97 protein-coding genes, 1 tRNA gene, 1 other RNA gene and 1 riboswitch are annotated in these 107023 nt (G+C 67.9%); of the genes, 48 read left to right on the top strand and 51 right to left on the bottom strand.

Annotation, left to right across the window (positions count from 1 at the left end; translation table 11 throughout):
* The first annotated feature begins 198 nt into the window (after nucleotides 1-198).
* The 5 genes from RHOOR87_RS0107150 (at nucleotide 199) to RHOOR87_RS0107130 (ending at nucleotide 2841) form a co-directional block, all read left to right on the top strand.
* A complete protein-coding gene (locus RHOOR87_RS0107150) occupies nucleotides 199-639 on the top strand; it encodes a DUF2383 domain-containing protein (protein ID WP_007509731.1) in 441 nt (146 codons plus the stop codon).
* A 12-nt stretch (nucleotides 640-651) separates the two neighbouring features.
* On the top strand, nucleotides 652-1227 hold the full coding sequence (locus tag RHOOR87_RS0107145; protein WP_027484629.1) for a DUF924 family protein: 576 nt from the start codon (nucleotides 652-654) through the stop codon (nucleotides 1225-1227).
* Nucleotides 1228-1253: 26 nt separating this feature from the next.
* Entirely contained in the window at nucleotides 1254-1526 is a 273-nt protein-coding gene (locus RHOOR87_RS0107140) for a DUF2845 domain-containing protein (RefSeq protein ID WP_007509726.1), read from the top strand.
* A 62-nt stretch (nucleotides 1527-1588) separates the two neighbouring features.
* A complete protein-coding gene (locus tag RHOOR87_RS0107135) occupies nucleotides 1589-1897 on the top strand; it encodes a DUF2845 domain-containing protein (RefSeq protein ID WP_027484628.1) in 309 nt (102 codons plus the stop codon).
* A gap of 89 nt (nucleotides 1898-1986) precedes the next feature.
* On the top strand, nucleotides 1987-2841 hold the full coding sequence (locus RHOOR87_RS0107130; protein ID WP_027484627.1) for a mechanosensitive ion channel domain-containing protein: 855 nt from the start codon (nucleotides 1987-1989) through the stop codon (nucleotides 2839-2841).
* Here the strand turns inward: RHOOR87_RS0107130 and RHOOR87_RS0107125 are convergent.
* Together RHOOR87_RS0107125 and RHOOR87_RS0107120 are read right to left on the bottom strand one after the other, a co-directional pair.
* Entirely contained in the window at nucleotides 2838-6440 is a 3603-nt protein-coding gene (locus tag RHOOR87_RS0107125) for a M1 family aminopeptidase (protein ID WP_027484626.1), read from the bottom strand. The genes RHOOR87_RS0107130 and RHOOR87_RS0107125 overlap by 4 nt on opposite strands.
* Nucleotides 6441-6472: 32 nt before the next feature.
* A complete protein-coding gene (locus tag RHOOR87_RS0107120; protein ID WP_027484625.1) occupies nucleotides 6473-7357 on the bottom strand; it encodes an ABC transporter ATP-binding protein in 885 nt (294 codons plus the stop codon).
* 179 nt (nucleotides 7358-7536) lie between these two features.
* On the opposite strand from RHOOR87_RS0107120, the gene aceF reads away from it, so the two are divergent.
* The 3 genes from aceF to dapB are packed head-to-tail and all read left to right on the top strand — an operon-like array spanning nucleotide 7537 to nucleotide 11682.
* Nucleotides 7537-8967, top strand: coding sequence for a dihydrolipoyllysine-residue acetyltransferase (gene aceF, locus RHOOR87_RS19030; protein ID WP_081491633.1), 1431 nt, complete (start codon nucleotides 7537-7539; stop codon nucleotides 8965-8967).
* A gap of 14 nt (nucleotides 8968-8981) precedes the next feature.
* The gene (lpdA, locus tag RHOOR87_RS0107110; RefSeq protein WP_027484624.1) at nucleotides 8982-10832 is read left to right on the top strand and encodes a dihydrolipoyl dehydrogenase; all 1851 of its coding nucleotides are present in this window, start codon (nucleotides 8982-8984) and stop codon (nucleotides 10830-10832) included.
* Nucleotides 10833-10881: 49 nt separating this feature from the next.
* Nucleotides 10882-11682 carry a 4-hydroxy-tetrahydrodipicolinate reductase gene (gene dapB, locus RHOOR87_RS0107105; protein WP_027484623.1) on the top strand — a complete coding sequence of 267 codons (801 nt, stop codon included), beginning with the start codon at nucleotides 10882-10884 and terminating at the stop codon, nucleotides 11680-11682.
* A 15-nt stretch (nucleotides 11683-11697) separates the two neighbouring features.
* Here the strand turns inward: dapB and RHOOR87_RS19025 are convergent, their stop codons facing one another.
* From RHOOR87_RS19025 to RHOOR87_RS0107090, 3 genes are all read right to left on the bottom strand, one after another.
* Nucleotides 11698-12390, bottom strand: coding sequence for a hypothetical protein (locus RHOOR87_RS19025; protein WP_051357936.1), 693 nt, complete (start codon nucleotides 12388-12390; stop codon nucleotides 11698-11700).
* A gap of 87 nt (nucleotides 12391-12477) precedes the next feature.
* Nucleotides 12478-12954, bottom strand: a complete 477-nt coding sequence (locus tag RHOOR87_RS0107095; RefSeq protein WP_027484622.1) for a hypothetical protein — start codon at nucleotides 12952-12954, stop codon at nucleotides 12478-12480.
* Nucleotides 12951-13529: a sigma-70 family RNA polymerase sigma factor gene (locus tag RHOOR87_RS0107090; protein ID WP_015448828.1), complete on the bottom strand. Its 579-nt coding sequence runs from the start codon at nucleotides 13527-13529 to the stop codon at nucleotides 12951-12953. Before RHOOR87_RS0107090 ends, RHOOR87_RS0107095 begins: the two co-directional genes overlap by 4 nt.
* Before the next feature lie 113 nt (nucleotides 13530-13642).
* On the opposite strand from RHOOR87_RS0107090, the gene RHOOR87_RS0107085 reads away from it, so the two are divergent.
* Both RHOOR87_RS0107085 and RHOOR87_RS0107080 read left to right on the top strand, forming a co-directional pair.
* Nucleotides 13643-13969, top strand: coding sequence for a DUF6249 domain-containing protein (locus RHOOR87_RS0107085; protein WP_007509698.1), 327 nt, complete (start codon nucleotides 13643-13645; stop codon nucleotides 13967-13969).
* A 57-nt stretch (nucleotides 13970-14026) separates the two neighbouring features.
* Complete coding sequence (locus RHOOR87_RS0107080; protein ID WP_015448826.1) at nucleotides 14027-14653, top strand: trimeric intracellular cation channel family protein; 627 nt, start codon at nucleotides 14027-14029, stop codon at nucleotides 14651-14653.
* A gap of 112 nt (nucleotides 14654-14765) precedes the next feature.
* On the opposite strand, the gene RHOOR87_RS0107075 is transcribed toward RHOOR87_RS0107080, so the two are convergent.
* The 4 genes from RHOOR87_RS0107075 to RHOOR87_RS0107060 form a co-directional block, all read right to left on the bottom strand.
* Complete coding sequence (locus RHOOR87_RS0107075; RefSeq protein WP_027484621.1) at nucleotides 14766-15047, bottom strand: hypothetical protein; 282 nt, start codon at nucleotides 15045-15047, stop codon at nucleotides 14766-14768.
* Nucleotides 15048-15192: 145 nt separating this feature from the next.
* Nucleotides 15193-16296 (bottom strand): DNA polymerase IV, encoded by a 1104-nt coding sequence (gene dinB / locus RHOOR87_RS0107070; protein WP_015448824.1) that lies wholly within the window; start codon nucleotides 16294-16296, stop codon nucleotides 15193-15195.
* Nucleotides 16297-16327: 31 nt separating this feature from the next.
* A complete protein-coding gene (locus tag RHOOR87_RS0107065) occupies nucleotides 16328-17275 on the bottom strand; it encodes a UPF0104 family protein (RefSeq protein ID WP_027484620.1) in 948 nt (315 codons plus the stop codon).
* Nucleotides 17276-17277: 2 nt separating this feature from the next.
* On the bottom strand, nucleotides 17278-18183 hold the full coding sequence (locus tag RHOOR87_RS0107060) for a hypothetical protein (protein WP_027484619.1): 906 nt from the start codon (nucleotides 18181-18183) through the stop codon (nucleotides 17278-17280).
* Nucleotides 18184-18199: 16 nt separating this feature from the next.
* Nucleotides 18200-18275: riboswitch (S-adenosyl-L-homocysteine riboswitch) on the bottom strand.
* A gap of 150 nt (nucleotides 18276-18425) precedes the next feature.
* Here RHOOR87_RS0107060 and RHOOR87_RS0107055 point away from each other — a divergent pair.
* The 3 genes from RHOOR87_RS0107055 (at nucleotide 18426) to RHOOR87_RS0107045 (ending at nucleotide 22506) form a co-directional block, all read left to right on the top strand.
* Entirely contained in the window at nucleotides 18426-19760 is a 1335-nt protein-coding gene (locus RHOOR87_RS0107055; RefSeq protein WP_027484618.1) for an amino acid permease, read from the top strand.
* Between the two features lie 65 nt (nucleotides 19761-19825).
* Nucleotides 19826-21958 carry a beta-agarase gene (locus RHOOR87_RS0107050; protein ID WP_027484617.1) on the top strand — a complete coding sequence of 711 codons (2133 nt, stop codon included), beginning with the start codon at nucleotides 19826-19828 and terminating at the stop codon, nucleotides 21956-21958.
* 119 nt (nucleotides 21959-22077) lie between these two features.
* Nucleotides 22078-22506: a hypothetical protein gene (locus tag RHOOR87_RS0107045; RefSeq protein ID WP_015448821.1), complete on the top strand. Its 429-nt coding sequence runs from the start codon at nucleotides 22078-22080 to the stop codon at nucleotides 22504-22506.
* Between the two features lie 48 nt (nucleotides 22507-22554).
* Here the strand turns inward: RHOOR87_RS0107045 and RHOOR87_RS0107040 are convergent, their stop codons facing one another.
* From RHOOR87_RS0107040 to RHOOR87_RS0107030, 3 genes are read right to left on the bottom strand one after another with little or no spacing between them, the layout of a single operon-like run.
* Entirely contained in the window at nucleotides 22555-22962 is a 408-nt protein-coding gene (locus tag RHOOR87_RS0107040; RefSeq protein ID WP_007509684.1) for a hypothetical protein, read from the bottom strand.
* Nucleotides 22959-23429 (bottom strand): Mpo1-like protein, encoded by a 471-nt coding sequence (locus tag RHOOR87_RS0107035; RefSeq protein WP_027484616.1) that lies wholly within the window; start codon nucleotides 23427-23429, stop codon nucleotides 22959-22961. The genes RHOOR87_RS0107040 and RHOOR87_RS0107035 overlap by 4 nt, the downstream gene beginning before the upstream one ends.
* Before the next feature lie 21 nt (nucleotides 23430-23450).
* Nucleotides 23451-24347: a phosphoribosylaminoimidazolesuccinocarboxamide synthase gene (locus RHOOR87_RS0107030; RefSeq protein WP_027484615.1), complete on the bottom strand. Its 897-nt coding sequence runs from the start codon at nucleotides 24345-24347 to the stop codon at nucleotides 23451-23453.
* A gap of 126 nt (nucleotides 24348-24473) precedes the next feature.
* Here RHOOR87_RS0107030 and RHOOR87_RS0107025 point away from each other — a divergent pair, with 126 nt between their 5' ends.
* The 7 genes from RHOOR87_RS0107025 (at nucleotide 24474) to trpE (ending at nucleotide 32152) form a co-directional block, all read left to right on the top strand.
* The gene (locus RHOOR87_RS0107025) at nucleotides 24474-24782 is read left to right on the top strand and encodes a c-type cytochrome (protein ID WP_015448819.1); all 309 of its coding nucleotides are present in this window, start codon (nucleotides 24474-24476) and stop codon (nucleotides 24780-24782) included.
* Nucleotides 24779-25585: a co-chaperone DjlA gene (gene djlA, locus RHOOR87_RS0107020; protein ID WP_007509680.1), complete on the top strand. Its 807-nt coding sequence runs from the start codon at nucleotides 24779-24781 to the stop codon at nucleotides 25583-25585. The genes RHOOR87_RS0107025 and djlA overlap by 4 nt, the downstream gene beginning before the upstream one ends.
* A gap of 115 nt (nucleotides 25586-25700) precedes the next feature.
* Nucleotides 25701-26369, top strand: coding sequence for a ribulose-phosphate 3-epimerase (gene rpe / locus RHOOR87_RS0107015; protein WP_007509679.1), 669 nt, complete (start codon nucleotides 25701-25703; stop codon nucleotides 26367-26369).
* 885 nt (nucleotides 26370-27254) lie between these two features.
* The gene (gene pdsR, locus RHOOR87_RS0107000) at nucleotides 27255-27944 is read left to right on the top strand and encodes a proteobacterial dedicated sortase system response regulator (protein ID WP_027484614.1); all 690 of its coding nucleotides are present in this window, start codon (nucleotides 27255-27257) and stop codon (nucleotides 27942-27944) included.
* Nucleotides 27941-28522 carry a hypothetical protein gene (locus tag RHOOR87_RS0106995; RefSeq protein WP_027484613.1) on the top strand — a complete coding sequence of 194 codons (582 nt, stop codon included), beginning with the start codon at nucleotides 27941-27943 and terminating at the stop codon, nucleotides 28520-28522. The genes pdsR and RHOOR87_RS0106995 overlap by 4 nt, the downstream gene beginning before the upstream one ends.
* A gap of 12 nt (nucleotides 28523-28534) precedes the next feature.
* Complete coding sequence (locus RHOOR87_RS0106990) at nucleotides 28535-30544, top strand: ATP-binding protein (RefSeq protein ID WP_027484612.1); 2010 nt, start codon at nucleotides 28535-28537, stop codon at nucleotides 30542-30544.
* A 132-nt stretch (nucleotides 30545-30676) separates the two neighbouring features.
* Entirely contained in the window at nucleotides 30677-32152 is a 1476-nt protein-coding gene (gene trpE, locus RHOOR87_RS0106985; protein WP_027484611.1) for an anthranilate synthase component I, read from the top strand.
* 21 nt (nucleotides 32153-32173) lie between these two features.
* On the opposite strand, the gene RHOOR87_RS0106980 is transcribed toward trpE, so the two are convergent.
* From RHOOR87_RS0106980 to RHOOR87_RS0106960, 5 genes are read right to left on the bottom strand one after another with little or no spacing between them, the layout of a single operon-like run.
* Nucleotides 32174-33145: a BadF/BadG/BcrA/BcrD ATPase family protein gene (locus RHOOR87_RS0106980; RefSeq protein WP_027484610.1), complete on the bottom strand. Its 972-nt coding sequence runs from the start codon at nucleotides 33143-33145 to the stop codon at nucleotides 32174-32176.
* Nucleotides 33142-34302, bottom strand: coding sequence for an SIS domain-containing protein (locus tag RHOOR87_RS0106975; protein WP_043795414.1), 1161 nt, complete (start codon nucleotides 34300-34302; stop codon nucleotides 33142-33144). The genes RHOOR87_RS0106980 and RHOOR87_RS0106975 overlap by 4 nt, the downstream gene beginning before the upstream one ends.
* Nucleotides 34289-35578: a D-tagatose-bisphosphate aldolase, class II, non-catalytic subunit gene (locus tag RHOOR87_RS0106970; protein ID WP_027484609.1), complete on the bottom strand. Its 1290-nt coding sequence runs from the start codon at nucleotides 35576-35578 to the stop codon at nucleotides 34289-34291. The genes RHOOR87_RS0106975 and RHOOR87_RS0106970 overlap by 14 nt, the downstream gene beginning before the upstream one ends.
* Before the next feature lie 14 nt (nucleotides 35579-35592).
* Nucleotides 35593-36525 (bottom strand): DMT family transporter, encoded by a 933-nt coding sequence (locus RHOOR87_RS0106965; protein ID WP_027484608.1) that lies wholly within the window; start codon nucleotides 36523-36525, stop codon nucleotides 35593-35595.
* Nucleotides 36522-38639, bottom strand: a complete 2118-nt coding sequence (locus RHOOR87_RS0106960) for a glycoside hydrolase family 36 protein (RefSeq protein WP_027484607.1) — start codon at nucleotides 38637-38639, stop codon at nucleotides 36522-36524. The genes RHOOR87_RS0106965 and RHOOR87_RS0106960 overlap by 4 nt, the downstream gene beginning before the upstream one ends.
* 111 nt (nucleotides 38640-38750) lie before the next feature.
* On the opposite strand from RHOOR87_RS0106960, the gene RHOOR87_RS0106955 reads away from it, so the two are divergent.
* Nucleotides 38751-39881, top strand: a complete 1131-nt coding sequence (locus tag RHOOR87_RS0106955) for an amidohydrolase family protein (protein ID WP_015448806.1) — start codon at nucleotides 38751-38753, stop codon at nucleotides 39879-39881.
* Between the two features lie 5 nt (nucleotides 39882-39886).
* Here RHOOR87_RS0106955 and agaR read toward each other — a convergent pair whose 3' ends face one another.
* Entirely contained in the window at nucleotides 39887-40666 is a 780-nt protein-coding gene (gene agaR, locus RHOOR87_RS0106950) for a transcriptional repressor AgaR (RefSeq protein ID WP_007509667.1), read from the bottom strand.
* A 333-nt stretch (nucleotides 40667-40999) separates the two neighbouring features.
* On the opposite strand from agaR, the gene RHOOR87_RS0106945 reads away from it, so the two are divergent.
* Nucleotides 41000-43693 (top strand): TonB-dependent receptor, encoded by a 2694-nt coding sequence (locus RHOOR87_RS0106945; protein WP_231381739.1) that lies wholly within the window; start codon nucleotides 41000-41002, stop codon nucleotides 43691-43693.
* A 65-nt stretch (nucleotides 43694-43758) separates the two neighbouring features.
* Here the strand turns inward: RHOOR87_RS0106945 and RHOOR87_RS0106940 are convergent, their stop codons facing one another.
* From RHOOR87_RS0106940 to RHOOR87_RS0106905, 8 genes are all read right to left on the bottom strand, one after another.
* Nucleotides 43759-44550, bottom strand: a complete 792-nt coding sequence (locus RHOOR87_RS0106940) for an N-acetylmuramoyl-L-alanine amidase (RefSeq protein ID WP_027484606.1) — start codon at nucleotides 44548-44550, stop codon at nucleotides 43759-43761.
* 21 nt (nucleotides 44551-44571) lie between these two features.
* The gene (locus RHOOR87_RS0106935; protein WP_027484605.1) at nucleotides 44572-45621 is read right to left on the bottom strand and encodes a serine hydrolase domain-containing protein; all 1050 of its coding nucleotides are present in this window, start codon (nucleotides 45619-45621) and stop codon (nucleotides 44572-44574) included.
* 28 nt (nucleotides 45622-45649) lie between these two features.
* The gene (locus RHOOR87_RS0106930; protein ID WP_007509658.1) at nucleotides 45650-46384 is read right to left on the bottom strand and encodes a M15 family metallopeptidase; all 735 of its coding nucleotides are present in this window, start codon (nucleotides 46382-46384) and stop codon (nucleotides 45650-45652) included.
* Nucleotides 46381-48060, bottom strand: coding sequence for a serine hydrolase (locus RHOOR87_RS0106925; RefSeq protein ID WP_027484604.1), 1680 nt, complete (start codon nucleotides 48058-48060; stop codon nucleotides 46381-46383). The genes RHOOR87_RS0106930 and RHOOR87_RS0106925 overlap by 4 nt, the downstream gene beginning before the upstream one ends.
* Nucleotides 48047-49258, bottom strand: a complete 1212-nt coding sequence (locus tag RHOOR87_RS0106920; protein ID WP_027484603.1) for a dipeptidase — start codon at nucleotides 49256-49258, stop codon at nucleotides 48047-48049. Before RHOOR87_RS0106920 ends, RHOOR87_RS0106925 begins: the two co-directional genes overlap by 14 nt.
* The gene (lysA, locus tag RHOOR87_RS0106915) at nucleotides 49255-50559 is read right to left on the bottom strand and encodes a diaminopimelate decarboxylase (protein ID WP_027484602.1); all 1305 of its coding nucleotides are present in this window, start codon (nucleotides 50557-50559) and stop codon (nucleotides 49255-49257) included. Before lysA ends, RHOOR87_RS0106920 begins: the two co-directional genes overlap by 4 nt.
* Before the next feature lie 83 nt (nucleotides 50560-50642).
* Entirely contained in the window at nucleotides 50643-53639 is a 2997-nt protein-coding gene (locus RHOOR87_RS0106910) for a TonB-dependent receptor (RefSeq protein WP_027484601.1), read from the bottom strand.
* A 54-nt stretch (nucleotides 53640-53693) separates the two neighbouring features.
* Nucleotides 53694-55220 (bottom strand): transglutaminase domain-containing protein, encoded by a 1527-nt coding sequence (locus RHOOR87_RS0106905; RefSeq protein ID WP_027484600.1) that lies wholly within the window; start codon nucleotides 55218-55220, stop codon nucleotides 53694-53696.
* A 160-nt stretch (nucleotides 55221-55380) separates the two neighbouring features.
* Between RHOOR87_RS0106905 and RHOOR87_RS0106900 the strand changes: the two genes are divergently transcribed.
* The 16 genes from RHOOR87_RS0106900 (at nucleotide 55381) to RHOOR87_RS0106825 (ending at nucleotide 73337) form a co-directional block, all read left to right on the top strand.
* A complete protein-coding gene (locus tag RHOOR87_RS0106900) occupies nucleotides 55381-56538 on the top strand; it encodes a DUF819 family protein (protein ID WP_027484599.1) in 1158 nt (385 codons plus the stop codon).
* 26 nt (nucleotides 56539-56564) lie between these two features.
* Nucleotides 56565-57968: an SH3 domain-containing protein gene (locus tag RHOOR87_RS0106895; protein WP_027484598.1), complete on the top strand. Its 1404-nt coding sequence runs from the start codon at nucleotides 56565-56567 to the stop codon at nucleotides 57966-57968.
* A 51-nt stretch (nucleotides 57969-58019) separates the two neighbouring features.
* On the top strand, nucleotides 58020-59117 hold the full coding sequence (locus tag RHOOR87_RS0106890) for a dipeptide epimerase (RefSeq protein WP_027484597.1): 1098 nt from the start codon (nucleotides 58020-58022) through the stop codon (nucleotides 59115-59117).
* Nucleotides 59117-59974 (top strand): MurR/RpiR family transcriptional regulator, encoded by an 858-nt coding sequence (locus RHOOR87_RS0106885; protein WP_007509640.1) that lies wholly within the window; start codon nucleotides 59117-59119, stop codon nucleotides 59972-59974. The genes RHOOR87_RS0106890 and RHOOR87_RS0106885 overlap by 1 nt, the downstream gene beginning before the upstream one ends.
* A gap of 144 nt (nucleotides 59975-60118) precedes the next feature.
* Entirely contained in the window at nucleotides 60119-60898 is a 780-nt protein-coding gene (locus RHOOR87_RS0106880; RefSeq protein ID WP_043795410.1) for a L,D-transpeptidase family protein, read from the top strand.
* Entirely contained in the window at nucleotides 60895-62130 is a 1236-nt protein-coding gene (locus RHOOR87_RS0106875) for a dicarboxylate/amino acid:cation symporter (protein WP_007509636.1), read from the top strand. Before RHOOR87_RS0106880 ends, RHOOR87_RS0106875 begins: the two co-directional genes overlap by 4 nt.
* Before the next feature lie 380 nt (nucleotides 62131-62510).
* Nucleotides 62511-62750: a hypothetical protein gene (locus tag RHOOR87_RS0106870; RefSeq protein ID WP_007509634.1), complete on the top strand. Its 240-nt coding sequence runs from the start codon at nucleotides 62511-62513 to the stop codon at nucleotides 62748-62750.
* Nucleotides 62747-63166, top strand: coding sequence for a type II toxin-antitoxin system VapC family toxin (locus RHOOR87_RS0106865; protein ID WP_027484595.1), 420 nt, complete (start codon nucleotides 62747-62749; stop codon nucleotides 63164-63166). The genes RHOOR87_RS0106870 and RHOOR87_RS0106865 overlap by 4 nt, the downstream gene beginning before the upstream one ends.
* Nucleotides 63167-63224: 58 nt before the next feature.
* Complete coding sequence (locus tag RHOOR87_RS0106860) at nucleotides 63225-64679, top strand: DUF3375 domain-containing protein (protein WP_027484594.1); 1455 nt, start codon at nucleotides 63225-63227, stop codon at nucleotides 64677-64679.
* 19 nt (nucleotides 64680-64698) lie between these two features.
* Nucleotides 64699-65355 carry a DUF4194 domain-containing protein gene (locus tag RHOOR87_RS0106855; RefSeq protein ID WP_007509628.1) on the top strand — a complete coding sequence of 219 codons (657 nt, stop codon included), beginning with the start codon at nucleotides 64699-64701 and terminating at the stop codon, nucleotides 65353-65355.
* Nucleotides 65352-68762, top strand: a complete 3411-nt coding sequence (locus RHOOR87_RS0106850; protein ID WP_027484593.1) for an ATP-binding protein — start codon at nucleotides 65352-65354, stop codon at nucleotides 68760-68762. The genes RHOOR87_RS0106855 and RHOOR87_RS0106850 overlap by 4 nt, the downstream gene beginning before the upstream one ends.
* Complete coding sequence (locus RHOOR87_RS0106845; RefSeq protein WP_027484592.1) at nucleotides 68759-69961, top strand: Wadjet anti-phage system protein JetD domain-containing protein; 1203 nt, start codon at nucleotides 68759-68761, stop codon at nucleotides 69959-69961. Before RHOOR87_RS0106850 ends, RHOOR87_RS0106845 begins: the two co-directional genes overlap by 4 nt.
* Before the next feature lie 144 nt (nucleotides 69962-70105).
* Nucleotides 70106-70705, top strand: coding sequence for an aminodeoxychorismate/anthranilate synthase component II (locus RHOOR87_RS0106840; protein WP_027484591.1), 600 nt, complete (start codon nucleotides 70106-70108; stop codon nucleotides 70703-70705).
* A complete protein-coding gene (trpD, locus tag RHOOR87_RS0106835) occupies nucleotides 70702-71754 on the top strand; it encodes an anthranilate phosphoribosyltransferase (protein WP_043795398.1) in 1053 nt (350 codons plus the stop codon). The genes RHOOR87_RS0106840 and trpD overlap by 4 nt, the downstream gene beginning before the upstream one ends.
* 90 nt (nucleotides 71755-71844) lie before the next feature.
* Entirely contained in the window at nucleotides 71845-72639 is a 795-nt protein-coding gene (gene trpC, locus RHOOR87_RS0106830) for an indole-3-glycerol phosphate synthase TrpC (RefSeq protein WP_027484589.1), read from the top strand.
* A gap of 5 nt (nucleotides 72640-72644) precedes the next feature.
* Nucleotides 72645-73337: a haloacid dehalogenase-like hydrolase gene (locus RHOOR87_RS0106825; protein ID WP_037115501.1), complete on the top strand. Its 693-nt coding sequence runs from the start codon at nucleotides 72645-72647 to the stop codon at nucleotides 73335-73337.
* Nucleotides 73338-73340: 3 nt separating this feature from the next.
* On the opposite strand, the gene RHOOR87_RS0106820 is transcribed toward RHOOR87_RS0106825, so the two are convergent.
* Both RHOOR87_RS0106820 and crp read right to left on the bottom strand, forming a co-directional pair.
* Nucleotides 73341-74084 carry a sulfite exporter TauE/SafE family protein gene (locus RHOOR87_RS0106820; protein WP_027484587.1) on the bottom strand — a complete coding sequence of 248 codons (744 nt, stop codon included), beginning with the start codon at nucleotides 74082-74084 and terminating at the stop codon, nucleotides 73341-73343.
* Nucleotides 74085-74177: 93 nt separating this feature from the next.
* Nucleotides 74178-74879, bottom strand: a complete 702-nt coding sequence (gene crp, locus RHOOR87_RS0106815) for a cAMP-activated global transcriptional regulator CRP (RefSeq protein ID WP_007509612.1) — start codon at nucleotides 74877-74879, stop codon at nucleotides 74178-74180.
* A gap of 288 nt (nucleotides 74880-75167) precedes the next feature.
* Here crp and speD point away from each other — a divergent pair, with 288 nt between their 5' ends.
* Nucleotides 75168-75953 (top strand): adenosylmethionine decarboxylase, encoded by a 786-nt coding sequence (gene speD, locus RHOOR87_RS0106810; RefSeq protein ID WP_007509610.1) that lies wholly within the window; start codon nucleotides 75168-75170, stop codon nucleotides 75951-75953.
* A gap of 82 nt (nucleotides 75954-76035) precedes the next feature.
* Here speD and RHOOR87_RS0106805 read toward each other — a convergent pair whose 3' ends face one another.
* From RHOOR87_RS0106805 to RHOOR87_RS0106780, 6 genes are all read right to left on the bottom strand, one after another.
* Entirely contained in the window at nucleotides 76036-76761 is a 726-nt protein-coding gene (locus RHOOR87_RS0106805) for a 2OG-Fe(II) oxygenase (protein WP_027484586.1), read from the bottom strand.
* Nucleotides 76762-76890: 129 nt separating this feature from the next.
* Nucleotides 76891-77541, bottom strand: a complete 651-nt coding sequence (locus RHOOR87_RS0106800; protein WP_007509606.1) for a response regulator transcription factor — start codon at nucleotides 77539-77541, stop codon at nucleotides 76891-76893.
* Between the two features lie 57 nt (nucleotides 77542-77598).
* Entirely contained in the window at nucleotides 77599-78330 is a 732-nt protein-coding gene (locus RHOOR87_RS0106795; protein WP_027484585.1) for a sensor histidine kinase, read from the bottom strand.
* Complete coding sequence (locus RHOOR87_RS0106790; protein ID WP_027484584.1) at nucleotides 78327-81626, bottom strand: serine/threonine-protein kinase; 3300 nt, start codon at nucleotides 81624-81626, stop codon at nucleotides 78327-78329. Before RHOOR87_RS0106790 ends, RHOOR87_RS0106795 begins: the two co-directional genes overlap by 4 nt.
* Complete coding sequence (locus RHOOR87_RS0106785) at nucleotides 81623-82465, bottom strand: FHA domain-containing protein (protein WP_027484583.1); 843 nt, start codon at nucleotides 82463-82465, stop codon at nucleotides 81623-81625. The genes RHOOR87_RS0106790 and RHOOR87_RS0106785 overlap by 4 nt, the downstream gene beginning before the upstream one ends.
* A gap of 187 nt (nucleotides 82466-82652) precedes the next feature.
* A complete protein-coding gene (locus RHOOR87_RS0106780) occupies nucleotides 82653-83495 on the bottom strand; it encodes a DUF6689 family protein (protein WP_015448783.1) in 843 nt (280 codons plus the stop codon).
* Between the two features lie 369 nt (nucleotides 83496-83864).
* Between RHOOR87_RS0106780 and RHOOR87_RS0106775 the strand changes: the two genes are divergently transcribed.
* Entirely contained in the window at nucleotides 83865-86354 is a 2490-nt protein-coding gene (locus tag RHOOR87_RS0106775) for a S8 family serine peptidase (protein ID WP_051357935.1), read from the top strand.
* Nucleotides 86355-86555: 201 nt separating this feature from the next.
* Here RHOOR87_RS0106775 and coq7 read toward each other — a convergent pair whose 3' ends face one another.
* Nucleotides 86556-87197: a 2-polyprenyl-3-methyl-6-methoxy-1,4-benzoquinone monooxygenase gene (coq7, locus tag RHOOR87_RS0106770; protein WP_027484581.1), complete on the bottom strand. Its 642-nt coding sequence runs from the start codon at nucleotides 87195-87197 to the stop codon at nucleotides 86556-86558.
* A 327-nt stretch (nucleotides 87198-87524) separates the two neighbouring features.
* On the opposite strand from coq7, the gene rplM reads away from it, so the two are divergent.
* From rplM to RHOOR87_RS0106750, 4 genes are all read left to right on the top strand, one after another.
* Nucleotides 87525-87953, top strand: coding sequence for a 50S ribosomal protein L13 (rplM, locus tag RHOOR87_RS0106765; RefSeq protein ID WP_007509589.1), 429 nt, complete (start codon nucleotides 87525-87527; stop codon nucleotides 87951-87953).
* A gap of 10 nt (nucleotides 87954-87963) precedes the next feature.
* The gene (gene rpsI / locus RHOOR87_RS0106760) at nucleotides 87964-88356 is read left to right on the top strand and encodes a 30S ribosomal protein S9 (protein WP_007509587.1); all 393 of its coding nucleotides are present in this window, start codon (nucleotides 87964-87966) and stop codon (nucleotides 88354-88356) included.
* Between the two features lie 12 nt (nucleotides 88357-88368).
* Nucleotides 88369-88443, top strand: a tRNA-Gln gene (locus RHOOR87_RS0106755).
* 231 nt (nucleotides 88444-88674) lie between these two features.
* Nucleotides 88675-90597: a chloride channel protein gene (locus RHOOR87_RS0106750; RefSeq protein WP_027484580.1), complete on the top strand. Its 1923-nt coding sequence runs from the start codon at nucleotides 88675-88677 to the stop codon at nucleotides 90595-90597.
* An 86-nt stretch (nucleotides 90598-90683) separates the two neighbouring features.
* On the opposite strand, the gene rpiA is transcribed toward RHOOR87_RS0106750, so the two are convergent.
* The 6 genes from rpiA to RHOOR87_RS0106725 form a co-directional block, all read right to left on the bottom strand.
* Nucleotides 90684-91328: a ribose-5-phosphate isomerase RpiA gene (rpiA, locus tag RHOOR87_RS0106745; RefSeq protein ID WP_027484579.1), complete on the bottom strand. Its 645-nt coding sequence runs from the start codon at nucleotides 91326-91328 to the stop codon at nucleotides 90684-90686.
* A gap of 34 nt (nucleotides 91329-91362) precedes the next feature.
* Complete coding sequence (locus RHOOR87_RS0106740) at nucleotides 91363-91815, bottom strand: EVE domain-containing protein (protein WP_027484578.1); 453 nt, start codon at nucleotides 91813-91815, stop codon at nucleotides 91363-91365.
* Complete coding sequence (locus tag RHOOR87_RS0106735; protein WP_027484577.1) at nucleotides 91812-92417, bottom strand: 5-formyltetrahydrofolate cyclo-ligase; 606 nt, start codon at nucleotides 92415-92417, stop codon at nucleotides 91812-91814. The genes RHOOR87_RS0106740 and RHOOR87_RS0106735 overlap by 4 nt, the downstream gene beginning before the upstream one ends.
* 64 nt (nucleotides 92418-92481) lie before the next feature.
* Nucleotides 92482-92668, bottom strand: a non-coding RNA gene (ssrS, locus tag RHOOR87_RS19765) — 6S RNA.
* Between the two features lie 77 nt (nucleotides 92669-92745).
* Nucleotides 92746-93054: a cell division protein ZapA gene (locus RHOOR87_RS0106730; protein ID WP_027484576.1), complete on the bottom strand. Its 309-nt coding sequence runs from the start codon at nucleotides 93052-93054 to the stop codon at nucleotides 92746-92748.
* Between the two features lie 8 nt (nucleotides 93055-93062).
* Complete coding sequence (locus tag RHOOR87_RS0106725; RefSeq protein WP_007509574.1) at nucleotides 93063-93302, bottom strand: TIGR02449 family protein; 240 nt, start codon at nucleotides 93300-93302, stop codon at nucleotides 93063-93065.
* A 110-nt stretch (nucleotides 93303-93412) separates the two neighbouring features.
* Between RHOOR87_RS0106725 and RHOOR87_RS0106720 the strand changes: the two genes are divergently transcribed.
* Entirely contained in the window at nucleotides 93413-93976 is a 564-nt protein-coding gene (locus tag RHOOR87_RS0106720) for a UPF0149 family protein (protein ID WP_027484574.1), read from the top strand.
* On the top strand, nucleotides 93973-95313 hold the full coding sequence (locus RHOOR87_RS0106715; RefSeq protein WP_007509569.1) for an aminopeptidase P N-terminal domain-containing protein: 1341 nt from the start codon (nucleotides 93973-93975) through the stop codon (nucleotides 95311-95313). The genes RHOOR87_RS0106720 and RHOOR87_RS0106715 overlap by 4 nt, the downstream gene beginning before the upstream one ends.
* Before the next feature lie 27 nt (nucleotides 95314-95340).
* Here the strand turns inward: RHOOR87_RS0106715 and cydX are convergent, their stop codons facing one another.
* The 10 genes from cydX to rph all read right to left on the bottom strand — a co-directional run bounded on the left by cydX (nucleotide 95341) and on the right by rph (nucleotide 105424).
* Nucleotides 95341-95481: a cytochrome bd-I oxidase subunit CydX gene (cydX, locus tag RHOOR87_RS0106710; RefSeq protein WP_007509567.1), complete on the bottom strand. Its 141-nt coding sequence runs from the start codon at nucleotides 95479-95481 to the stop codon at nucleotides 95341-95343.
* A 104-nt stretch (nucleotides 95482-95585) separates the two neighbouring features.
* The gene (cydB, locus tag RHOOR87_RS0106705; protein WP_007509565.1) at nucleotides 95586-96716 is read right to left on the bottom strand and encodes a cytochrome d ubiquinol oxidase subunit II; all 1131 of its coding nucleotides are present in this window, start codon (nucleotides 96714-96716) and stop codon (nucleotides 95586-95588) included.
* Nucleotides 96717-96726: 10 nt separating this feature from the next.
* Nucleotides 96727-98298 (bottom strand): cytochrome ubiquinol oxidase subunit I, encoded by a 1572-nt coding sequence (locus tag RHOOR87_RS0106700; RefSeq protein WP_007509563.1) that lies wholly within the window; start codon nucleotides 98296-98298, stop codon nucleotides 96727-96729.
* Nucleotides 98295-98525, bottom strand: coding sequence for a cytochrome oxidase putative small subunit CydP (gene cydP / locus RHOOR87_RS0106695; RefSeq protein WP_007509561.1), 231 nt, complete (start codon nucleotides 98523-98525; stop codon nucleotides 98295-98297). Before cydP ends, RHOOR87_RS0106700 begins: the two co-directional genes overlap by 4 nt.
* A 195-nt stretch (nucleotides 98526-98720) precedes the next feature.
* A complete protein-coding gene (gene pepQ, locus RHOOR87_RS0106690; protein WP_007509559.1) occupies nucleotides 98721-100037 on the bottom strand; it encodes a Xaa-Pro dipeptidase in 1317 nt (438 codons plus the stop codon).
* A 160-nt stretch (nucleotides 100038-100197) separates the two neighbouring features.
* Entirely contained in the window at nucleotides 100198-100545 is a 348-nt protein-coding gene (locus RHOOR87_RS0106685) for a PilZ domain-containing protein (RefSeq protein WP_007509557.1), read from the bottom strand.
* Complete coding sequence (locus RHOOR87_RS0106680) at nucleotides 100542-102836, bottom strand: DUF1631 family protein (protein WP_027484573.1); 2295 nt, start codon at nucleotides 102834-102836, stop codon at nucleotides 100542-100544. Before RHOOR87_RS0106680 ends, RHOOR87_RS0106685 begins: the two co-directional genes overlap by 4 nt.
* Before the next feature lie 88 nt (nucleotides 102837-102924).
* Entirely contained in the window at nucleotides 102925-104091 is a 1167-nt protein-coding gene (gene hemW, locus RHOOR87_RS0106675) for a radical SAM family heme chaperone HemW (RefSeq protein WP_027484572.1), read from the bottom strand.
* On the bottom strand, nucleotides 104088-104687 hold the full coding sequence (gene rdgB / locus RHOOR87_RS0106670; RefSeq protein ID WP_007509551.1) for an RdgB/HAM1 family non-canonical purine NTP pyrophosphatase: 600 nt from the start codon (nucleotides 104685-104687) through the stop codon (nucleotides 104088-104090). Before rdgB ends, hemW begins: the two co-directional genes overlap by 4 nt.
* Before the next feature lie 5 nt (nucleotides 104688-104692).
* On the bottom strand, nucleotides 104693-105424 hold the full coding sequence (rph, locus tag RHOOR87_RS0106665; protein WP_007509549.1) for a ribonuclease PH: 732 nt from the start codon (nucleotides 105422-105424) through the stop codon (nucleotides 104693-104695).
* Nucleotides 105425-105500: 76 nt separating this feature from the next.
* Here rph and RHOOR87_RS0106660 point away from each other — a divergent pair, with 76 nt between their 5' ends.
* A complete protein-coding gene (locus RHOOR87_RS0106660; RefSeq protein ID WP_027484571.1) occupies nucleotides 105501-106364 on the top strand; it encodes a YicC/YloC family endoribonuclease in 864 nt (287 codons plus the stop codon).
* Nucleotides 106361-106996 (top strand): guanylate kinase, encoded by a 636-nt coding sequence (gmk, locus tag RHOOR87_RS0106655; RefSeq protein ID WP_007509545.1) that lies wholly within the window; start codon nucleotides 106361-106363, stop codon nucleotides 106994-106996. Before RHOOR87_RS0106660 ends, gmk begins: the two co-directional genes overlap by 4 nt.
* The last annotated feature ends 27 nt before the right edge of the window (nucleotides 106997-107023 follow it).

The raw sequence follows: 107023 nt of genomic DNA, 5'->3' as shown, positions 1-107023 counted from the left end.
GTGCATGGCGACGCCCTCCCCGTGAGGTCGTCCAGGTTGAGGCCTGCATGGTTGAAATCGCTAACACCCCGGAGCTGTCATTTTTTAGCGCATGATCAATCGTTTACTGAGATCGCCGAGCAATTTCCCCGGACAGTACTGCTCCGGCTAAGTGGGCTGGCGCGAGGATGGCGCACCGCCCCCGATCGCCGATCCCGCATGCCGCAGTACCTGCCCGTCTCCGCCTGCAATGCCCTGATCCGGCGCAGCATCGACCTGCGCCAGCTGTATCGGCATGCCGCGACGGCGTGCGAGCCGGGCTTGCGCATGGTGCTGAACGACAACGTGCACACGCTGGACCTGCTGATCGCCGACCTGCAGGCGCAGTTACGCGACCGCGGCGGCAGGCCGTGTCGGCGCGGCAGCTGGCGCGGAACCGTGCGCCGCCATCTTGCCGGCTGGCTGGTGCGTACTGCCGCACGCCGCGACAGTGCCTGGATCCACGTGCTGGCGCACGACGAGAGCGGGCTGCTGAACCGCTTCGAGCAAGCCATTGCCGCGGCCCCCGCCGAGGCGGTGCTGGTCCTGCGCCGGCAATTGCCGCGCTTGCGCGGCATCCATCTGGACATGCACAGTCTGGGCGGTACAGCACGCTATTGAACGGGGGGGCCGATGCGCGCGACTGCACAGGATGTCCTCGACTTCTGGTTCGCCGGGGCGAGCGCCGCACACTGGTTTGCCGCCGACACCGGGTTCGATGCGCAGATCCGCGAGCGTTTCGGCGAAGCCGCGAGGGCTGCCGCCGGCGGTCGGCTGGACGACTGGGCGGCGACCCCGCCGGGCTGGCTGGCGTTGCTGATCCTGCTCGACCAGTTTCCGCGCAATCTGTATCGCGACGATCCGCGCGCCTGGGCGGCGGACGCCAGCGCACAGCGTGTGGCCTTGTCGGGCCTTGCCCGCAGTGATGACCGGCAACTGCCCGCCGTGCAGCGCGTGTTTGCCTACCTGCCGCTGGAACATGCCGAGAACATCGCGCTGCAGCAGCGTTCGGTGGCGTTGTTCGAGGCTTTGCTGGCGGATGCTGCACCGGAACAGCACCGGCAGTTCGAAAATTATCTGGACTATGCTCGGCGCCACCGTGAGGTGATCGCGCGCTTCGGCCGCTTCCCTCACCGCAACGCTGCACTCGGACGTTCCAGCACGCCGGAGGAAGTACTCTACCTGGCGCAGCCCGGTGCCGGTTTCTGAGGCGACTCGCCGCAAGGGAGCATGTCATGCGTCATCCATGGTTGATTTCGTTGCTGGCGTTCAGCCTGACCGCCCAGGCCGGGCAGACCCTGCGCATCGGCCAGCAGGTGCTGACGGTAGGCGATACCGCGGCGCATGCGGTCGCCCTGCTGGGCGTGCCGGCCCTCAAGGAGCCGGTGGAAAACACGTTCGGCGCGTATCTCGGCGAACGCTGGCAATACACCCGCGAGAATGGCCATGTCGTCGTCGTGACGATCATTGGCGGCAAGGTCGCCGACATCGACGACCGCCAGCGTTGAGGCGGCTTCCGCCGCGAAGCAGCCAGAGATTCCGGAATTCCAACCCGGCCAGGGAGCAGGTCATGCGCATTCGTCTCGTCGTTGCATTGTTCGCGTTCAGTGCCGCCGTGCAGGCGTCCAGCACCTTGCGCGTGGGCAGCCAGGTGCTCACCGCCGGCGACAGCCGCGAGCGGGTAGTCGAGCTGCTGGGCAAACCCACTTCGAAATCGCACACACGCAAGCCGCACAGTCACGGCAGTCGTCGCGGCGGCGTCCGTGCGGTGGACAAGGATCAGGGTGGCGAACAGTGGCGCTACCGCCGCGGCGATCACGTCACCGTGGTGACGATCGTCGACGGCCGGGTCAGCGAGATCGAGGACCGCCGGCTCTAGCCGTTCGCGATGGCGCCCGCGTCGCCGGCGGCGCGGTTGCCGCGACTCTCCTGCTAGGCTTGCCTGCGGTTTTTCGCGGAAGGCAGGCCATGTTCGATGTCTCGGTTGTGCCGGCGGCAGCCCGCGCGGTGTCCACTTACTCCGACCAGGCGGTGCAGCTCGGTTTGCGCCTGCTTGGCGCGCTGCTGGTGCTGCTGCTCGGCATGTGGGTGGCGCGCCGGCTGGCCGGTTTCGCCCAGGCGGCGCTGGGCCGGGCCAATCTGGATTCCACGCTCAGCGGCTTCCTGCGCAACCTGATCTACGGCGTGCTGGTGGTCCTGCTGGTGGTGACCGCACTGGGCGTGCTGGGGGTGCCGTCGGCGCCGCTGGTGGCCGCGCTCGGCACCGCCGGGCTGGCGATCGGGCTGGCCCTGCAGGGCTCGCTCAGCAACCTGGCGTGGGGCGTGCTGCTGGTACTGTTCCGGCCGTTCCGGGTCGGCGACTACGTCAGTGCCGGCGGTACCGAGGGCACCGTGCAGAGCATCAACCTGATGCATACCCAGCTGATCCTGCCGGACAACCGCGAGGCGATCCTGCCGAACGCGAAGATCGGCGGCGACGCCATCGTCAATTTCAATCGCCGTGGCACGCGGCGCTTTGAGCTGAAGCTCGGCATCGCCTACCGTGATGACGCCGAGCGGGTGATGGCCACCATCATGCAGCTGATGGCGGCGGATCCACGCATCCTGAAGGACCCGGCGCCCGGCGTGTGGATCGAGGGCCTGAGCGTACAGACGGTGAACCTGGTGCTGCGCGGCTGGACCCTCGTCAGCGACGGTTGGGACGCGCAGACCGATCTGCTGCACGCGATCAAGCGGCGGATCGACGCGCAGCAGATCAGCGTTCCGGCAGGGCCGCAGCAGGTCACCCTGGTGCGCGGCACCCCCGGGCCCGACGGAGTCTAAGGCAGCGTGACCGCGCGGCGATTGTCGCTGGAGACCTTGTCGATCAGCTCGTTGTAGGGATCGATGCCGGCCACGGCGGGCCTGCCATCGACGGTGACGGTGAGTGTGCTGTCGCCGTCGGGCAGCAGACGCTTTTCCAGGTAGAGCGGCTTGCCGTCCATGCCGTCGCCCTTTGATGCGGCAAACACGCCCACCTCGATCGGGATGTCCGGCTTCGCCGCGGTTTCCTTGCCGGTGCCGTCGACGTGGACCTTGCCGGCGTGCACCTGCAGGGTCACTTCGTACTTGCCGTTCGGCAGCTTCTTCGCGGTGGCGTCGGTGAGGCGGTTGTCGAACAGGGTGATCTTCCAGAAGAAATCGTCCAGCAGCGGCTGCCACTTCGGGTCGAGCGCCTTGCCCAGCGCGTCCATGAATTCCTGCGAGGTGGTGTACGGCGGCTGCTGGAAACCCTTGTCGAGCAGGAACTGCTTCAGCACCGCGTTCAGCGTGCCCTCGCCGACGTAGTCCTGCAATGCGTAGAACACCAGCGAGCCTTTCTTGTAGTGGATGTATTGCTGGTTCTCCACCTTCGCCAGCGGTTCCTCGGCCAGCTTCTCGGTGGCACGCCCCGCCAGATAGCCGTCCAGTTCGTACTTCAGGAACTTGTGCATCTGGTCGGCGCCGTACTTCTGCTTCATCACCATCAGCGCGGAGTACTGCGCCAGCGATTCGCTGAGCATGGTCGAGCCCTGCATGTTCGCGCCGATCACCCGGTGCGCCCACCACTGGTGCGCCACTTCGTGCGCGGTGACGTAGTAGACGTAGTCGATCTTTGTCTTGTCGCGCAGGTCGGCGATGAAACCGATCGACTCGGAGTACGGGATGGTGTTGGCGAACGACTGCGCGAAGCTGGCGTAGTTCGGGAATTCCAGGATGCGCAGCTGCTTGAACTGGTAGGGCGTGAAGTTCGCGTCGTAGTAGTCCAGCGCATCCTTCGCGCCCTGGATCATGCGGTCCACGTTCCACGCATGCACCGGGTTGTAGTACACCGCGATGTCCACGCCCTTCCAGGTCTCGTGCTTCACCGCGTAGCGCGCCGACAGGTACGAGAAGAACGGCAGCATCGGCTGCTCCATCCCGTCCTGCGTCATGGTGTAGTGGAAATAGCGCCTGCCATTGGCGGTCCATTCCTTCTGCAGCGTGCCCGGCGCGATGGCGATCTGGTCGGGCGCGGTGGACACGGTGGTGTCGAAGCTGATCCAGTCCGCGTCGTTGCTGATGTAGGTGTTCGCGCGCGCTTTCTCGTCGCCCAGCTTCGGCATCCGCGGCACCTCGGCGGAAAGCCCGTACTTGCGCCGGTCGTTGCGGTCGGTGAGCTGCGTCTGGGTCTGGTAGCCGAACTGCGGCATCACGCTGTTGTTGAAGAACGTGCCGTTGTGCACGAGGAACTCGCCTTCCGGTCTGTTGGCGAAACCCTTCGGCGCGTATACCAGGTCGAAATCGAATGCCATCGACGCGCCCGGCGCCAGCGGCGTCTTCAGCCGGTAGATGGTGTAGCCGAGCTCCTTGTCTGCGCTGACCGTATCGTGCGGCGCGAAGTCCAGCGACTTCACGGCGAACTTGTCGTCGAAGTTCACGTGCAGCTCGCTGATCGGCGCCGTGTGCTTGTTCACCAGGGTGTAGTGGCCGCGGATCTCCAGCCGGCGCCGGTACGGGAAGATGTCCACGTCAGCCTTCACCGCGGTGATGCGCGGCTGCGGCAGGTTCTTGTACTTCGCGTATTTCTTCTCGTAGTCGGCGCGCTGGATCGTCTTCGTGGTGCTGCTCTGGTAGTGGTTCAGCACGTTGGTGTTGTAGTAGATCCACGCGCCGCTGCCGACGAACGCGAACAGCGCCGCCGCCAACGCGAGCTTCGCCGGCGCGTGCAGCCGCGCGCGCGCCTCGCGCAGGCGCTCGCGCCATGACGGCTCGGTGCCGCGTACCCAGAACAGCGCCGCCAGCACCAGCAGCGCCACCGCGGCGCAGGCCCAGTAGAAGTCGAACCACAGCACGGCTCGGAGGAAATGCCCGAAGCCGTTCATGTCCGAATACGGCAGCTCCGGCGCGTTGCCATAGTTGTACAGGTTCTGTTCCCAGTGCAGCAGGTCGAAGCCGATCGTGCTCAGCACCAGCCACACGATGGTCAGCAGGTAACCGAGGAACTTGTTGTTCGACAGCACCTGCAGGAACAGCGCCAGCACTGCCAGCAGCACGAACGGGAGCGCATTCAATGCCAGCGTGGCTAGGTACAGCCCGGGCTCCAGGTGCGTATAGCCGTGGCCCAGCTGCCAGCCGAGGCCCACGATCGCGCCGATCAGCAGGAAGCTCGCGATCACCGCCAGCAAGGCACCCAGCTTGGCGGTCAGCGGCACCCAGTCCGGTACCGGGAACGCGTCGCTGACTTCGGCCGAGCGCTGGCTGCGTTCGCGCCACACCAGCTCGCCGGCGTAGAACGTGACGATGATGTAGAGCAGCCACTGGAAGCCGCCGCGCACGTTTTCCAGCACCTGGTGCGTCACCGGCCAGGTGGCGGTGCCGTAGATCTGGCTGGACAGAGCGAGCGCGAAGATCAGGTTGAACAGCCCGAGCGCCAGCATGATCAGGAACGGCACGCCGCGCAGCACGCCCAGGGCGTCGAACACGAACTGCGTGCGCAGTTGCAGCAGGTGCGCGCGCAGGTCGTCGGCCAGGCGCACCTTCGGCAGGGCCAGCGTGGCGGCGCCGGCCTGCGGGCGCAGCAGCGGCGGCTCCGCCCGCTTCCTGCGCCGCGGCAGCCGCAGGCCCTCGCGATTCGGGCGGAACAGCGCTACGGCGGCGCCCAGCATGACCGCGCCGACCGCGCTCCACAGCACCCGGTTGAACAGCAGCACGCCCGTCAGCGCGGGCAGCTCGTGGTTGGCCTGGTCCGCCGACCAGTAGCGGGTGACCAGGGCCAGGGTGCGACCGCCGAACGGATCGAGCATGGCGGCGATGAAATGATTGTTGACGTCGCGGGTCAGCAGGCCGACGACGGAGTTCAGCACGAAGTAGACGATCAGGCCGATGTAAGTGGCCAGCAGCGAACGCGTGGTGGTGGCGAGCAGGAACAGCAGCGCGGCGATGAACAGCAGGTCCGGCACCACCATCACGCCGAACGCCCATGCGTAGCCATGCCAGCTGGCCGGGCCCAGCCGCGTCGCATCGATCCACGGCATCAGGCCGCCGACGGCGACGCCCAGCGCGCAGGCCAGCATGACCGCCAGCGCGGCGAGATAGCCGGCGGCGAAGCGGCCGCCGAGATAGGCGCCGCGGCTCAGCGGCGTGGTGAAGAACAGCTCCGCGGTGCGATTGTCGAAATCACGCAGCGCCGCGCCGGCCACGAACACCGTCACCAGGAAGATGCTGAGCACGGTGAGCACGCCGAGCAGCCGCGCGATCACCAGCGGCGCGTTGCGCAACACGTTGCCGCTGGCGCCGCCGACGATCACCGCGTCGGTGCTGGCCAGCGCGAACGCCAGCGCGCCGAACACCGCCGCGACGATCCAGAACAGCGGCGCCTTCAGTTGCTGGCGCAGTTCGAAGCGAAGTATCTCGAAGAACATCGGTATTCCCGTCCGTGTTTCGGCAGCTGGTGTCAGGCGGCGCGGGCGGTGGCCTGCGCGCGCAGGCGGCCGAAGTAGACGTCTTCCAGGTCGGGCGCGACGGGTTCGAAGCCGTCTTCCGGCAGCGCATCGGCCAGCACGTGCAGCAGGGTGCGGCCGCCGGCGAGGCGGGTGGACAGGATGTTCATGCGGGCGCGGTAGCCGTCCAGTGCGGCCTTGTCGATCGTGCGCCGCCACACGCGGCCTTCCAGCGAGCGGATCGCCTCGGCCGGCTCGCCGCTGAGCAGCACCTGGCCCTGGCCGATGATCGCCATGTGCGAGCACAGGTCGGTGACGTCCGCCACGATGTGGGTGGACAGGATCACCACCACGCGTTCGCCGATTTCGGCCAGCAGGTTGAGGAAGCGGTTGCGCTCTTCCGGGTCGAGCCCGGCGGTGGGCTCGTCCACGATCACCAGCCGCGGGTCGCCGATCAGCGCCTGCGCGATGCCGAAGCGCTGGCGCATGCCGCCGGAGTAGGTGCCGAGCTTGCGCTTGCGCACGTCCCACAGGTTCACCTGGCGCAGCAGCGATTCCACCAGCTCGCGCCGCTCGGCCTTGACGGTGACGCCCTTGAGCACGGCGAAGTGCTCAAGCATCGCCTCGGCCGACACCTTCGGGTACACGCCGAACTCCTGCGGCAGGTAGCCGAGCAGGCGGCGGGTGGCCTGCTTGTCGGCGAGCAGATCCATCCCGTCCAGCCGGATCGCGCCTTCGTCCGGGTCCTGCAGCGTGGCGATCGTGCGCATCAGCGACGACTTGCCGGCGCCGTTCGGGCCGAGCAGGCCGAACATGCCGTTGGGGATGTCCAGCGACACGCTGCGCAGCGCCTTGACGCCGTTGGCATAGGTTTTCGACAGGTCGCGTATCGTCAGCATGGGTGTCTTCCGGCGCCGCGCGCGCGGCATGGTCATGCGGCTCAGACTACGGTAAGGGCCGGGGGCGCGCGTGCGCTCAAGGTCATGCATACGCTTGCGCATGGTGGCCGGAAAATCGGCGGAATCGCTTGATCCGGGCATACGGAATGGGCGTGCCTTCGTTATGATTGAGGTCTTGTATGCGACCGCCATCCCCGAGCGGCACGCCATCGCCAGCAGGAGTCACCATGGCCGACCTCAAAGAAGCCCGCGTTCCCGATATCGGCCACGCGGACGTTCCCGTCATCGAAGTGCTGGTCAAGGCCGGCGACCGGGTGGAGAAGGAGCAGAGCCTGATCACGCTGGAGTCGGACAAGGCGACCATGGAAGTACCCGTGCCGTTCGCCGGCACGGTGAAGGAAGTGAGGCTGAAGGTGGGTGACGAGGTTTCCGAGGGCGCGGTGATCGCCATCATCGAAACCGACGGCGCCGCCGCCGAGCCGGCCGCGGCCAAGCCCGCGGCGGCGCCGGCGCCGGCAGCTCCCGCCCCGGCGCCTGTACCCGCGCCTCCCGCAACGGCGCCCGCGTCGGCCGAGCCGAAGCCCGCGCCGATCGCCGGCCAGGGCGTGCACAACGCACCCGAGGGCGACGTGCCGCCGCAGGCGCGCCCGCCGTTCGACGCCAACATCGTGATGCCCGGCGACGCGCCGTACGCGAGTCCGGCGGTGCGCGCCTTCGCGCGCGAGCTGGGCGTAGACATCCAGCAGGTGAAGGGCAGCGGCCGCGGCGGTCGCATCCAGCGCGAGGACGTCAGTGCCTACGTCAAGCACGCGCTCGCTTCCGGCGCGCGCCCGGTGGTCGGCGCCGCCGCCTCGGTGGGCGGCCTGAACCTGCTGCCGTGGCCGAAGGTCGACTTCGCCAAGTTCGGCGAGATCGAGGAGAGGCCGCTGTCGCGCATCCAGAAGATCTCCGGCGCGAACCTGGCGCGCAACTGGGCGATGATCCCGCACGTCACCCAGCACGAGGACGCCGACATCACCGAGATGGAGGCGTTCCGCAAGCAGCTCGGCGCCGAGCAAAAGTCCGATAAGGGCGGGGACCTGAAGATCAGCCCGCTGGTGTTCCAGATCAAGGCGGTGGTGGCCGCGCTGAAGCAGTTCCCGCAATTCAATGCCTCGCTCGACGAGTCGGGCGAGAAGCTGATCCTGAAGAAGTACTTCCACATCGGCATCGCGGTGGACACGCCCGATGGCCTGGTGGTGCCGGTGATCCGCGACTGCGACAAGAAAGGCCTGCTCGACCTGGCGCGCGACCTGGCCGAGATCTCGAAGAAGGCGCGCGACAAGAAGCTCGGCCCGGCCGAGATGTCCGGCGGCTGCTTCTCGATCAGCTCGCTCGGCGGCATCGGCGGCACCTACTTCACGCCGATCGTCAACGCGCCGGAAGTCGCCATCCTCGGCGTCTCCAAGTCGGTGATGAAGCCCGTGTGGAACGGCAAGGAATTCGCGCCGCGGCTGCTGCTTCCCCTGTCGCTCAGCTATGACCATCGGGTGATCGACGGCGCGCTCGCCGCGCGCTTCGCCAGCTTCCTCGCCAACCAGCTCGGCGACATCCGCCGGCTGCTGCTCTGACGGAGGCGATGACCATGGCGAACACGATCGAGATCAAGGTTCCCGACATCGGCGGCCACGACAACGTGCCGGTGATCGAAGTGCTGGTGAAAGCCGGCGACACGGTGGCGAAGGAACAAAGCCTGATCACGCTGGAGTCGGACAAGGCGACCATGGAGATTCCCTCCAGCGCCGCCGGCGTGATCAGGGAGCTGAAGCTCAAGGTGGGCGATGAAGTGTCCGAAGGCGCGGTGATCGCCGTATTGGAAACCGTCGGCACAGCCGACTCATCGTCCCCCTCTCCCCTTCCGGGAGAGGGCAGGGGTGAGGGTGCGGGGTCACCGGGCAGCTCCAACGAAGAAGCGACCAAGAGCAACCAGCCCCCCGCAAGCCCCGTCCCCTCACCTCAATCCTCTCCCCGGGGGGGAGAGGAGGCGAAGGTGCCGCAAGCGGCAGCTTCATCTGGGAAGAAGCCCGACATCGAATGCCAGCTGGTGGTGCTCGGCTCCGGCCCCGGCGGTTACTCGGCCGCGTTCCGCGCCGCCGACCTCGGCGTCGACACCGTGCTGGTGGAGCGCTACGGCACGCTCGGCGGCGTCTGCCTCAACGTGGGCTGCATCCCGTCCAAGGCGCTGCTGCATGCTGCTGCGGTGATTGACGAAGCCGCAGCGATGGCCGCGCACGGTGTCGCATTCGGCGCACCGAAAATCGACCTCGACAAGCTGCGCAGCTTCAAGAGCAAGGTGGTCGGCCAGCTCACCGGCGGCCTCGCCACGATGGCGAAGCAGCGCAAGGTGCGCACGCTGATGGGCAACGGCATGTTCGTGTCGCCGCATGAGATGGAAGTCCAGACGGCCGATGGCGTGAAGCTGCTGCGCTTCGAGCACGCGATCATTGCTGCCGGTTCGCAGTCGGTGAAGCTGCCGGCGTTCCCCTGGGACGACGAGCGCGTGATGGATTCCACCGGCGCGCTGGAACTGAAGGACGTGCCGAAGAACCTGCTGGTCGTCGGTGGCGGCATCATCGGCCTGGAAATGGCCACGGTGTACTCGGCGCTGGGCAGTGCGGTGACCGTGGTCGAGTTCATGGACCAGCTGATCCCCGGCGCCGACACCGACCTGATCAGGCCACTGGCCAAGCGTCTGGGCAACAAGCTCAAGGGCGTGCACCTGAAGACCAAGGTGGTCAGCGCCAAGGCCACCAAGAAGGGCATCGAGGTCGGCTACGAAGGCGACAGCATCCCCGAGACCACGCTGTTCGACCGCGTGCTGGTCGCGGTGGGCCGCTCGCCGAACGGCAACAAGATCGGCGCGGACAAGGCCGGCGTGGCGGTGACCGAGCGCGGCTTCATCAACGTCGACACGCAGATGCGCACCAACGTGCCGCACATCTTCGCCATCGGCGACCTGGTCGGCCAGCCGATGCTGGCGCACAAGGCCACCCACGAGGCGCACGTCGCGGCGCAGGCTGTGGCCGGGCAGAAGAGCCATTTCGACGCGCGGGTGATCCCGTCGGTCGCCTACACCGATCCGGAAATCGCCTGGGTCGGCGTGACCGAACGCGAGGCGAAGGAGAAGGGCCTGAAGGTCGGCGTGGGCAAGTTCCCGTGGGCGGCCTCGGGCCGCGCCATCGGCATCGACCGCACCGAGGGTTTCACCAAGCTGATCTTCGACGAAGAAACCCACCGCATCGTCGGCGCCGGCATCGTCGGCGTGCATGCCGGCGACCTGATTTCCGAACTGGCGCTGGCGATCGAGATGGGCAGCGAGGCGGCCGACATCGCGCTGACCATCCACCCGCACCCGACCCTGGGCGAGTCGGTCGGCATGGCCGCGGAAGTCTACGAAGGCACCATCACCGATCTGTATCTGCCGAAGAAGAAGTGAGCGTCGCGCCGCGCTTCGGCGCGGCGTGCGCCTGACCCGCGAGGTGCCCATGTCGCTGAGGATATGTCTCGCCGGCGCCACCGGCTGGGCCGGTTCGGAGCTGGCGCGCGGCATTGCCGCCGCCGATGACCTTGTACTGGTCAGTGCCGTGGCGCGCCGGCATGCCGGGCAGAAACTCGGCGACGTGCTGAGCGAAGACGGGCTCGATGCAACGATCTTCGGCAGTGCCGCCGAGGCGCTGACGCAAGCCTGCGACGTGTTCGTCGAGTACACCCATCCGGACAGCGCCAAGGCGAACATCCTCGCCGCGCTGGAACACGGCGCGCACGTGGTGGTCGGCACCTCGGGCCTCACCGACGCGGACTACGCGCAGATCGACGCACTGGCGCGCGAGCGGCGGCGTGGCGTGCTGGCCTGCGGCAACTTCGCGCTCACCGCGGTGCTGCTGATCAAGTTCGCCGAGATGGCGGCCAAGCTGATCCCGCAGTGGGAGCTCGTCGACTATGCCAGTGCGGGCAAGCCGGATGCGCCCAGCGGCACCGTGCGCGAACTGGCCACGCGCATGGGCAAGGTGCGCCAGCCGCAACTGGAGGTGCCGCTGGAGCAGACGGTCGGCCTGCGCGAGACGCGCGGCGGCACGCTGGCCGGCAGCCAGGTGCATGCGCTGCGCCTGCCCGGTTTCGTGATCGGTGCCGAGGCGATCTTCGGCATGCCGGACCAGACCCTGACGATTCGCCACAACGCCGGCAGCAGCGCCAAGCCCTACGTGGACGGTGCGTTGCTGGCGATCCGCAAGGTGTCCACGCTGATCGGCCTGCACCGCGGTCTGGATGCGGTGCTGGAGCTGTAACGGGGGTTTCCCGGCTCAGGGGTGGCTCGCCGCACTGCCGCCAGTCTGTCCGGGCAGCGCGTCCCGCAAGTGCTGCTGCAGCGTCTGCAGATTCTGCCGGGCCTGATCCAGCATCGTCGCCATCTGGCTGATCACGTGCAGGAACTCGCGTGGCTGCACGTTGCCGGCTTCGAGATCGGTCATCGCGTCGATCATCTGGGGGCCGTCCATCACCAGCGCGAGGTTCGCGCCCAGGCCGGCACCGACGTCGCGCTGGCTGGCATAGGCGGCGGAGTAGCGTTGCATGCGCTGCTTGTCGATCCAACTGGCGGACTGGTCAGCCACGGCCACGTCCCAGGCCTCGTGGCGCAGGGTCGGCCAGTTCAGGTTGAGGTTGAAGTGCCTGGCCGCCGCCAGCGTCTGGATGTGCTGCGCGATCGCCGCTTCCGGCACGTGCGTCTTGAAGTCCTGCAGCAGGTTGTCGCGGATGGCGGCAAGCCGCTTCGCCTGCCGTTCGTCCTGCGCCAGCGAGGAATCGACGGCATCCAGGTTGGAGCGGATCTCCGCGTCGATCCGCACGCCGGCCGCTTCGGCCGCGTGGGCGTGGTGCGTGTACTCGATCCATGCCTCCAATCCGAGCGCGGTGAGAATGCTGAGCACGATCATCAGGTAGTGCTTGGCGAAGTCCTTGAAGGACTCCAGCCGAACCTTCGGCAGTTCGAGGTGCATGCTGTCTCCGGGGATGGCAGGCGAGGTGCGAAGGGTAGCGGATTGGCCGGCTCCGGCTTGGGCCGGGTGTCTGGCCGGTTCGGGAATTCAGGCGGTCGGGCCGTGAATATGCCGCTGCCACCGTCCCAGCAGCCACGACGCGCCGAGACAACCGGCAAGCATCAGCAACCAGTGGGTGGCCGGTGCGTGCGGGGTCGGCAGCAGTGCGGCGAACGACGGCAACCACGTGCTGCCGTAGATCGCCACCACGACGCCCGTGGCCACCACCAGCACGGCCGCCAGCGCCAGCATCAACAGGAATTCGAAACGCGTACCGGATGCCGCCCGGGCCGGACTGGCAGCAACCCGTGCGGCCAGCTGCCGTGCGAAATCTGCCGGCAACGCTTCCGGTGACGGCTCACGCAAGGCCCGTGCGATCAGGCGGTAGCGCCGGCCGCGCGCGTCGTCGCCGGCGGGGTCGAGCTGCAGGCGTTCGCGCTGCATGGCGCGTTCCTGCGCCAGCCATTCGCGCTCGTGCGCTGGGTCGTCGAAAGGAGGAATGGGGTCGTCGGTGTGCTGGGTCATGCTGCAACTCCGGTCCGCGTTTCGAGCGCGCCGCGCAGGCGCAGGCGTGAGCGGAACAAGTGGCTCTTGATGGTGCCGCTGGCCAGGCCGGTGATCCGGGCGATCTCCGGGATGGTCGTTTCTTCGAGGTAATACAGCGTCAGCAGCGTGCGCTGCAACGGCGGCAACGCTTCGATCGCCTCATGCAGGTGCCGCGCGGTTTCCTCGTCCGCGCAGGCCGCCTCCAGGTCGAAGCCGTCGCCGAGATTCTCCACCAGTGCGTAGCCGTCGTCGGCGCCATGATCGACCAGCGCAATGCGCTTGTGCTGCAGGTGGCGCAGCGCGATGGTGTACGCCACGCGGCCGATCCAGGATTTCAGCGCGCTCTCGCCGCGGTACTGGTGCAGGCACTGGTGCACGCGCAGGAAGGTGTCCTGGCACAGCTCGCGCGCGTCCTCCGGGTTGCGCACCATGCGCTGGACGATGTGCCAGCACAGCCCCTGGTACTCGTGCACGAGCCGTTCGAACGCGCCCGGCCGCTTGGCCAGCACGGCGTCGACCAGGTCGCGGTCGGGGCTGCTGCGGATGTCATCCATGGCGCCAAGGGATACGCGCAGGCGACCGGCGGTTGCAAGTGCGCGGCTGCAACCACCCCGGGGGCGGCTGTATCTATCTTCCCGACAGCCACCACACTCCCAAGGAGAGCACCATGAGCTTCGGCGAACTCATCCCGATCAGCCTGTTTGTCTGCATCGCCTATTCGATCAAGGTCTGCGTCGACGCCATGGTGCGCCGGCACATGGTCAATGCCGGCGGTTCGGAGCAGCTGGTCAATTCGATCCTGCGCGAGGAGGACCAGCGCCGCCGCCATTCCTCGCTGCGCTGGGGCGTCGTGCTGGTGGCGCTGGCGATCGGCTTCGGCCTGATCCAGTGGTTCGACTGGCACGAGATCACCCCCGGCCTGATCGCGGTGCTGGCCGGCACGACCGGGCTGGGCAACCTGGCGTTCTTCGCGATCTCGCGGCGGATCGGCTAGATTCGGCGGCGGAACCGCCGCCCTGTCGGCGCGCCATGAAGGAAGCGAGTCGGCGGCATGAACGAGCAACTGCTGTTCAACCTGGTGGATCTGGCCGGTACGTTCGCGTTCGCGATCAGCGGCGCGACCGCGGCCCGCCGCTGCAACCTCGACCTGTTCGGCATCCTGGCGATCGCCTTCATCACCGCCTGCGGCGGCGGCATCGTGCGCGACCTGTGCATCGGCGCGGTCCCGCCGGCGGGCTTGTCCGACTGGCGCTACCTGCTCACCGCGGTGGTCGCCGCGCTGCTTACCGTGGTGGCCTATCGCTGGGTGGAGCGGCTGACCTATCCGGTGCGCCTGTTCGACGCGATGGGGCTGGGCCTGTTCGCGGTGTACGGCGCGCACAAGGCGCTGCTGTTCGGCCACAACGCGGAGGTGGCGATCCTGCTCGGCATGGTCACCGCGATCGGCGGCGGCATGGCGCGCGACGTGCTGCTGGCGCGCGTGTCGATCGTGTTGCAGCAGGAGATTTACGCGCTGGCCGCGCTCGCCGGCGCCGCGCTGGCGGTGCTCGGCGAATACTTGCACTGGCCCGCGGTGTGGGCGACCTGGCTGCCGATCCTGTTCTGTTTCGGGCTGCGCTTCGCGTCGCTGCGCTACCACTGGAACCTGCCGCGCTTCGGCCGCGAACGCCAGGCGTGATGCGCTACGCGCTTCTTCCGGGCGAACCCGCGGCGGCCGATGCATGACGGACAAGACAGAGGGGCCGGATCCTGCAATCCGGCCCCTCGCCGCGCATGGGTGTGCGGAATGCTCAGTGCTGCTGGTGGGTCTTGGAATGCCCCTTGGCCTTATGCTCGCCCTTGTTCTTGCTGTTGGCGACCGGGCTGACGGTCTTGCCGACATTGGCGTCGTCGGCCTTTGCCGTGTGCACGGCGTCGGATACGGCGTCGCCATGCGCGTCCTGGTTCGTGTGCATGGACGGAGCGCTGGGGGGAGTGTGGCCACCCGCACCGTGTTGCGGAGCGGCGATGGCGAACGAAATCGGCAGGGCAAACGCGGCGGCAATCAGGACGGCGTTGATGGTCTTGGTCATGACGTACGTAACCTCGGTTGGGATGGGCCATGCGGCGCATGGCGTGGTTACGATAGGGCCGTGCCCGAGCGGCAGGATGAATGGCGGATATTCGCAAGAAATTGCGTGTGGATCGCGTCACGGGGCTGCCCGTTCGTGCATCGACTCAGGCATCGAACAGATCCGCCTGCGCCTGGTAGCTGTCGCGGTCGACGAAGCCGGCCAGGCCGACGCCGACCAGGCGGTAGCGGCTGTCGGCGGGGCGCTGGACACGCTCGCGCAACGCGCAGGCGATGTCGGCCAGCTCGGCGGCTGACATCGGCCGCGTTGGCGGGGTGAGGCTGCGGGTCAGCGTGTGGAAGTCGGCGGTCTTCAGCTTCAGCACCACGGTGCGCGCCACCCGGCCGTGCTCGCGCTGGTGGCCGGCCCAGGCCTTTTCGGCGAGCTGGCGGATGTGCGGTTCCAGTTCGTCGAGCCGCAGGTCGTGTTCGAACGTATCCTCGGCCGAAACCTGCAAGGTGGGGCGCTGCGGCTGTACCGGATGCTCGTCGATGCCCTGCGCCAGCTCGTGCAGGCGCCGACCCCAGCGGCCGAAGCGTTGCTCCAGCTCGGCCTGCGCGAACGCGCGCAACTCGCCCACGGTGGCGATGCCGAGCGCGGCCAGCTTCGCCTCCATCACCTTGCCCACGCCGGGCAGGCGGCCCACCGGCAGGGGAGTGAGGAACGCCTCGACCTGCTGCGGGCGGATCACGAACAGGCCGTCGGGCTTGCGGAAATCCGAGGCGATCTTGGCCAGGAACTTGTTCGGCGCGACGCCGGCCGACGCGGTCAGCCGGGTTTCCTTGCGGATCGCCTCGCGGATCGCCTCGGCGGTGGCGGTGGCCGAACCCAGGCCGCTTTTCGTCGTGGTGACGTCGAGGTAGGCCTCGTCCAGCGACAACGGTTCGATCAGCTCGGTATGCCGCGCGAAGATTTCGCGCACCTGCCGCGACACCGCCTTGTAGCGCACGAAATCCGGCGGCACGAAGATCAGCTGCGGGCACAGCCGCTCGGCGCGGATCGCCGGCATCGCCGAGCGCACGCCGAACACGCGCGCCTCGTAGCTGGCCGCGCACACCACCGAGCGCGCGCCGCGCCAGGCCACCGCCACCGGCTTACCGCGCAGCGAAGGGTCGTCGCGCTGCTCCACCGACGCGTAGAACGCGTCCATGTCGACGTGGAGGATCTTGCGCGACGGAGCGGGCACGCGGACGACCGTGGTGGGATGCATGGATTCTAGAACCCGCGGCCGCCGGAAAGTGTCAGCAGCGATGCCGCGCCGAGCGCCGCAGGCGCCACTCGAACACCGCCAGCGCGACGCTGCCCAGCACGAACGGCAGCGCGGTGTAGGTAAGCCGATAGCACAGGATCGCGGCGAGCAGGTCGGCGCGCGCCGCGGGCGGAAACGAGGCCAGCATGATCGTCTCGAACACGCCCAGCCCACCCGGTGCATGGCTGGCGATGCCGGCCAGCACGGCGGCCACGTAGATCGGCAGGAAGTCCACCAGCGGCGGCGCGCTCGCCGCCGGCAGCAGCACGTACAGCGCGCCGAGCGCGGCCAGCATCTCCACGCCGCCGACCAACATCTGCGCGGCGGCGATGCGCGCGTTCGGCAAGGCCAGCGTCAGTCGCCCCAGCGCGAGCGTGCGCGGGCGGGCCAGCCAGGCGAGCAGTGCGAGCAGCGCCAGCAGCAGCGCCGCGCCCGGCCAGCGGCCCCAGCCGCGGGTGATCTCCGGCTGCCAGCACAGCGCGCCGGTGGTCACCACGGTGAAGCCCAGCCCCACGCCGAACCCGGCCAGCGCCACGATGCGCGCGATGTCGCCGGCGCCGAGTCCGGCCGTGGCGTAGATGCGGTAGCGCAGCGCGGCGCCGGTGATCGCATGGAAGCCCAGCGTGTTCGAGATGCCCTGGGTGACCGCGCCGGCGAACGCGGCCAGCGGCGCCGGGATGCGCTCGCGCACCACGGTGCGCGCAGCAAGCACGTCGAACATCGCCAGCATCGCCAAACTGAGCAGCGCCGCCCCGGCGGAACACGCGATGCGCCAACCCGGCAACTGCGACCAGGCCGCTGCCACGTCGTGCCAGCTGAGGTGGGTGACGTAGCGATGCAGCAGCCACAGCGCCAGGGCGAACGCCGCCAGCGAGCCCGACCACGACAGCAGGCGCAGCCAGCGCGCGGACGACCCGGCGGGAGCGTGCGGGTCAGCCATGCTCAGCGGGCGTCCGCCAGCGCGGCCGGCGACAGCCGGGCGGCCACGTCCCGGGCCAGCCGCTCGGCGGCGGCCGGGTGTGCGGCCAGGTGCAGGAACGGCTCGATCAACTCCAGCTCCATCACCAGGAAACGCCCGCCGCTGACTACGCCGTCGACGCGCACGTAGGCATGGTCGCCATGGCCGATCGCGGCCACTGCCGCCAGTGCGCGGTCGGCCGCGGCCAGGATCGCGGCATCGGGCTGCGCCGGCTCGGCGCTGCCGCCGTACTCGCCCTGCACGCGGTAGTCGCCGGCGGCCGGGCGCTTGATCACCGCGTGGCTGAATGCGCCGGCGAAATACAGCAGCGACCATTCGCCGTCGCTGACCACTTCCGGCACGAACGGCTGCACCAGGTAGTCGTGGCCGCGCGGCAGTTGCGCCACCGCGGCGGCGAACGCCGCGTCGCCGGCGGTGCCGTGCAGCGTGCGCCAGGCGCTGCCGCTGATACTGGGCTTGACCACCACCGACTGCCCGCTCATTGCCGCCAGCGCCCCGGGCAGCGCACTGGCCGTTGCGAGTCGCGTGGGAATGATCGCCACGCCGTGCCGCGCCAGTTCGAGCAGGTAGCGCTTGTCACTGTTCCAGCGCAGCAGCGCGCTGTCGTTGATGGTGGGAATGCCGAGGCGGTCGAGCCGATCCAGCCAGTCGAGGAACGCCGCGTGGTGCTTGAAGTAATCCCAGATGGTGCGGATCAGCACCGCGTCGAACGCCGACCAGTCCAGCGTCGGGTCGTTCCACACGCAGACCACCGGCCGGACGCCGAGCTGCTCCAGCGACGCCGCCAGATGGGCATCGTCGGGCTGGATGGCTGGATGGTCGGCGGACGTGGCGACGGCGAGCCGGCGCGTGACAGCGTGAGTGGACATGGCGACACCTCCAATAGCGGAAAGGGCGCCCTTGCCATGGAGTCGCCGGCCGAGCGTGGCGGGCATGGCCCGCTGCAGCACCCCTCGGCGGCGACGGCGCGGCTGAAATCGCCGCACCACGAACCGGCACAGTCTTCCGGCGCGGCGGCGACTTGTCAATTTGCCGCATGGCATGTCGCCAGGCCCGAGGGCATGCCGCGCGGGACTGGTGGAAACGGCATCGACAATGGCAAGGTAGCCGGATGCTGACCGAACCTGCCAATGCCTATGCCCGTCGCCTGAACACCTGGGACGCCGCGATGATCGTCATCGGCGGCGTGATCGGGGCAGGCATCTTCCTCACTCCGGCCACGGTGGCGCGCCACACGTCGTCCGGCGCGGAGGTGCTGCTGCTGTGGGCGATCGGCGGCCTGCTGACCCTGGCCGGCGTGCTGTGCTACGCCGAACTGGGCGCGCGGCGGCCGCAGGCCGGCGGCATCTACGTCTACCTGCGCGAGGCGTTCGGCCTGCTGCCGGCGTTCCTGTTCGGCTGGACCATGGCGCTGATCAACTACCCCGGCAGCGTGGCCGCGGTGGCCACCATGTTCGCCGACTACTTCTGCACCGCGATCGGGCTGCCGCCGCTGCTTTACGTCAAGCCGGTGGCGGTCGGCGCGATCGTGTTCATCGTCGGCATCAACCTGTTCGGCATCCGCGCCGGCGCGTGGATGCAGAACATCTTCACCGTGCTGAAGCTGACTGCGGTCGCGCTGCTGGTGGTCAGCGGGCTGGTGCTGGCGCAGGGCCACCTGGGCCTGGCGCTGGCGCGCGACACCACCTACCCGGTGTCGTCGTGGGCATTTGCCGGCGCGCTGCTGCCGGTGCTGTTCACCTATGGCGGCTTCCACTACCTCAACGACCTCGCCGGCGAAGTGCGCAACCCGCAGCGCACGTTGCCGCGCGCGCTGGGCATGGGCATGGCCGGCGTGGTGATCTGCTACGTGCTGGCCAACTACGCCTACCTGGCGGGCCTGGGCCACGCCGGCGTGGCCGCCAGCGAGGCACCGGCGGCGGACCTGATGAGGCGGATGTTCGGCGAGTCCGGCGCCACCGTGATCGCGGTCGGCATCGCCTGCTCCACCTTCGGCTACTGCGCCATCGCCATCGCCGGCGGCGCGCGCGTGCTGCAGACGATGGGCGCGGACGGGGTGTTCTTCCGGGCCGCCGGCCGCGTCGACCTGCGCACGCGCGCGCCGCAGATCGCGCTGGCCCTGCTCGGCGCCTGGGCGGTGGTGCTGACCCTGTCCGGCAGCTTCAACCAGCTGCTCAACTACACCACCGTGGGCGAGTGGCTGGGCCACGTGTTCGGCATCGGCACGCTGTTCTGGTACCGCAAGCATTTCATCGACGACCCGGCGCCGTACCGGGTGCCGTTCTACCCGCTGCTGCCGCTGATCTTCGTGATCACCGTGTTCGGCGTGATCGTGACCAGCGCGATCCACGCGCCGGGCGACGCCGGCATGAGCCTGGCGATCATCGCGCTGGGCGTGCCGGTGTACTACGGTTGGCAGCGCTGGATGCACCGCCAGTCGGCGTGAAGCCCCCGCCTTGCAGGGCGGGCGGCGCCTGCCCTGCAAGACCGGTTCGCAAGAGGATGCCTTTGATGAAACGCCATGCGTGGATCTGGCTGTGCCTGGGCGGCCTCGGCACCTGCCACGCCTCGGCCATGCCGGGCGTGGCCGACCTGGCGGCACCTGATGCCGGAGCCCGCATCAGCCTCGACCACGTGCAACGTGCCGGCGGCACCGAACACGCCGGCGACGGCGTGGCGCAGCAGCGCTACGTGTTCCAGCCGGCGCCACGCCCGCAGATCGCGATCGCGCCGGCAGGCGGTGCATGGGACTGGTCGGGGCAGGGCGAGCTGCGCCTGCGCGTGCAGAACGCGATGCCGTGGGCGGTGACGCTCGAGGTGGCGGTCGACGGCGCGGCGAACCAGCGCCTGCAGGCGACCGTCGGCGTGCCGGCCGGGCCGGCGCAGACGCTGGTGGTGCCGCTGCCGGCGACCTCGCCGCGCGGCGAAGGCATGCAGGCAGGGCCGCCGATGCCGTTCGACGACCACGGCCGGCCGACCCTGCTGGCGACCACGGTGCAGGGTGCGCTGGATCTGCGCGATGTCCGCGCGATCCGGCTCGGCGTGCCCACGCCGCAGACCGCGCAGACCCTGCTGTTCGGTCGCCTCGACGTGGCGCCGGGTTCGGCCAGCGGGCACGAAGCCTACGCTGGCATCGTCGACCGCTACGGCCAGTTCACTCGCGCCGACTGGCCGGAGAAGATCGATACCGACGCCGCGCTGCGTGCGGCGGTGCAGGCGCGGCCGGCTACGGTGCGGAGCGCGGAACGGGACGCCTACGGCGGACGTCTGGACGTCCATGGCTGCGATCGCACCGGCTGGTTCCGCACGCAGAAGCGCAATGGCCGCTGGCAGCTGGTGACGCCCGACGGCCATGCGTTCTTCTCGCTCGGCGTCAACGCAGTGATCACCGACGGCGGGCGCAGCTACGTCGAGGGCCGCGAGTTCATGTTCCGCGATCTGCCGCCGAGCCGCGGCGAATGGGCGGCGTTCTACGGTCATGACGACAGCCGCAGCAGTGAGCAGGGCGCCAGCCGCGGCATCGACTACAACCACGGCCGCTGGTTCGACTTCTACGCGGCGAACCTGTATCGCGTCGACGGCCGCGACTGGCTGGCCGCATGGCGCCGTCGCGCGCTGGATCGGCTGCAGGCGTGGGGCTTCAACACCCTCGGCAACTGGAGCGACGACGCGCTGGGCCAGGCGCATCGGCTGCCATACACGCGCTCGATCGAGATCGCCGGCGACTACGCCAACGTTTCGAGCGGATACGACTACTGGGGCCGCATGCCCGACCCGTTCGACCCGCGCTTCGCGCAGGCCGCGGAGCGGGCGGCGGCGACAGCGAGCGCCGGCGTGCGCGACGATCCGTGGCTGCTCGGCTACTTCGCCGACAACGAACTGGCCTGGGCCGGCAGCGGTCCGCAAGGCCGTTGGGGCCTGGCGCTGGGCACGCTGGCTGGCACGGTGAGCAGCCCCGCCAAGCGGGTCTTCATCGCCGACCTCAAGGCGAAGTACCGCACGCCGGCGCAACTGGCCGCGGCGTGGGGCATCGCGCTCGCCTCCTGGGACACGCTCGACGCCACCGGCTTCGCCGCGCCCGCGCCGGATGAAGCGCATCCGGCGATCGCGCGCGACTACAGCGCGTGGCTACGCCGCTACGCCGACGCCTATTTCCGCACGGTAGCCGAAGCGATCCGCCACCACGACCCACACCACCTGTTCCTCGGCGGCCGCTTCGCGGTGCGCACGCCCGAGGCTGTCGCCGCCTGCGCGCAGTACTGCGACGTGGTCAGCTTCAACGTCTACGCCGACCTGCCGCAGCACGGCCTCGACCTCGCCGTGCTCCGCGCGCTGGACAAGCCGGTGCTGATCGGCGAATTCGCCTTCGGTTCCACCGACCGCGGCCCGTTCGGCGCCGGGCCGGTGGCGGTGTGGAACGAGCAGCAGCGCGGCGAGGCCTACGCGAAGTTCGTCGCCGCCGCCGCGAGTGATCCGAACATCGTCGGCGCGCACTGGTTCGACTACGCCGACCAACCGGTCACCGGCCGCCTGCTCGACGGCGAGAACAGTCACTTCGGGCTGGTAGGGATCACCGATATTCCGTTCGGCGGGTTCGTGCAGGCGGTGCGTGCGGCAAACGAGCAGGTGCGGGATCGGCGCTGAACGCAGGCACCGCGGCAGACGCCGGCGCGGCTATCGGTTAGGCTGGCGCCACCGCCGGGGAGAGCGGACGGCACGGGGGTGCCGCCGGGCGGTTTTCCTTCCACTGACTAGGGGGTTGTATGGGTACTTCGACGTTGGCCGCGCTGGCCGGCATGGGCTTGTTCGCGATCGTGGTGATGGCCGTCGTGGGTATCCTGCTGGCGGCGCTGGTGCTGAGCGTGGCGTTCCGGCTGGTGGTCGGCTACATGCCGTCCTACCTGCGCGCGCTGGGCGCGGTGGTGCTGACCTGGATCGCGGCGGCCGTGGCGATGGTGCTCGTGGGCATGGTCACGCACGGCAGCGCGGGCGGGCTGCTGTCGCTGCTGGTGCAGTTCCTGGTCGGCGCCGCGGTGGTGAACTACCTGCTGCTGGCGCAGAACGGCAGCCAGATCGGCTACGGCAAGGCCTGCGTGGTGCAGCTGATCTACCTGGTGATCTTCATCGTGCTGGCGGTGATCCTTGCTGCGCTGGCGGCGGTGTTCTTCGGCGGCATGCTGGCCCACGCGTGAGCTTGCGCGGGGGCGGAGCGATCCGCCCCCCGCGCCTCGAGCCGGCGCTCAGGCCAGGCTGGTGGCCACGCCAAAGCCGAGCGCCATGATCACCGCGGCCGCCATGCAGGCGCTGCCGGGACGGATGCGACGGGCGTCGACGCGCGGCACCAGCCGCCACAGCAAAATGGCGCCGAGCAGCATGTCCAGCACCAGCGCGACGCGCAGCAAGCCAGAGCTCAGCAACGCAGGGTAGGGCGGATGCAGGCGGCCTTCGTACGCGGCCACGCCGACCACCAGCAGCAGACTGGCCATGGCCCACAGCAGGCAGGCCAGGTAGATGCGGTTGAACACCACCGCGCAGCGTTCGGTCCAGCGCAGGACGGACCAGCCGAGCAGGGCGAACACCAGCGCAGCCATGCTGCTGTACAGCACCCACCACAGCAGGGTGCTGATCACGGTAAGCACGGTGGTCATGTGACTTGCTTGAACCCCAGTTTGCGCAGCAGCTTGGCCATCAGCCAGGCCGGGCCGATCAGCAGGTAGGAAAGATCGGTGAGGAAGCTCGGCTTGCGGCCCTCGAACTGGTGCCCGATGAACTGGCCGATCCAGGCCACCACGAACACGCCGAGCGCGAGCCAGCACAATGGCGCGGCGCCGAGCCGCCAGTACAGATAATTGGTGAACAGGCCGAGCAAGGCGAACAGGAGCAGCAGGCCGAGCGCCAGCCGGTGCGAGCGCCGCCAGTACCAGTAGAACGCCAGCACCATCACCAGCACGGCCCAGGAACCGGGGCGCAGCCGGCTGAGCGGCACCGGCACGGCCCACAGCAGCGCGATCACCGACCACACGATCGGCGGCACGCAGCACCAGTGGAACACCTGGTTGGTCGGATTCTGGTGGTCGCCGCTGTAGCTGTCGAGCCAGTCCTGCATGCTGCGCATGGCGTTCCCCCGGTGGAAGCTTCAGTCGAGCCGGATGCCGGCGAGCCGCTGCAGCGCCTCGGCGTACTTGGCGGCGGTGCGCGCGATCACCTCGTCCGGAATCACCGGGCCGGGCGCGGTCTTGTTCCAGCCCTGCGCCTCCAGCCAGTCGCGCACGAACTGCTTGTCGTAGCTGGGCGGGCTGATGCCCACCTGGTATTGATCGGCCGGCCAGTAGCGGGTGGAGTCGGGCGTCAGCATTTCATCCATCACATACAGCTTGCCGTTCGCATCAGTGCCGAACTCGAACTTGGTGTCGGCGAGGATGATGCCGCGCTCGGCGGCATAGGCGGCGGCCCAGCGGTAGATCGCCAGGGTGGCGTCGCGGACCTGGTGGGCCAGATCGGCGCCGACGGCATCCACCACCGCGTCGAAGCTGACGTTCTCGTCGTGGTCGCCGACCGCGGCCTTGGTCGACGGCGTGAAGATCGGCTCGGGCAGCTGCTGCGCCTGCTTCAGGCCGGCCGGCAGCGCGATGCCGCATACCGCGCCGGTCTTCTGATAGTCCTTCCAGCCCGAGCCGATCAGGTAGCCGCGGGCGATGCATTCCACCGGCACCGGCTTCAGCCGCCGCGTCACCACCGTGCGCTTCTCGTACAGCTTGAGGTCGGTGCCGGGCGGCAGCACCTCGGCCAGTGGCACGTCGAGCAGGTGGTTCGGTACCAGGTGCGCGGTCTTGCCGAACCAGAAGTTGGAGATCTGGGTGAGCATCTCGCCCTTGCCCGGGATCGGGTTGGGCATCACCACGTCGAACGCCGACAACCGGTCGGTGGCGACCATCAGCAGCCGCTCGCCGGACAACGCGTACACGTCGCGCACCTTGCCGCGGTGGATCAGCTCGAGGCCGGGCAGGTTCGATTTCGGCAGGGTGGTGGGCACGGCGGCGGGTTCCACGTGGTGGCGAAGTGCCCATTCTAGCCGCTGCGGCCGTGGCGCCGGAAACGCCGTCTCGGGAAATCCGGGCGCGCTGCTAGAATTGGCGATCCCTGGCCCCATCTGTTGCCGATGCGCATTCCATTGACCGCGGCGCTGTGCCTGCTCGCCGCCCTCCCGCTCCGCGCCCAAGCACCGGCCCGGCCCGCCCGCCTGGGCCTGTGCGCGGCCTGTCACGGTGCCAACGGCCACGCCGGCATGCCGGGCGTGCCGCACCTGGCCGGGCAGCGGCTGGACTATCTGCGCGACGCGCTGAAGCAGTACCGCGACGGCCGCCGCAACGTTCCGGTGATGCGTGCCGCGATCGGCCCGGTCAGCGATGTCGAACTCGATGCACTGGCGCGCTGGTACAGCGCACAAGCGCCGCAGGGGAACCCATGAGCTACACCTACACGCTGTGGTTCGCCTTCTTCGGCTTGCTGGTCGGCCACTTGCCCGGCGCGATCACCGGCGCGGTGATCGGCTTCATCTTCGACAACATGCGCTACAGCCAGCGCAAGCACGCCACGCCGGAAGCCGGCGGCTTCGTCGGCCCGCTGTTCACCCTGCTCGGCGCGGTGGCGAAGTCCGATGGCCGTGTGTCGGAGCAGGAGATTGCGATCGCCGAGCGGCTGATGACGCGGATGGGCCTGGACGCCGAGCAGCGTCGGCAGGCGGTGGCCAGCTTCAACGCCGGCAAGCAGCCGGAGTTCGACGTCACCCAGACCATCGCCGCGCTGCGCAACTGGGTCGGCCTGCGCCGCGACCACGCCTTCCCGGTGCTCGACGTGGTGATCGAGACGGTGCTGGCCGAAGGCAACCCGCCGCCGGAGAAGATGTCGATCCTGCGCCAGCTGGCGTTCGCGCTGCGCATCAGCGACATGGAGCTGATGGCGCTGATGGCGATGAAGGGCTACGCCTGGAACGCCGGCCCCGGCGGGTCGCGCGGCCACGCCTACGGCACCGGCGGCGGCTACGTGCCGCCGCAGCGCGCGCCGCAGGGGCCGGACCCGTACGCGGTGCTCGGCATCGACCGCAACGCCGACGAGCGCGCGATCAAGCGCGCCTACCGCAAGCTGATCTCCGAACACCACCCCGATCGCCTCGGCGACCTGCCCGAAGACATGCGCAAACGCGCCGAGTCGCGCGCCAGCGAGATCAACGCCGCGTACGACCGCATCAAGGAAGCACGCGGCTTCAAGTAGGAGCCCGCTGGCGGGCGATGCTTTTTCGCCTTGACGTCCTCCGTTGCACCAGAGCAGGAGCATCGCCCGCCAGCGGGCTCCTACAATCACGTCTCCGACATACCGGATTGCCGCCATGAGCAAGCAAAGCCCCGTCATTGCCCCGTCCATCCTCGCCGCCGATTTCGCGCGGCTCGGCGAAGACACCGCCGCGGCGCTCGCCGCCGGTGCCGACTGGGTGCACTTCGACGTGATGGACAACCATTACGTGCCGAACCTCACGATCGGGCCGATGGTGCTGCAGTCGCTGCGCAAGTACGGCATCACCGCGTCGATCGACGTGCACCTGATGGTCAAGCCGGTCGACCGCATCGTGCCGGATTTTGCCAAGGCCGGCGCCAGCCTGATCAGCTTCCATCCGGAGGCGAGCGAGCACATCGACCGCACGCTGGGCCTGATCAGGGAATCGGGCTGCCAGGCCGGCCTGGTGTTCAACCCGGCCACGCCGCTGGACTATCTCGACTACGTGATGGACAAGCTCGACCTGATCCTGATCATGTCGGTGAACCCGGGCTTTGGTGGACAGAAGTTCATCCCCGGTGCGCTGGAGAAGCTGCGTCAGGCACGCGCGCGCATCGACGCCAGCGGCCGGGCGATCCGGCTGGAGATCGACGGCGGCGTCACCGCGCAGAACATCGGCGCGATCGCCGCGGCCGGCGCTGACACCTTCGTGGCCGGCTCGGCGATCTTCCACGCGCCGGACTACCGCGCCGAGATCGCCGCCATGCGCAAGGCGATCGCCTGAGCATTCCCGCCGCCATGCGCAAGGCGATCGCTTGAGCATCCCCGCCGCCATGCGCAAGGCGATCGCCTGAGCATTCCCTCGTCGTGCGCAAGGCGGCCGGCTGAGCGTCAACCGTCGGCGGCGCTCGCCGCGGGGCACGTGCGCATAAAAATCCCGACGCAGTGAACGGCTGCGTCGGGACAAAACGTCATCGGAGACGTGAGAGGGAACACCATTGATTGGTGTGCCGGCACGACCGCTTCACAGGGAGGATCGGCCGTCGTGCCGGCACGTTCCACGGCAAGGGGAACGGTACCAATCAGTAATGTTGACCGGGGTGTTCCGGTTTGGTTCCCGGGAGATTCCTGAACGGCCCGAAGCCCGCTGCGACGCGGTTCCGGTCGAAAAAATCCCCTCGCGGGGAGGGGAAGGCCGCCACCATGCGGGACGGAATGCGGGTGGCGCGGCAGCTACAGCGGCAGCCAGTCGGGATCGGCCGGCTCTTGCCCCGCATCCGGCACGACTCCCTTCGTGCCGGATGCACGGTCGCCTTCCACGGAGAAGGGATTGAACGAGGATGGGTCGCGACCGGGTTGGTCCATGGCGTTCGCCTCAAAGACTGAGCAGCAGCCCGAGCAGCAGCGCACCGATCGCCAGCACGGCGCGCAGCGGCTCGAAGCCGTGCAATTCGGCGTTGGGATCGCGGTCGGGGGATGGGAGCTGCGGCATCGTTGAGTGTCCTGCGGATGGCTTGAGGCACATCAAACCGCCGGCGTGGGCGCTGGCGCCGGCACAATCGGGCCGAGCGGCTGTCGCCGTATGGCAAAACGCGGGCAGCCGCGCCGCGCGGCTTGCGTACGCGCGATTCGCATAGCACGCTGCGCGCACCACCACAGGGAGCGCGCCATGGGCCGCAGCATTGCCATCGTCGAAGACGAACCGTTGATCCGTGCCAACTACGTCGAGGCGCTGAACCGCTTCGGCTACGACGCGCGCGGCTACGGTTCGCGCCGGGAAGCGTCCGGCGCGTTTGCCATGCGCCTGCCCGAACTGGTGATCATCGACATCGGCCTGGGCGACGAGCCGGAGGGCGGCTTCGACCTGTGCCGCGAGCTGCGCGCGAAGTCGGCGACGCTGCCGATCATCTTCCTCACCGCGCGCGACTCGGATTTCGACGTGATCTCCGGCCTGCGCCTGGGCGCCGACGACTACCTCAGCAAGGACACCAGCCTGCACCAGCTGGCTGCGCGCATCGCGGCGCTGTTCCGCCGCATCGAGTCGCTGAAGGTGCCGGCGTCCAGCGAGACGGTGATCGAGCACGGGCCACTGAAGCTGGAGTCCGAGCGCATGCGGATCAGCTGGAACGGCGAGGAGGTTCCGCTCACCGTCACTGAGTTCTGGATGGTGCACACGCTGATCCGCTTCCCCGGCCACGTGAAGAACCGCGACCAGCTGATGCGCGAGGCCGAGTTGGTGGTGGACGACGCTACCATCACCTCGCACATCAAGCGCATCCGCAAGAAGTTCATCGCGGTGGCGCCGGAGTTCGATGCGATCGAGACCGTGCACGGCGTCGGCTACCGGTGGAAGCCGTGAGCCGGCGCATCGGGCTGGCGTTGCTGCTGTGCGCGTTCGCCACGCTGGCGCAGGCGGCCGGCAAGGATGACGACGTGCTGGCGCGCGGCGCCCGCGACGGCAGCGCGCCGGCCTGGGCGATCGCCGTCGCCACGCCGGCCGGCTGGACGCGCGACTGCTGCACCTATGCGCGCGCGATCGGCGTCGACGCCGTGCTGTACCAGGGCGAATGGAGCGGCAAGCCGCAGCGGGTGATGGTGCTCAACGTGTGGCCGCGCCAGCTGTCCGCCCTGGCTGACGAGGTGCAGGCCGACCGCCAGCGCTACCTGCAGCACGATCCGGCCAGCAAGGTGTCCGGCTTCGCCGTGCGGCACCCGGCCATGCCGTGCGAGGCCTCGGTCTATCAGGGCAGCGACCGCATCGACGACGTGCTGGTGTTCTGCGATCCGGGCGCAGCCAGCGGCGTGCGGCTGAGCTGGTCGATGGCGTTCGACGACGCCGACCCGTCGCGCCGCGCGCTGCTCGACGACTTCATGCGCGTGGTGGTGGCTTCGCGCTGGATGAAGGATGTCGGGGCGCCGCCCGCGCATGGCCACTGACCGCCGGTTCCGATGACCCTGCGCCGCAAACTGCTGCTGGTCGCGCTGTGCACGCTGGCGCTGCCGGTCGCCGGCTGGCTGTACGTGCGGCAGATGGAAACCCTGCTGCGCGAAGGCCAGGCACAGGCGCTGCTGGCGTCGGCGAATGCGGTGGCGCGCAGCCTGGTGGTGACCGGTGCGGTAGCGCCGACATCGGGCCGGGGCTGGTACGTGCAGCCGGCGCCCTCACCGATCACCATCGATGGTTACGGCGACGACTGGGCGCCGCTGACGCCGTGGAGCCAGTCGCTGGGCGCGCGCGGCAAGCTGCTGCTGGCCGCGGACGACGACGGGCTGTGCCTGTACGCCGACGTGCGCGCCACCCGGCGCACGCGCGCCGACGCCGACGACGCGAACGCGCTGGCCGCCGACCACCTGATCCTCGCGCTGGGCAATGCGGAGGGCCGGCGCCGCTACCTGCTGGCCAGCGCGGCACCGGGGCCGCTCGCGGCGCGGCCGCTGGATCCGCCGGTCGACGGCCTGCCCGAGCTGATCACCGCGCAATGGCAGGAGGACGGCAGCGGCTATCGCGTCGAGTTGCGCCTGCCGCGCGGGCTGCATCTGCGCACGCTCGGCGTCGGCGTGTACGACGCGGCGGCCGGCGGCGACCGGCTGGCCGCCGATGCGCGGCCGCTGCTCAGCTACTCGGACAAGCTTTCCGGCGAACTGGCGCAGCTGGTGCCCGATCGCGTGCAGGCCCGCGTGCTGGCGCCGCAAGGCTGGTTGCTGGCGCGCAGCGGCCGCCTGAACACGGCGCCCGGCAGCGACGGCCAGCCGGGCTGGTTCGCCGCGCTGGTCTACCGTTCGCTGCTGGCGACCCGGCTGGAGGATGCGAACCTGTGGGCGCAGGACGTGCCGCGGCTGGATACCCGCGAAGTCGCCGCGGCAGGCATCGGCAAGCCGGTGTCGGTCTGGCGCAGCGGCGAGGAGCGCGGCAGCGTGGTGCTGGCCGCCGCGGTGCCAATCGAACATGCCGGCCAGGTCGACGGCGTGCTGCTGCTGGAGCAGGCCAGCCGCACGGTGCCGCTGCTGGCCAACCGCGCACTGTTCGGTCTGCTGCTGACCAGCTTCGGCGTGCTGCTGGTGGCCGGCGGCATCCTGCTGCTGTTCGCTACCCGGCTCAGTCTGCGGCTGGGTCGCCTGCGCAACGCGGCCGAGCACGCGCAGCTCAACGACGGACGTCTGGACGGCTTGTTCGAGCGCGGGAAATTCCCGATGACCGACGCGCCGGACGAAATCGGCGACCTGGCGCGCAGCTTCGAGCGGCTGTTCGAGGTGGTCGGCAGCTACACCGACTACCTGCGCACGCTGGCCTCGAAGCTCTCGCATGAACTCAACACGCCACTGGCGATCGTGAAATCCTCGCTGGACAACCTCGAACATGCCGCGTTGCCGGCCGAGGCGCAGCCGTACCTGGCCCGCGCCCGTGACGGCGTGGCGCGGCTCGGCGCGCTGGTGCGCGCGATGAGCGAGTCGAGCCGGATGGAGCGCGCGATCGCCGCGGCCGAACCCGAGGACGTCGACCTGCGCGAAGTGGTGCGCGGCTGCGCCGACGCCTACCGCCCGCTGATCGGCGCGCGCCGGCTCGACTGCATGCTGCCCGACGCGCCACTGCACCTGCACTGCGCGCCCGAGCTGGTCGCGCAGGCGCTGGACAAGCTGCTCGACAACGCGCTGTCGTTCACCCCGCCCGACGGCTGGCTGCGGCTCACCCTGCGCGGCGCGCCGGACGGCGCCGAGATCGAGCTGGCCAACCAGGGCCCGCCGTTGCCCGCGGCGATGCAGGGCCGCTTGTTCGATTCGCTGGTCAGCCTGCGCGACAAGACCACCCCCGGCGGCGCCCCGCACCTGGGCCTGGGCCTGTACGTGGTGCGGCTGGTGGCCGAACGCCACGGCGGCGTGGCCAGTGCACGCAACCTCGACGACGGCAGCGGCGTGGCGTTCTCGCTGCGCCTGCACGGCATGCCGCGGCAGCGGCTGTAGCTTCTGGTCCCGTCCCCCCGGCAAAGCCGGGGAGAGGGTTAGGGTGAGGGGTGTTCTTGCCTTGGACGTCCATACCCGTACCGCCCCAGCCTGCTATCTTGAGCAGCCCGTTCCCGTACAGATGGTTTATCCGTGATCTCCCGAGACGAATTCGACGCGCTGGTTGCCCAGGGCCACACGCGCATCCCGCTGGTGCGCGAGGTGTTTTCCGACCTCGATACGCCGTTGTCGGTGTACCTGAAACTCGCTGACGGCCCGTACACCTTCCTGTTCGAATCGGTCGAGGGCGGCGCCACCTGGGGGCGCTATTCGATCATCGGCCTCCCGGCGAAACGCGTATACCGCTTGCGCGGGCATGAGCTCGAAGTGGAGGACTCCGGCGAGGTCACCGAGCGCCGCCATCTCGACGACCCACTCGCGGAAATCGAAAACCTGCGCGCGCAGTACGACGTGCCGCGCTTGCCGCAGCTGCCCGCATTTAGCGGCGGCCTGGTCGGCTACTTCGGCTTCGAGACGATCGGCTACATCGAGCCGCGGCTGGCGCAGTGGGATCGCTTTGATGAGCTAGGCACGCCTGACGTGCTGCTGATGCTGGCCGAGGAAGTCGCGGTGTTCGACAACCTCAAGGGCCGGCTGTACCTGATCGTGCACGCTGACCCGGCGCAGCCGCAGGCGTACGCCGAGGCGCAGCGCCGGCTCGACGCGCTGGTCTACCGGCTGCGTCAGGGCGGTGCCTCGTATCCGCAGCTCACCCAGTCGATCGCGCTGGACGAGGGCGACTTCAAGTCCTCGTTCACGAAGGACGAGTTCGAGGCGATGGTGGAGAAGGCGAAGGAATACATCCGCGCCGGCGACATCTTCCAGGTGGTGCCGTCGCAGCGGCTCAGCGTGGGTTTCAACGCGCGGCCGGTCGATGTGTACCGCGCGCTGCGCGCGCTGAACCCCTCGCCGTACATGTACTTCGTCGACCTCGGCGAGACCCAGATCGTGGGCTCCTCGCCGGAGATCCTGGCGCGGCTGAAGGACGGCAAGGTGGTGGTGCGCCCGCTCGCCGGCACGCGCAAGCGCGGCGCCACGGAAGAAGAAGACCAGGCGCTGGAAGCCGAGCTGCTGGCCGACCCGAAGGAGCGCGCCGAGCACGTGATGCTGATCGATCTCGGTCGCAACGACCTGGGCCGGATCAGCGAGACCGGCAGCGTCGAAGTGAGCGACTCGTTCGCGATCGAGCGCTACTCGCACGTGATGCACATCGTGTCGCAGGTGCAGGGCACCGTGCGCGACGGGCTCAGCTACATGGACGTGCTGAAGGCCACTTTCCCGGCCGGTACGCTCAGCGGTGCGCCGAAGGTGCGCGCGCTGGAGATCATCCAGGAGCTGGAGCCGTACAAGCGCAACATCTACGGCGGCGCGATCGGCTGGATCGGCTGGTGGGGCGACGCCGACACCGCCATCGCGATCCGCACCGCGGTGATCCACGGCGGCCGCCTGCACGTGCAGGCCGGCGCCGGCATCGTCTACGACTCCGACCCCGCCGCCGAGTGGGAAGAGACCATGAACAAGGGCCGCGCGCTGTTCCGCGCGGTGGCGCAGGCGGCGAAGGGGCTGTAGCTCCCCCCAGGCCGACCTCGATCAAGGGGCAGTGGAAACCCCGTGCGCTGCGTGCACCGGATGGTGCGCGAGCATGGCCGCATAGAGTGCAGCGCCGTAGTGAGGTACGTGCCGCGGGGGCCGCATGTCGAAATGCGGGCTGGCGGCGGAAAGCGCATCGCGCAGCGGCGCCAGCAGCAATTCGCCGGCATTGAACGCGCCGCCGGACCAGGAAACCGGCACGGGTTCGTCCGCTTCGAAGCGCAGCGCCAGGCGCAGCGTGTCGCAGATTCGAGCCAGTTCCTGGCCGGCGTCGCGGAAAATGTTCGCGGCGACGGCATCGCCGGCTCGCGCGGCCTCGGCCACCTGGCACGACAGTTGAGCCAGTTCGCCGCGGGCGTAGGCCTTGCCGCCGTAAACATGGGCGCAGATGTCCAGGTCGTTGTCGAGCTGGAAATGTGCATTGAGGATGGCGTGCAGCGGACCCTTGGGCAGGCGTCCGTCGCTCATGCGCGAGTAGGCGTTGAGCCCGCGCATGGCGATCCAGTAAGCCGAGCCTTCATCGGAAAACGCCTCGCCCCAGCCGCCGGCGCGCGCCGCGATGCCGCGGCGCTGGCCGTAGCCGATCGAGCCGGTGCCGGCCACGATGTTGATGCCGTCGGTACAGGCCAGCGAGCCGGCCCAGCCGCAGACCATGTCGTTGTCGCAAGCGTAGCGATGGTGGCCCAGGACCGCCGCGGGACATGCTTGCAGCTGTGCCGTGGCGCGGCTGTCCTCGCCGTAGGCGGGCAGTCCGAAGAAGGCGTAACCGATGTCGGCCAGCGTCAGGTCGGCTGCGCCGAGCACGCTGGCCACGCCTTCAGCCAGGACGGCATGCACGCCATCCAGGCCGACATGGGGATGGTAAGTCGTGCCGAGCTCCGCCTCGCCAAGCAAGCGGCCGTCGCCGTCGATCAGGGCGAAGCGGGTCTTCGTTCCGCCGCCGTCCACGCCAAGGTAAGCCACCGGATTCATGCGTTCGTCACGTACAGGCGTACGCCCTGGACGACGCGGTTCACCACGCCCGCGGGGTTGGGATTGTCGGGGGCCACGCCCATGGCGCGTGCGCGGAGGAAGGCATGGATCTGCGCGATGGCGACGCAGGGCCACAGCAGGTCCAGATCGACGGCGCCGGCCATCGCGGGCACCGTGATGCCGTCGGCGCCCGACGCCGTGCGCGGCCGTGCGCTCACCTCGACGATGCGCGTCGCGCACCCGTCGCGCCGCAGTTCGTCCACCAGATCCAGATCGTAGCGGCGGGTAAGTTCGTCGTTGGACACGAAAACCATCACCAGGGTGCGCCCGGTGATGAAGGTCTTGGGGCCGTGGCGGAAGCCCAGCGGCGAGTCGAAGCAGGTCGCCACCGCGCCGTTGGTCAACTCGCCCAGTTTCAGCGACGCCTCGCGGGCCAAACCCTGCAATACGCCGCTGCCCAGATAGACGACACGATCGTACCGGCCGAGCGCCAGTTCGTGCAGCAGCGGCAGTGATTCCCCGATGACCCGTCCGGTGGCGCCGGCGATGGCGCCGATGCGCCCATCCATGGTGCCGGCCGGCAGTAGCGCGGCCACGACGGCGTACATCATGCAGCTGAAGCTGGAGGTCATGGCGAAGCCGGTGTCGTGGGTCTCGGCCGGCAGCAGCAGGGTCATTGCGTTGGCCGCTGGCACTTTGCCCAGCGCACCGTCGGCGTTGCAGACAATCAGCAGGTGGCGCACCTCGCGCACCAGCGATTCGGCGAGTTCCACCGCCGCCAGGCTTTCGGGGCTGTTGCCGGAACGGCCGAAGGAAACCAGCAGCAGCGGCTGCTCCGGGTTCAGGTACAACGACGGGGCACACACGATGTCGGTGGTCGGCACCGCGTCCACGCGCGCGGCCAGCGTACGGTTCAGCAGCGGCGCCACGCACTGGCCGATATAGGAGGAACTGCCGGCGCCGGTCAGGATCACCCGTGCGGCAGGGTTGTCGATCAGCGGTGCGGCAAAGGCCCGGATCTTCGCGTGCAGCCCGGCCACCAGGGCATGGGTCCGCTGCAGCATCTGCGGTTGCTGCTCGATTTCGCGCGCGGTCCAGATCGCGCCGGTGGCGATCAGGTCGGGCTCGGTCAGGCCCAGGTACTCAGTGGGTGTCATGGTCATGGCATGCATGGTGGTAGTCGTCGAGTGCGGCACTGACGTGTGCCATGGTCAGGGACAGCGGGTCGCGCGTCGCGATGCCGATGCGCAGGGCGTGCAGCGCATGCGGCAGGAACTGGCTGATCAGCGGGATCGGCGGCGGGTTCGCGCGCAGGTTGTCGAACAGGCGCTGGCGGGCCTGCTCGATCGCCGGGTCGGGCCAGTAGTAGCGGATGCGGTCGCTGAGGCTGTACTGCAGGTCCACGGTCAGCGCATGGTCCCGGCTGTGGTAGTAGCGCTGCCAGTAACCGGGCTGCTCGCGCATGCGCGCCAGCACCACCTCGCGCAGGCGCGCGCGGCGGGCATCCTCGATCCATGCCTGCTCGATCGCATCCAGTGCCCAGAATGCCTCGCGCAGGGCGAAGGTCAGGCCAGGCCCGACCTTGAGGATGGCGAAGTGGTCGCGCACCAGCGATCCCAAGGCATCGCGGGTCTGGTAGTCGGTCGAATGCGCCTCGAACACCATGCCCGGTACGCCGGTGATGGCTTCGCTCAGCTCACGCGCTTTCTGCGGCTGGTAGTCCACCACGTCGTGGTGGTCGAACTCCACGCCGGGTTGCACCACCGAGGCAATCACCCGCTGCCAGGCCGATGCCAGTCCCACGGCGATGAACGCCTGGCGATGCGCCTCGATCGTGGCCAGCGCGGCCTGCGGCGTGGTCACGGCCAGGCCATCGATGGACTCGGTCGCACCGCCCGGCACCGGCACCTCGGTGCCGATCACGTACACCGGCGCCTCGTCGCCCGCCCCGGCGTGGGCGGCTTCGGCGGCCCGGCACAGGCGCACCGCGCGGCGCACGATCTCGGCTTCCGGCAGCGGCTCGGGATCGCCGCGGCAGGCCATCGAGCAGTCCAGGTGGATCTTGCGGAAACCGGCGGCCACATAGGCGCCCACCATCACCTCGGCCTTGTCCATCGCTGCTGCGGCGTCCAGCGACGTCCACGGGTTGGGCCCCAGGTGGTCGCCGCCCAAAGCGATACGCGCATGGTCGAAGCCGACGCGGTCGGCGATGGCGTGGACGAAGGCGACGAAGTCGGCGGGCGTCATGCCGGTGTAGCCGCCGTCCTGGTTGACCTGGTTGCAGGTCGCCTCGAACAGCACGAACGCCTGCCCGCTGCGTTGCGCGTGGCGCAGGCTGGCTTCGATGACGATGGGATGCGCCGAGCAGATCGAGGTCACGCCGCTGGCGTGTCCCTGCTTGTGTCGCGCGATGAGGTCGAGCAGAACATCCATGGGGACGAATCCATTCAGGGGAGTGGAGCGGGTGAGTCGCGCTCGGGCTCGGGTTCGAGCACCAGCAGCAGCGAGGCAATCAGGGCCAGCACCAGGCCAACCATTTTCAGCGGGCCCGGCACGACGCTGGCGAACAGCAATGCCAGCACGGCAGTCACCAGTGGGGCGCCGGCATTGGTCAGTGGCGCGATCACGATCGCCTTGCCGTAGCGGAAGGCATAAACCAGGGTCAGCGCGCCGACGGCGTTGAGCAGCTGGATCGCCGCGGTCATCCACGGTCCGTCCAGGCCCATGTTGACCGGCTGCGTCCAGTCGGTCATGGCCAGCGCCGCCGGCGCCAGCAGCAGTGCGCCCAGCGTCATGTAAAAGAAGATGCTCTCGGCGCGCACGGTGTTGTTGGCCAGGCGCATGAAGTAGGCCTGCAGGCCCCAGGCCAGCATGATCAGCAGCGATTGCAGGAACCAGCCCAGTCCTCCGCTCGTGCCGCCGCCGAACGACAGGTCCATCATCGGCAGCGCCAGCAGCGCCAGCGCGATGCCCAGCGTGCCCGTCCAGCCGGTGCGCTCGCGCAGCAGGAGGAACGACAGGGCAATCGTGACCACCGGCGACAACGCGATGATCGGGAACACGAAGTAGGCCGGCCCGATGGTCAGGGTGTGGAACAGCAGCATCTGTCCGCCGGCACCAAGCAGGCCGATGGTCAAGCCGTAGATCACCGCGCGCGGCGAACGCTCCAGCACCCAGCCGCTGCGCCAGAGGATGTACAGCGCCGGCGGAATCATGGTCAGCGCCCACACGCAGTACACCAGCGTGTCGGGGAAGCCGTGCTGCGACGACAGCGGCGACAACGCACCCCACACGCCCCACAGTGCGACGGTCGCCAGGGCAAAAGCCAGCCACGGACGGCGGCTTGGCGCGGCGGCGGCATCGATCACCGAAGTGCTCATGCGTGAGCCGCCAGCGGCGTGGCCCGCAGCAGCACGAAGCGCTTGAACGCTACCCGCAGCGTCGCGTCGGACGCCGCCACTTCGCCCAGGTCGACCTCGTTGAACAGATCGCGCACGCGGTAGCGGCCGGCGCCGAGGCCGCGCAGTTGCACCGATCCATTGAAGCTCTCGGCGTAGAAGGCGTAGTACATCGCTCCGTCCTTGGCGATGACGTGCGCCTCGGGCTTGTCGAAGCCGATGTCGTACAGCGTGCCCAGGTACTCGCCCTTGGGCAGCATGTGCTGCTTGTACAGGGCCACCCACTTGCGCCAGAGCATCTCCTTCTCGGTGGTGAGCTTGTAGCCGCCCGGTGGCAGGGGTTCGGCGGGATGCTCGGTGTCCCTTGGCCAGGTGAACTTGGAGGAGACCACCGCACCGATGCCGACGGTGGATGCGAAGTCGTCGCCACCATCGGACAGTTCCACGTGGTCGCCGGCATAGCTGCTGCGGGAGTCCATCAGCGCCTTCATGGTCTTGCCCTTGCTGCGCACCTGCCACGAGGACAACGGATCGGACGCGGGGTACTGGTCGGTGGCCGGCAGGTTGTGGAAGGCGAAGACGGTGCCGCAGGGACACAGCTCGACCACCGCCTGCGGGTTGGCCTCGTGCGCGGCCCGGTGGATGGCGCTCCAGAACGTGGCCAGTCCCTCGACCGAATCAGTGGGATGGGCATGCTTGTGTGCGGGGTTGTAGCAGGGCGCCACGGCGTTGAGGTGCTGGCCATCGAACTTGATGCCCTCGAAGCCCCAGTCGCCGATCACCTTCTTCACCAGCGCCACGTAGTAATCGATGGTCGGCTGGTAAGCCGGGCACTGGGTCAGCGCATTCCACCAGGTGATGGTCTGGTAAGCGCCGTTCTTGTCCAGCAGCAACATGTCGACGTGGTCGTGCAGCACGTCGCTGCCCGGGTCGGCGGCCAGCGGCGCTATCCACAGGCGTGGATGCATGCCCTGGCTGCGCACCTTCGCGGTGAAGTCACGCATGTCGGCGTCGCCGCGGGGGAACTTGCGCGTGTCGATGCGCCAGTCGCCCTCGTTGGTCTGCCAGCCATCGTCCAGCACCACCCACCCGAAGCCCAGTTCGCGGGCCTTGGGCACGGTGTCCATGATCTGCTTGATGTTGAAGTCGCGCCCGTAGCCCCACGTGCACCAGACCGGCGCGAAGGCCGATTCCGGCGCCAGCGGCGCGACGAGGCCCTCGGCCTGCATGTACTGCCGGTACTGCTGCAGCGGCGCGAAATAGTCGCCGGTATGCACGGCAAGCCAGGTGCGTTCGGTGACCAGGGTCTGGCCCGGGGCCAGGGTGGAGGCCTGCGGCGACTCGACCGCGATGTGCGCGCCGTCGGCGGTCCTGTGCACCGGCAGGTCCAGCGAACGCGCCACCGGTTCCACGTGGCCGACGGCCAGGCCGACGTCGCGGCGCCAGATATCGGCCATCGGGATGCCGCCGCCGTAGTCGGACGAGTCCATGCCCAGCGCGTTGCGCTGGTCGAACCCGTCGGCAAGCGGGCGTACCCAGTCGCGGCGGTCGGTGTGGGTCGCGCCGGCGAAGGTCCAGAACCCGCCGGGCGCGTCGTCCAGTTCATGCGCGGCGTTGCGCCAGCCGGCGACCTGCAAGGCGGCGGTACCGTGGTTGCGGTAGCGGGTCTGCAGCACGGCCATGCCGGGCAGGTTGTCGAAGAACGTCACCGCCACCTCCTTCTCGAGGTGGCGGCTGGAGCGTCCGGTCGTGATCGACTGACGGCCAGTGCCGTGGCGCGCGTCCGTGATCGGCTGTTCCTTGTGGCCGGTGATGGCGAAGTCCTCGACCGAGCCGTCGGTCAGCAACAGGCTTTCGCTGGGTTGATAGGGCGTCAGCGGCTTGCCGTGGGTCACGAGGCTGGTGTGCAGCTTGCGGTCGAACGCAATCGCCAGGACCGCGTCCCGGACCACGACACCGGCACCGCCATCCCCGCTGGCGCGCTTGCTGCCGCGGAGCGGAGCTGCCAGCGCTTTCGGCAGGGAGGCCCAGGCCACGCCACCCGCTACGCTGCCGGCAAAGAGCTTCAATACGGTGCGTCGTCCAATCGGGGACATGATGGGCTCCAGTCGAGGTGTTGTTCCGATTCTGCGTCAGTTCCAGGTATTGCTGCAAGCGTTTCGTTTCGATATGGTATGAAATAGTTTCGTTATATTACGGGTAATAAGATGAGCATGGTGCTCCGCCGCATGATGATGGGCCTGGTCGCGGTAGCGATCTCACTTTCCGTTGCCGCCACTTCGCCTCTGTCGAAAACGGCGGACACCGCCGCCGTTGCGCACAGCTATTCCATGGCGGACTTCACCCGCGTGCGCAAATACGACGCCCACGTCCACGCCAACAACCCGAACAGGGCGTTCCTCGAGCAGGCCCGCGCGGACGGCTTCGAATTGCTGTCGATCAACGTCGACTATCCGGACTTCCCCAGCCTGGAACGGCAGCACGCCATCGCCCTGACCCTTGCAGCGAAGGATCCGCAGCATTTCCATTGGGCCACCACGTTTTCCATGAAGGGCTTCGGTACGCCGGGCTGGACCGAACGGGTCAACGCGAGCCTGGCCCGGGATGTGGCCAAGGGCGCGCTCGCGGTGAAGATCTGGAAGAACGTGGGACTGGTGGAGAAGAACGCCGACGGCAAGCTGATCATGCTCGACGATCCGGGCCTGGCGCCCGTGGCCGGGCAGGTCCGCGCGCTCGGCGTGGCCCTGATCGACCACCAGGGGGAGCCGCGCAACTGCTGGCTGCCGCTCGACCAGATGACCACCGACAACGACCGCGAGTACTTCAGCGAGCATCCGCAGTACTACATGTACCTGCACCCGGATCAGCCGAGCTACGAAGAGCTGATGCGCGAGCGCGACCGCTTCGTCGCCGCGCATCCGAAGCTGCGCTTCGTCGGCGCGCACCTGGCCAGCCTGGAGTACGACGTCGACCGGATCGCCGCGTTCCTCGACCGCTTCCCCAACACCACCGTCGACATGGCCGCACGCATGAGCCAGGTGCAATACCAGTCGGTGCGCGATCGCGAGAAGGTGCGGAACTTCTTCATCCGCTACCAGGGCCGGGTGCTGTACGGCACCGACCTGACCTTTGCCGCGGACGCCGATCCCGCGGAATTCAGGCGCGAGGCGCATCGGGTATGGAGCTCCGACTGGCGCTATCTGGCGACCGGCGAAACCCAGCGGGTGGACATGATCGACGCCGATGTGCCGGGTCTCGCGTTGCCGCGCGCGGTGGTGGACAAGATCTACTACGCCAACGCCGTGCGCGTCTTTGCTGCGCCCAGGCCGGTCGACTGAAGGGCTTACGCCAGCTTCAGCTCGAAACCGAGTTGCTGGCTGGCCTGGATGATTTCCTCCGGCGCGCCGGTGTCCGTGATCAGCATGTTCAACGCGGCAACGGGGATGATGCGATGCAGACAGATCTTGCCGAACTTCGAGCTGTCCGTGATGGCAATGACCAGGCGGGCGGTCTCCACCATCTTGCGGTTGAGCAGCGCCTCGGGCTCGTAATGGGTGGTGATGCCGCGCTCCAGGTCGAAGCCATCCACGCCAAGGAACAGCTTGTCTACATGCAGCGCGTCCAGCGCTTCGACGGTCAGCCCTCCATAGAACGCCATGCTGCGGCGTCGCAGCTCCCCGCCGAGCATGACGATGGTGATGTTGTTCTTGGGGGCAAGCGCAGTCAGCACGCCGTAGTCGTTGGTGACCACGGTGATGTCGATGTCCTGAACCGCTTCGGCCAATTGGATGGCCGTGGTACCCGAGTCGATGACGACCGTGTCTCCGGGCTTGATCAGTGCCGCGGCGCAAGCGCCTATGCGACGTTTCTCATCCAGGTGGGTGGTGCATTTCGCTTCGTAGTTGGGCTCGGCCGAGGCACCGTTCATCACGCCACTGTCGATCGCCCCGCCATAGGCCCGCGCCATGACTCCGCGTTCGGCCAGATAACGAAGATCTTTGCGCACGGTCTGCGCGCTCACACCGAAGCGGTGAGCAAGGCTGGTGACCTGGACGCTGCCATGCTGGCGGACGAGTTCGCTGATCTGGAGGCGTCGTTGACTGGTGTCGCGGGTGGCGGTCATGGGGGGATTCCTGCGGGTGTCCAAATTATGCCGTATTTCGTTGTATTTCGCTATTGATGTATAACGAAACATGATATAGGCTCGGTTTCGTTGTTTAGCCAGCAGGTCCGTCGCCTAGCCCCTGGAGGAGAGCCAGTGAATACCGCGCCCCTACACCGAAACACACTGTTTTATGGAGTTGCGTTTGCCCTGCTGATGCCTGCGACAGCCCTGTCCCAAGCCACGCCAGGCAGCGCGCCCGCAACGCAAGAGTCGCAGACAACACAAGAGTCGCAGACAACACAAGAGTCGCAGACGTCACCGTCGGATAAAACGGCGCAGACGCGCGACAACGTGACCGATTTGGGAGCGGTGGTGGTCACCGGCGTGCGCGCCAGCCTGGCGCGCTCGACCGAACTCAAGCGCGACGCCGGTACCGTGCAGGATTCGATCAGCGCGCTCGAGCTGGGCAAGTTCCCCGACGACAACGTGGCCGATTCGCTCAGCCACATCACCGGCGTGTCCATTTCGCGTACTGCCGGTGGCGAAGGACAGAGAGTCAGCGTACGTGGCCTGGGCCCGGAGTTCACGCTGACCACCTTCAACGGACGCATCCTGGCCACCGACGGCGCCGGCCGCGATTTTGCCTTCGATGTATTGCCGGCCGACGTGATCAGTGGCGCCGACGTGATCAAGGGCGCCCAGGCCTCACTGACCGAAGGGGCCATCGGCGGCCTGGTCAATCTGCGCTCGGCCAGTCCATTCGACCAGAAGGGCCAGCACGGCATCGTGCGCCTGGAAGGCGATCGCAACCTGATGTCCGAACTCAACGGAAGCAAGCTCTCGGCCACCTACAGCAACACCTTCGCCAACGACACCATGGGCGTGCTGCTGGGCGTGGTCTACGCCCATCGCAAGGATCGCACCGACATTGCCGGCAACGATGGCGGCTGGACCCGGAACCCGGATCCCAACGACCCCAACTGGTGGGGCAACGCCTGGGGCGGCAACATCGACCCCAACGGCAACGGCGTACTGGATCCGAACGAATATGGCCTGATCGCCCCGGGCCAGTTCCGGGTTGGCTCGATCATGGAGGACAAGAAGCGCAGCGCCTTCTCCGGCAAGTTCGAATGGCATCCGAGCGACAACGTGCGCATCGTGCTGGACGGCCTGAAAACCCGCCTCGACTCGCCGCACGTGGCCTACCAGCAATCCTACTATCCGCTGTTCGCACCGGGCCGCTGGTCCGACATCACCGTGCAGAACGGCATCGTCACCGGCTTCACCATGAACAACCCGGATCCGGAACTGCGCCTCAATCCGGAACTGCTGAACCAGACCGAATACCGCGTGGTCGACACCGACCTTTACGGTCTCAACGGCGAGTGGAAAGTCACCCCCGACCTGACCCTGACCGGCGACCTGTACCGCTCCACCTCGAAGCGCCACTCCGGTGGCCAGGACACCTACGCCGTCCTGCGCATGAACCTGCCCAACACCGCCCGCATCACCCTGGGCCCGAATGCGGTGCCCAATGTCGATGTCCAGTTCAACGACGGCCGCAACCTTGCCACGGGCCTGGCCAACGGCCAGTTCACCGAGTCGGACTTCAACACGCATTACATGGAGTTGAGCGGCGACAACATCGAGGACAAGATCACCGGTGGCACGGTGGCTGGCAACCTGCTGGTCGGCCGCTGGGGCGTGGACCGCCTGCGCTTTGGCGCGACCCGCACCGACCGCAGGAAGTCGCGCGACCTGATCAACAACACCCTCAACGGCGGCGCCGACTACTACTCCGGAAACAATGCCATCAACGTGGCCGACCTGGGCGCCGGAGTGATCTCGCACAGCTTCCACCTGCCGCACTTCATGGATGACGTGAACAGCAGCTTCCCGCGCAGCTTCGTGGCCTTCGACGTGCCCAACTACCTGGCCCGGCTGCAGGCCTACGACGGCCACCTGCGTCCGGACGGCACGCCGTACAACTATGCCCTGGCCGGCCCGAAATGGAACCCGCTGCAAAGCTACCGGGTTCGCGAGAAGACCGATGCCTTCTACGTGCAGGCGGACATGTCGGGCGACCGCTGGGACGGCGACATCGGCGTGCGACTGGTGAAGACGAACACCAGGGCCCAGGCCTGGGATGCCAAGATCCTGAACATCACCAAGAACGGCGCGTTCAACTACACGGCAACGTACGCTGCCCCGACCCCGGTCGTCCAGAACGCCGACTACACCTTCCTGCTGCCTTCGGCGAATTTCACCTGGCACTTCACCGACCAGTTGCAATTGCGCCTGGGTGCGGCCAAGACCATGGCCCGCCCGCCGGTCGACCAGCTCGCGCCGACCAACACCACCGCGAGCGTGTCGTGGGGCGAGTTCACCCAGGTCTACGGCGGCAATGCGCACCTGAAGCCCTATAGTGCGGCGCAGGGAGACATGTCGCTGGAGTGGTACTTCGCCGACCATTCCATCGCCAACGTGGCCGTGTTCTACAAGCGCATCAAGAACCAGATCACCACCAGCTGGGAGCCGGGCCAGGACATCGGCGTACCGGGTTACCTGTTCAACGTCATGCGTCCGATCAACGGCGATTACGCCAAGGTCAAAGGCCTCGAGGCCGGCCTGCAGCACTTCTGGGAAAGCGGTTTCGGCGTGAATGCCCAGTACACCCGCAACTGGTCGCGCAGCTGGGTGAATGGCGAGGAACGCCCGCTCGAGGGCATCGCCCCGGCGACCTATTCGCTGGGCGCGATGTACGAGAAGGGCAAATGGTCGCTGGGCGCCAACGCGGTCCGCACCGATGGCTTCGTCACGGCGATCAACGTAATCGGCACCGGCTACAACACCCAGGCCGCTGCGATCACCTGGTTGACCGCACACGTGACCTACGAAATCAACGACATGTTCAGCATCAGCCTCCAGGGACAGAACCTGCTGGACGATGCGCAGACCTACAGCATCAACGGCAACCCGCTGCTGTCGCAGGGCTATAACCGATATGGCCGGTCTTTCAATCTGGGAGCGAGCTTGCGGTTCTAGAGCGTCGATGGGAACCGGTGGCTCCCGCGGAGGTATGTGGTTTGGGGCTGGCGAACGCTTCGGTATCAGTCCGGTTGCGGAACTGGGCCTGGCTTGTCGCTGGCTGTGATCTGCAGCGCGAGGTTGTACAGGATGCGCAGGTCCTCATCGTCCAGCACGTCACCCTGCATGCCGCGGAAGTGATGGTGGAACGCACGTACCGCGGCGGCGCGGTCGTCCAGCGGGTAGCCGATCGCGGCCAGCGCCAGCCATGGGTCGAAGCCGCTAGGCGGATCGATCAGTGCGCCGCGCGGCCAGCGGCCGTAGCCGGCGTCGGCCAGTTGCCGCCACGGGAAGCGCGGGCCGGGGTCGTCCTTGCGGCCGGGGGCGAGGTCCTCGTGGCCGATGATCTGCGTACGCGGGATGTGCAGCCGCGTGCTGAGGTCGGTCAGCAGGCGCAGCAGGCTGTCGATCTGCGGTTGCGCGAACGGCGTGGCGCCGTCGTTGTCCAGTTCGATACCGATCGAGGCGGAATTGATGTCGGTGATCGTGCCCCAGTGCCCGGGGCCGCCATGCCACGCGCGCAACTGGTCGGATACCAGCTGGTAGATGTGGCCGTCGGCGCCGATCAGGTAATGCGAGCTCACCGGCCCGCCGCTGTTCGCCGTGCGCAGGGTGTCCAGGCTCTGCTGCACCGACTGCTGCTGGGTGTAGTGCAGCACGATCAGCACCGGCCGGCGGATGTCGTGGTTCGGCGACGGCACCCAGGTCGCCAGCGGGTTGCGCGGCGGCAGCGGCGCGCAGGCGGCGAGCAGCGCGAGCAGCGCCAGCAGGGCCGCGCGGCGCAGCTGGCGGGGCAGGGCGAACGGATCACGCATCGCTGACGGTTCCTTGCTCCATCACTGCAGGTACGGCGCGGCGATCGCCAGCGCGGTGCGGTACGGTTCCGGCTCGTTGCGGTTGCTGAGCAGGATCACCGTGAGGCGTTGCTTCGGCCAGCGCACGATCACGTTGCGGAAGCCGATGCTCTCGCCGGAGTGCCACAGCGTGTCGCCGGTGATGCGCCAGCCGTAGCCGTAGCTGGCCTCGTATGGCTCGCCGGTGACCTTCACGTGCGGGCTGAAGGCGAGCTTGCGCGAGGTGGTGCTGAGCAGGCGGTCGTCGTACAGCGCGGCGTCCCACTTGGCCAGGTCGTCGATCGAGGAATAGATGCCGCCGTCGCCGCGGGTGGCGCTGGTGACGCTCTGGTCGGTGCGCGTCCAGCCGCCGTTTTCTTCGCTGTAGCCGTAGGCGCGATTTTCCACCTCGGGGCCGCCGCGCTCATACAGCAAGGTGTGGTCCATGTGCAGCGGCTGGAAGATGTGCTGCCGGAGATACAGCGGCAGGCTGATGCCGGAGGCGCGCTCCACCACCAGGCCGAGCAGCACGTAGCCGGAGTTGCTGTAGCGGTAGGCCGTGCCGGGCGCGAAATAAGTCTTCGGCGTGGCGGACAGCAGGCGCAGCACGTCGTTGTCGCTGACCTGTCCGGTGCTGCCGGGCGGAATCAGGTCCTCGTAGTCGACCAGGCCGCCGGTGTGCGTCAGCAACTGGCGCAGGGTGACCGCGGCCGTCGTTTCCGGCAGCGAAGGTAACCAGCGGCGCACCGGATCGTCGAGCTTGAGGCGGCCGCTTTCGGCCAGCAGCAGGATCGCCGTGGCGGTGAACTGCTTGCTCACCGAGGCGAGCCGGTAGTTGGTGGCCGGCGTGGCTTTGCCTTCGTCCTCGAGATTGGCCAGGCCGTAGCTGCGGCGCACGATCGGCTTGCCGTCCTTGAGCACCAGCAGCGAGGCGCCAGGGACGTCGCCGCTATAGCGCTGCATCAGTGCGTCGATCGGGTCGACCGGCTTGATGCCGCTGGCGCAGCCGCCGAGCAGCAAGGTCAGTGCGAGGCCAGCAAGCAGTTTCGGCATGGCGGAATCCCCCCTGTTCGTGGTGCCGTCATTGCACCGGCACGTCGTAGATCGTGTGCGGCGTCGGCTCCGGCGAGAGCGTGTAGTGCCACCACTCCATCGGGTAGTTGCGGAAGCCTTCGCGCCGCATCGCGTCGCGCAGCAACTGGCGGTTGGCGTGTTGCTGCGCGGTGACGTCGGGCGCGTCGGTGTGTGCGCGCACGTCGAAGAAGTCGAAGTCGGTACCCATGTCCAGCGCTTCGCAGCGCTTGCCGTCGGCGGCGCAGCGCTCAAGGGTGAGGTCGATGGTGGCGCCGCGGCTGTGGCCGGAGACCGGCGCGATGTAGTCGCCGAGCAGTTTCGACTTGTCCAGCGTGGGGTAGTGCTGCGGCTTGGTGCGCTGATCGTCGAGGTCGTGCGCCCAGCGCACGAAGTGCGCCACCGCGCGGGCGGGGCGGTAGCAATCCCAGATCTTCAGGCGCCGGTGTTGCGTGCGCAGTTCGTGCTCGACCCGCGCCAGTGCCTCGGCGACCGGGCGCAGCAGCAGGCACTTCGGCGCCAGGTAGCCGTCCACCGGCGCACCCACGAAATTGTCGCTGCCGGCGTACTTGATGTCCTCGGCCATGTCCGGCACCAGGCTGCGGATATCGACCAGGTTGGCCGCGGCGGCAGTCGTCGCCGGCGACAGGGTGGGCGGTTGCTCCGCGGCATGGGCGCGGCCGGTGGCGCCGAGGGCGACGAGCAAGCCGAGCAGGAGCAGGGGACGGCGGGTCGAGATAATCATCGGTGGCAACCCCCACGACGCTGGAAAGCCAGGTCTTCGTAGTCGGAGCTGAAATCGCCTTGCGGGTCGAGCTTGGCCATGCGCAAGGTGATCGGCTGGCTGGCGGTGGCCGCGTGGAAATCCAGCCACGCGTCCAGCTCGCCGCTGTCCCAATGCACCAGGTAGCGGTCGCCCAGGCGCATCACCGTGCCGGTCAGCGTGGGCGACTTCGCGGCGGCGAAACGCAGCTTGCCGTCGCGCGGGCACAACGAGACATCGCCGAACCACGGGTCGCGGTATTCGCCGGTCCAGGAGGCCAGCTCCGCCGTGGTGGCCGGCCGTTGCGCCGAGGTATCCGGGGCGGTCGAGCCGGCGGGGCGCTGCGCGGCCTGCCGCTCCAGCGCGTCGGCATACCAGTTCACGTCGCGCGGTTCGTCGGGTGCGGTGAAGTGCTTGACCAGCATTTCGCCGAGCACGGTGCGCGCATCGTCCGCCTCGCCGTTGATCATGAACACGAAGCCGCTCTTGCGGTCCGGCAGCAGCGCCAGCATCGAATACATGCCGTTCAAGGTGCCGGTGTGCCAGACCAGCCACTGGCCGTCGACGTCGGCCATGCGCCAGCCGTAGCCGTAGGCCATCACGTGGGTGTTGTCCCAGGCACGGCGCTGCTCGGAAACGGGGATCAGCATGTGCGGCGCCTGCAGCACGCTGCGTTGCACCGGCGACAGCCACTTCAGCTGCGCCGTGCTGGGCACCAGCCAGTTGCGCGCCCAGGCCAGCATGTCGGTGAGGTCGCAGCGGATGCCGCCGGCGGCGGCCGAGGTGATCGCGGGAATCGTGGCGTCCTCGGGTATTGCCACGTTGCGGCCGCCCTCGCGGCGATGCGGCGTGGCCACGTCGCCCACCGTGTCGCGGTTCCACGCGCCGACCTGGCAGCGGTCCAGGTGCAGCGGCTCGAACACTTCGCGGCGCATCAGCGTTTCGTACGGCGCGCCGCCCGCGGCGGCGGCGACTTCGCCGGCCACCACGTAGAGCAGGTTGTCGTACTGGTATTGCGCGCGGAAGCTGTAGCCGGGCTTGATGAAGGCGAGGCCGTGGATGATGTCGGCGCGGGTGAACGCGTTCGGTTCAGGCCACAGCATCAGGTCGCCGCCGCCTTCGGGCAGGCCGCTGGAATGGGTGAGCAGGTCGGCCACGCGCATGTTCGCGGTGACCCACGGATCGTGCATGCGGAACTGCGGCAGGTACTTCATCACCGGATCGTCCCAGCGCAACTTGCCCTGGTCGACCAGCCGGCCGAGCAGGGCGGTGGTCATCGCCTTGCTGTTGGAGGCGATCTTGAACAGCGTGCGCGGGGTGATCGGCTGGCCGGAGCCGGCGACGGTCTCGCCGGTGGTGCGCACGTAGACGACCTGGCCGTGCTCGATCACGCCGACGGCGATGCCGGGCAGGTGATAGCGGGCGATGGTGGCGTCGACGATCTTGTCGAGCGCCCTGGTTTCAGGTGTTGCTGTGCCGGCGTGGGCGCTGGCGGCCGTCAGGACCAGCGCGGTGGCGAAGAGCCAACGGCGCCCACGTAGGTTGGGGTGAGCGAAGCGAACCCCAACATGCTCTCGGTGCGGCGGAATTTGTTGGGGTTCGCTTCGCTCACCCCAACCTACGAATGCGTCAACGGCGGCTGCGTCAGCGCTGCGCATGGCGCTCGACCTCACTCCATACGCGCAGCAGGTTGCCGCCCCACAGCTTGGCGATGTCGGCGTCGCTGAAACCGGCGCGGCGCAGCGCGGCGGTGACGTTGCGGGTTTCGCCGGCGTCCTTCCAGCCGATGATGCCGCCGCCGCCGTCGAAGTCGGAGGCGAGGCCGACGTGGTCGATGCCGGCCACCTTCACCATGTGCCGGATCTGCTTCACGTAGTCGTCCAGGGTGGCCAGCGGGTATTTTTTCTGGATCTCGGCCATGCCGGCTTCCATCTCCGGCCGGTAGTCGTCGCTGTCGCTGTCGTACTCCTTCTCGCCGGCCTGCTTGGCGATGGCGTTCTGCAGTTTCTTTTCGGCGGCCTCGCGGCCCGGGTCCTTCTTCAGGAATTCCTTGTAGGCCACGGCGTCGATCACGCCGCCCTTGGCGGCGATCGCGCGCAGCAGGTCGTCGGGCAGGTTGCGCGGGTGGTCGAGCACGGCGCGGGCGCCGGAGTGCGAGGCGATGAGCGGCGTGCTGGACAGCTTGAGCGCATCGCGCACGCAGTTGTCCGAAGCGTGGGAGATGTCGACCAGCATGCCGAGCTGGTTGGCGCGTTTCACCACAGCGCGGCCGAAGTCGCTCATGCCCTTGTCGCCGGCGCCGTTCATCGCCGGCTCGCCATGCTCGGTATCGGGTAGCGAGCTGGTGCACAGGTCGTTGTTGCCGACGTGGACCAGGCCGACGGAGCGCGCGCCGCGATCGAACGCGGCGTCGAGGCGGTGGATGTCGTGGCCGAGCGAGTAGGCGTTCTCGATCTCGATCGTCGCCGAGAGCAGGCCGGCCTTGTGGTTGGCGAGCAGCTGTTCGGGCGTGGTGGCCAGGCGGATGCGGTCGGGATACATCATCAGCATGCGGCCGATGCCGTCGTATTTCTGGCTGGCCTGTTGCACCGCCTTGGCGTAGCCGGCGGCGTCGAGCTGGTGCTGCGGCACCCAGACCACGAAGAACGCCGCGTTCAGGCCGCCGCGCTCCATCTTGCCCAGGTCGACCAGCAGGCGGGTATCGTGCCCGACGTCGAAGCGCGGCTCGCCCATGTAGTTGAAGGGGATGTCGACATGGGTGTCGATGGTGATCGGCGGATCCTGCTGTGCTTGCGCGGGCAGCGTCCCGGCGACGCTCAAGGCGGCGAGGAGGGCGAGGCGGACAGTCGTGTTCATGGCGTTTCCCAGTTCCGGGCCGGCTGTTCACCGGCGATCATGTCCTCGAAGTGCTGGCGCCGCCGCACCACGGCGTAGCGGCCCCGCTGCAGCAGTACCTCGGCGGCCAGCGGCCGCGAGTTGTAGGTGGAGGCCATCGACGTACCGTACGCGCCGGTGGCCTTGATCAGCAACAGGTCGCCGGCGGCGCACTCGGGCAGTTCGCGTGCGCGGGCGAAAGTATCGCCGGTCTCGCACACCGGGCCGACGATGTCGTAGGTGGCCAGCAGGCGCCGCTCGTCCGCTACCGGCACGATGTCGTGCCAGGCGTCGTACAGGCTGGGCCGCTGCAGGTCGTTCATCGCCGCGTCCAGCACCAGGAACGTGCGGTCGATGCCGGGTTTGACGCGGATCACCCGGGTCAGCAGCACGCCCGCCTCGGCGACCAGGTAGCGGCCCGGTTCCAGCAGCAGGCGGCCGCGGAAACCGGCCAGCGCCTCGCGGATCGCGCCGACGTAATCGGCCGCGGCCACCGGCTGGTCCACGCCGGCGCGATAGCACACGCCCAGTCCGCCGCCGACGTCGATGCTGTTGACCGGATGGCCGGCCTGCTCGAGTTCGCGCCAGAACGCGGCGACCCGCTGCAGTGCCAGCCGGAACGGTTCGACGCTGAGGATCTGCGAACCGATGTGCACGTGCAGGCCGTCGAGCTGCACGTGGGTGAGCTGGCTGCGTTCGGCGAACCAGCGGCGCGCCTCGTCGATGCTGACGCCGAACTTGTTCTCCGACTTGCCGGTGGAGATCTTCGCGTGGGTCTGCGCGTCCACGTCGGGGTTGACGCGCACGGCGGCGCGCGCGGTCGTTTCCTGCGCCTTCGCGACCCGCTGCAGGGTATGCAGTTCGTCCAGCGATTCGACGTTGAAGCGCATGATGCCGACGTTCAGCGCGCCGGCGATCTCGTCGGTGCTCTTGCCGACGCCGGAGAACACAATGCGCTCGGCCGGCATGCCGGCGTTGAGCGCGCGGCGCAGCTCGCCGACCGAGACGATGTCGGCACCGACGCCGGCGTTCGCCATCAATTGCAGGATGGCGAGGTTCGGGTTGGCCTTGACCGCGAAGCAGATGGTGGCGTCGAGGCCGGTCAGCGCGGCCTGGAGTTCGCCGATGCGCTGGTGGATCGCGCTGGCGGAGTAGGCATGCAGGGGCGTGCCAATCCGCTGCGCCAGGGCCTGCAGGTCGACCCCGTCGAAGTGGCGGTGGGCGTCGTCCGCCTGCGTGGCAGTTGCCGTCGTCGTCGGGCGGCTGGTTGTTGGCGTGGACATGGCCTGGTGCCGTTGCTGCTGCGGTGAAACCGCAAAAAAAGAGCGGCCCGGCAGTTGCGCGGGCCGCGATCGGGGGAGGACGATCAGAAGTTGACGGACATGGTCAGCTGGGTGAAGCGCGGCGACTGGAAGCCAAGCGGCTGGCGGAACGTGTCGCTGGTGGAATTGGAGATGGACGTCTGCAGATCCTGATCCACCGCCGTGGTGTGCTTCTGGTTGAGCAGGTTGTAGACGGCCAGCTTCACCCGGAACTCGCCGCCATCGAACGGCTGGATGTAGCTGATGCCGGCGTTGAGCGTGAAGGTCCACGGCAGGCGGCCGTACTTGCCGCGCGGCGAGCGTTCATAGACGCGGTTCTCGGACACCGGCGAGTCGCAGTTCTGCACGCAGATGAAGTAGCTGTGGTAGTTGGTGGCGTCGTAGGGGTTGCCCACGCCGAAGCCGGTGATCGGGCCGCCGGAGGCGGCGTTCACGTCGGCGCCGAGCTGCCAGTGCGGGGTGAGCGCATAGGTGCCGCGCAGCTTGAACTGGTGGCGGCGGTCGTTCGGCAGGTAGCCGTCGCCGCCCAGGTTCACCCACGGATCGTCGAAGTTCTCGGTGCGGCCGGTGTCGTCGAAGTCGGTGTCCGAGTTGACCGGGCCTTCCGCGTTGCCGCGGTTCCACGACATCGTGTACGAGGCGTTCATCGCCCACTTCTCGTCCCACGCGCGGTTCAGCTGCAGCTCGACGGCGGCGTAGGTGCGCTTGGGCTTCACCCAGCCGCGCTGGCCCAGGTAGTTGCCCTGGGCGTCATACATCGCCCAGCCTTCCTTGGAGGTGTCCACGGTGAGGTAGCCGTCAGGGGTGCCGTCGCAGTTGGTGTCGCCCCACACGGTGACCTTCTTGCCAGGGTTGGCCATCACCCAGCCGATGTAGCCGTTCTCGCCGCACTGCGCGGTGGCGCTGATCTCCATGTCGTCGATCGCGTTGTGCAGGCGCCGGTAGGTGGCGCTGACGCCCCACGACCACTGCGAGGTGATCAGCTGCTGGAAGCCCAGGATCGCTTCGTCCTGGTAGACCGGATCCATGTTCTTGTCGACCTCGGAACGCAGGTCGCCGACGGTGCCGTCGCCCTGCGAATTGTCGACCGGGCCGATCTGCGGGCCGAGCTTCGGGACGGCGTACTCGACGCCGTTGAGGGTCTTGTACTCCCAGCCGTCGAACGCGTAGTAGGTGCGCTCGTCGAGCAGGCCGCCGGCCTGCTTGATGTTGATCACGTTGGCCACCGGCAGGTAGTAGCGGCCGAGGTTGCCGAACAGCTTGGTGCTGCCGTCGCCCTTCATGTCCCAGGAGAAGCCCAGCCGCGGCGCGATCTGCCGGCTCATCTTGATGTAGCTGCGGCCTGCGGCGTCCTGGTTGTCGAAGCTGTCGTTGCGCACGCCGGCGTTGAGCACCAGGCTGGGTGTCACCTGCCAGTTGTCCTCGATGTAGTACGCGGCATTCTTGGTGGTGAAGGTGCCGGCGATCTCGTAGCGGCGTGCGCGCACGTAGGCGTCGTAGCCGGCCGGCACCACGCCGCCGTTGGAGATGGTGGAGCCGGCGCTGGCGGCGTACAGGTTGTAGTAGTACGCGCCCGGCCCGGCGTAGTGGCGGTTGTAGTCGGAGGTGTCGTTTTCGTGGTCGTAGCCGAAGCGCAGCAGGTGGTCGCCCAGCGTCCACTCGAAGTCGGCGCGGGCCTGCTTGCGGGTGTCGTTGCGTTTGTACACGGTGGAGCTGCTGGTGCAGCCCAGCTGCACGCCCGGATCGTGGATTGCCCGGAACGCGTTGTTCGCCGAGACGTAGTTGCAGTCGATGTCCAGCTGCGAGCGGGTGAACGCCTCGCGCTCGTTGCGGCCGTACATCAGCTTCATCGACAGGTCGTTGGTGAGGTAGCTGGTCCAGGTCAGCGCCCAGTTCTTGCCGCCGGTATCGGTGAAGACCTTGTTGGTGCGGGTGCCGATAGTGCTGGTGTCGTAGTCGTAGCTGTAGACGTCGCCGGTGTTCTTGTTCTTGTCGGAGAACGCCATCAGCTGCAACACGTTGCTGTCGGTGATGTTCCAGTCGATCGTGGTGCCCCAGAAGCCGGTATCCGAGTTGTTGGAGGTCAGCGTGGTGCCGGCGTTGTTGGTGTTGCGCGGGCTGCTGCCGCGGGCCTCGTACATGGCGAAGATGAACAGTTTGTCCTTGACGATCGGGCCGGAGGCCCAGATGTTCGTCTTCACCAGCGAGTCCTGGTCGCGGCTGGCGGTGAGGTAGCGGTGGCCGCTGGCGTCATAGTGATCGTCGGCGCGCGAATGCCAGTTGCCGGGCTCCAGGGTGATCTCCACGCCACCCTTGAACTCGTTGGTGCCTGAGCGCGCCACCGCATTGACCACGCCGCCGGTAGTGCGGCCGAACTCGACCGAGTAGCCGCCGGTCTTGACCTGGAACTGGTCGTAGAACGCGAACGGCGCTTCGGAGAAGCCGTTGCGGTTGTAGAAGTCGGTGACGTTGAGGCCGTTGACGTAGAACGCGTTCTCGGCGATCGAGGAGCCGCCGAAGGAAATGCCGCCGAAGGCGGCGTTGCCCTTGACCACGCCGGGCGCCAGCAGCGCCACCGAGGTGACGTTCTGGTCGACCGGCAGGCGCACCAGGTCGGCGCGCGAGACGATGGTGGCCGACTCGGTGGAACGGACGTCGATCACCGGCAGCACCGAGCCGGTGACGTTGATGGTGGCCAGGCTGGTCGCGTTTGCCGCGCCCAGGTCCACTGTGGTGGTGGTGCCCAGCGCCACCGTGACGTTGCGCGTCGGACCCACCGGCTGGCCGCCGCTGCTGGCGCTGATGGTGTACTGGCCCACCGGCAGGAACGGGAAGCGGTAGTTGCCGTCGTTGTCGGCGGTGATCGTGCGAGTCAGGCCGGTGGCCGGATTGGTCACGACCACGGTGGCGCCGGCTTGGGTGCGACCGGCCACCGAACCGTCGTTGTTGGCCGCGTACGCCTGCGGGCCGCCGAAGGCGGCGAGCGCCAGTCCGAGCGCCGTGCCGAGCACGGTCCTGCGCAATGTCCGGGTGTTGCTCATGTTCCCCATCTCCCCATCGACGCCGTCGATGCCATGTTTATGAAAAGCTGCCGGTTAGTTGCCGCTGCGTCCCTGCGCCGCTGGCAGGACCTGCCAGTCGAAGCCGTAATCCAGTTGATCGAAATAGAGGTTGCCGCCGCGCCATTCGGCCTCGCCGCGTTGCGAGTCCACGTCGTCGGAGCGGAACTGCCGCTTGGACGGCTGGAAGCGGCGGCCGTAGTCGTCGTTGAAGGCGATGCGCCAGTTGTCGAGGCCGCCCAGGTAGAACCACTCCAGCGCCTTGTCGTCGCCCGCCGCCGGGTGCAGCCGGCCGGTGGTGACGTCCATCGGCACCCAGCCGTACGGCGGCAGGTACAGGTAGCCCCAGTCGTGGATGTTGCTGTAGCGGCTGCCGTCGTCCGAATACACCATGCCGGACTGCCAGCGCGCGGGGATGCCGTTCAGGCGCAGCAGGGTCATCAGCAGCAGGGTCTGCTGGCCGCAGTCGGCGTGGCCGGCGTGCAGCGCGTAGTCGCTGATGTTGCTGATGGTGGAGTACTCGCGCGCGCCGGCCCAGGGGATCTGGTCGACCGCGGCGAACAGTTTCTGCGCGATGCGGTACGGGTTCTTCTCCTCGCCCACGACCTTGCGCGAGAACGCGCGCATCGCGTCGGTGAACACGATATGCGGTGCGCGCTCGGCCACGAACGGGGCCAGTTCCGGCGTGATCTTCTCCGCCGTGACCCTGGCCGGGTCGATCGCGTGGTATTGCGCGAACAGGGTCAGCTCGTAGGTGACCGAGAACACCGTCTTCTGTCCGGCCACGGCCGGCTTCTCCAGGTACACCGTGCGTTGCGGCGCCGACGCGGGTGCGATCTGGTGCGTGGCCGGCACGCTGGCCACGTAGCGGATGTCTTCCTGCTGGCCCGGCACCGCCTGCGGGTACGGAATCCACGCGCGCACGGTCTCGCCGGCGGGCACGGCGTCGGCGTCGACGGTCAGCGTCTGCGTCATGCGCAGGCGCCGCGGCAGCACGCTGCTCTTGTGTCCGGCCAGCGCGGTCTGGTAGATCGCGCGCTGGTGCTCGTTCAGCGCTTCCATCGGACCGTCGCCGATCGGCGTCTGCACGGCGCGCCGCGCCACCGCTTCGGGGCTGAGCCGGAACAGGTTGCCGGGTGAGCGCTTGAAGTACAGCGTGCGGCCGTCGATCAGCTGGTGCTCGAACAGGCCGGCCGCGTTCCACTTGGCGAATTCGGCGTCGCTGAGGTCGGGGATCTGCTGGCGCACGCGCGCCTTGACCTCGTCGGCGCCGAGGGTGAAGTCGAGCAGGATGCGGCGCATACGTTCGCGCTGGAACGCGAGTGCGTGGCGCGTGTCGGCGGACAGGCCGGGCTGCGCCAGGGCGCCGGCGATCGCCGCGTCGGCCGCCTTGAAGTGGCCGGCGTCGATCTGGGCGATGATGGGGGTGACGGCCTTGCCGCCGGGGCCGGTGCCGGCGAAGGCAGACGGGGCGACCAGCAGCAGGGCGAGCAGGGACACGGCGACGCGCCAGCCACGTGCATGGCAGCGTACTTTGGGTGCGACAGGTAGCAACGTATCCATCGACAAACGTCCCCGCAACGAATCCCCTGAAACCGCTGTGTAACACGCTTGCAAATGCCGGTCAATAATTTATGCTTCAATCGAAGCCGATAAGAATCAGCTATTCCTTGATGGTGGAAACCAGCCAGCCTGCGAATGCCCGCGAACGATCCACGAGGGGATGCATGTGATCCACACGGTCTGGCCCTACCTGGCGCTGATGTTGCTGATCGCCGGTTTGTTTCCGGCGATGGAACGCCGCTTCGGCTGGAAGCTGTTTTCGGTGCTGCCGCCGATCGTGCTGACCTATCTGCTGGTCACTGCGCTGGCGGTTTCCGGGCTGTGGCAGGTCAACGCGGAGATCAAGGCGGCGCAGTCGATGCTGGTGTCGCACATGGTGCCGGCCCTGCTGTTCCTGCTGATGATCAACTGCGACCTGCGCGCGATCTGGCGGCTCGGCCCGCGCGTACTCGGCGTGTTCGCCTGCACCTCGCTGAGCCTGTTCGTGGCCTTCATCGGCACCTATCTGATCTATCGCCACTGGCTGCCCGGCAACGACTGGCAGCCGCTGGCCGCGCTCTCCGGCAGCTGGGTCGGCGGCACCGCGAACATGATCGCGGTGAAGCAGGCGATCGGCATGTCAGACACGTACCTGGCGATGTCGCTGCTGACCGATGCGCTGGGCTACTCGATGTGGGTGGTGGTGCTGTTCTCGGTGGCGCGGCTGGCGCCGGCGTTCAACCGCTGGACCCGGGCAAAATCCAGCGGCGACACTCCGCTGGCGCCGGTGAAGGCGAAGGCGCCGACCACCTACGACAGCGTGCTGCTGTGGCTGGGCATGGCGCTGGCGGTGGCGGCGCTGTCGGGCTGGCTGGCCAACTGGCTGCCGGTGTCCGGCATGATCAGCGCGACCACCTGGGCCATCCTGCTGGCCACCGGCTTCGGCCTGGTGGTGGCGCACACACCATTGGCGGAATTCCCTGGCGCCAGCACGATCTCCAGCGCGATGCTGATCAGCGTGGTGGCGGTGCTGGCCTCGCAGAGCAACTTCCAGGGCATCGCGGCGGCGCCGCTGTACCTGCTGTGCGGCGTCACCATCATCGCGATCCACGCGGTGCTGCTGATCGGCTGCGCCAAGCTGTTCCGCTTCGACCTGTACCTGTGCGGGATCTCTTCGCTGGCGCATATTGGCGGCGTGGCCGCCACGCCGATCCTGGCGGCCAGCTATTCGGCCGCGCTGGTACCGGTCGGTATCCTGCTGGCCCTGCTCGGCTACATCCTGGGCACCGGTTTCGGCCTGCTGGTGGCGACGATCCTGTCCACGCTGGCGGGCGGGTGATGCGGTTTCAACATAGGACCAAGACGATGCGATTTTCCCTGCTTGCTGCCACCGTGCTTGCGCTCGCCTTCGCCGGCGCACCGTCGCAGGCGCGCGAGGCGAACGCTGCGTTGACCGTGCCGCCGTCCGGCGTGCTCGGCGTCGGCGAGGCGCAGCTCACGCCCGCATTCTGGATCGGCCTGCAGGCCGAGCCCGATCGGGTGATCCTCGACCGCGCCGCGATCGAGGCGCAGAACGCGAAGTTGCTGCAGCTCGATCCGTCGATGCACGACCTGCGCGCGTTGCCGAAAACCCTGGGCCGCGAGCAGGTTGCCGGCTGGATCGAGGCGCTGTCCGAGCGGCCGGACCGTCCGCTGTTCGACGTCGACGGCCGGCCGGTGCCGGCCGCCACGCTGGATGCCGCGGTCGGCAACCTCGCGCTCGATGCGATTCCCGCGCAGCAGCCGACGCGCTACGGCCTGGTGGTGCGCCGCGCCGCGCTGCGCACGTTCCCCACCACGCTGCGCGTGTTCAGCACAAAGGGCGACACCGACATCGACCGCTTCCAGGAAAGCGCCGAGTTTCCCGGCACGCCGGTGGCGATCGTGCACGCCAGCGCCGACGACCAGTGGCTGTTCGTGGTCAGCCCGCGTTACGCCGCCTGGACCGAGAAGGAGAACGTGGCCGAAGGCAGCGCGGCCGAAGTGTTCGGCTACGCCGACAAGGCGCCGTACCGGGTGATCACCGGCGCGGTAGAGCGCACCGTGTTCACCCGCGAGCAGCCGGCGGTATCGCAGCTGCCGCTGGACATGGGCACGCGCGTGCCGCTGGCGACCGGCCTGGCGCCGGACCAGCCGGTCAACGGCCAGACGCCGTACGCCGCGCACGTGCTCGAGCTGCCGCTGCGCAAGGCCGACGGCACGCTCGGCTTCAGCCCGGCGCTGCTGCAGAAGAACACCGATACCGCCGCCGACTACCTGCCACTGACCCGTGCCAACCTGATCCGCCAGGCGTTCAAGTTCCTCGGCGAGCGCTACGGTTGGGGCCACGCCTACGACGGCCGCGACTGCAGCGGCTTCGTTTCCGACGTGTACCGCAGCATGGGCGTCGAGATGCCGCGCAACACCAGCAAGCAGGCGATCAGCCCGGCGCTGGAACGCCGCGCGTTCACCGCGAAGGACAGCCGCGAAGAACGCCTCAAGGCGGCGCATGCGTTGCAGGTGGGCGACCTGGTCTACATCCCCGGCCACGTGATGATGGTGATCGGCCAGCTGCACGGCCAGCCCTACGTGATCCACGACGTGGGCGGCATGAGTTACCGCAAGGCGGACGGCAGCAAGGCGCACGTCAAGCTCAACGCGGTGTCGGTGACGCCGCTGCTGCCGATGCTGTTCAACGACCAGCAGACCTTTGTCGACCGCATGACCAGCATCGTGCGCATCCGCCACTGAGCGCGCCTGCACCAAGAAGAAAAAGGACACAGATTCCATGAAGGCTTGCCCATGAAAATCACCGACATCCATTTCGGCATGCTGCGGGTGCCGCTGAAGACCCCGTTCAAGACGGCGCTGCGCACGGTCAACACGGTGGAGGACATCGTGGTGATGGTGCATACCGACACGGGCCAGGTCGGCTACGGCGAGGCGCCGGCCACCGCAGTGATCACCGGCGACACCCACGGCTCGATCATCGACGCGATCCGCCACTACATCTCCCCGCGGCTGATCGGCCAGGACATCGCCAACCTCAACCACCTCACCCAGCTGATCCAGTCTTCGATGGAGAAGAACACCAGCGCCAAGGCGGCGGTGGAGATCGCGGTGTACGACCTGTGGGGCCAGCTCTACGGCGCGCCGCTGTACAAGCTCTTGGGCGGCGGCGACCCGGTGATCACCACCGACATCACCATCAGCGTCGACTACATCGACAAGATGGTGGCCGACTCGGTTTCCGCGGTGGAGCGCGGCTTCGAGTCGCTGAAGATCAAGGTGGGCAAGGACATCGGCGTCGACATCGAGCGGGTCAAGGCGATCTACGCCGCGGTGGAAGGGCGCGCGCTGCTGCGGCTGGACGCGAACCAGGGCTGGACCGCCAAGCAGGCGGTGTACGCGCTGCAGACGCTGGAGGAGGCCGGCATCAAGCTGGAGCTGATCGAGCAGCCGGTGAAGGCGCGCGACCTGGCCGGCATGCGCTACGTCACCGAGCGCGTGCACACGCCGGTGATGGCCGACGAGAGCGTGTTCGGCCCGATGGAGGTGATCGAGCTGATCCGCCTGCGCGCGGCCGACATCATCAACATCAAGCTGATGAAGACCGGCGGCATCTCCAACGCGGTGCGCATCGCCGACATTGCCGCGATGCACGGCATCGAGTGCATGATCGGCTGCATGCTGGAAACCAGCATCAGCGTGGCGGCGGCGGTGCACGTGGCGGTGGCCAAGTCGAACGTGATCACCAAGGTCGATCTGGACGGCCCCTCGCTGTGCCAGTTCAATCCGGTCGACGGTGGGGTAATCTTCAACGAGTCGGAAATCTCGGTGACGGACGCCCCCGGACTGGGCATCCGCGAGATCCGCGGACTGGAGAGGATCGAAGCCTGATGTCGCCGCTGGTCAAAATCCGTTCGGAACGCGACCAGATGTCGGCAGTGGAGCGGCGCATCGCCGACTTCATCCTCGAAAACGCGCAACTCCTGCGCGACTACTCCTCGCAGCAACTGGCCAACGCGCTGGGGATCAGCCAGTCCAGCGTGGTCAAGTTCACCCAGAAGCTGGGCTTCAAGGGTTACCCGGACCTGAAGTATTCGGTCGGCGAGGCGATCGCCCGCGCCGACAACGGCGACACGCCGCAGGTCGCGGCGGCGAGCGGCGGCGAGGGCGGTGGTGCCTCCGCCGGCAACTTGTGGCGGCGCAAGTCCGAAGCCGAGGAGGCGACCCGGCTGATCAACCCGCCGCAGACCCTGCATGCGGTGGCCGACGCGATCGAGCAGGCCGGCCGTGCCGGCAAGGTGTTCATCATCGGGCTGGGCGAGGACGACATCCACGCGCGCGGCTTCGCGCTGAAGCTGTCGCTGCTGGGCATCCTCACCGTGCACAACTTCGACACCGCGCGGATGACCGCGAACGTCTCCGCGGCCAGCGCCGGCGACGTGCTGCTGGTGTTCTCCGAGCACGGCAACCATCCGGCGCTGTGCAAGATCGCCCGCTACTTCCGCGAGCGCCGCGGCCAGGTGATCACGGTGACGCGACACACCGCCAACCCGCTGCGCGCACTGGCCGACCTCGCCCTGGTGGTGTCGGCGCACGACGAGCTGCCGTACGTCCAGCCGCTGCTGTACCAGTCGGCGCTGCAGCACCTGCTCGACGGCGTATTCGTGCAGCTGTGCGAGGGCCACGACGATCGCCACGCGCAGCTGCTGGCCAACCTCGACCGCATCCAGCTGATGCTGGAGCCGTGAGGGCCGGGAATGGGGAATCGGGAATTGTAGGAGCCCGCTTGCGGGCGATACTTTTGAGCCGGGATTCGGGATTCGGGATTCGCAGAAGCACCACCCGCAAGCGGGCTCATGTTGCGTGATGAAGAATTGCCGGATGAAAAGCTGATGACTGTTCACCGTCGCACCCTTGCCCTGCTGGCGTTTGCCGCCACGCTTGCCGGCGCTGCGCATGCCGCCGCCGCGGACGCGCCCTGGCAGGACGCCCGCCAGATGATCGTGGTCACCACCGCCGGCTGGAATGTTGATCACGGCGAGCTGCGCGCCTTCGAGCGCCACGGCGATGCCTGGCGGGAAGTCGTCGCGCCCGCACCGGTGACCATCGGCAAGAACGGCGCCGGCTGGGGCCTGGGCCTGAACGCGCCGCAGACCGGCGGCCCGGTGAAGCACGAGGGCGACAACCGCAGCCCGGCCGGCGTGTTCCGCATCGGCGAGGCGTTCGGCTACGCCGCGCACACGGCCACTGCGTTGCCCTACCGCGCGCTCAGCGCCAGCGACTGGTGCATGGATGTCAGCGGCACGACGCAGTACAACCGCATCGTCGACGCGAACGTGGTCGGCGTGGAGGCGGTGAAGGGTTCCAGCGAGCCGATGCGGCGTGACCTGCATGCGAACGGCGACCAGCGCTACCGGCTCGGCTTCGTGATCGAGCACAACGTGCAGGCGGCGCCGCAGGGCGGCAGCTGCATCTTCGCCCACCTGTGGAAGTCGCCCAGCGACGCCACCGCCGGCTGCACCGCGATGACGCCGGCGCTGATGCAGCGGCTGCTGGCCTGGCTGAAGCCGCAGGACCACTCGGTGTTCGTGCTGCTGCCGCAGGCCGAGTACGAACGCCTGCGCGCGTCGTGGCGGCTGCCGGCGCTGGTCACCGCGGAGCCTGCGCAGTGAGTGCCACCAGTCGGGTGCTGACCGGGCTGGCCGCCGGCGCGCTGATCGGCCTGCTGCTGGCCGGCTGGGACGAAACCGTGGCGTTGCAGGTGGCGAACGTGGCGCAGCCGATCGGCAAGCTGTGGTTGAACGCGCTGCAGATGACGGTGGTGCCGCTGGTGCTGGCGCTGGTGGTGGTGGGCGTCAATACCGCCACCGACGCGGCCGCCTCGGGCCGCATCGCGCGACGCGCGATCGTGGTGTTCATCGTGGTACTGACCGGCGGCGCGCTGTTCGCCGCGCTGGCCGCGCCGCTGGTGTTCGCGCTGTTCCCGCACAATCCGGCGCTGATCACCGCGCTCGACCACGCCAGCGTGCCCGCGGCCGCGCAGGCGGCGCCGAACTGGATCGACACGCTGGTGGCGATCGTGCCGAACAACGCGGTCATGGCCGCGGCGCAGAGCGCGATGCTGCCGCTGGTGGTGTTCGCGCTGTTCCTCGGTTTCGCGCTGACCCGGATCGCGCCGGCGCGGCGCGCGCTGCTGATGGAATTCTTCCAGGCGATCAGCGATACGATGATCGTGATCGTGCGCTGGGTGCTGTGGATCGCGCCGCTGGGCGTGTTCGCGCTGATCCTTTCCGTGTGCGCTCGCTCGGGCTTAGGGATGCTCAGCGCGCTCGGCGTATACGTGCTGGTCGAGTGCCTGCTGTACCTGGCGGTCACCGTGATGCTGCTGCCGCTGGCGGTGGTGTTCGGCGGCGAGAAGCTGCGCCGGTTCGCGCTGGCGCTGGTGCCGGCGCAAGTGGTGGCGGTCAGCACGCAGTCCTCGCTGGCCTCGCTGCCGGCGATGTTGGAAAGCGCCGACCGTCGGCTCGGCTATCCGCAGCAGGTCGCCGCGCTGGTGCTGCCGATGGCGGTGAGCCTGTTCCGCCTGACCAGCCCGGTGCAATATGTGACCTCGGCGGTGTTCATCGCCTGGGCCTACGGCATCGACCTGTCCACCGCGCAGCTGCTTGCCGGCGCGCTGCTCGCGGTGGTGATCAGCCTGGGTTCGGTCGGCCTGCCGGGCCAGGTCACCTTCATCGCCACCAACCTGCCGGTGGCGCAGGCGATGGGCCTGCCGCTCAGCCCGCTGGGCCTGATGCTGGCGGTCGACACCCTCCCCGACGCGCTGGCCACGCTGGGCAACGTCACCGGCGACCTCACCGCCACCAGCGTGGTGACGCGGCAGTCGCGGCGCGATACGGCCTGAATTGCCGGCTCTTCCGTTGCGTAGGGTGGTACGGCTTGCGCTCCTTTGTCGCCGACTTTGCACCATACGCTCCAGGTTTCTGCTGGATCGCCATACAAGGCGGCGACGGCATCCACGCCAGCCTTGCCAGGGCGAAACCTGTGCCTGTCTGGTGGGCCTGTCGTTGCGCGCGCTGCAGGTCGATGTCTGGGTTGTCCACGGCGATGCGTGCCACCTCTTTGTTTGTAGTCGTCTGCGGCGCAAAAACGTCAATCTTTCGATTTCTACCCGGGTTTTACCCCGCCCTCGGCCCTCGAGGACGCCAAGGGCTTGCCGCAATTGCAAGCAATGCATAGAATGCAGTCAATGCTTAATCCGAGTACATTTTAATGACTACGACCATGACCATCCGCAACATCGATGATCAGCTGAAGGCCCGATTGCGCATGAAGGCGGCCATGCATGGGCGTTCGATGGAAGAAGAGGCGCGCGATATTCTGCGTGCGGCACTGTCTGTCCAGCCGGTACGCGCGACCACCCTGGTCGAGGCGATCCGTGCGCGCATCGCGCCCTTGAAAGGTATCGAGTTGACGTTGCCAGAGCGCGGCCCCTTGCGCGAACCGCCGGAGTTCGGCGTGTGATCATCCTGGACACCAATGTCCTTTCCGAAACCCTTCGGCCGGCGCCTGACGAGCGTGTATTGACCTGGCTCGGAGCCCAGCCCCGGCCAGCGCTGTTCACCACCACGGTTACACGAGGGGAATTGTTCTACGGCTTGCACCTGCTTGCGGATAGCCAGCGCAAAACGAGCCTGCTGAGCGCGGTTCTATCCATCTTCGATGCCGACCTGGCGGGACAGGTACTGAGTTTTGACAGCGATGCGGCGGACGCTTATGCCGAGATCGCCGCCAACCGCAGAGCCGCGGGTAAACCCATCAGCCAATTCGATGCGATGATCGCGGCGATCGCCCGATCCCGGGGGGCGGGTCTCGCCACACGCAACGTCAAGAATTTCGTGGATTGCGGTATAGCCGTCATCAATCCATGGGCGGCGTGATGGTGAGCGCGAATGGGCGGTCTCGAAAAGGCGCACACGGTGCGATGGACTGAGCAGCATGACCCTGGACTTCGCCACGCTCGACGCACTGCGGACCCGCCATCCCGCATGGACGCTGCTGCGCTCTGACCACGCGGCGCTGGTGGCGAGTTTTCTGCACAGGACGTTTGTGGCGTCCAATGTACGGGTGATGGCGGCGGCCGATCTTGCCGAGGCGCTGGAGGATGAGCTGTATGCCCTGCGTCAGCAGCTTGGCGATGGCAGCTTTCCCAAGCCGGCGCGAGACTATCTCAACGATTGGGCCGCTTCGGACAAGAGCTGGCTGCGCAAGTTCTATCAACCGGGTACCGACGAGCCGCAGTTCGATCTGACGCCAGGCACCGAGAAGGCCATTGCCTGGCTGGGCCAACTCGCCGAGCGCAGTTTCGTGGGCACGGAATCGCGGCTCCTCACGCTGTTCGAGTTGCTCAAGCAGATGAGCGAAGGCACCGAGTCCGATCCGGCCAAGCGCATCGCCGAATTGCACAGGAAGCGCGACGAGATCGATGCCGAGATCGCGCAGGTGATCGCCGGCAATGTGCCTCTGCTCGACGATGCGGCAGTGAAGGACCGCTTCCAGCAGTTCATGCAGCTCGCCCGCGAGCTGCTGACGGATTTCCGCGAAGTGGAGTCCAATTTCCGCCAATTGGACCGCAGGGTGCGCGAGCGGATTGCCCTGTGGGAAGGTTCGAAAGGGGCGCTGCTCCAAGAAATCATGGGCGAGCGTGACGCCATTGGCGATTCGGATCAGGGGCGCAGCTTTCGTGCTTTCTGGGATTTCCTGATGTCCAGCCGTCGACAGGAGGAACTGACCGAGCTGCTGGAACGAGTGCTGTCCCTTTCGCCGGTGGCCGATCTCAGACCTGATGCCCGCACCCGACGGGTGCATTACGACTGGCTGGAGGCGGGCGAACACACGCAACGCACGGTGGCGCTGCTGTCACAGCAGTTGCGGCGCTTTCTCGATGATCAGGCCTGGCTGGAGAACCGCCGGATCATGGATATTCTGCACGGTATCGAGAGCAAGGCGTTGGCCTTGCGACAGGCGCCACCGCCAGGTGAAGTCATGGCCATCGCCGAGCCCGCGGCCTCGATTGACCTGGCGATGGAACGTCCGTTGCATGCGCCGGCGTTCAAGTCAGTGATCGCGGACATCGCGTTGCAGGAGGACGATGATGACGTGGATCCTTCGGCGTTGTACGAGCAGATCGTCATCGACAAGGCGCGCCTGGTGCGCCACATTCGTCAAACGCTGCAAGCGCGTGGGCAGATCACGCTGCGCGAGTTGATCGAAGGACAGGCATTGCAGCAAGGTCTGGCCGAATTGGTGGCCTACCTGCAGTTGGGCAGCGAAGCGTTCAAGACCGTGGTGGACGAGAGCGTCATCGAGCCGATTGCCTGGCAGGCGGTCACGCGCGATGGTTCGGCGTTGCGTCGGCAGGCCCGGCTGCCGCGCATCCTGTTTGTGAGATGAGAATGTTCGTGAGGTAAGCATGGGCGACGAGCAATGCCTGGCCACGGATCATGCCGATTCCGTCGCGACCACGATCCAGTTCGATCTTTCGACGCTGGCGATCACCCTGTTGAAGGGTGTCGTTTATCGCGAGGGAGATGAGCGGCTCTGGGGTAGCCTGCTGAATCTGCAGGTGCGAGTGCGCGACTACGTGGGCGTGTTGGGGCTGGATCTGGTGCTGGATGAGGCCGAGGGCTACGCCTTTCTCAAGAGTCGCCCGGCACCGGCGGACGATGATGCCAGCCCTCAGCTACCCCGTCTGGTGGTGCGTCGCCCGTTGTCGTTCCCGGTCAGTTTGCTGCTGGCGTTGCTGCGCAAGAAGCTGGCGGAATTCGACGCCGGCGGCGGCAACACGCGGCTGGTGCTGACACGCGAGGAGATCGTCGAGTTGGTGCGCGTGTTCCTGCCCGACAGCAGCAACGAAGCCCGGCTGGTCGACCAGATCGATGCGCAGATCACCAAGGTGGTCGAGCTGGGCTTTCTGCGGCGTCTGAAGCCCGCCAGTGGCCCGGTGTGGGAGGTGCGCCGCATCCTCAAGGCGTATGTCGATGCGCAGTGGCTGGCCGAGTTCGACGCGCGACTCGCCGCCTACCAGGCGCAATTGTCTGGCACGACGGCCATGGACGACGCGAAATGAACGAGCCGCTTTCCCCCAGCCTGAATTTCGTGGGCGATGACACCTTGTCGGGCTTTCGTCTGAAACGGCTCGAAGTGCTGAACTGGGGCACCTTCGACAAGCGGGTGTGGACGTTGCAGCTCGATCGACGCAATGGTTTGCTTACCGGTGACATCGGCTCGGGCAAGTCCACCCTGGTCGACGCGATCACGACCTTGCTGGTGCCGGCGCAGCGGATTGCCTACAACAAGGCCGCCGGTGCCGACAGCAAGGAACGCACACTGCGCTCCTACGTGCTCGGGCACTACAAATCCGAACGTCATGAGACCACCGGCACCGCCAAGCCGGTAAGCCTGCGCGGCAACGACAGTTACTCGGTCATCCTCGGTGTCTTCCACAATGCCGGTTACGACCAGACGGTGACGCTGGCCCAAGTTTTCTGGATGAAAGAGGCACAAGGGCAACCGGCGCGTTTCTTCGTGGGTGCCGAGCGGGAGTTGTCGATCGCCGAACACTTCGCCCAGTTCGGCTCGGATATGACCCAGTTGCGCAGAAAGCTGCGCAAAGCGGGTGCCGAAATCGAAGATGGCTTTCCGAAATACGGCGCGTGGTTCCGCCGCCGTTTCGGCATCGAAAGCGATCAGGCGCTCGAACTGTTCCACCAGACCGTGTCGATGAAGTCGGTCGGCAACCTGACCGACTTCGTGCGCAGCCACATGCTTGAGCCGTTCGAGGTGGCTTCCCGCATCCAGGCATTGATCACGCACTTTGACAACTTGAACCGCGCGCACCAGGCGGTGCTCAAGGCACAGCACCAGGTTGAACTGCTCACGCCACTGGTGGCCGATGGCGAGCGGCATGCCACGATGGTGGTTGAGGTGACGGCGCTGCGGGCCTGCCGCGAAGCGCTGCGGCCGTATTTCGCCGGGATCAAGCTCGGGCTGCTGGACAAGCGCATCACCGGTCTGACGAGCGAGTGGGAGCGGCAGGATGCCCAGGTAAGGCGGCTGGAAGCGCATTGCAGTGGCCAGCGCGGCGAGCAACGAGAACTTGAGCGCAGCATTGCCGACAACGGTGGCGAGCGTATCGCGCGTCTGGCCAATGACATTCGTCGCAAGGAAGCCGAGCAAGCGACCAAGCGGGGCAAATCCACGCAATACGAAGCGCTGGTGCTTGACGTCGGCGAAACACTGCCTGATGTCGAGCAGGATTTCCTGACCTTGCGCAAGCGGTTCGCTGCGCTCGATGAGCGGTCTCGGGAGCGCGAGGCGACGTTGCAGAACGAGCTTACCGAACATGCCGTCAGCCTGCGCCAGGGTCGGGAAGAACATGCGGCGCTGCGAACCGAGATCAATAGCCTGAAGGCTCGGCGCAGCAATATTCCCGAGCAACAAGTGGCGATGCGTTCCGCCTTGTGTCACGCCCTCGAACTGGCCGAAGAGGACATGCCGTTTGCCGGCGAGTTGCTGCAGGTACGTGATGACGAGCGCGACTGGGAGGGTGCCGCCGAACGGCTGCTGCGCAGCTTCGGCCTGTCGCTGTTGGTACCGAACGAGCACTACATCCAGGTCGCCGATTGGGTCGATCGCACGCACCTGAAGGGGCGTCTGGTCTATTTCCGCATACGGCAGGCCGCGCGCGGTGCGTTGCCTGGCCTGCACACCGATTCGTTGGCGCGCAAGCTGGCGGTCAAGTCCGATTCGCCTTTCTACGACTGGCTGGATCGTGAGGTGGCCCATCGATTCGACGTGGCCTGCTGCCTCACCCAGGAACAGTTTCGCCGCGAGACGCGCGCCATCACCCGCGCCGGCCAGATCAAGGCACCGGGCGAGCGCCACGAGAAGGACGACCGCCACCGGCTGGATGACCGCAGCCATTACGTGCTCGGTTGGACCAATGCCGCCAAGATCGCCGCGCTGGAGACCAAGGCCAGGGTGCTGGAATCCAGCCTGGCCGACGTGGGTGCGCAAATCGCGGGACTTCAGACGGAGCAGGATGCGCTCAAGAAGCGCCTCGCCACACTGTCCAAGCTCGACCTGTTCGTCGACTTTCAGGAGATCGACTGGCAATCGACGGCGCTGGAGGTGGCGCGTCTCATGCAAGAGAAGCAATCACTGGAATCGGGCTCCGACGTGCTCCGACAGTTGACCGATCAATTGAATGCATTGACAGCTGCCTTGCAGGTCGTCGAAAAGGAGCTGGAGGATCGCAAGGACAGGCGTTCCAGAACCGATCAGAAGAAGACCGACGCGCAGATCCTGCGCGAACAGGCGCAGACGGTGCTGAACGAATCGGACGCGGCCGCCCATGCGGTCCATTTTGCACGGCTCGAAGCTATGCGCGAGGGCGCGCTCGGCGATCATCAGCTGACGGTCGAAACGTGTGCCAACCGCGAAAGCGATATGCGCAATTGGCTGCAGAACAGCCTTGACGCCGAGAACAAGAAGCTCGAACGTCTGCGCGATAAAATCATCGACGCCATGCGTGTCTACTGCACCGCCTTCCCGCTTGATACCCAGGAAGTCGACGTCGCCGTGGAAGCATGTGGCGAATACCGCACGATGCTGGACAAACTGAAGGCTGATGACCTGCCGCGCTTCGTTGCCAGCTTCAAGAAGCTGCTGAACGAGAACACGATCAACGAGATCGCCAACTTCAACGCCCAGCTGGCTCGCGAGCGCGAAACCATCAAGGAACGTATCGCGCGCATCAACGACTCGCTCACCCAGATCGACTACAACCCCGGCCGCTATATCGTGCTGGAATCCCAGCTCAGCCCCGATGCGGAGATTCGCGATTTCCAGACGGATTTACGCGCATGTACCGAGGGAGCGGTGATCGGCTCGGACGATGCCCAGTATTCCGAAGCGAAGTTCGTGCAGGTCAAGACCATCATTGACCGCTTTCGCGGTCGCGAGGGTCTGTCCGAACAGGATCGGCGCTGGACATCCAAGGTCACCGACGTGCGCAACTGGTTCCTGTTTGCCGCCAGCGAGCGCTGGCGCGAGGACGACACCGAGTTCGACCACTACTCGGACTCGGGTGGCAAATCGGGTGGCCAGAAGGAGAAGTTGGCGTATACGATCCTGGCCGCCAGTCTGGCGTACCAGTTCGGCCTGGAGTGGGGCGCGGTGCGCTCTCGATCCTTCCGCTTCGTGGTGATCGACGAGGCTTTCGGGCGTGGTTCCGACGAGTCGGCGCACTATGGCCTCCGGCTCTTTCAACAGCTCAACCTGCAACTACTGATCGTCACGCCGTTGCAGAAGATCCATATCATCGAGCCCTTTGTGGCCCATGTCGGCTTCGTCCACAACGAAGCGGGCAGTTCATCGAAACTGCGCAACCTGACCATCGAGGAATACCGCGCGCAGAAGGTTGTGCATGCCATGGCGACAGCCCCACTGGAGACGGAGCGCGACGCTGAATGATCTGGACCACACCGGGTGATCTGAAGGCCCAACTTGCGCGCCTGTGGGACCGGGGCGTGCTGCCGCGCCTGCTGGTCACCGCGGAGCCCGGGTTCCCGCTGCGGCTTGTGCTGAAAGGGCCTGCGTCGTCCGACCTGGCCGACCGTTTCGAGGTTGTGCGCGCGTGGGCCGTCGAACTGGCGGCCACGCCCCATGTCCGTATCGAATGGCGCGAAGTCCGTCACCGTGTCCAGGGTGCGCAACGTTTGCCGGACCAAGTCTGGGTCGACACCATGGATGACGCCTTGGCCCTGCTGGGCAGGCGGCGTGACGCCGCGGGTCTTTCACGCGTGGTGGCGATGACGCATGCCGCGGCACCCCTGCTGCTGCCCTGGTTGGCCAGACGTCCCTTGCAGGCCATCGAGCTGGCCGACTCGTGGCCGCATCTGATCGCCGTGGTGCAATGGTTGGTCGAGCATCCGCGTCCCGGCATTTATCTGCGCCAGGTCGACGTTGCCGGTGTCCACAGCAAATTCATCGAGGCTCATCGCACCGTACTGTCGGAGCTGTTCGACCTGATGCTTCCTGCGCAGGCCGTGGCCTTGGACCGGACGGGCGCCAGCGCGTTTGCAGCTCGCTATGGGTTTGCGGACAAACCGGCCCGCGTCCGCATGCGTGTTCTGGACGAGCAGGTTCGATGGTTTCCCTGCGCCGCGCGGCCGGACATCACCCTGGATGCCGGCAGTTTTGCCAGCCTGGCGTTGCCGATCCAGCGTGTATTCATCACCGAGAACGAAACCAACTTCCTCGCGTTCCCGGCGACTCGTGGCGCGATCGTGATCTTCGGTGCCGGCTATGGCTGGGATGCCCTCGCCGGGGCTGCTTGGCTGAAGCGGTGCGCCATCCATTATTGGGGCGACATCGACACTCACGGCTTTGCCATACTCGATCAGTTACGCAGCCGTTTCGATCATGTCTCGTCGCTGCTGATGGATCGCACTACATTGGATGCGCACGAGGTGCACTGGGGCGAGGAGCACGCGCAAGTGCTCCACGATCTGCCCCGACTCAGCCCCGACGAGCGTGCGCTGTTCGATGATCTGCGCGACAACCGCATCCGGGAAAGCCTGCGCCTCGAGCAGGAACGGATAGGATTTCACTGGCTGACCGAGGCCATTTTGGGCCTCCCCGGTATGCCAAGCCGCGAAGTCGAACGCTGATGAGCGGATGCGTTACCCGATTTTTGCCCTTCGTTTCAAGGCTGCGAGGGTGGTCATGTTCGCTGGATAATCGACAATAGGATGCCGAGCCGGCATAACGCATGCGGCCGGGTAGAAAACTCCCTCAACGAGGTTGGTGTAACCATGCTGCTGATGATCGACAACTACGACAGCTTCACCTACAACCTCGTGCAGTACCTGGGCGAGTTGGGGCAGGCGGTCAAGGTGGTGCGCAACGATGCGCTGGACGTGGCGGGCATCCGCGCGCTGAAGCCCTCGCATATCATGATCTCGCCGGGGCCGGGCACGCCGGACGATGCGGGCGTGTCGCTGGACGTGCTGCGCGAGCTGGCCGGCGAGATCCCGGTGTTCGGCGTGTGCCTGGGCCACCAGGCGATCGGCCAGGCGTTCGGCGGCAAGGTGATCCGCGCCAGGCAGATCATGCACGGCAAGACGTCGCCGGTGATCCATCGCGGGCAGGGCGTGTTTGCCGGCCTGCCCAATCCGTTCGAGGCCACGCGCTACCACTCGCTGGTGGTGGAGCAGTCGTCGCTGCCCGATTGCCTGGAAGTCACCGCGTGGACGGAAAACCCGGACGGCTCGATCGACGAGATCATGGGCCTCAAGCACAAGACACTGGCGGTCGAGGGCGTGCAGTTCCATCCCGAGTCGATCCTGACCCAGCACGGCCACGACTTGCTGGCGAACTTCCTCGGCCTGCCGCGGCGGAAGCTGGCGGCATGAGCGCGCGCGCGATCACCATCACGCCGCAGGAAGCCCTGCAGCGCACGATCGAGCACCGCGAGATCTTCCACGACGAGATGATCGCGCTGATGCGCCAGATCATGCGCGGCGAGGTGAGCCCGCTGATGACCGCGGCGATCATCACCGGGCTGCGCGTGAAGAAGGAAACCGTGGGCGAGATCACCGGCGCGGCGCGGGTGATGCGCGAGCTGTCGGCGAAAGTGGATGTGCCGGCCCACCCGCATTTCGTCGACATCGTCGGCACCGGCGGCGACGGCGCCTCCAGCTTCAACATCTCCACCACGGCGATGTTCGTGGCGGCGGCGGCCGGCGCGCGCATCGCCAAGCACGGCGGGCGCAGCGTGTCGTCGAAGTCCGGCAGTGCCGACGTGCTGGAGGCGCTGGGCGCGGCGATCGAGCTGGCGTCGGCACAGGTGGCCGCGTGCATGGCCGAGACCGGCATCGGCTTCATGTTCGCGCCGAACCACCATCCGGCGATGAAGGTGGTGGCGCCGGTGCGCAAGGAAATGGGCGTGCGCACGCTGTTCAATATCCTGGGCCCGCTGACCAACCCGGCCGGCGCGCCGAACATCCTGATGGGCGTGTTCCACCCCGACCTGGTCGGCATCCAGGTGCGCGTGCTGCAGCAGCTCGGCGCGCGGCACGCGCTGGTGGTGTGGGGGCGCGACGGGCTGGACGAGATCTCGCTGGGCGCAGCGACCCTGGTCGGCGAATTGCGCGACGGCGTGGTGCGCGAGTACGAGGTGGAGCCGGAGGATTTCGGCCTGGCGATGGCGTCCAGCCGCAACCTGCGCGTGGAAAATGCGGACGAGTCGAAGGCGATGCTGCTGGAGGTGCTGCAGGGTCGCCACGGCGTGGCGCACGACATCGTCTGCCTGAACGCCGGCGCGGCGCTGTACACCGCCGACGTGGCCACCTCGGTCGGCGAGGGCATCGATCTGGCCCGTGCCACGATTGCCAGCGGCGCCGCGCATGCGAAAATGCAGGCGTTCGTGGCAGCCACCCGACGGCTTGCCAATCCGCCGTAAGACGTACATGGTGCGCAAAGCTGCCGCAGTCCGGTGCGCCGGTGCCCCTGCCGCGCACGGGATGCGCTCCCATACCACCAGTGAGATGCCATGACCGACATTCTCAATCGCATTCTTGCCCGCAAGGCGGAAGAGGTCGCCGAGCGCCGGGGCCGGCTGCCGGAGGCCGAACTGATCGCGCGCATCGCGGAGCTGCCCGGCACCCGCGGTTTCGCCGCGGCGATCGAGGCGAAGATCGACGCCGGCCTGCCGGCGGTGATCGCCGAAGTGAAGAAGGCCAGCCCGAGCAAGGGCCTGATCCGCACCAACTTCGATCCGGCCGCGATCGCGAGGAGCTACGCGGCCGCCGGCGCGGCGTGCCTGTCGGTGCTGACCGACAGCGACTTCTTCCAGGGCAGCGAGGCGTTCCTGCAGCAGGCGCGCGAGGCGTGCTCGCTGCCGGTGCTGCGCAAGGACTTCATCATCGACGCCTACCAGGTGTACGAGGCGCGCGCGATCGGCGCCGACTGCGTCCTGCTGATCGTCTCGGCGCTGGACGACGACGTGCTGCTGCAACTGTCGCTGCTGGCGGCGGAGCTCGACCTGGACGTGCTGTGCGAGGTGCACGACGAAGAGGAACTGGAGCGCGCGCAGGCGCTGCCGGTACCGCTGATCGGCGTGAACAACCGCAACCTGCGCAGCTTCGAGACCTCGCTGGAGACCTCGCTGGCCCTGCAGGAACTGGTCGAGTACGACCGCGTGCTGGTGGCCGAATCCGGCATCCATACCCCGGAAGACGTGGCGCGCCTGCGCGCAGGCGGCATCCAGGCGTTCCTGGTCGGCGAGGCGTTCATGCGCGCCGAGGACCCGGGGGCCGAGCTGCGGCGGCTGTTCTCGATCCCGTGACGGTGATGCCGGAACGCGAAGCGGTGATGCCGGCGGGCGCGGACGCGGCGTCGCCGCGCGTGGTGCTGTTCGATTTCGATGGCGTGCTGATCCGCGGCGATGCGTTCCGTCTGTTCATGCGCGAGCGCTATCGGCGTTCGCCGTGGCGCTGCGTGCTGGCCTTGCTGTGTTCACCGCTGTTGCTGGTGCAGCGTCCGTTCTCGCGGCGCTGGCCGATGTACACGCTGGTGCGCATCGCCTTGCTGGGGCTGGGCGAGCGGCGCTACCAGCTGGCGGCAAACGCGTTCGCCACCACGCTGGCGCGGCGGCCGAGGCAGTTCTGCCGCGACGGCCTGCAGGCACTGCGTCGGCACCAGCTGGCGGGGGATCGCGTGCTGGTGGTGACCGGCTGCGAGCACGCGCTGGCCAGCGGCATCCTGCAGCAGCTCGGTCTGACCGGGCTGGAGGTGCTGGCTTCGCAGCTGAGGCCGGGCTGGTTCGGCATGCGGCTGCTGCGGCACAACGTGGGCCGCCGCAAGGTGCAGTCGCTGACCGAGCACGGCGTCGGCGGCTGGCAGGTCGCCTACGGCGATTCGGTGTACGACGCGGCGATGTTGGCGCTGGCCGCCGAGGCGGTGCTGGTCAACGGCACCCCCGCGTTGTGCAAGAAGGTGGAGAAGGCGCTGGGCCGCGCGGTCACCCGCGTCGAGTGGTTCTAGCCATTACAGCAGCGTCTGCGCCAGTTGGCCCAGGCTGATCAGCACGATCAGGCTGCCCACCGCGGCCATCACGGCCTGCTCGGGCAGGTGGTGCACCAGCCAGGCGGCGAGCGGCGCGGCGATCACGCCGCCGGTGAGCAGGCCCAGCACGATCGGCCAGTGGCCGGCGCCGACGTGCCAGACCAGGGTGGCGGAGACGCACACCGTCACCACGAATTCGGCGGCGTTGACCGAGCCGATCGTGCTGCGCACGCCGCCGCCGCGCGCGATCAGGGTGCTGGTGGCCAGCGGCCCCCAGCCGCCGCCGCCGATGGCGTCGAGCAGGCCGGCGAAGAAGCCCAGCACGCCGCTGTGCTGTACCCGATGGCGGCTCAGCCGCTGGCCGAACGCGCGCAGCAGCACCATCGTGCCGAGGATCAGCAGGTAGGCATTGACCCAGGGCCGGATCGCTTCGCCCGGCACGCTGGCCAGGAAGGTCGCGCCGAGGATGCCGCCGATCGCGCCGGGGATGGCCAGTTGCCAGAACAACTTCCAGCGTACGTTGCCGAACCAGGCATGCGCCGCGCCGGAGACGCCGGTGGTGAACACTTCGGCAGTGTGCACGGTGGCGCTGGCCACCGCCGGCGGCAGCCCCAGCGCCAGCAGGATCGAGTTGGAGACCAGCCCGTAGGCCATGCCCAGCGCGCCATCGACCAGTTGCGCGAGCAAGCCGACACCGGCGAAGACGAAGAACTGTCCGTAATCCAAGCGTTGTCTCGCTGCCGGTGGCGGAGCGCCATCCTCGACCAGTCTGCGTAAAAAACCGGTTCAGACGTCGAACGTGGCGAACTCCACGAGGGCTCAGCGCGTGCCGCGCACCACGATGGTCTTGCCGGCGACGTCGATCATGCGCTGCTCCTCCAGCTGCTTGAGCACGCGGCCGACCATCTCGCGCGAGCAGCCGACGATGCGGCTGACTTCCTGGCGCGAGATGCGGATCTGGGTGCCGTCCGGATGGGTCATCGAATCCGGCTCCTGGCACAGGTCGAGCAGGGTGCGCGAGATGCGGTTGGTGACGTCCATGAAGGCCATCCGGCTGACCTGGCGCGAGGTGCGCAGCAGGCGGTTGGTCAACTGCGAGCCGATCGCGAACAGGATCTTCGGGCATTCCTCGCGCAGCGGGCCTTCCATCAGCTGGAACAGGCGCTCGTAGCTGACCTCGGCCATCTCGCACGGGGTGCGCGTGCGCACCATCGACTCGCGCTGGGCCTGCTCCACGAACAGGCCCATCTCGCCGATGAACTGGCCGCGGCTGATATAGGCAAGGATCAGTTCGCGTCCCTGCTCATCCTCGGTGCACACCGCCAGCGAGCCCTCGATCACGTAGTACAAGGTGTTGGCCGGGTCGCCGGGGCGGATGATCGCGGTCTTGCCCGGGTAGCGTCGTCGATGGCACAGCGCCAGGAAGCGTTCCATTGCGGCCGGGTCCGGGGCAAAGCCCAGCGGCGCCTGCGAGCGTTCGAAAGCCTGTTGGAGCTGGTACTTGAGTTGCGCCACGATCATCCCCTACCGGTGGTTGTCATTGAACAGTGGCAACCGTTGCCACACGCCGTGCGTGCTCATGGACCATCCTTGCAAGCTGGCATTATGGCAAACCTGAGCGATTGTCGCAGGTTCAATTTCTTTTCTTTTTGCCGCATACTTCGCGGTCTTCCGGGTGCGACGGGGTCGTCGCATGCGGTTCACAAGGGTCGTGCAGGCTGTACGCCTGCGCTTCACACCAATCGCGGGGACCCTTGTCGCTAACCCGCCTCTGCTGCTGGCCGAGCGTTCGGTCATGGAGAGCCGCCCGTGGTCAAGCCACTCCCCCGTCTGCGCCTGCAGGGTTTCAACAACCTGACCAAGGCGTTGAGCTTCAACATCTACGACATCTGCTACGCGGTGTCCGAGGACCAGCGCCAGCGCTACATCGAGTACATCGACGAGCAGTACGACGCCGACCGCCTCACCCAGATCCTCACCGACGTGGCCGAGATCATCGGCGCGAACATCCTGAACGTGGCCCGCCAGGACTACGACCCGCAGGGCGCCTCGGTGACCATCCTGATCTCCGAGGAGCCGGTGGTCGAGAAGCTCGGTCGCGATTCCATCGCGGGCGCCGTGGTGGCGCACATGGACAAGAGCCACATCACCGTCCACACCTACCCGGAAACGCATCCGCACAACGGCATCGCCACCTTCCGCGCCGACATCGACGTGGCCACCTGCGGCGTGATCTCGCCGCTGAAGGCGCTGAACTACCTGATCGACAGCTTCGAGTCGGACATCGTGGTGTGCGACTACCGCGTGCGTGGCTTCACCCGCGACGTGAAGGGCAAGAAGCACTTCATCGACCACAAGATCAACTCGGTGCAGGACTACCTGGCCAAGCACATCCGCCAGAAATACGAGATGTTCGACGTCAACGTGTACCAGGAGAACATGTTCCACACGAAGATGCACATCAAGGACTTCGACCTCGACACCTACCTGTTCGAGTCGCACGCCGACGACCTCTCGTTCAAGGAACGCCAGCGCATCGAGTCGCTGCTGCGCCGCGAGATCGAGGAACTGTTCCACGGGCGCAACTTGATGTAACGGAAAACCCGCCGGGAGGCGGGTTTTTTCTCGACTTCCCGCCGGGATTTCCGTCGGAATTACGCCATGCCGCACGTGCCGTTCAGCTTCCGCCGAACAACTGCTCGGCGCGCTGGAACAGTACCCAGCTCGTCGCGATGATCTTGTCGCCGCCTTGCGGGCGGTTGCCGCGGTGGGTGTGGGTGAACGAAGCCGGTGCCAGCAGCAGCGTGCCGGCGCGCGGAACGATTTTCCGCCGCTGATGGAGGAACTCGGTTTCCCCCTCGGTGAAGCCGTCGTTGAGGTAGATCGTCCACAGCAGGTGCCGGTGCAAGGTGTCCGCGCGCGGGTCGCGTGGGTACAGTTCGCAATGCCAATAGGGATAGCCGCCGCGCCCCGCACTGTAGCGCTGCAGGTTGATCGCACCCGGTCGGAAGACCATTTCCGCCATCGACGACAGCGCGTCGTCGTTCATGGCCCGGAGGCGCTCGGGTGTGAGTCGATGGCGGGTGCCGCCCGGTCCCGGAACCTCGAGCATCAGCGGGGCAATCAGCACGTGCGGATACCGCCGCAGGTACGCCAGCAGGCCGCGGAACACCGCCTGATTGAGCAACGCTTCCGCGTCACGCCAGTCGGCCTGTTCGCTGAGGGCGAGATCCTGGCTGTCCTTCAGTTCGGGCAGCACACCGCCGCCGACCCGGCCCGGTCGGGTTTTCCCGCTTGCCGCAAAACGTTCCACCAGCGCCGCGCGCTGTGCTGCAGTCAGGGCGTCGGGGTACGTCTCGATGAAATCGGGCGAGCCATCGGCGGCATCAGGGGCAGTGGGCATGCGGGAAACCGTTGGCACGCAGCGCGCGGAATGAGCAGGAAAAGTACAGGTGCCCATCATGGCACGCTGCAGGCATGTCTTGAACACGCCGGAGCGCGGCAAGCCGCGGCAGTGCCGTCCTGCGGATCTCTAGTCGAGCAATCCGCGGCGCAGCGCATATCGCACAAGCTCGGCGGTATTGCGTACGGCGATCTTGGTCAGCACACGGGTGCGGTGGTTTTCCGCCGTCTTGGTGCTGATCGACAGCCGGCGCGCGATCTCCTTGGTGGTCAGGCCCTCGGCAATCAGCCTGAAAACTTCGCGTTCGCGCGCGGTGAGGAGTTCGTAGCGATCGTCCGGCAGGCGCTCCGGGTGTTGCAGCTGCTCCGCCAGCGCGCGCGAGGCATGCGGTCCGAAATGCCCGCGTCCGGCATGGACGTTGCGTACGGCGGCAAGCAGTTCAGCCGCCGCGCTGTCCTTGACCAGGTAGCCACTGGCTCCGACGCGCACGGCCTGCAGCACGTACTGGTCCTCCTGGTGCATGGTCAGCACCAGCACGCGCGTGCCCGGCAACTCCTGGTTCAGACGGCGCACGAGCTCGATGCCGTTCAGGCGCGGCATCGACAGGTCGGTGATGACGATATCCGGGCGAGTGGCCAATGCCTTGCCGATGGCCTCGACGCCGTCGGCCGCCTGCGCGATGACCTCGATGTCGCCATCACTCTGCAGGATCCCGACGAGGCTCTCGCGGACCAGGTTGTGATCGTCCACGAGCAGGACGCGGATGGGCTTGGGCGGCATGTGGGATACCCTGCACGCCATCTCCGGTTGCGTCAAGCGCAACCGGGCGTGCATGAGTCAACGATTGTCCAGCGGCACGACTGCGCGCAGACGGGTGCCATGGCCGGAAGTGGAACGCAGCTCGAACTGGCCGTTGAACAATTGCAGGCGTTCGCGGATACCGCCCAGGCCAGTGCCGCCGGCGGCCTGTGTCTGCACCGGGTCAAAGCCGCATCCGTCGTCGACGATCTGCAGTTGCATGCGGCCGCTGCGCTCGACCAGATGCACCAGTACGCTGCGTGCACCGGCATGCTTGGCCACGTTGTTGAGGGCTTCCTGGGCGACGCGGAACAGCAGCGTCTGCAACTCCTCGTCGAGGGCGGGCAGCGGTTCGATTTCCACGGTGATCGCGATGCCGGCGGCTTCGCCGAGGCTGCGCGCCAGCCAGCGCAGCGCCGGTTCCAGGCCGAGGTCGTCGAGGATCGGCGGACGCAACAGCCGCGAGAGTTGGCGGGTGTCGTCGAGGGTATCGGCGCACAACGCGATCGCCTCGTCGAGGCTGGCACGCAACGCCCCCAGTTCCGCCGGCAGCGCGTCGCCGATCTGCGCGAGTCGATGCTTGAGCGCCGTCAGGTTCTGGCCGACGCCATCATGCAGATCGCGCGCGAGGCGGCGCCGCTCATCCTCCTGCACATGCAGCACCGAGCGGCCGAGGCGGCGGAATTCGCGCTCGCTCGCTTCGAGCCGCTGCAGCAGGTGCTGGTAGCGCAAGTGGGCTTCGGCGGGAGGCGGCGGGGTATCGCGGGTCATGGCGTGGTGTCCGCTCCCACGCGGCGGACGGGGGATGAACTTCCCGCATCGCGCAGTTGCGTGGGCAGTTTGGCCCGGAAGGCAGCCTGCGCGGCAGCCGCGGCTTGCTCGGCAGCTGCCGCTCCGGCGGCGTCGCCCGCCAGCCGCTGGGCGCTGGCGCCCAACGTGTATATCTGCGGCGCTCCCAGCACCTCGCTGCCGTGCATCAGGCTGATCGCTTCGCGGTAGGCGCGCCGTGCCGCCGTCGCGTCGTGCGCGGCGAGCGCATGTTTCATCGCCAGGGTCAGCCAGTCCAACCGCAATTCGGCATTGCCGAGCATCGCGGTTGCGCTATCCAGCCCGGTATCGGCACGCGGGTCGATATGCGCGCGCAGCAGCGCGACCCGCAGCTGAAGTTCGCGCACTCCCGACGCCTTGGCCAACGGCTGTGCGTTGTCCAAGGCTGCGACCGTGCTCTCCAGGTCACCCGCATGCAAGGCCAGTTGCGCACGCACGATCTCGACCCCGGCACGCTGTTCGACTGAGGTGCCGGGGTCGGTACTTTCGAGCGGTTTGAGTTCGCGCCGTGCCGCGGCCTCAGCGCCCGCGGCGAGCAGTGCCTGCACGCGCAACAGGCGCGTGTCGGCTTCGCCACGCTGATCGCTGCGCTGGCTGAACAGGGCGATGGCCTTGTCGGCCTGGGCGAGCGAATCGGCCAGATCGCCCTGCATCAACGCGAGCTTGGCCAGATTGCGCCGGCTCACGGCCGCCTCCTCGGGCATCTGCTGCCTTTCAGCTTCGGCCAGCGCGCCTTCCTGCAGTTTGCGCGCCTCCTGCCAATGGCCACGCGCCGCCGCCAGCAGCCCCAGGTTCTGCCCGGTGCGGATGCGGCCGGTGTCGCCGAGGCCAGCCTCACTTTCCGCGGTGCGTTGCCAGTAGCTCTGCGCGTCGTCGTACCGGCCGAGCTGGAAGTTGGCGAAGCCAATATCGTTGAGTGCCTGGGCCAGTCCATGTGCGTCGCCGACCTGCTGCCAGCCCTGCAACGCACGACGGTAGGCTTCGAGTGCCCCGAGGTAGTCGCCGCGTTCCTCGGCAAGCACGCCGAGTTCGTTGTCCACGGCAGCCAGCCCCTCGCGGTCGTCGAGTTCGACCGTCAGCGCACGGGCCTGCGCAAGTGCGTTGCCGGCTTCGTCAAAGGCCCCGCGAAGGCTCAACACGTTGGCCAGATTGCGCAGGCTGGTGGCCACGCCACGGCGGTTGCCGACATCGCGCTGGAGCGTCGCGGCCTTGCGGTATTGCTCCTCGGCATTGGCGGTCTGGCCGAGGCGGCCGTAGCCGATGCCGAGCGCATTGGTTGTTTCCGCGACTCCATAGGGGTTTCTGCCGCGCTTGTAGAGCACCAGCGCGCGCACCAGATAATCGTCGACGGCGCGCCTCGCCTCACCTTGCATGATCGAGAACTTGCCCAGCTCGAACCAGGCGCGCGGGTCGTCGCCGTCGCGAGCGGTAAGTTGTGACAGTCTGGCCATGGCGGCACGAAAATCCCCGCCGCCGCCCTGGGCTCGCGCGAGTTGCAGGTCGGTCAGGGTGTCGTCGGGTGTTTCAGCCAGTTGCGCACGCCATTGCGCGATCGCAGCCGGAACGTCGCCATCGTACAGCGCGCGCTCCGCGGCGAACACGCGTTGCAGGCGGACAGGCGCGGCGTTGGCCGCACGCTGCCCCTGTTCGATGGCGTCGAGCGCCACATCGCGCTCGCCGACCGCCTGCGCAAGGCGCAGCTGGGCGTGCCACAGCACAGGGTCGTTACGCTCGCGCCGGGTGATGGCGCGCAAATCCGCCAGTGCGGCAGGGATGTTGTCGTTCTCACGCGCCTGCAGGACCGCGCCAAATGCATCCAGCGTCGCGACTTCGGCGGGCAGTTTCAGCTCGGGTGCGGGCGCAGGTGCGCCGAGTGCCTTGGCCAGGGCCGGCTGGGCGAGCCAGGCATGCAAGGCGGTGGCCGCGTCGGCGGCTGGCGGACCGTCCAGGGTCTGCGTCGCGGCGTCGTCCTTGCGCAGCTCGGCGTGCACGTACCAGTGACCGTTGCGTTGGCGCAGATCCGGGGACAAGGTGCGATCGGCAGCAGCAAGGCGGCGCAGCGCGGCCGGGTCGGGGGTGCTGCCGGCCGCGTCCAGCTGGCGCAGCGCCTGGAAGGTCCGGTCGGTATCGACGCTGGCGACACCGGGCAGCGCGAACAGGGTCGCGCGCAGGTAGGCGTCCAGTGCGATCACGCGCGGTACCGGCAGTGCCGCGCCACGCAACGGCAACACCAGAACCCGATGGAGCGGTGGCGAGGCGTCGTTGCCGGTCGTCTTGTCGTGTGGCATCCACCAAAGCGTGCCCGTGATGCCGATCGAGGCCAGCAAGGCTATCGTTGCGAGCCAGGCGCGACGATGCGCACGCAGATCGCGCGGCATCGCGCGGCGGTCTATGGCCTGGATCACGGCGGCCGCATCCGGCAGTCGGTGCGCCGGACGCGGTCGCAGCAGTCGTTCGATCAGTCGGGCGACCCAGGCCGGCACGTCGGGGCGTTCGCGGGTGACCGGCGACGGGGTGCGGACCAGTCGCTGGACGATTGCCTCGGCGGCAGTGGCGCCCTGGAACGCAGGCGCGCCCGTCAGCATCTCGTGCATGATCAGGCCCAGTGCATACAGATCGCTGCGCGTATCGACCGGATCACCGCGGGCTTGTTCCGGGGAGAGGTAATCGGGAGTGCCGATCACCGCGCCCGTACCGGCGAGGGTGAGGCCGCTGCTGGCGAGCGAACGGGCCACGCCGAAGTCGCTGATGTACGCGTTGCCCTCGCGGTCGACGAGCACGTTGGCCGGCTTCAGGTCGCGATGTACCACCATCCGGGCATGGGCAGCCTGCAGGCCGAGAGCGATCTGCCGTGCGATCCGCAACGCGTCCTCCAGCGGCATCGCGCCACGGTCGATGCGCTGGTCCAGCCCTTCGCCGTCGACATAATCCATGCTGATCAGCCAGTGGCCATCGTGCTGGGCGAGGTCGTGGATGCGCACCACATGCGGGCTGGAAACCTGGCGCGCGAGCAACAGCTCCTGGCGAAATCGTTCAAAGGAATCCGATCGGACCGCCAGCTCGGGCCGCAACAGTTTGAGCGCGACCGGCACGTCCAGCGCAGTGTCGTGGGCACGATAGACCACGCCCATGCCACCCGCCCCGAGCAGCGCCTCGATGCGAAAACGCCCGGCAAGCATCGTGCCGGGCGCCAGGTTCATGTGCGCATAGATGCCAGTGGCGGTCGGCTGGCTCGTCATGTCTCCAGAATCCTCTCGGTGAGGATGCTGTTCCAGTCGAGTGGCGGCGTGGATGGATACATGGCCAGGTCCTCGCGCGCGCGACGCGCGATGAGCCACAGCGCGGTGCGGTCGGCAAACGCCTCCAGCAGTTCCAGGTCGAGCGTGGTCAGGGGCGGACCCGGTTCGCGGCGATCGGCGTAGATCGCGCCGAGCACCCGGTTGCCGTCGAGCAACGGCAGACAGACCAGCGTGCGCAACCCGGCCTGGACTACCGAGGCACAGGCGCCGGGCCACACATCGCCGCCGATGTCGTTGAAGACGACCGGGCGGCGTTGCTCGATGGCGCGGGTGACCGCACTGAGGCTGCCGGCGAATTCGCGACCGATCATCTGCGACGGATCCAGCGCGAGCGCGGCGAGGACGCGGTAGCGGTCGTGCGTGTCGACCAGCAGGAAGCCACGGCTGCAGCCGGCGAGCTCGGCCACCGCGCGCAGGCTGGCGTCGGGCAGCGACTGGCCGGGGGCATCATCGCTACGGTCCTTGCGGGCAATCGTGTCCAGGTGGGCCGTGCATGCGGTAGCCGTGCGGTGACGTTCGTTGCGGCGCCTGGCGTCGGCTTCCGCCGCGGCGCCGTCGAGCAGCGCAAACTCGCAATGGACATCGCCGAAGCGCAACCAGCAGGACGTGTCGATCGAGGCAGAGTCGATCCGGGCGCCTTCAACGAAGCTGCCGTTCTTGCTGCGCAGGTCGGCCAGCTGCCAGCGTCCGTCGTCGCTGGCGAAAAGTTCGGCGTGTGCGCGCGATATCGAGGGGTGTTCCAGCAGCAGCCCGCAGTCGTCGGCACGACCAATCCGCAACCGGTCACCCGGGCTCAGAGAGCGGGTGAGGGCGGCGTGGTCCGGGACAAATGCGGTCAGCCGTGCCTGCATGCAGGCATATTAGCGCACGGCATTCGCGTGCACAGACGGCCCCGCGCAAGGTCTGGCCAAGCAGCTTGGCCGCCATGTACCGCCCCCTGCACCCACCTTCGCGCGGTCAGACCCTTCAGCGGCCGAAGTCGCGCTGGTAACCGATACTGAAAGCCAGTGTGGAGGTGGCGGCCAGTAGTTCGCCAGCCTGGTTATCGGTATCGCGGGTGGCCCGCCATTGCGAGGGAATCGCCGTGCCGGCCCGGCTCACCACGCGCGCGCGCAGCTGATCGAGTGAGCTCAGGGCGTCGCCGAACTGCCCCTGATTGACGGCGCTCTGCGCCGCGTCCGCGTTCATCTGCAGCGGTCCGCGCTCGGACAGCGGCAGCGCCGCGATCAGCGACTGCAGCCGGCCGAACTTGTCCGTCACCACCTCGCTGCTGGAGCGGAGATCGGTCAGTACCAGGAACTGCGAGAAGCCCCCGGTGGTGCCGCGTGCGCGCACGCTGCCGGGCGCAATCTCATCGGTGATGTCGCGGAAGCTTCCATTCAGCGGTGCCTTGAACAGGCGCAACTGGCTTCCTGCCGTGTAGGCGAGCGCATGGGTATGCACCTCGACGTGCACGGTGCGCTGAAAGCTGAGACCACCGAGTGCCGGCGGCTCGATCGTGACCATCAGCGCAAACGAAGGATCGAGCCGGTTCAGGCTGGCATTGGGCAGTCGCCCCAGCAGCGCTGGACTGGACAGGTCCACCAGCTGCGCACTCACGCCGAGACTGCCCGGAGTCAGGCCCAGGCTGTCGTCGAAGGTCAGGATCACTTCGGCCAGCATCTGCTGGGTAGGCAGGTCGACCCGCACCGTCGCCACGTTGCCGGCGACCGCGACGGTGACAGGCAAGTTCTGCGCCAGGGCCAGCGGGGCGCACAGGCAAAGGGCCAGGCCGAACACCAGCTTGGCGGTGAGAGCGAATTTCGGCATGACGGACTCCTGCAATGCGACGCCGATGACGGTAGGCGTTCGGAAAATCGTGCGAACGCCTGAACCTAGCCGATCCGGTGCGGTGGCGCCAATAGGGGAGTTCACTCAGTACGGGCGCGTCTGGTGCCCGGTGGCACGCTCGCCGGAGTGCGGACAATCGCGGGCGGCGCCCTCCGCTGATCGACATGCGCGCTGCTGCCAATCGGCCGGGGCGTGGATATCGGGATGCCAGCGGAATGGAGGCGTGGGTGATTTCCCCTGTGGCGGGTGGGTGCAATCCCGGATGGAGAAGCCGCCATGTCGGTCGGGATACTCCGGGGGCGCCCCATTTCCGGCGGGCGAATCTCCGGAGCCATCACTATGTCGTCCATGTTTGTTCCAAACGTCAAACGCAGGACCTTCCGCCTCTGTGCCGTGGCGGCAGGCCTGCTGGCCAGCGGCGTTGCGCTGGCCGATGCCCAGCTCGACCCGCAACTGCTGACGAAGATGGGTGTTGCCGCCCCCACGGACCAGTTGCAGGTCGTCATCAGCTACCAGCAGTCCGGCCCGGTGACGGCCGGGCAGGTGGCCGAGCTCAATGCGCTGGGCATCAGCAAGGGCGTGACCATGCACACGCTGCCGATCGCCGGCGCGCTGGCCACCCCGGAACAGATCCGTGCGCTGGCCCGGCACAGTGATGTGGTCTCGATCTTCTTCAATTCGCCGCTGGAGTATCTCAACCAGGAGGCCCGCGAGATCTCCGGCGCCGCGCGCGCGGTCGAGAACCCGGCCGACTACCGTCGCGCGATCCCGTTCAGCGGCAAGGGCGTGAGCGTGCTGGTCAACGACTCCGGCGTCGACGGCACCCATATGGACCTGCAGTATGGCCCGCATCTGGTGCAAAACGCGCAGGGCGCCACCAACCTCGCCGCGTACGACTCGATGCTGCCGATCACCTACGTCGAGGGCGTGCCCAATACCGACTGGGGTTCGGGCCACGGCACCCACTGCGCCGGCACCATCGGCGGCACCGGCGCGCGCTCGAATGGCCTGTACCGCGGGGTGGCGCCGGGCGCCGATTTGGTCGGCTACGGTTCCGGTGCGGTGTTGCTCATCCTTGACGCGGTCGGCGGCCTCGACTACGCCGCGACCAACCAGTTCAGTTTCCACAACCCGATCCGCGTGACCAGCAACTCCTGGGGCAGCTCGGGCAAATTCGATCCGGCGAACCCGGTCAACATCGCCACCTACGAGCTGTACAAGCGCGGCATCGTCAGCGTGTTCGCCGCCGGCAACGACGGTCCGGGTGAAGATACCCACAACCCGTATGCCCAGGCTCCCTGGGTCATTTCGGTTGGCGCCGGCGAGAAGAACGGCGTGCTGACCGGTTTTTCCTCGCGCGGCAAGCGTGGCGAGTCGGGTACTTTCAGGATGCCCGACGGCGTGCAGTGGACCTACGTCAACCAGCCGACCATCGTGGCCCCTGGCGTAGACATCGTCTCCACCCGCGACAGCACGGGCACGCTGCCGGCACTTGCGGCTGAAAAAGACGCGGCGACTCTTTCGCCGGCCAACTTGCCGTTCTACACCGTGATGAGCGGTACCTCGATGGCCACGCCGCACGTGGCGGGCATCGTCGCGCTGATGCTCGAGGCCAACCCGAACCTCACCCCGGCGAATGTCCGCGACATCATCGCGCGTACCGCCACCAACATGACCGGTCGACTGCCGTGGGAAGCCGGCGCGGGGCACATCAACGCCTATACCGCCGTGGCCGAAGCCGCTGGCGTGCGTACCGGTTTCGGCGCGACGGTGAACGCGCTGAACAGCTTCAACAGCAACCAGGTGATCGTCGCCGGACCGCCGCCGGTGCCGTTCTCGGTGAACTTCGCGCCGGTGGGCCCGGTGGGCGAGCAGTCCTTCACGGTCGGGCCGGAGACGGCGTGGGTGAGCGCGCGCGCCACCATCGACGCCAACACCCTGGCGCTGGTGCTGATCGACCCGGACGGCGTGCGCTATGGCTCGTCGATCGCCCTGCCGGTCATCGGCGATACGGTCACCACCGGCGCGCCGGCCAAGCCGGGCGTGTGGCGGGTTACCGTGCGCGGCATCGGTTCGGTCTCCGGCGTCGGCCTCGATCCGGCCAAGGTCACCAACGGCTATGCGGCGCCCGGCACGGTGGCCGGCGAGGTCGGCTTCCTGAACAGCGGCGGTTACACCGGGCTCAGCGACATCGCCAATCATCCGGCCAGGTCGGCGATCCAGTTCGCCGTTGCCAACCGCCTCGTCGACGGTTATCCGAACGGGCAGTTCCGTCCCGACCAGTTCCTCAAGCGTGGCGAACTGGCGCAATACCTGCTGATGGGCGCCAGCGTGCGCCAATACCTGCCGTTCTCCGGCAAGCCCAGCTTTACCGATGTCGGTGCCAGCGACAGCATGTATCCGTTTGCCGAATCGGCCATCGCCCGTGGGGGTGCCTTGCGTGATCTGAGCAATGGCCAGGACGGCGTGATGACCCTGCAGCCGAACGGCGCGTTCCGGTCGAACGACAGCGTCAGTCGACTTGGCCTCGCCTACTCCCTGGTGCAAAGCCTGGCGTTGCAGAATGAGGCGCGCTCGTTTACCGGCACTCTCACCGCGTTCTACGATGGCCGGCGCATCCCGCTCGACGATGCGGCTTCGATTCCGGCCAACCTGCGTGGTTACGTGCAGCTGGCGCTGGATCGCGGCGTCATCAATGCGCGTTTCACGGTGGTCCAGGGGCCGTATGACTTGCAGCCGACCCTGCACGCCTACTTCGATCCGAGTCTCTCGGTCACCCGCGCTGCCTATGCCGTCGCAGCCGGTCGCTACCTCTCGCTTTACCAAAGCGGCAAGTAAGCTGGGAAAGCCGAGCAAGCGTTGGATTCGCAATGCGGCCCGGGGAACCGGGCCGCATTGTTCGTTGGGTGTCGACCGTTTTCCGGAGTTTCAATTCCGCGCCGAACGCCATTCGGCAGATTACCGGCTTCTGGGAATGCGCCGCCGGGCCTCGCGCATTATCCGGCAGCAAAGTGCCGCCACGTTCGCGGGAAGCCGGGCCTATATGCGATAAGCCACCGCTTTCATCACCAACGAGCTGAGCCGCATCAGTGTTGGCAGCGGCGCGGGCAGCTCGACGCCGCCGCGTGCCTGCGCGGCCTGCGCGTGGCGAATCTCGTCCGACTGCATCTGGGTCAGCACCGCGCGCGAGCGCGCGTCCTGCATGGGCAGCTTTTCCAGGTGCTCGGCCAGGTGTGCCTCCACCTGGCGCTCGGTCTCGACCACGAAGCCCAGGCTGAGCGGATCGCCGGCCAGCGCGGCGGCGGCACCGATCGCGTAGCTGCCGGCGTACCACAGCGGGTTGAGCAGGCTCGGGCGGCTGTCCAGTTGCTGCAGGCGCTCGGCGCACCAGGCCAAGTGGTCGGTTTCCTCGACGGCGGCATGCAGCAGGTGCTGGCGGTTGTCGGCATGGCGTGCCAGCGCGGCCTGGCCGAAGTACAGCGCCTGCGCGCAGACCTCGCCGGTGTGGTTGACGCGCATCAGGCCGGCGGCGTGGCGGCGGTCGGCGTCGTCCATGTCCGTCTCGGCGATGCCGCGGGCGGGTGAGCGCCGATGCGACTGCGGTGAACCGGCGATCGCCTCCAGCGCGCGTTCACAACCGGCGAGCAGGCGGTCGAGGGGGCTCAGTGTGCGCACGGTCATGGGCTTTCCTGGTTCGGGGGAGCTGTTCGAGTTGTTGGGCCGGCAAGGCCGGCAGGTGCCGGGGCCAGTCCCGGTGCGTCGATACCGGCGGCAGAGACCCGCCACCGACGCCTTGGGCAGCCGGCTTGGCCACACGTCCAGCGGGCGCGTGCTGGGGGCTTTTCAAGCACCCTGCCGGTCATGCTATCATTGCCAGCTCACAGCTTGCCGACCGGCAGGCTTGCGCCGTGGATGACGGCTCCGCTATCATCTCGCGCCTTTGTTCCACCGAAGCATGCTTTCCTGAATCATGCGTACCGCCTCACGGCGGCAGACAGGTATTCTGAAATGAAAACGTTTAGCGCCAATGCCGACAACGTCAAGCGCGACTGGTTCGTGGTCGACGCCACGAACAAGACGCTCGGTCGCCTGTCGACCGAAATCGCCCGTCGTCTGCGCGGCAAGCACAAGCCGGAATACACCCCGCACTGCGACACCGGCGATTATATCGTGGTGATCAACGCGCAGAAGGTGGCGGTCACCGGCGCCAAGCTGGACGACAAGATGTACCACCGCTTCACCGGTTACGTCGGCAACCTGAAGACCACCAGCCTGAAGGACCTGCTGGCGACCTACCCGGAGCGCGTGATCGAGATCGCCGTCAAGGGCATGCTGCCGAAGAACCCGCTGGGCCGCGAGATGTATCGCAAGCTCAAGGTCTACGGCGGCGCCGAGCATCCGCATACCGCACAGCAGCCGCAGGCGCTGGAGATCTAAGGAAATGAGCATGGCAACCCAGCAGAATTACGGCACCGGCCGCCGCAAGACCTCCGCCGCCCGCGTGTTCCTGCGCAAGGGCAAGGGCGCGATCGAAGTCAACGGCAAGTCGCTCGAACAGTTCTTCGGCCGCGAGACCTCGTGCATGATCGTGCGCCAGCCGCTCGAACTGACCCAGAACACCGACAAGTTCGACATCAAGGTGACGGTCGCCGGCGGCGGCATCACCGGCCAGGCTGGTGCAATCCGCCTGGGCATCGCCCGCGCGCTGATCGAGTACGACGAAAGCCTGAAGTCGCCGCTGCGCAAGGCTGGCTTCGTGACCCGCGACGCCCGCGAGGTCGAGCGCAAGAAGGTCGGTCTGCACAAGGCGCGTCGCGCCACGCAGTTCTCGAAGCGCTAAACTAAGCTTCCTAGCCCCGTCGCCAAGCGGTAAGGCACCTGACTCTGACTCAGGCATTCGGTGGTTCGAATCCATCCGGGGCTGCCAAAATCCAGATGCCGACACCCGCAGTGATGCGTGGCGGTCCGGCCGAGAAGCCCGCCTCATGGCGGGCTTTTTCGTTCCGGCCGAAAGCACGCCGGGACTGAGCGTCACCGCTTTCGAGTCGAGGCGTTGTCGCGAAGCAGCAAGATATTGCGTGCAAATTCATGGACTTCGTCCCTTCGGTTTTGCAGTGCACCAGAGTAAAATCCCCGTTTTCACCCCCGTGATGATTTCATGACGCCAGCCACTGACACCCCCGTGGAGCATACCGATGTGCGCACGGTAGGCAGCACGGATGCACTGCCGATTGCCCCTGCGCTGGGCCTTTCACTGGATGCCGCGCGGATGCCGCGCAAATCCACCCTGGTCACGCGCCGCATTCTGCTGATCAGCGTACTGGCGGTGATTCTGGGTGTCGTCGCGGCTTATGTCGCGCAACTGCTGATGCTCACGATCAACCTGATCACCGACCTGTGCTTCTACGGTCGGGTGTCGGACGTAATCGGCCCGCATGCGCGTACGGGCTCGTTCGTGCTGTCGCCGGCCGACAACCAGCTGGGGGCATGGGTCATCCTGATTCCGGTCGTGGGTGGCCTGCTTGCGGGCGTCATGGCGCGCTGGGGTTCGCGGGCGATCCAGGGGCACGGCATTCCCGAGGCAATGGAGCAGATCCTCACCAATGAATCCAACATCCCGGCGCGGATCACCTGGTTGAAGCCGCTGTCGTCGGCATTTGCCATTGGCACCGGCGGCCCGTTCGGTGCCGAGGGGCCGATCATCTCCACCGGCGGCGCCATGGGTTCGTTGATTGGCCAGCTCCTGCGAGTCACCGCCAACGAACGCAAGGTGCTGCTGGCTGCCGGTGCGGCGGCCGGCATGGCGGCGGTGTTCGGTGCACCGGTGGCATCGCTGGTGCTGGCGGTGGAGTTGCTGTTGTTCGAACTGCGTCCACGCTCGCTGATCCCGGTGGCCTTGGCCGCGGTGACGGCAGTTGGCGTGCGCTATGCGACCTACGGCGCCGCGCCGGTGTTTCCCATGCCCGACGTGCTGCAGCCAGGAGGTTGGGCGCTGATCAGCTTCGTCCTGATCGGTGGTCTGGTCGGTTACGCCTCGGTGTGGGTGACCAAGGCGGTTTACGGCGTTGAGGACATGTTCGAGAAACTGCCGGTTCACTGGATGTGGTGGCCGGCATTGGGGGCGCTGGTTGCCGGCTTCGTCGGCTGGATCGAGCCGCGAACCCTGGGCGTGGGCTATGACAACATCGACGCCCTTGTACAGGGCCACTTCGGTCTCACCATGCTGCTCAGCTTTGGCGCATTGAAGTTTGTCTCCTGGGTGATCGCGCTTGGCAGCGGCACCTCCGGCGGTACGCTGGCACCGCTGTTCATGATCGGCGGTTCGCTGGGTGCGGTGATCGGCATCGGCATCAATCATTTTCTGCCGGGCTTCGGCATCGACCCGCGCATCGCGGCGCTGGTGGGCATGGCGGCCATTTTCGCCGGCTCGTCGCGCGCGCTGCTGACGGCGGTGGTCTTCGCCTTCGAAACCACGCGTCAGCCAGCCTGCCTGCTGCCCCTGCTGGGTGGCTGCACCGCTGCCTACCTGATCTCGGCCCTGCTCATGCGCAACACCATCATGACCGAGAAAATCGCCCGTCGCGGCGTGAAGGTGCCGTCGGAATATGCCGCCGACTACCTGGAGCAGGTCAGCGTGGGCACGGCCTGTTCGCGCAATGTGACTACCCTGCGAACCACGCAGACGCTTGCCGAAGTGCGGCGCTGGCTGGCCGACGAGGCCTCGCATACTCAGCATCAGGGTTATCCGGTGGTGGACGAACAGGGCCGCGTGCAAGGCGTGTTGACCCGGCGCAGCCTGCTCGATCCGCAATGGCATTACACCCTGGCGCTGGGGGAGTTGCTGACGCGGCCGCCGATCGCGGTCACCGAAGATCATTCACTGCGTGAGGCCGCCGACCACATGGTCGCCGAGAGCGTGGGGCGACTGGTGGTGGTGAGCAAGAACGATCCGCATCGGTTGGTGGGCATCATCACGCGGGGCGACATTCTCGCTGCGCATGCGCGGCGTCTGCGCGAGGCGCGCTTCAAGGGCCGCCACATCAAGCTCGGCAAATCGGAAAAACCGGCGGGCGCGGCGTGATCCGCTGAGGCGGTCCAGGGCGGGACCGCGCACGAATCAAGGCACGCGCGATGATTGCGCCGAGCGAGCGACGCCCGCCGCCGCCGTCAGCCCATCAACTGGTCGCCGATCAGCACCACGTCCGCCGGACGCCGCGCGAACAGGCCGACGGTGACGATGCCGGGCAGCTGGTTCAGCTCGCTTTCCAGCGCGGCCGGGTCGACGATCTGCCAGCCGTGCACGTCGATGATCCAGTTGCCGTTGTCGGTGACCACGCCGTCGCGCCATACCGGGTGGCCGCCGCGCTTGACGATCTCGCGGCCGATCAGGCTGCGCGCCATCGGGATCACCTCGATCGGCACCGGGAATTTGCCGAGCAGGTCGACCCGCTTGCTGGAGTCGATGATGCAGACGAACTTCTCGCTCGCCGCGGCGACGATCTTCTCGCGCGTCAGCGCGGCGCCGCCGCCCTTGATCAGGCGCCTGTACGGATCGCATTCGTCGGCGCCGTCGACGTAGAGCGTCAACGGGCCGGTGGCGTTGAGGTCGAGCACCGGGATGCCCAGCTTCTTCAGCTGCGCGGTGGACTGCTCCGAGCTGGACACCGCGCCCTGGATGCGCTGCTTCAGGTCGGCCAGCGCGTCGATGAAGAACGCCACGGTGGAGCCGGTGCCGACGCCGACGATGGCGCCGTCCTCGACGTAGCGGATCGCGGCTTCGCCGGCCTGGCGTTTTTCGTTGGCGTTGCTCATCGGTGGATTCCGGTGGAGGGTGGTCGGCTCGCGCTCATTCCAGCGCGAGGATGTATTTCCAGTGCGCCGCGTCGACCGGCATCACCGAGAGCCGGTTACCCTTGCGCAGCAGCGGCATGTCGGTGAGGGCAGGGTCGTTCTTCAGTTCGTCCAGGCTGATCGTGCGCTTGAGCTTCTTCACGAACTTCACGTCGACCAGCATCCAGCGCGGTTTGTCTCGCGAGCTGCCGGGGTCGAAGTACCTGCTCTTGGGGTCGAACTGGCTGGGATCGGGGTACGCATCCGTGGCCACTTCGGCGATGCCGACGATGCCGGGTACGGCGCAGTTGGAGTGGTAGAAGAAGACCGGGTCGCCCACGCGCATGCCGTCGCGCATGAAGTTGCGCGCCTGGTAGTTGCGCACGCCGTCCCAGGCTTCGCGCTTCTTGCGTTTCAGGTCGTCGATCGAGAACGCGTCCGGTTCGGACTTCATCAGCCAGTGGTTCATGCGTTTGCTTCCGGGTGGCAGTCGATCAGCTCGCGCTCGGTGGCGATGAAGTCGAGCGGCACGTCCCACGCTTCCTCCTCGACCTGCGGCAGTTCCTGGAACGCGTAACCGACGCCGACCAGCAACGGTTCGGTCGGGCGCACCTGCTCGTTGAGGAAGGCGAAGCTGCGGTCGTAATAGCCGCCGCCGTGGCCGAGACGGTTGCCGCGGCGGTCGAAGCCGAGCAGCGGCACGAACACCAGGTCGAGCTGGAACGGTTCCAGCAGTTCGGTCGGCGCGGCCGGCTCGGGGATGCCGTAGCGGTTCGGCTGCACGTCGTCGCCGGCTTGCCACGGCGCGAAGCGCAAATGCTTGCCCGCGCCGATCACCGGCAGCAGGAACTGCTGGCCGCGGCCGGCCAGCGGCGCGATCGCCAGGTTCAGCGGCAACTCGCCGTGGCTGGCCCAGTAGCCGGCCACGCGTGTGTCGGTGAGGTATTCGGGGAGCTGTTCAAGGCTGCGGCGCAGGCCCTGGGCGGCGGCGATGCGTGCGCTCGGTGGCAGGGCGCGACGCTGATCGGCCAGGCGCTGGCGAAGCTCGCGTCGTCGGGCGGGGGCGTCCACGTTTCGCGCAACTCCGTCGTAGTTCGCCCCGTTCGTCGCGGGACGAACGGGGCGGGGAATGAGTGGCGTCACCGCGATGCCGCTGCCCACCGAACGACCTTGATCCACGATGGATCAGGTGGGAGAGCTACATGGCCTCAAGGCTTTCCGCACGTGGCGGACATGCACAACAGCCGATGTGAAGCCGACCCGGGGCCGTATTTAGGAACAAGGCAAATGTAAGAGTGTGCTGGCGCACATCGCAGAAAACGCCGGGGACGATTCTAGGCGCTTGATCGCGAATGTGCCACTGCCGGGGACCGCTCGCGGTTCGCCGGACGCGCCGTTTCTAGCGCTTGGCCGGCTCGCTGTCGAGCGCGGCATCGAGCTTGTTCCGCAGCGCGGCGAGGCCGTCGCTGAGTCGCTGCTCCTGGTAGTCGTGCTGCTTGCGCAGGCTGAGGAACTCGTGCGCCACGCTGATCGCGGTGAGCACCGCCAGCCGCTCGAAACTGGGTGCCTTCGCGTTCGCGCGCAGTTCGCGCATCTTGCGGTCGAGGAAGCCGGCGGCCTCGAGCAGGCCGTCGCGCTCTTCCGGCGCGCAGGCAATCAGGAATTCTCGGTCCATCAGTCGCAGCGCGACCGGTTCACTGCTGGACATGGGTTCTATCAGCCGTTGCTTTCAAGCGATTTGAGCCGCTGGATCATCGCCTCGACGCGGCTGCGGGCCTGCTCGTTGCGGGCCAGCAGGCCCGCGCGCTCGCCGGACAGCTGCTCCTGGCTCTGGCGCAGGCTGCGGTTTTCCTCGCTGAGCCGGTGCACCGTGTCCAGCAGCCGGTCAAGCTGCTGGGCCAGGGCGGCCAATTCCTGATGGACCGGATCGGGCTGGATGGGCTCGGGCGTACTCATGCACGAAACTATAACAGGACGCCGACGGAAAACAGCTCGCCCGCGACAGCCGCGATGACGGCCCCGGCGACTGCATTAAACTGGCGGCCATTACCTGACGGAGCACCGCCATGACGGCACCCGGGCTTGTGGGCCACGACGACATCGACGCGCTGCTCAGGCGCCTGCGCCTGGGCACCACGGCCAGCGAACTGCACGGCTCGTTGTGCGGCTATCTGGCCGGCGGCGGCTCGCTGCACGGCAGCTCGGTACTGGCCGCGCTGCAGCTCGACGGCGAGGCGACCGACATCGGTGCGGACGATCTGGCCCTGCTCGGCCGGCTGGCGCGGCAGAGCGAAACCGAACTGGCCGATGCCGAGCTGGGCTTCGAGCCGCTGCTGCCGGAGGACGACCGCCCGCTGGCCGAGCGGGCCGAGGCGACGGTCGACTGGTGCCGCGGCTTCCTCGGCGGCTTCGGGTTGGCCGGCACGGCGGCGCATGCGCAGCTGTCGGACGAGGCGCAGGAAGTGCTGCGCGACCTCGGCACGATCGCCGCGTCCTCGTTCGATTTCGGCAGCGAGGACGAAGACGAGGACGCGCTGATCGAGGTGCAGGAGTTCGTGCGCGTCGCCGCGATGCTGCTGTTTGCCGAGTGTGCTGCACCCGGCCCGTCCGCCAGCGGCAGCGTGCATTGATCCCGAGCGCCCCGAAGCTGGCCGCGCTGGCGATCGGCCCGGACGAATTCGCGCGACGCCGGCGCCAGCTGATGCAGATGGCGGGCGAGGACGCGGTGCTGCTGGTCGCCGCCGCGCCCGAACGCATGCGCAACGCCGACGCGGCATGGCCGTACCGGCAGGATTCGGACTTCCATTACCTGGCCGGCTTTCCGGAGTCCGACGCGGTGTTGGCGCTGCTGCCGGGGCGCCGGCACGGCGAGGCGGTGCTGTTCTGCCGCGAACACGACCCGGCGCGCGAACGCTGGCACGGGCCGTCGATCGGCACCGAGCGGGCGGTGGCCGACTTCGGGCTGGACGACGCGTTCCCGATCGAGGACATCGACGACATCCTGCCCGGCATGATCGAGGGCCGCGGCCGGGTGTACTGCCATTTCGGCCGCGAGCCGGAGTTCGACGCGCAACTGCTTGGATGGATGCGCCGCCTGCGCCAGTTGCGCGGCGGCGGCGTGGTGCCGAAGGAGTTCGTGGCGCTGGGCCACCTGCTGCACGACCTGCGCCTGTACAAGTCGCGCGCCGAACTGAAGCTGATGCGCGCCTCCGCGGCGATCGCGGTGGACGCGCACCTCGCCGCGATGCGGATTGCCACGCCGGGCCGCCACGAGTACGAGGTCGAGGCCGAGCTGCTGCGCGTGGTGCGTGGCCAGGGCGCGGTGCCGGCGTTCCCGCCGATCGTCGCCGGCGGCGCAAACGCCTGCGTGATGCACTACCAGAGCAACCGCGCCGCCTTGCGCGACGGCGAGCTGCTGCTGGTCGACGCCGGCGCCGAACTGGACTGCTATGCGTCCGACGTCAGCCGCACGTTCCCGGTCGGCGGCCGCTACAGCCGCGAGCAGCGCGCGTTGTATGAAGTGGTGCTGGCCGCGCAGCTGGCGGCGATCGACGAGGTGCGCCCGGGACGGCCGTTCGGTGCCGCGCACACGGCGGCGGTGCGCGTGCTGACCGCCGGGCTGTGCGAGCTGGGCCTGCTCAAGGGTGATGCCGACGCGGCGATCGCCGACGGCAGCTACCGGCGCTACTTCCCGGCCAAGACCGGCCACTGGCTGGGGCTGGACGTGCACGACGTCGGCGACTACCGGGTCGGCGGCGATTCGCGCCTGCTCGAGGCGGACATGGTGCTGACGGTGGAGCCGGGCCTGTACGTGCCGCCGGACGACCGCTCGGTGGCCGAGCGCTGGCGCGGCATCGGCATCCGCATCGAGGACGACGTGGCGGTGACCCGCGACGGCAACGAGGTGCTCTCCGCCGCGATGCCGAAAGAGGCCGAGGCGATCGAGGCGCTGCTGGCCGGGCGCTAGGGGCGCCCTGGCCCGTTCAGGGCGTCCCTAGGTCAACGCGTCCGACAGTTCGGAATCCTCGCGCAGGCGGTTCGCCTCGTCGGTGGCGTGCACCTCGTACCACATCGCGTTGAGGATCGCGAAGGCGCAGGCCAGGCCCAGCCCGAGAATCCACGAGAAATACCACATGGTCAGATCACCTCCCGTTCGTTGTGCAGGAGCGCACTCTGTGCGCGATGGCTGTTCGTGAACATGGCCAGAAGCCATTGCGCGCGGGCTGCACTCCTGCCCATTCAATAGCCGCCGTGCGCCTTGCGCACCTGCTCCAGCGTGACCCGTCCGCGCATCACCCGGTACACCCAGCCGGTGTAGAGGATCACCACCGGCAGCAGTACCAGGGTAGCCACCAGCATCAGCTGCAGCGTGCCGCGGCTCGACGACGCGTCCCACACGGTGAGGCTGGAGCGCGGGTCGAGGCTGGACGGCAGCAGGAACGGAAACAACGCGAAGCCGGCCGAGGCGATCGTGCCGCCAACCATCAGGCTGCTGGCGATGAAGCCGCTCACCCCGCGCCGACCGACCAGCGCCTGCACGCCGACCGCCGCGGCCAGCGCCAGCGTCGGCGCAGCCCAGAACCACGGGTACTGCAGGTAGCCGGCAAACCAGCTGCCGCCGACCGCGACCTGCTTGTACAGCGGATTGGAAACGCCATCGGTCGCCACCGGCCCGACGGTCGCGTAGCCGGGAATGCCCCAGGCCAGCCACATGCCGGCCGACACGTACAGCACGGCAAAGAGCAGCGTCGTCCAGCGTGCGATCGTCACCGCCCTGGCGGCGATCGCGTGATCGGCCTTCAGCGCGGCGAAGCACGCCCCGTGCGCCAGCAGCATGGCGAGCGAGACCAACCCGCACAGCAGCGCGAACGGATGCAGCAGGTCGAGCAAGCCGCCATGCCAGCTCATGCGCAGGTCGTCGTCGAAGCGGAACGGCAGGCCGAGGAACAGGTTGCCGAAGGCGACGCCGGCCAGCAGCATCACCGCCAGCCCGGAACCGGTCAGCACCCAGTCCCATAGCGAGGCCCAGCGCGGGTCGTGGATCTTGCCGCGGAAGTTGAAGCCGACCGGGCGCAGGATGAAGGCCAGCAGCACCAGCGCGATGGCGAAATACATGCCGGAAAACGACACCGCGTAAAGCGTCGGCCACGCCGCGAAGGTGGCGCCGCCGGCCAGGATGAACCACACCTGGTTGCCTTCCCAGGTCGGTTCGATGCCCTCCAGCAGCACCTGCCGTTCCTCGTTGTCGCGGCCCAGCACTTTCAGCAGGCCGGCGACACCGAAGTCGAAGCCGTCCATGATCGCGAAGCCGATCAGCAGCGTGCCGAGCAAGGCCCACCAGATCACCCGCAGCGTGGCGTAGTCAAGCATGGCGGTTTCCTCAGGGCCGGTCGGAGGGAAGGGTGGCGAGCGCCGGCGGCCAGAGGCCCAGCCCGTCCGGCCCCTTGCGCGCGAACTTCAGCATCAGCACCGCGTCGACCACCGCCAGCGCGGTGTAGAACAACAGGAAACCGCCGAGCGAGGTGAGGATCTGGCCGGTGCTCACCGCCGACACGCCCAGCGCGGTCGGCAGCACGCCCTCGATCGCCCACGGCTGGCGGCCGTACTCGGCCACGATCCAGCCCAGCTCGATGGCGATCCACGGCAGCGGCAGGCTCCACAGCGCCAGGCGCAGGTACCCGCGCTGACGGTCCAGCGTGCGCTTGCTGGCCTTCCAGAACGAGAGCGCGAACAGCGCGATGAAATAGAAACCGCAGGCGACCATGATGCGGAACGACCAGAACAGCACCGGCACGTTCGGGATGGTGCTGTCGGCGGCCTTCTGGATATCCGCCGGCGTGGCCCGGCGCGGGTCGTCGACGTACTTCTTCAGCAGCAGCGCATAGCCGAGGTCCTGGTCGTGCGCGGCGAGTGTCGCTTTCGCCTGCGCGTCGTCCTTGTCCCGGCGCAGCATCAGCATCGCGTCGTAGGCTTGGATGCCGTTGCCGATCCGTCCCTTCGCAGCGTCCACCAGTTCGTTGATGCCGGGCATCGTCTGGTCGAGCGAACGGGTGCCGATCAGGCCCATCACCCACGGGATCTTCAGCGCGTAATGGGTGGTGCGCTGCTGCATGTCGGGCAGGCCGAACAGGGTGAACGAGGCCGGCGCCGGTTCGGTCTCCCACATCGCCTCGATCGAGGCCATCTTCATCTTCTGGTTCAGCGACACGCTGTAGCCGGACTCGTCGCCCAGCACCACCACCGACAGCGCCGCCGCCAGCCCGAAGCTGGCCGCCACCGTCATCGAGCGCTTGGCGAAATCCACGTTGCGCCCGCGCAGCAGGTACCACGCGCTGATCGACAGCACGAACATCGCGCCCAGCACGTAGCCGGCGCTCACCGTGTGCACGAACTTGTCCTGCGCCACCGGGTTGAACAGCACCGCGGAGAACGAGGTCACTTCCATGCGCATCGTTTCGGGGTTGAACGCGGCGCCGACCGGATTCTGCATCCACGCGTTCGCCACCAGGATCCACAGCGCCGACAGGCTGGTGCCCAGCGCCAGGAACCAGGTCACCAGCAGGTGCTTGATCCGCGAGATGCGCTCCCAGCCCATGAAGAACACGCCGACCAGGGTGGCTTCGAGGAAGAACGCCATCAGCCCCTCGATCGCCAGCGGCGCGCCGAAGATGTCGCCCACGTAGTGCGAGTAGTACGCCCAGTTCATGCCGAACTGGAACTCCATGGTCACCCCGGTGGCCACGCCCATCGCGAAGTTGATGCCGAACAGCACGCCCCAGAACTGCACCATGCGCTTCCATACCTCGCGCCCGGTCATCACGTAGACGCTTTCCATGATCGCCAGGATCCACACCAGGCCCAGCGTCAACGGCACGAACAGGAAGTGGTACAGCGCGGTCAGCGCGAACTGCAGGCGCGACAGCGTGACGACGTCGGCGTCGATCAGGATCATGGCTGGGCTTCCGGCGACACGGGGGCAGAAGGCGCCAACCGCTGCGCGATCGCATCGGGGCTGGCGTCGGGTTTCGGTTGCGGCGCGAACACCACCCACCAGATCAGCGCGAGCGCCGCGATCTTCAGCGCGACGATGCCGAACAACTCGAACGTCAGCCGCCGCAGCGGGCGCGGCGGCGTGTGCAGACCTTCAGGTGGAACGCTGGAAATCGCGGGGCGGGACATGCGACGAATCCGTGCACTACCTGCCGCGCAGCATACGCCGCACGGATGTCGTCACGGTGTGGACGAATGTCGCAGCGGCGACTGCCCCGGTGCGTACGGTTACCCGCAGCGAAAAGTCGCTCGCCCTCCCTGCGGAGGCCGAAAGCGGTTTCGCTGCCGAAGGGGGCAAATGAACAAGCGGGGGACTGCTTCGACTCAGGCCGAAGCGAACGCGTCGCGCGTGAGGTTTTCCGGTGCGCCGTCGGTGCAGGCCACGTCGTCCTCGATGCGGATGCCGCCGTACTGGCGGAAATGGTCGACCTTCGCCCAGTCGATGTCGGCGGCCACCGGCTTGTCGCGCAGTTCTGCCAGCAGCATGTCGATGAAGTACAGGCCCGGCTCGATCGTCACCACCATGCCCGGCTCCAGCACGCGAGTCATGCGCAGGTAGGGGTGGCCGTCCGGACGCGGGATGCTGCCGCCGCGCTCGCTCTGCTGGAAGCCGGCGACGTCGTGCACCTGCAGGCCGAGCGGGTGACCCAGCCCGTGCGGGAAGAAGGTGCCGGTCACGCCGGACTCGACCGCGCTCTCCGCGCTCAGGCGGATGAAGCCGTGCTCGCGCAGCACGCCGGCAATGACGTGGTGGGCGTGGAGGTGCAGCTCGGGGTAGCTCTGCCCGGCGCGCACCTTCGCCACGAAGCCCTGCTGGGCGGCATCCATGCTGTCGATCAGCGCCTGGAACTCGCCCGCCTGCGTGCCGGCGTAGGTACGGGTGATGTCGCTGGCGTAGCCGGCGGCGCTGGCGCCGGCGTCGATCAGGAACGAGCGGCCCTGCGCCGGCGGCATGCGGTCGAAGTGCGTGTAGTGCAGCACCGCACCGTGCTGGTTCAGCGCCACGATGCTGGCGTACGGCAGCTCGGCGTCGATCTGGCGCGCGGCGGCGAGGTAGGTCAGGTGGATGCCGAATTCACTGCGGCCGGCGCGGAAGGCGGCCTCGGCGGCGCGGTGTGCGCGGGTGCCGATGCGATTGGCTTCGCGCATCAGTGCCAGTTCGTACGGCGTCTTGTAGCTGCGGTGCCAGTGCAGGCAGTCGAGCACGGCCTGCGGGTTGTTGATCTCCACGCCGTCGATGCCCGGGCAGGCCGGGGCGAGCACCGCGCCGCGGCCCCGCGGCAGCTGCGCGACGGCGTCCGCCGCGCTGCGCACGATCACGATGTCGAAATGTTCGACCCAGTAGCCGTGCGGTGCTTCCGGCACCACGTGCCAGTAGTCGTGCGGCTGTACGAACACCAGCTTCGGCTTCGCACCCGGGGTGTAGGCGACCCAGCTGCCCGGGGCGCCGTCCAGCGGCAGCCAGTGCCGGAAGTGCGGGTTGGCGACGAACGGGTAATCCTGGTCGTCGAGGAACTTGCGCGGCGGCGTGCCGGCGGCAACCAGCAGGTGGTCGAAACCGCCCTGCGCCAATGCCCTGTCGGCACGTTCGCACAGGGTGGCCAGGTGCTGCGCATACAGCGGGGCGGACGGCTGGTGCATGGTGACTCCTCGGCGGCGGGCCGTCCGGCTGCCTGCTCGCTGGCCGTCGCCGGGAGGCGTGCGCACAGGGCCGGTACAACCCGTGGTGAACTGGGGAAAGGGACGCGCGTGCATGATGGCGCGTGCGCGCGGCGACCGCCAGCCAGCTGCCGGCGCGGCGTCAGTCCTGCGCCAGCCAGCTCTCGATGCGGGCGGCGTCGGCGTCGGTAATCGCCACGATGCGGTAGCCGGCCCAGATCTGCCCCGTGCTGGCGGCCGATTCGTGCCACTGCTCCTGGATGCCCACTTCGATCGGCTGCGACTGGGCCAGCATCCGCTCCGAACCGGGCAGGGTCATGCTGACCTGGTACAGCGCCTCGCTGCGCGGCGCCTGCGCGCTGATCAGCAGCATGCCGGTCATCGACAGGTTGCCCAGGTGGCCGATCGGCAGGCCGCTGATCGCATCGGTGACGATGGCGTTGGCGTTGGCGCGCTTGCGCTCGGCGCGGCGCTGGTCGCTGGTGCTCATCGGCGCGCGGCCTCTGGCGGAGTGGGGTGGCGGGAGGCGGTCGTCTGGCGCAGGCTGCCGGTGAGGCTGCGCCAGGCGCGGTCGAGCAGGCTCTCCGGTTGCGCCGGCACCTCGCAGGCGCGACCACTGGCCACTTCATGGGCCAGTTGCGCCAGGCTCATCTCCTCACCGCGCTGACCGCGCCGGCTGACCAGCAGGCAGCGTCCGGACATCGGCGAGTGCCAGGCCAGCTTGCGCCGGGCGATCGTTCCGGTGCCCGGGTCGACGAATTCGAACCAGCTGCCGAACGGCAGCTCGCGCAGGTGCTGTTCGATGCTCCGTTCACGCGGGCTGGGTGCCGGCGCCGGGTCCGGCTGGGCGGCCGCCGCCGGTTCGTGCTGCGGGGTGGACTGCAGTTGGCCGAGACGTTGGTGCTGCTTGAGCCGCAAGGCGAGGTCGGTGGCGCTGGGCAACTCCACGGCCGGGTCGGGCTTGCCCGCGCCGAGCAGCCGCTGCGCCACCTGCACGGCTTCCTCGACGTGCATGCCGATCTGCTGCAGGCCGGACTCCACCTCCGCCTGCAGTTGCAGGCGGTCGCCCACCGGCAGGCGGCCGAGCAACTGGTCGGTGATCGCCAGCTGCATGCCGAATGCTTCGCTGTCCTCGCCGTGCCGCAGCAGGGTCAACGCCAGCACGTCGGACCAGGCGCGGTCGAGCAGGGCGCGCAACAGGCCGCGCGGCGGCGACTGCGCGAAGCGTTCGGCCATCAGCTCGCCGGCGCGGTGGCGGGCCTGGTCCAGCCGCTCGCGCCCCTGCGCGGCTTCCACGTGGCGCCGTTCGGCCGCCTGTGCCTTGCGCGTGAGCAGGGCCAGGTGATGCTCGATGTCGGCCAGCAGCGTGGTGTACAGGCCGGCGCTGGGCGGTTCCTGGCTGGCGCGGCTGACCAGCTGCTCGAGCTTGGTCGCCAGCGGGCGGTTGCTCTCGTCGTCGCTGCCGTCGAGCCAGTCGTTCGCCGCGGCGGTCACCGTGTCGAGCAGGCGGCGTGCCGGATGCTCGCGTTTCTCGAAGAAGCCGCGGTCGGCCACCGCCATGCGCAGCACCGGCAGTTGCAGGCTGCCGAGCAGCTGATGGGCGTTGCCGCCCTGCTGCAACTGCTGGCCGAGCTGTTCGAACAGCCGCGCGACCAGTTCCACCTTGTCGCCTTGCTCGTCGCTGAGCTGGGTGCGCGGCGCGTCGCCGGGCTTGCCCACATTGAGCTGGGCCAGCAGTTCCTCGCGCAGCCGGGCCGCGCTGCGCAGTTCGCGGCCGGCCTGGTCGGTGACCTGGGCCAGGTGTTGCTGCAACGCGCCCAGCGCGGATTGCAGTTCCTGTTCGCTGGCGGCCCGGCCGACCGCCTGGCCGCTGATGCCGCTCTGGCTGGCGCGCTGCCGCGCGAGCAGGTCGCGCAGGGACTCGAGCACCTCGATCGGCGCGCCGCTGCCGCCGGTCGGGCCGGCTCCGGCGCCGCCGGCGTGTGCCGTGGCGGTACCGGTGGCCGCCGGCTCGCCGGCTGCGCCGGTGCTGCCGGCGGTGGCGGGGCGTGCCCGTTTGCCGACGTGTCGCGGAATCGGGATGCTGCGCAACTGCGGCAGGATGCCGTCGCCCTGCAGCTGTGCATTGATGATGTCGTACAACGGCGCCAGCGCCTGGAGCACCCACTGGTCGAAGTGCTGCAGCAGCAGCAGCTGATGCGGCAGCGGCAGTTCCAGCTCGGCGCTGGCCTCATGGCAGGCCCGGGCCAGCGCATAGGGACCCAGCGGCAACGCCTGGCCCTCCAGCGGCGGCGCACCGACCAGCACCGCCAGCCGGTGGCCCAGCTCGTACAGCACGCTGGCATGGCGCACCTCGCCGCGGGCACCCAGCTGTTCCAGGGTCATCGACACTTCCTGCTCGCCGGGGTCGACCAGGGTCAGCGCCTGCCACGGCTTCGGATGGGTGGCGGGCGGTGCGGCGCTGGCGCGGTCGATGTCGTTGAACACGCTGCCGAGGCGCTCCATGAAACGCTGCGTGTAGGCGGTGCGTCCCTGCAGCACGTGTTGCCGACTGGCGAAGCAGTCCTGCTGCTCGCCGGCATGGTGCGCGCGTTCGGCCAGCGCGAACAGCTGTTTCTCGAATTCGCCCAGGCAGCGGCGCAGAGGTTCCTGCAAGCCTTCCACGCAGTGGTGGTAGCTGGCTTCCAGCAGGCGTTGCGTACGCGCCGGCCAGCGTGCGTTGCCGACGCGGCCGCCCTGCGGCGACGCGGACGAGTGACGTCGATCGTGCCCGACATCCATGCATGAACCTGCCAATTCCCCCGGAGCGGCAAGTCTATGCCGGTTGCGACAGCGATGCCATTGGGTGCAGGCCGTCGCGGTGCGACGTTCAGTCCAGAAATGTGCCAATCACGTCGTTGAGGAAGCGCTGGCCCAGCACGGTGGTGTGCAACCGCTGCGGGTCGTCGTGCAGCCAGCCGCGGCGGACCGCTGCCGCCAGCGCGGCGGCGATCCGCTGCGGCGGCAGGCCGGTGCGCTCGGCAAACGCGGCCATCGGCACGCCATCGACCAGGCGCAGCGCGTTGAGCATGTATTCGAATGGCAGCTCGCCCGCGCCGACCGTGTGGTCGCCGCCGATCCGGGCCGGACCGCCGGCGGCGTCCAGGTAGGCGCGCGGGCCGCGGGTCTTCCAGCGCCGGCGCACCTGGCCGCCGGCGGCATCGCTGAGCTTGCCGTGGGCGCCGGCGCCGATGCCGAGGTAGTCGCCGAACTGCCAGTAGTTGAGGTTGTGCACGCAGCGCCGGCCGGGCTGCGCATACGCGGAAATTTCGTACTGGCCATAGCCGGCGGCGGCCAGGCGCGCCTCGCAGGCCTCCTGCATCGCCCAGGCGTGGTCGTCGTCGGGCAGCGGCGGCGGGTTGGCGGCGAACGCGGTATTCGGCTCCAGCGTCAGCTGGTAGTGCGAGATGTGGGTGGGCTTGAGCGCCACGGCGCGTTCCACGTCGGCCAGCGCACCGTCCAGTTCCTGCTTCGGCAGCGCGTACATCAGGTCGAGGTTGATGTTGGCGTAGCCGGCGTCCTGCGCCGACTTCACCGCGGCTTCCGCCTCGCCGGCCGAGTGGATGCGGCCGAGCCGGCGCAGCTTGTCGTCGTCGAAGCTCTGTATGCCGAACGAGATGCGGTTGACCCCGGCGGCGAGATAGCCGTCGAAGCTGCCGTGCTCGACCGTGCCGGGGTTGGTCTCCAGGGTGATCTCGACATCGTCCGCCAGCGGCAGCCGCTCGCGGACGCCGTCAAGCAGGCGCGCGACCAGCTCCGGCGCGAACAAGCTGGGCGTGCCGCCGCCGAAGAACACGCTGACGACCGGGCGGCCTTCGAGTGCCGGCGCGAAATCCGCGCGATCGGCGTCGAGGTCGGCCAGCAGGTGGTCGATGTACTGGGCATACGGTGGTGGTTCGCTGCGCAGGCCGTGCGAGTTGAAGTCGCAGTACGGGCACTTCTTCACGCACCACGGCATGTGCACGTACAGCGACAGCGGTGGTGCGATGAGGCTCATGGGCGAAGTTCGCGCAGCCGGTCGTGCAGTTTCGCCAGCGCCTGGCCACGATGACTGAGGCGGTTCTTCAGCGCATCGTCCATTTCGGCCACGCTTTGCTCGTAGCCGTCGGGCAGGAATACCGGGTTGTAGCCGAAGCCGCCGCTGCCGCGACCTTCGGTGAGGATGCGCCCGTGCCAGCGCGCTTCGGCGATCAGCGGAGCCGGGTCGCCGGCATGCTGCAGCAGCACCAGCACGCAGATGAAGAACGCGCCGCGCCGTTCGACCGTCACGCCATCGAGTTCGCGCAGCAGCTTCGCGTTGTTTGCCGTGGCGTCACCGTGGCCGCCGCTGTAGCGCGCCGAATACAGGCCCGGCGCGCCGTGCAGGTGGTCCACGCACAGGCCCGAGTCGTCGGCCAGCGCAGGCAGCCCGCTGGCCTGCGCGGCGTGGCGCGCCTTGAGCAGGGCATTCTCGATGAAGGTGTGGCCGGTTTCGTCGGCGTCGCGGATGCCCAGGCTGGCCTGCGGTATGACGTCGAGGCCGCTGCCGGCGAGCAGTGCGCCGAACTCCTTCAGTTTGCCCGGGTTGCTGCTGGCCAGCACGATGCGCGACATCGTGCTCAGCCCTGCGCCAGTGCCGCGCGCTGCGCCGCGACCAGTTCGCCGATGCCTTTCTCGGCCAGCGCCAGCAGCGCATCCATTTCATTGCGGCGGAACGCGTGGCCTTCGGCGGTGCCCTGCACCTCAATGAAGCCGCCGCCGTCGTTCATCACCACGTTCATGTCGGTGTCGCAGTCGGAATCCTCGGCGTAGTCGAGGTCGAGCACCGGCACGCCCTTGTAGATGCCCACCGAGACCGCGGCGACCGCGCCCACCACCGGATTGCGCTTGAGGTTCTCGCGCTTCATCAGCAGGTTCACCGCGTCGACCAGGGCCACGTAGGCGCCGGTGATCGCCGCGGTGCGGGTGCCGCCGTCGGCCTGCAGCACATCGCAGTCCAGTGTGATCACGCGCTCGCCCAGCGCCTGCCGGTTGACGCAGGCGCGCAGGCTGCGGCCGATCAGCCGCTGGATTTCCATGGTGCGCCCGCCCTGGCCGCCGCGGGTGGCCTCGCGCTGGGTGCGGGTGTTGGTGGCGCGCGGCAGCATGCCGTATTCGGCGGTGATCCAGCCCTCGCCCTTGCCGCGCAGCCAGGCCGGCGCGCGGTCCTCGATGCTGGCGGTGCACAGTACGCGGGTGTCGCCGAAGCTGACCAGCACCGAGCCTTCGGCGTGGCGGGTGTAGTGGCGTTCGATGCTGACGCTGCGCAGCTGGTCGCTGGTGCGGCCACTGGGGCGAGTGACGGAATTCATGGGGAGTGGCCGGATTGGGCAAGGTTGGACCGGAGAGTTTACCATTGCGTCCTTTCCCCACGTCCGGAAGGCGCCGATGATCCGCAGCATGACGGCCTACGCCAGCGCCGAAACCACCGGCCCCGCCGGCACGCTCAGCTGCGAGCTGCGCACGGTCAATCACCGCTACCTGGAGCTGAGCCCGCGGTTGCCGGACGAGTTGCGCGGTTTCGAGTCGCAGTTGCGCGAACGCGTCGCGGCGAAGCTGTCGCGCGGAAAGCTCGACCTGACCGTGCGTTTGCGCGGTGGCGAGGCGCGCGGCGATTCGCTGCACGTGGACACCGCGCTGCTGTCGCGTCTGTCGGAACTGAACCTGGACCTGGCTGCGTTGTTTCCCGGCTTGCAGGTGCAGCTCACCGAACTGCTGCGATTCCCCGGGGTGATGCAGCAGGCCGAAGTCGATCCCGAAGCGCAGCAGGCCGCGCTGTTCGAGGTGCTCGACCGCGCGCTGGATGCGCTCACCGCGACCCGCGAGCGCGAGGGCGAGAAGCTGGGCGGGATCCTGCGCGACAAGCTGGACGCGATCGAACGCGTGGTCGCCGACGTGCGCGGCTGGATGCCGGAGATTCGCGCCGCGCTGCGCACCCGGCTGGAAACGCGGCTGGCCGATTTGAAGCAGCCAGTCGAGCCGGGCCGGCTGGAACAGGAGCTGGTGCTGCAGATCACCCGTACCGACGTCGACGAGGAGCTCGACCGGCTCAGCACGCACATCGGCGAGACGCGCCGCGTGCTGGGGCTGGCCGAGCCGGTCGGGCGCCGGCTGGATTTCCTGATGCAGGAGTTCAACCGCGAGGCGAACACGCTGGGCTCCAAGTCGGTCGACGCGCGCAGCACCAACGCGGCCGTCGAACTGAAGGTACTGATCGAGCAGATGCGCGAACAGGTGCAGAACATCGAATGAACGCCTCCATCGAAGGCACGCTGTTCGTGGTCGCCGCGCCGTCCGGGGCCGGCAAGTCGACCCTGGTCAACGCGCTGCTCGAGCGCGAGAGCACTATTTCGCTGTCGGTGTCGCACACCACGCGGCCGCCGCGGCCGGGCGAGACGTACGGACGGCACTACTACTTCGTCGAGCGCGCGGAATTCGAGCGCGAGATCGCCGAAGGCATCTTCCTCGAACATGCCGAGGTGCACGGCAACCTCTATGGCACCTCGCGCACCACGGTGCAGGAGCTGCTGGGGCAGGGCCGCGACGTGCTGCTGGAGATCGACTGGCAGGGCGCCCAGCAGATCCGCGCGAGCAAGCCCGACTGCGTCAGCGTGTTCATCCTGCCGCCGTCGCGGGCGGAACTCGAACGGCGCCTGCGCGGGCGCGGGTCGGACAGCGCCGAGGTGATCGAGCGCCGGCTGCGCAATTCGCGCGGCGAGATCGCCCATGCGCACGAGTTCGACTACATCCTGGTCAACGACGTGTTCGACGAGGCGCTGGCCGGCCTGCAGGCGATCGTGCGGGCGGTGCGCCTGCGCGGTACGCTGCAGTGGCGGCGGCACGAGGCGCTGATCGCCGAGCTGCTGGCCGACGAGGCCGGTTGAACCGTAGCGCCAGCGCATGGTCTTAGC

Source organism: Rhodanobacter sp. OR87 (assembly GCF_000473345.1).
In the GTDB taxonomy this organism is placed as follows: domain Bacteria; phylum Pseudomonadota; class Gammaproteobacteria; order Xanthomonadales; family Rhodanobacteraceae; genus Rhodanobacter; species Rhodanobacter denitrificans.
Note: the sequence above shows the minus strand (reverse complement) of the source record. Positions and strands in the feature narration are given on the sequence as shown.

Excerpts from the sequence above, each read along its gene's own strand:
- RHOOR87_RS0107150 (WP_007509731.1), top strand. The coding sequence starts at position 199 with ATGCCGCAGTACCTGCCCGTCTCCGCCTGCAATGCCCTGATCCGGCGC.
- RHOOR87_RS0107145 (WP_027484629.1), top strand. The coding sequence starts at position 652 with ATGCGCGCGACTGCACAGGATGTCCTCGACTTCTGGTTCGCCGGGGCG.
- RHOOR87_RS0107140 (WP_007509726.1), top strand. The coding sequence starts at position 1,254 with ATGCGTCATCCATGGTTGATTTCGTTGCTGGCGTTCAGCCTGACCGCC.
- RHOOR87_RS0107135 (WP_027484628.1), top strand. The coding sequence starts at position 1,589 with ATGCGCATTCGTCTCGTCGTTGCATTGTTCGCGTTCAGTGCCGCCGTG.
- RHOOR87_RS0107130 (WP_027484627.1), top strand. The coding sequence starts at position 1,987 with ATGTTCGATGTCTCGGTTGTGCCGGCGGCAGCCCGCGCGGTGTCCACT.
- RHOOR87_RS0107125 (WP_027484626.1), bottom strand. The coding sequence starts at position 6,440 with ATGTTCTTCGAGATACTTCGCTTCGAACTGCGCCAGCAACTGAAGGCG.
- RHOOR87_RS0107120 (WP_027484625.1), bottom strand. The coding sequence starts at position 7,357 with ATGCTGACGATACGCGACCTGTCGAAAACCTATGCCAACGGCGTCAAG.
- aceF (WP_081491633.1), top strand. The coding sequence starts at position 7,537 with ATGCGACCGCCATCCCCGAGCGGCACGCCATCGCCAGCAGGAGTCACC.
- lpdA (WP_027484624.1), top strand. The coding sequence starts at position 8,982 with ATGGCGAACACGATCGAGATCAAGGTTCCCGACATCGGCGGCCACGAC.
- dapB (WP_027484623.1), top strand. The coding sequence starts at position 10,882 with ATGTCGCTGAGGATATGTCTCGCCGGCGCCACCGGCTGGGCCGGTTCG.
- RHOOR87_RS19025 (WP_051357936.1), bottom strand. The coding sequence starts at position 12,390 with ATGCACCTCGAACTGCCGAAGGTTCGGCTGGAGTCCTTCAAGGACTTC.
- RHOOR87_RS0107095 (WP_027484622.1), bottom strand. The coding sequence starts at position 12,954 with ATGACCCAGCACACCGACGACCCCATTCCTCCTTTCGACGACCCAGCG.
- RHOOR87_RS0107090 (WP_015448828.1), bottom strand. The coding sequence starts at position 13,529 with ATGGATGACATCCGCAGCAGCCCCGACCGCGACCTGGTCGACGCCGTG.
- RHOOR87_RS0107085 (WP_007509698.1), top strand. The coding sequence starts at position 13,643 with ATGAGCTTCGGCGAACTCATCCCGATCAGCCTGTTTGTCTGCATCGCC.
- RHOOR87_RS0107080 (WP_015448826.1), top strand. The coding sequence starts at position 14,027 with ATGAACGAGCAACTGCTGTTCAACCTGGTGGATCTGGCCGGTACGTTC.
- RHOOR87_RS0107075 (WP_027484621.1), bottom strand. The coding sequence starts at position 15,047 with ATGACCAAGACCATCAACGCCGTCCTGATTGCCGCCGCGTTTGCCCTG.
- dinB (WP_015448824.1), bottom strand. The coding sequence starts at position 16,296 with ATGCATCCCACCACGGTCGTCCGCGTGCCCGCTCCGTCGCGCAAGATC.
- RHOOR87_RS0107065 (WP_027484620.1), bottom strand. The coding sequence starts at position 17,275 with ATGGCTGACCCGCACGCTCCCGCCGGGTCGTCCGCGCGCTGGCTGCGC.
- RHOOR87_RS0107060 (WP_027484619.1), bottom strand. The coding sequence starts at position 18,183 with ATGTCCACTCACGCTGTCACGCGCCGGCTCGCCGTCGCCACGTCCGCC.
- RHOOR87_RS0107055 (WP_027484618.1), top strand. The coding sequence starts at position 18,426 with ATGCTGACCGAACCTGCCAATGCCTATGCCCGTCGCCTGAACACCTGG.
- RHOOR87_RS0107050 (WP_027484617.1), top strand. The coding sequence starts at position 19,826 with ATGAAACGCCATGCGTGGATCTGGCTGTGCCTGGGCGGCCTCGGCACC.
- RHOOR87_RS0107045 (WP_015448821.1), top strand. The coding sequence starts at position 22,078 with ATGGGTACTTCGACGTTGGCCGCGCTGGCCGGCATGGGCTTGTTCGCG.
- RHOOR87_RS0107040 (WP_007509684.1), bottom strand. The coding sequence starts at position 22,962 with ATGACCACCGTGCTTACCGTGATCAGCACCCTGCTGTGGTGGGTGCTG.
- RHOOR87_RS0107035 (WP_027484616.1), bottom strand. The coding sequence starts at position 23,429 with ATGCGCAGCATGCAGGACTGGCTCGACAGCTACAGCGGCGACCACCAG.
- RHOOR87_RS0107025 (WP_015448819.1), top strand. The coding sequence starts at position 24,474 with ATGCGCATTCCATTGACCGCGGCGCTGTGCCTGCTCGCCGCCCTCCCG.
- djlA (WP_007509680.1), top strand. The coding sequence starts at position 24,779 with ATGAGCTACACCTACACGCTGTGGTTCGCCTTCTTCGGCTTGCTGGTC.
- rpe (WP_007509679.1), top strand. The coding sequence starts at position 25,701 with ATGAGCAAGCAAAGCCCCGTCATTGCCCCGTCCATCCTCGCCGCCGAT.
- pdsR (WP_027484614.1), top strand. The coding sequence starts at position 27,255 with ATGGGCCGCAGCATTGCCATCGTCGAAGACGAACCGTTGATCCGTGCC.
- RHOOR87_RS0106990 (WP_027484612.1), top strand. The coding sequence starts at position 28,535 with ATGACCCTGCGCCGCAAACTGCTGCTGGTCGCGCTGTGCACGCTGGCG.
- RHOOR87_RS0106980 (WP_027484610.1), bottom strand. The coding sequence starts at position 33,145 with ATGAATCCGGTGGCTTACCTTGGCGTGGACGGCGGCGGAACGAAGACC.
- RHOOR87_RS0106975 (WP_043795414.1), bottom strand. The coding sequence starts at position 34,302 with ATGACACCCACTGAGTACCTGGGCCTGACCGAGCCCGACCTGATCGCC.
- RHOOR87_RS0106970 (WP_027484609.1), bottom strand. The coding sequence starts at position 35,578 with ATGGATGTTCTGCTCGACCTCATCGCGCGACACAAGCAGGGACACGCC.
- RHOOR87_RS0106965 (WP_027484608.1), bottom strand. The coding sequence starts at position 36,525 with ATGAGCACTTCGGTGATCGATGCCGCCGCCGCGCCAAGCCGCCGTCCG.
- RHOOR87_RS0106960 (WP_027484607.1), bottom strand. The coding sequence starts at position 38,639 with ATGTCCCCGATTGGACGACGCACCGTATTGAAGCTCTTTGCCGGCAGC.
- RHOOR87_RS0106955 (WP_015448806.1), top strand. The coding sequence starts at position 38,751 with ATGAGCATGGTGCTCCGCCGCATGATGATGGGCCTGGTCGCGGTAGCG.
- agaR (WP_007509667.1), bottom strand. The coding sequence starts at position 40,666 with ATGACCGCCACCCGCGACACCAGTCAACGACGCCTCCAGATCAGCGAA.
- RHOOR87_RS0106940 (WP_027484606.1), bottom strand. The coding sequence starts at position 44,550 with ATGCGTGATCCGTTCGCCCTGCCCCGCCAGCTGCGCCGCGCGGCCCTG.
- RHOOR87_RS0106935 (WP_027484605.1), bottom strand. The coding sequence starts at position 45,621 with ATGCCGAAACTGCTTGCTGGCCTCGCACTGACCTTGCTGCTCGGCGGC.
- RHOOR87_RS0106930 (WP_007509658.1), bottom strand. The coding sequence starts at position 46,384 with ATGATTATCTCGACCCGCCGTCCCCTGCTCCTGCTCGGCTTGCTCGTC.
- RHOOR87_RS0106925 (WP_027484604.1), bottom strand. The coding sequence starts at position 48,060 with ATGCGCAGCGCTGACGCAGCCGCCGTTGACGCATTCGTAGGTTGGGGT.
- RHOOR87_RS0106920 (WP_027484603.1), bottom strand. The coding sequence starts at position 49,258 with ATGAACACGACTGTCCGCCTCGCCCTCCTCGCCGCCTTGAGCGTCGCC.
- lysA (WP_027484602.1), bottom strand. The coding sequence starts at position 50,559 with ATGTCCACGCCAACAACCAGCCGCCCGACGACGACGGCAACTGCCACG.
- RHOOR87_RS0106910 (WP_027484601.1), bottom strand. The coding sequence starts at position 53,639 with ATGAGCAACACCCGGACATTGCGCAGGACCGTGCTCGGCACGGCGCTC.
- RHOOR87_RS0106905 (WP_027484600.1), bottom strand. The coding sequence starts at position 55,220 with ATGGATACGTTGCTACCTGTCGCACCCAAAGTACGCTGCCATGCACGT.
- RHOOR87_RS0106900 (WP_027484599.1), top strand. The coding sequence starts at position 55,381 with ATGCATGTGATCCACACGGTCTGGCCCTACCTGGCGCTGATGTTGCTG.
- RHOOR87_RS0106895 (WP_027484598.1), top strand. The coding sequence starts at position 56,565 with ATGCGATTTTCCCTGCTTGCTGCCACCGTGCTTGCGCTCGCCTTCGCC.
- RHOOR87_RS0106890 (WP_027484597.1), top strand. The coding sequence starts at position 58,020 with ATGAAAATCACCGACATCCATTTCGGCATGCTGCGGGTGCCGCTGAAG.
- RHOOR87_RS0106885 (WP_007509640.1), top strand. The coding sequence starts at position 59,117 with ATGTCGCCGCTGGTCAAAATCCGTTCGGAACGCGACCAGATGTCGGCA.
- RHOOR87_RS0106880 (WP_043795410.1), top strand. The coding sequence starts at position 60,119 with ATGACTGTTCACCGTCGCACCCTTGCCCTGCTGGCGTTTGCCGCCACG.
- RHOOR87_RS0106870 (WP_007509634.1), top strand. The coding sequence starts at position 62,511 with ATGACCATCCGCAACATCGATGATCAGCTGAAGGCCCGATTGCGCATG.
- RHOOR87_RS0106860 (WP_027484594.1), top strand. The coding sequence starts at position 63,225 with ATGACCCTGGACTTCGCCACGCTCGACGCACTGCGGACCCGCCATCCC.
- RHOOR87_RS0106855 (WP_007509628.1), top strand. The coding sequence starts at position 64,699 with ATGGGCGACGAGCAATGCCTGGCCACGGATCATGCCGATTCCGTCGCG.
- RHOOR87_RS0106850 (WP_027484593.1), top strand. The coding sequence starts at position 65,352 with ATGAACGAGCCGCTTTCCCCCAGCCTGAATTTCGTGGGCGATGACACC.
- RHOOR87_RS0106845 (WP_027484592.1), top strand. The coding sequence starts at position 68,759 with ATGATCTGGACCACACCGGGTGATCTGAAGGCCCAACTTGCGCGCCTG.
- RHOOR87_RS0106840 (WP_027484591.1), top strand. The coding sequence starts at position 70,106 with ATGCTGCTGATGATCGACAACTACGACAGCTTCACCTACAACCTCGTG.
- trpD (WP_043795398.1), top strand. The coding sequence starts at position 70,702 with ATGAGCGCGCGCGCGATCACCATCACGCCGCAGGAAGCCCTGCAGCGC.
- trpC (WP_027484589.1), top strand. The coding sequence starts at position 71,845 with ATGACCGACATTCTCAATCGCATTCTTGCCCGCAAGGCGGAAGAGGTC.
- RHOOR87_RS0106825 (WP_037115501.1), top strand. The coding sequence starts at position 72,645 with ATGCCGGAACGCGAAGCGGTGATGCCGGCGGGCGCGGACGCGGCGTCG.
- crp (WP_007509612.1), bottom strand. The coding sequence starts at position 74,879 with ATGATCGTGGCGCAACTCAAGTACCAGCTCCAACAGGCTTTCGAACGC.
- RHOOR87_RS0106805 (WP_027484586.1), bottom strand. The coding sequence starts at position 76,761 with ATGCCCACTGCCCCTGATGCCGCCGATGGCTCGCCCGATTTCATCGAG.
- RHOOR87_RS0106800 (WP_007509606.1), bottom strand. The coding sequence starts at position 77,541 with ATGCCGCCCAAGCCCATCCGCGTCCTGCTCGTGGACGATCACAACCTG.
- RHOOR87_RS0106795 (WP_027484585.1), bottom strand. The coding sequence starts at position 78,330 with ATGACCCGCGATACCCCGCCGCCTCCCGCCGAAGCCCACTTGCGCTAC.
- RHOOR87_RS0106790 (WP_027484584.1), bottom strand. The coding sequence starts at position 81,626 with ATGACGAGCCAGCCGACCGCCACTGGCATCTATGCGCACATGAACCTG.
- RHOOR87_RS0106780 (WP_015448783.1), bottom strand. The coding sequence starts at position 83,495 with ATGCCGAAATTCGCTCTCACCGCCAAGCTGGTGTTCGGCCTGGCCCTT.
- RHOOR87_RS0106775 (WP_051357935.1), top strand. The coding sequence starts at position 83,865 with ATGTTTGTTCCAAACGTCAAACGCAGGACCTTCCGCCTCTGTGCCGTG.
- coq7 (WP_027484581.1), bottom strand. The coding sequence starts at position 87,197 with ATGACCGTGCGCACACTGAGCCCCCTCGACCGCCTGCTCGCCGGTTGT.
- rplM (WP_007509589.1), top strand. The coding sequence starts at position 87,525 with ATGAAAACGTTTAGCGCCAATGCCGACAACGTCAAGCGCGACTGGTTC.
- rpsI (WP_007509587.1), top strand. The coding sequence starts at position 87,964 with ATGGCAACCCAGCAGAATTACGGCACCGGCCGCCGCAAGACCTCCGCC.
- RHOOR87_RS0106750 (WP_027484580.1), top strand. The coding sequence starts at position 88,675 with ATGACGCCAGCCACTGACACCCCCGTGGAGCATACCGATGTGCGCACG.
- rpiA (WP_027484579.1), bottom strand. The coding sequence starts at position 91,328 with ATGAGCAACGCCAACGAAAAACGCCAGGCCGGCGAAGCCGCGATCCGC.
- RHOOR87_RS0106740 (WP_027484578.1), bottom strand. The coding sequence starts at position 91,815 with ATGAACCACTGGCTGATGAAGTCCGAACCGGACGCGTTCTCGATCGAC.
- RHOOR87_RS0106730 (WP_027484576.1), bottom strand. The coding sequence starts at position 93,054 with ATGTCCAGCAGTGAACCGGTCGCGCTGCGACTGATGGACCGAGAATTC.
- RHOOR87_RS0106725 (WP_007509574.1), bottom strand. The coding sequence starts at position 93,302 with ATGAGTACGCCCGAGCCCATCCAGCCCGATCCGGTCCATCAGGAATTG.
- RHOOR87_RS0106720 (WP_027484574.1), top strand. The coding sequence starts at position 93,413 with ATGACGGCACCCGGGCTTGTGGGCCACGACGACATCGACGCGCTGCTC.
- cydX (WP_007509567.1), bottom strand. The coding sequence starts at position 95,481 with ATGTGGTATTTCTCGTGGATTCTCGGGCTGGGCCTGGCCTGCGCCTTC.
- cydB (WP_007509565.1), bottom strand. The coding sequence starts at position 96,716 with ATGCTTGACTACGCCACGCTGCGGGTGATCTGGTGGGCCTTGCTCGGC.
- RHOOR87_RS0106700 (WP_007509563.1), bottom strand. The coding sequence starts at position 98,298 with ATGATCCTGATCGACGCCGACGTCGTCACGCTGTCGCGCCTGCAGTTC.
- cydP (WP_007509561.1), bottom strand. The coding sequence starts at position 98,525 with ATGTCCCGCCCCGCGATTTCCAGCGTTCCACCTGAAGGTCTGCACACG.
- pepQ (WP_007509559.1), bottom strand. The coding sequence starts at position 100,037 with ATGCACCAGCCGTCCGCCCCGCTGTATGCGCAGCACCTGGCCACCCTG.
- RHOOR87_RS0106685 (WP_007509557.1), bottom strand. The coding sequence starts at position 100,545 with ATGAGCACCAGCGACCAGCGCCGCGCCGAGCGCAAGCGCGCCAACGCC.
- RHOOR87_RS0106680 (WP_027484573.1), bottom strand. The coding sequence starts at position 102,836 with ATGGATGTCGGGCACGATCGACGTCACTCGTCCGCGTCGCCGCAGGGC.
- hemW (WP_027484572.1), bottom strand. The coding sequence starts at position 104,091 with ATGAGCCTCATCGCACCACCGCTGTCGCTGTACGTGCACATGCCGTGG.
- rdgB (WP_007509551.1), bottom strand. The coding sequence starts at position 104,687 with ATGTCGCGCATCGTGCTGGCCAGCAGCAACCCGGGCAAACTGAAGGAG.
- rph (WP_007509549.1), bottom strand. The coding sequence starts at position 105,424 with ATGAATTCCGTCACTCGCCCCAGTGGCCGCACCAGCGACCAGCTGCGC.
- RHOOR87_RS0106660 (WP_027484571.1), top strand. The coding sequence starts at position 105,501 with ATGATCCGCAGCATGACGGCCTACGCCAGCGCCGAAACCACCGGCCCC.
- gmk (WP_007509545.1), top strand. The coding sequence starts at position 106,361 with ATGAACGCCTCCATCGAAGGCACGCTGTTCGTGGTCGCCGCGCCGTCC.